Here is a 115,343-nt window from a genome sequence, read left to right as displayed (position 1 = left end):
AAAGTGATTGGGCTGCTTTTTTTCATTGATAGAAAAATCCGCTGCTTTATAGTAATGCGAGAGATTCTTTTATAAACGCTGGCAGATCATCAGGGGTACGGCTTGTCACTAATTGATTGCCGCAAACGACTACTTCTTTGTCGTGAAGCGTTGCACCCGCATTTTTTAAATCAACATGGATGGAAACATATCCGGTAGCATCCCTGCCGTTTAATGCTTCTGCAGTGATTAATAATTGAGGTCCGTGACATATTGCAAATACTGGTTTTTTGTCATCCACAAATTTTTTAGCAAACTTGACAAACTTATCATCTGCCCTTAATATATCTGGCGAAAAGCCGCCAGGAATAAATAATGCATCAAAATCCTCCGGTTTCACCTCATCAATTGCAGCATCTACACTTACAGAAGCTTCGCCTTGTTTGCCTTTCACTGAATTCCCTTTTTCCTTTTCAATCACAGTTACTTGATGTCCAGCTTCCTTATACGCCTTGGCCGGCTCCGTATATTCAGAATCTTCAAACTGGTCAGTCATCACGACAGCAATTTTTTTACTCATAATTAACAACCTCCTATTATGCTTCTATAATGCCTCTACCCTGATGAGCCTGAATTAAAACTTGATTTATGGCGAAAATTGCTGGAAGACTGTGTTTTTCATCTCTTTAAAATGCTGTTTCCCTAATATAGAGTTAATAATTTTAGTATTCCGGTAAACAGATAATCCGAGATTAGTTGCGCCTGCCCCGTGGGAATGCTCGATATTGGTTAACGTATAGAGATTGTGGACTTGATCATCTTTAAATACAAGCTTGTAGTCATTGTCTACTTTGAACCTTTTTTCATCTTCCCACACAAGCTTGTCTTTATATTGGGTAAGCCAGCTTGGGATATTTGGTTTATAACCTGTAGCCAGTATGACCTTCTCTGAATAGTGATCGAAATCCTTTTTAGCCTGCCATTGTTCACAAGAAAGCTTGTATTCGTCTTCCGCTTTTTCAATCCTTGATACTTCTGTTAACGGTTGTATGTAAACAGGCTGCTCTTCCACTGATACTGAGCGATGATAAAGCTGATCATAAATGGATTTTAGCGTATTCGGATCAATTCCTTTTCGAAGCTGCCCTAACTGAGGAAGGGCGTCCATCCTTTCCTTAAAAGGAAGCTTGTGAAAGTACTCCACATAGTCAGGAGAAAAAACTTCTTGACCAAGCTTAGCAGATTCTAACTGAAGAAATTCAGCAGACCTAGTAAACCATGTAATTTCGTAATGATAATCCTTCTGAACTTGAAGAAGATCCAGAAAGATTTCCGCTGCGCTTTGTCCTGACCCAATCACAGTAATAGACTTTGCCTCTTTAACCCCTTCTTTCTTGTACAAATATTCGCTGGAATGAAAAACATCATCACGATTCGTTTGCACTAATTCAATGGGAACGAGTGGAATATTTCCAGTCCCAATAACAACATGCTTGGCTTTATATTCTTTCTGATTCCCTTCATGATCGCTGACTGTCACAACATAATGTGAATTCTCAGCTTCTTTCACATCAATAACCTCATGTCCAAAATGACAGCTTTTAAGCATTGAAGCCACCCATGCAGCATAATCATTGTACTCCCTCCGGGGAATATCAAATCGATTAAAGAAGAAAAACTGATAAAGACGATTATGATGGTGCAAATAATTTAAAAACGTATATTTACTTTGCGGATTAGCAAACGTAACTAAATCTGCTATAAACGGCACCTGAAGGTCGGTTCCGCCAATCAGCATCCCGGGGTGCCATACAAACTCTGAGGTTTTATCAAAAAAGAGAGCCTCTATCTCCGGGATATCATCTAACAACGCAGCTAAGCTTAAATTAAACGGACCAATCCCTACTCCAATGACATCGTACATACCTTTCTCCCTCCAAAACACTATAATCTTTATTATTTTCCCTATATTCTTGACGTATAAACCGTTTGTTAAGTACAAAAGGTAAAAGTTAGTTTATTAACATGCTGAAAAAAAGTGAGTGATCCAAATAAATTCCTTTGTTAAAACACTCAGTTTAAATAAATAGTAAAAAAGAATCGAATTATGATTAAGTAGGGAATACATTTGTTAGTAATCAATCAATAACTAATAATCAATATTAAGTAAATCATTATTATCAGCTCATAGTTTTAGTTGGGATTTCACCTTCTTTAATGGAACTGCTTCTGATTTATTTTATATTTTCCATTAAGAAATTTAATGTTTCTTTTAGTCCGTCTTTATAAGGTGTAGCTACAATTTCACCTATTCTATTTTCATATTTTTCTCCGCTTAGAATAAATCCTTTCTCTGTAAGGTACATTATTTCTACTATTTCCTTCATAACTGGATCAAACAATCCACTTAAACGTATTGCATTTTTGTTTAATGGAATGACTAATTTTCTATTTCCAGTAATTTCACGGGCAATTTTTATTATTTCTTTTCCAGAAATCAATCCAACCCCAGGTATATTCCAATTTTCCCCATAAGAGTCGTCTTTGTTTGCTATTTCCACAATCATCTTAGCGGCATCTGGTAGATAGACATATTCTCGTGGTGTTTTTAGATTACCAATAAAAACAGAAATTTTATTTGCTGCCAGTCCAGTCAATGTAGGTTGTAAATAAGAGTTCTGCGAAGTTATACCATAATAGTCCGGTAACCTAACAATTAATGCTTTTGCATTCTTCCATTTCTTATCAAATATTAAATTTTCAAATTCTACCCGAATCTTCCCTTTTTTTGTATGAGGTTGTTTTGGATGACTTTCATCTCCCTTGGCTACTTGTTGACCGTAAACATATATTCCATCTACTATAACTATTTTCTTTCCTAAAATATCTGCTGCTTTCATTACACTTTCTCCAAGTAAAAGGAGTTTCTCTGCCATTTCATGATATTGGACATTCGCACATTGAAATATGACATCTGCATCTTTTACTGCCTCTACGATGGTCTTGTAATCGAAGATATCGCCCAGCTTATATGTTAATAGCGGTGTAGAATTATACTCTTTCATTAATTCTTTTAATTTATTTTCGGAACGTCCGAAAGCAATAACCTGTATATTCCTGGATAGCAATTCTGAAACAATTGCTTGACCTGTTCCGCCTGTTGCTCCTAAAACAATTGCTTTTTCCATTGTATAACTCTCCTTTGATTTAGTAATTAATCAATCAATAACAAACACTGAAATAAAAAACCTAAACTAATAGGTCATTTATGTTAGTCATTAATAAGCTCTGGTAAATTCAAATAATAGGAAATATTACAAAGTATCCCTCTAGCTAAGAAAGTTGTTACCTCCCTCTCTGCATTGGGAATATTCGCCGATTGCAACTTTTCCAAAGTGCAGCTTCTAATTCGAGACAAACCCATTTTTGTACAATCTCTTATTGCTTCTTCTGTAACTGAAAGTCCTATTACTTGCAAGGCAATTTCATTAGGATGTGATACAGACAACTCTTCATATGCCTCGATCATTTTGGTAACGATTTGATCGGAGCTCGATTCCACATTTTTAAATGTTTGGAGAATCCTTTCGAAAGCTCTATTTAATACGGCTACAAACAACTCTTCCTTCGTTTTAAAAAATCTAAATATATAGGGCTGAGAAATCCCAGCTTTTTCTGCAATTAATGCAGTAGTGGTATTATAATACCCTTTTTCTGCAAATACCCCTAAACCAGCTTCAAGGATTTCTTCCTTTCGGTTTTCCTTTCTCTGAGTCATTATATGTCACCTTCTTCAAATTTGTTATTGATTGATTACTAACTTAGATAGTAGCTCATTTTTATATAAGATTCAAGAAGATATTAAATAAATTTATTTGGAATGCTTAAACAAATCATTAGAGATAATAAATTGAAGTTGATAACCCCGCCACTCAGTTGTTTATTCAAATATTCAATTATTTAGATATTATTAATTTACTAAAATCTCTGAGATAAAAAACGCTTTGAATTTACACCAAAATCCAAAGCGCTTTTAAAACAGCATCACTTATAAGCGGACTTCAGGGCTTCAGAATGATTAACTCATTCCAATTCTTACTTCTTTTTGGTTTATGCCCATCATTATTCACAGCCCTTTCGTTTATTTTCATTTATAATTTGAAAAAAGAGTCCATTGTTTCACTAAAATTATGATAAGAAATACCCACCGGCATTGGCCTTGGCTGGCTGCAAGTACTCGTCAGCTGGTAATGCTGTCCCTTCTCTGAAGACTCATGGAAACCATGCATAATTTCTAAAACATGAAATGAAAGGTCACCGTTTGCTCTTGGTGTTTGATTATGAAGGATTGCATGAGCCATTTCCGCAACCCCAAGTCCTCTGCTATTTTCTGCAAACCCATGTGTAAGAGGGATTTCCGACCAGCTTTGTTGATCTTTTCTGCGGATATAAACTGGACCTCCAAATGTATTTGGATCAGGAGCTGCAATACTCCCTTCTGTCCCGTATATTTCGATATAGGGGAGCTGATGATGCCAAGTATCAAAACTTGTAATAATCGAAGCTACTGCTCCATTCTCGAAATCGAGAACTCCATTGATTTGGGTTGGTGTTTTGACCATTATTTTCTCTCCATATTTTGGCTCACTTGTAATCATTCGTTCTAAAAAGCTCATTGATGTGGATCCTGTGACCCTTTTAACCGGGCCAATTAAAGAGATTAACGCTGTAAGATAATATGGTCCCATATCAAACATAGGACCGCCGCCCTCTTGATAGTAAAACTCAGGATCAGGATGCCAGTTTTCATGTCCATGATTCATCATGAAGGCGGTTGCGGAAACAGGCTTGCCAATCCATCCTTCATCAATTAACTTTCTCGATAATTGCATTCCAGCTCCTAAAAATGTATCTGGAGCATTTCCCACTAACAACCCTTTTTCTTTAGCCAAGCGGAGGATTTCCATCCCCTCTTCCGTTTTGACTGCAAGAGGCTTTTCTCCGTAAATATGCTTTCCAGCTTCAAGTGCTTGTCTTGCAACTTCCGCATGAACTGCTGGAATGGTCAGGTTAATAATTAAATCAATGTCTGGATCAGTGATCAACTCTTCTGTTGAACATGCTTTTGGGATACCATGCCTATTTGATTTCTCGATTGCTCTATTACTATTTAAATCAGAGCAAGCAACGATATCCAATACATCGAATTTCTTCGCATTTTCAAAATAAATCTCACTAATATTTCCGCAGCCAACAATACCTGCTCTTATTTTTTCCATCACTTGTTCCCACCCCAATTCTGTTTATAATCTACCTGGCAGCCCAACTCATTCCCTTTCGCATGAGGGTAATGACTTCTGGCATTCGAACGATTTGTGCTACGTGTCCCAAAGCACAGTAATACACTTTCCCCTCTCCCCACCTTTTTGACCAAACAACTGGCATATCTACTTTCCCATTGACACTATACGGACCATCTGCAATTGGAAATCGGGTTGTCGCATGAACCTTAACAGCGGGGTCAACATGCATATAATATTGTTCTGACTCTACTGTAAAATCCTTCATTCCCTCCGTCAGAGGATGACCTGGATCAATGATCCGGACCTCATATTTGATGCCATCATTTCCTGGGTGAGCTACCCATTGGCCGCCTACCATAAATTGATAATCTGTGGCCATTCGAAAAGAATCCCCCATCCCTCCATGGAGTCCAGCTAGTCCACTCCCATTCGCAACAGCATTAAGCAGGGGCTGAAGCTGTTCAGGAGTTATCGTATCCTGAGTCCAGTTTGGGACTATCAAATCATATTGCTCTAAATCGTCTTCTTCTAATACAGTTAGCGTATCAACAACTTTTACATCGAAGTATTCTTCTCTTAATATGCCTGCGAGTATTTCTGCAACCTGAGCAGGCTCATGTCCTTCCCAGCCTCCTTGAAAAATAAGCGCCTTTTTCACTTTTATCTCCTCCCATTATTTTCATTTGAATATTTATCCCTTAACTGATCCTGCTGCGATCCCTTTCACAATTTTTTCTTGAGCCACAAAATACACTAATAATAACGGCAAACTCGATAACGTTAATGCAGCCATTATGCCTGGTACGTTTACAGAGAACTCTCCGTAAAACTCTCTTAACCCTAGTGGAAGCGTGTAGTTTTCGAAGGAGTTTGTAAGAACTAGGGCAAATACAAATTCATTCCAAATATGAATAAAATTATAGATCGCGACCGTAGAAACGGCAGGTGTAAGCAATGGAAATAGAATTTTCCAAAACAATTTAAAATGCCCGCAGCCATCGATTTTTGCAGATTCCTCCAATTCTTTCGGGATGTCTTGTAAAAACATTGTAAAAATGACCACTGATATCGGTAAAGCAAACGCGACGTAAGGACCTATTAATCCCCAAATCGTATCGTATAATCCTATTTTGATTGTTAGAAGATAAATAGGGATTAAGGTTGTATGAATGGGAATCATCATTCCCACAAGGAATAACATAAATAATGGCCGATTCAGTTTAAACTTCATTCTCGCTAATGGATAACTGGCCATTGCTGAAAGGACAATGACAAGGACTACAGATATTGCGGATACAATTAAGCTGTTGAAGAAATAATTGAAAAAATCGGATGACATGACTGATGAATAGTTTGATAATGTAAATGCATCGGGCAGTGACCAAGGCGATGTCATAAACTCTAACTGGCTTTTAAATGATGAATTTATCATGATTAAAAAGGGGAGACCGGTAAAAATTAAAATAATAATTGCCAGCACATACAAAGGAATTTGTTTTATTCGATTTATTAACATGGTTTATGACGCCCCTTTCCTTTTGTTATCTAACGAAATAATCACCAAGGTAACGAGTAATGCGAGAATAAACATCGAAAAGGAAACACTGCTTCCATAACCCATATTAAAGTTCGTAAACGTTTGTTCGTACATATAGGTAGCCATTAATTCAGTAGAGTTATTTGGCCCTCCGCTAGTCATTACATAAATCAAATCAAAATACTTTAACGATCCGATAATAGATAATATCGAGGAAGTTACAATCGTTGGCATTAATAACGGCAACGTGATTTTGGCAAAACGATGCCATTTATTCGCCCCATCGATCTCTGCTGCTTCATATAAATCTTCTGGGATTCCCACTATAGCAGCCCTAAAAAGAATCATGTAAAACGGTGCAAACTGCCAGCATATTGTGGCAATGACTGCCCAGATTGCTGTTGATGCATCACCGAGCCATGCTTTTTGAAAATTGTCCATTCCAATCGCCCCAAATAACTGGTTCACGATTCCATAACTTCCGTCGTAAATAAATGTAAATAGTATACCAATCGCTACGGTAGACATTAAAAACGGCATAAAATAAACAGATCTAAAAAATCTCATTCCTTTTATCGGACTGAACAAAAGCAGAGCCATAACCAACCCTAGTGGCAATTGGGTCAGTAAAGAAGTCAACACCAGGAATGAATTGTTTTTTAAGGTAGTCCAAAATACACCGTCCTGCAGAAGCTGCAAATAATTGTTTAACCCGATAAAAACAAAATTATTATCAATTCCCGACCAATTGAAAAGGCTATAATAAAAAGTCATGATGATGGAATAAATAACGTAAACCCCATATATTAGTAAAGCTGGTGCCATAAAACCCGCAATAATAAGAAAGTCTTTCCTTTTTTTTCTACGGGTTTTTAACTTCGTATTAAGGTTTGCAGGACTGAAAACAGAGTTTTCAATACGTTTTTCCAATAACCTCACCCCTCTATGTGTTTCCGCAAATTTTGTAGCTATTGAGACAAAGTCAATAACCTCTTATCTCTTGAGATGTTTGATGTGGGAATTGAAGCAACCGCCGGTCCCCGATTGCCTCGATTCAAACATCACTTATCTATGAATGTACAAAAACTTGCATAGACTATAGTTAATTCTTAATGTAGTTTTCTCGTCTTACTCTAGTAATTCTTTTGCCTTTTTCTCTACTTGGGCAGCTGCTTCCTCTGGTGTTATAGACAGACCGAATAATCCTTGAGTCGTATCTAAATGAACTTCTGCTAGTTCTGGAGGGAGTGTTTGATCATAATAAGTCTGCATATTTTCTGCCCCTTCCAATACTTCATTTATTTCTTGGATGAATTCATCTTCATATTCCACTCCATTCACAGCTGAAATGGCGCCGTCTGTATTAGCAAGCTGCTGTGCTGTTTCGACACTAGTTAATTCTTTGACAAGTTCTGCAGCCAAATCAGCATTCGGACTCTTTTCTGCTACTGAAAATACAGGGCTGACACCGCCGACGATATGATTTTCAGCTCCTTGTTCACCGGAAATGGCAGGGAATAGAAAGAATCCTAGATTCTCTTCAAATTCCGGGAATTCACTTCTTGTCAATCCAAGCATCCAGCTCCCCATTAATTCCATACCAGCTTTTCCTGTATATAACAGCTGTCTAGATTGGCCTGTATCAAAATTTAATCCATTCATTCCCTCTGGAAATGCACCAGCTTTTACTAGTTCTTGAATTTTCCTTCCAGCCTTGATATATGCTTCATCATCAAAGGCTCTTCCTGCCCGCCCATAAGCTTCATTAAAAAGCTCCGTACCTCCATATCTTTCAGCAAAATACATCAAATAAAATGCCCCTGGCCATTTTGATTGGTTAGCAAGAGAAAAAGGGATAATATTATTTGATTTTAATGTTTCAACCACTTCTAGTAATTCCTCGTAGGTTTTCGGCTCCTTAAGATTGTATTCTTCGAAGATTTTTTTGTTGTACCAAACAGGAACAACATCCATAGCTAACGGCGCACCATAAATCTTCCCATCATAGGTAGCTGCTGATATAGCCGCTTCCAAATAATTCTCTTTATCTATGTCATTTGTAATCTCTTTTACTTGCCCTGAATTCACAAAATTCTCCAGCCATCCCCCGCCCCAAGAATGAAAGACATCTGGCGGATTTCCACCCCCCATGGCGACTGCCAATTTCGATTTATACGGATCATTTTCCTGTTTTACCACATTCACAGTTACTCCTGGATTTTTTTCTTCAAACCTTTTTGCAGCATTCTCGAGGGTTTTTTCTGCAGCGGCTCCTGATTCTATATGCCATACTGTCAACTCTTTTGAAGATCCTTGACTTTCTGGATTCATTGCAGTTTCTGGAGCTGAACATCCAATTAAAAAAATTAGCACAAAAAACGAAATGTAAAGAAATTTGACCTTTATCATTTAAAACCCCCCTTGTTATTGTTAAAACTATCAATATCAAGCTCTCTCATCTATGTTTATTTAATAAACAAACTATCTAAATCAAACAAAATTTATTATGATTTAATCTTTGTTGTTCCATTCCCAAGAACCTCCTTTTTACCTTTTTTCATGGTATTAATTTTGAATATAGTTTCAAAAATAAGGATTGTTACTGCTTACCTTTCATATTAAAATGGTTCTATTATCACTCTAAATCTTTCTATTTGTGAAAGCGCTATCTTATTTGTTTACATTATATAAATAAACCACAAACGAATACGATTGTTTCATCAATGCTATATTTACCATAATCAAAGGGGGTCTGTTTATGGAGAACAAGTTTACTTTTGCTAATGCAAAGCGCCTTCCAGCTATTGATTGGAATATACGCTTTTTCGGCGCCCATACTCAAACTGTTTCTAACAATTGGTCCGTACCTAAAGAGTTTCATTATGCATTTGAAATATTACTCGTTATGAACGGTGAACAAGAGACTTTAATTGAAAATGAACGTTATCTATTAAAGAACGGGGACATTATTCTTATTCCTCCAGGGTTTCACCATGCAAACAAGTGTATTAGTGAAAGCTCAATGACCTATTTTTGTGCACATTTTGATGTAGACGAGCCTACTTTACGAATGGAAATGATGAAACATTGTGATTTAATCTACAATTCTGACTCTCCTTTTTATCAAAGATTATATACAACTCTTCAAAAATGGATTGATATTATAAACGAATCAAATATAAATGAAATGAAATACAAACTTAAAACTCAAATTCCCCTTTTTGAATTATTAGAAATATTTGCAGATATTGTTTCACAAAAAAAGGATCCTATTATATATGAATCAATGACTACAGCAAAATACGCTAAGGAAATTGCGGATGCAATAAAACGGAACTTTAAAGAAAATAGTTTAAATGGCAATGATTATAATGAACTGAGAATTCAGCCTATCATTGCCTCACTTGGAATAAGTCCTAATTATGGTCTGCAAATATTTCAAAAAATATATCGGATGTCTCCAAGAAAATACTTATCCGAGTTAAAATTACAAGAGGCAAAAATATTAATTCAACAACCTGATATATCACTAAGTGAGATTGCAACCCGCTTAGGATATAAAAATCTTTCCCACTTCAGCAGACAATTTAAAAAGTGGACCGGCCTGAACCCTTCAGAGTATCGTAAAAATTATTTTTATCATTCATAATTAAAGGTTCAGTATGAAAAGGGCAAATTCATTAAAGATTGAAAATCAAGAATGCTAAATATATCAGCATTCTGAAACATGTAAAGGGGCCTCCAATGGCCGAAAAATCGACTTATTGGACAGCCCCTTTAAATTCTGCTATATCATAGAAAAATCCTCTTCTAGAAATGTTCTAAACTCATTCCAGGAAACGACCCGAGATTGATTTAACAAAGTAAATCAATCTCGTTCATTTAAAATTTAAAATCTAAAATCTAAAATGCTTCAACAAGGGGAATGTGGACTAATTTTACCTAATGATCGCTTTATTTCCAATAAAGCGGCCTTTCTCACCCTATCTTCCCTTCTACTTTCTCTAACCCGATTTCTTTGAAAAACTCGGCTACTTTTTGTTCATACGTTTGTGGGTCTGTCAGAAATGCCCTTGCATGTCCAGCTTTTGGAACAATATAAAGCTTTTTAAAGGCTTTTATTTTTCGAAAGAGATCCTTGCTCATTTTTAAAGGGATAAAATGATCCTCACTTCCATGGATCAGCATGACAGGTGTTTTTACTTTTTCGATATCCTTTATAGGAGAGGTTTCATGAAAGCCCCATCCAAACCGCCATTTTGTAACTAGGCTTGTTAATGAAACAAGCGGATAAAATTTCACCTTAAAGTCCTTTTCTAATCTGATTTTTAAAAGCTCAGTCAAGTCGCTGAAAGGGCAATCGGCAATACAAAACGAGGCTCGCGATTCCTTCTGAACATATTGCAGTGCCGAAGCTGCTCCCAAGGATTCTCCTAATAGACCGATACTTGCGTCTTCCCCAATATTTTCATAGAGATAATCAACCCATGCATGCAGGTCATCCTTTTCATAAAATCCAAAGGAAGTATGATTGCCTCCGCTGAGACCATGAAACCTATGATCACACAAAAGGACATGAAATCCTCTTTTCTGAAACATTTCCACATATTTAAAGCTTCCGATTAAAGACCACTTAATCCCATGAGCAACAATAATCGCTTTTCGGCTTCCTTCTTTAGGGAAAAAAAGCCCGTGCAGCTTGTAGCCGTGATAAGAATCAATATAGAGGTCTTCCTTTGCCGTACTGTCAAACACTTTAGGATCAATTTCCCCGCTTAAAATGCTTTTTTTATAAGTCTCTTCATAGGCAACTTTCCGAGGAAATAGGATGAGCTGGCTAAAGAAAAAAGCAACTGCGAGTAACAAAAGACAGGGAAGAAGTATACTGCTCAATAAAATTAACCACATACCCTCTCACCTTCCGCTCTTCACACTTTTTATCATCATATTAACTATAAAAAAAAATGTGAAAAATGAAAAGCAGGAACTCCCTGCTTGAGGAAAGTACCGTTCCTTTCTTGATCACCTAAAATTGAATTTTTACTTCCTTAATGAATTTCGGACTCTATGCACGAGTTCCTGCCCCCTATGCACGAATTTTCTCTTTCTATGAACGGGGTTTGGGGTTATGAGCAAATTCCCTTCCTTCTTTGCGCGATTGGCTCGGGTCTTTGAGCGAAATCGGAGGCTCTATGAGCGAGCTGCGAGCTCGGGCTTTCTTTTCACGAGTTTCCAACTTTTATGGACGAGTACCTCTTCCTATATGGGATTCAGGACTATATGCAAGATTTCCTATACACGTTTTCAAATCGCGTGTAATCTAAATCAAATTCCCTATATATTTCCCAAAATTATCTTTGATTTCCAATGATTTATTCAGTAGAATGAAAGGAGCCTAATGAGCTAATTATCTAAATTCGAGGTGCCGCGAGAATGAAGCGCATGAAACTTTCCTTATTTATCCTCTTATCCCTTTTTACTGTATCTGCGTGCAGTAATGAGAACACTGCTGAAAAAGAAGAAGAAATTCCGGCAAAGGAAACTGCTGCTAATGAAAAAAACAATGAGGCAGAGGAAGCATCAGAAGAAATTTCTCCGGAAGAGAGTCAGTTAGCTTTTATTGAAAGTTTAGCTGAAGTAGAATCGGGCACAGGATCATCAGATATTCCTCAAGAAGAGGAGCAGGCTGTAATAGCCGCATTAAACCAACATATAGAGGCATTTAATAATAAGGATCTTGATGCTTATATGAATACTCTTTCTAAACATGCAATCGGGTTTGATTATGAACAGGAAAGAGAGTATATGAAAAAGGAATTTGAAACATTAGAGGTTGAAACAACAATTAAGGAAGCAATCATTGATGAATATCAACATGATGAGTCAGGACACTTCGCGGCTGTATATACACTTACTAGTATGAAACTTCCTCATCCGGAAACGGGTACAATGGTTGAAAAAGAAGTAAGCAACTATAACATTTTTCAAAAAGATCCAGAGGGCTGGAAAATGAGTTCCAGCGCTCCCCTTAGACCTGAAGGAATGACCGAGTAATCAATAATATACCAACATATAGAAGGATGCGTTCTTTCATTTCAGTAATGTACACGATACAGTACCTTACTACAAAATAAAAGCCTCATCTGGATAAAAAGGAATAACTCCTTTATAGTCAGATGAGGTTTATTTACAGAGGTCGACCTTATGAGAACAGTATTGAAATTTATCCACTTATTTTTCGAATTGTATCCGTTTCATTTCTAAAGTACTGCTCGACTTCTTCTAAACTCAATCCTTTTGTTTCCGGCAAATAATTAAAGATGAACACAAGACCCAGTATACCAAACCCTGCAAAAATGAAAAATGTCATAGAAATGCCTACACCATTCATTAAAACCGGAAAGAAGAGACCGACAAAAAAGTTCATAATCCAGAGACAAAAAACTGCTGCTCCCATACCCAATCCCCTTAACCGCATTGGAAAAATTTCAGCTAATGTCAGCCACGTCAGCGGGCCAATCGATCCTTGGTAAAACGCTAAAAACATGACAGTCATGGAAAGGACAAGATATGGAAGCCAAGCGGAACCCTCAAATACCATGGAAAATATGCCGATTAGCACCAATGCAGTTGTTGTTCCTGCTAAACCGGTAATAAACATTTGCCGTCTTCCGACTTTTCCCAATAGATAAAGGCCAGCTATACATGCACATACAGATATAACTCCATTTGCAATATTGGCGATTAAAGCTACTTCTGTCGCGAAACCTGAATTTTGTAAAATTTGTGTTCCATAATACATAATAGAATTCACGCCTGTTAATTGAGAAATCGCTCCAATTCCAATTCCGAGCAATACAATATTTCGAATCCACTTTATATTTAAATCTTTTAATGTTGCTTGTGTTTGTTTTGATTCTAGTAAGATCGTATTTTTTACTTCTTCTAATTCCGCAGAGGCTTGTTTAGGCTCCCTTACCTTTTTAAACACATCCAATGCGTCACGATCTCTTCCTTTTGCCGCAAGCCATCTCGGACTTTCAGGCATAAACAACATGCCAATTCCCAAAACCACTGCCGGAATAGCTGCTATAAATAACATATAACGCCAAATATGGCTTGTGTCTCCAAATATATTTCCAAGAAATGCGTTAAACAAGAAAGCTAAAAATTGCCCTGTGACAATCATTAATTCATTCTGGGTTACGAGTCTCCCTCTTTTCTCTGCAGGAGCCATTTCTGCTAAAAATGTTGGAACAGTAACGGAAGCTCCTCCGACTGCTATCCCTAAAATAAATCTGCTTATAATCATTGTCAAAAAATTCGGAGCTAAGCTGCAACCAATTGTTGCAATGATAAAAATTACTGCTAGTTGTAAGATTGTTTTACGCCTTCCTTGAAAGTCTGATAATCTGCCAATAAATAATGCCCCAAAAGCTGCCCCTAACAATAAAGAGCTCGCAACAAACCCTTCACCTAGCGGGCTTAAGTCAAGTTGCCCAGGCTGAGACATATAGGGCAATGCCCCATTTATCACGCCTGTATCATACCCAAATAATAATCCCCCAAAAGTAGCGATGGTTACCACTAACATCAAGTATTTTCTTGAGGAATGATTTTCTCTTTTACTTGAATACGCTTTCAAATTATACATCTCCCTTACTAGATCATTTAATTAAACAACTTCCTATTTTCTTTGTTACTGCGTACTTTGGGCCTATAGCAAATTTATGCGGTGTATACATCTCAGCCTTCAAAGACTGTAAAATACACCGCATAAATTTCATTCGTTACTTGTTCTACTAAACGGCAGTTCAAAAAAGGAATGGCAATGGCCTTTTGGTGGTCTTTGTTAATTAAATGTCCAACCACTTTCTTTTTATAGCAGTTTTTCGTATTTATTTGTACATATGCACCCTCTGATTTAGCAACCCATCTAAATACTCTTTTGTCCGCTTTGCGATCGGAAATGGTTTTTCAAAAGGAGCTGGGTACATGTCCTGCTCAACAACCAACCAACCTTCAAACCGAATGTCATCCAATACATTAAAGAACGCTTTCATATCAACAACACCTAATTCCGGTTCACACATGACATCTCTCTTAACCGCTTCTGCAAATGACCAGCTATTTGCTTGCATCATCTTTTTCACTTCCATATCACAGCTTTTAATATGCAAGTAAGGGATGCGCTCATGGTGCTTTTTCATAAAAGCAACTGGATCTCCGTCACAATATGCATGATGGCCAGTATCCAGGCATAAATTGATATCTGTATCTTTTAGCAAACGTTCTATTTGTTCTTCTGTCTCTATATGGCTTTGTGCATGAGGGTGAAAAACAACTTCAAGATTATAATCTTCCTTTGCAACATTACGTATACGATTTATATTTTCAATAAATTGCTTCCATTGCTGTTCGTTCAACTCAACAGGGCGCACGATTTCACCAGTAAATAAATCTGTATAGCAATCATCAATTAAAACAACATATGGTGCAGAAGCAAAGTGCACTTGCAACCCTGCCATTTTATGAAGCTGATCAATCATACTTTCTGTTATTTCAACTGACATCAAATCCCCTACTAAAGTCGTGGCTACTAATTGTAGATTGCGCGAATCTAATTCATGTTTTAACGTCTTAAAATCATTAGGCAAATATCCCCATGGCCCTAATTCGATTCCTTCATAGCCAGCTTGTGCCATTTCATCAAGACATATCTTCCAATTGATTTGCTTTTCATCTTGTGGAAACCAAACACCCCAAGAATCAGGGGCAGTACCGATCTTAATAGCCAACTTTAACTCCTCCTTCAGTCATCACATTTACCCACAAATTATTCTTAGCTGACTCCAACAACGCTTTGACTGTTGCATCTACTTTTGCAGCAAAGGCAAAATCACATGTGTACGATCCACTTTGAGTAACAGCTTTCAACAATTTATGCGCTTCCATCACCTTCATATCGTTATAACCAATTGCAATTCCAGCAGCAGGTTGGAAAGCACTGTAACCTTCATGCCCTTCGTTTAAAAACACCCTTCTGAATCCTCTATCAATAGGATTATCTGAAGTAAAATACACGTGAACCTCATTCATGTCTTCAAGTGAATAGTACACACTTCCTTTTGTTCCTTGGATCTCATAAGTTAAATAGTTCTTTCTTCCAGCAGAAACCCGACTGCAAGATATTGTTCCAATTGCCCCGCTATCATACTGAGCGATTGAAATTAAAACATCTTCATTTTCAACCGTTCCATGTTCAAGAGATCCTATTGTTTTTGGCCTCGATTTAATGAATGTTTTTGATGTTGCTTGAACAGCTTTTATATCTCCCATTAAATACTGTGACAAACTTAATAAATGGGAACCAAGATCCCCTAACGCACCTGATCCTGAATATTTGTTGATATGGCGCCATGACATTGGGATATCAGGGTTAAGCAAACTATCTTGATCATAAGTACCGTTAAATCGAATGATTTCTCCCAGTTTCCCGGAATCGATTAACCCTTTAATGTAAGCTGATGCAGGATTAACAACATTGTTATAGCCTACATAATTGACTACACCTTTCTTTTTGGCTAACTCCGCCAACTCATAGGATTGTTCAAACGTAAGAGTTAAGGGTTTTTCGCAATACACATGTTTCCCATTTTCTAACGCAGCCTTTGCGACTTCATAATGAAAGGCATTTGGCGTTGCAATATCAACGACATCCACCTGGACATCTGTCACAACATCGAGCCAATTTGTCGTTGATCGTTTGAAACCAAGAGTATTTTTTGCCTCTTCAACAACTTCTTTATTGACATCTGCAATGATTTCATAGACCGGCTTTCCGTAATGACTTCCAAAAACCATTGTAGCTTGATGAAATGAGGAGACATGGGCTTTTCCCATCCAACCTGCTCCTACCAAACCAATTCGTACATCCATCATTTTAACTCCTCCTATTAAAAGTTTAATTTAATACTATAAATTAAAGAAAGCGTTGTCATCAGTGATTATTGCTGTTATATTTAAAATAATTGCTCTTTTGATTAGAAAATTCCAAACATTGGTTATACGTATATATAAGAGGTGATTACATGAAAATGAACGAAAAAGGTATTTTACCTCATTCAGAAATGCGTTTTCATCAACCTAGCGACTTTGCCTACAAGGCCTTATATCATTTAATTTACAGCGGAACTTTTTACACAAATAGCGATTACAATATTAATCGCAATAACTGGAACAGTTTTTTGTTCCTATATGTAGAAGACGGAAGAATTGTTGTAAAGTTTGAAAACAAGGAGTATTGTGCCACGAAGGGCGAATTCATTTTTCTTAACTGCTATAAGCCTCATATCTATTACTCAGAAGGATATAGCACGTTTAAATGGGTTCACTTTGCGGGAAATGCCAGCCTGACCTACTTCGATCAAGTTTTTTCAAAACATGGATGTGTATTCTCCACAATTCAAAACAACCTAAGAATGCATATGAGTCAACTTCTCGAAAACGCGGAAAAAAGACAGATTGACGAAGAACTTCAGTCTATTATAATTAGCAAGATTCTTTACGAGTTAAACAAAATTGCCTTCCAACAGCAAGAACAAATGAATGCAGTTGTTACAAAAGCCATTTCTTTTATTGAAGCCAATTTTAGTAATGACCTTACTTTGGAGGACATTTCATCACATGTCAATTTAAGCCCATATTACTTCCTAAGACTTTTTAAAAAATCTACTAATATAACACCTATTCAATACTTGATTCGGCAACGATTAAATCACGCCAAACATTTATTGCATAATACCGATTATTCGATCAAAAATATTGCATTTAACTGTGGATTTCATAGCGAAACACATTTTATAAATTCCTTTAAAAAAGCAAATGGTCTTCCTCCAAATAGGTTCCGTAATATTACATTTTAGTATGGAACCGTATGATTGGAATTCAAAACCAGACTAGCATGGAACATATAAAATTTCTTGGTGAGTATAAGCTTGGCACCAGTAGTATGACTAGTTTACGGTCGAACCATCATTGAACATAAAAGCCGTTTTTCCTTTAAAGTAGGGGGAAATGGCTTTTGGCTTCGTTTATTCAACAAAGTTTTAAACAATTTTCTTGAACCGATTGCTGAAGCCTTACTTTTTCAAAGGGATTCAAAGGAAATTAGTTTTCTAATGAAGTCAAACATTTTAAACGGAAGTGTTAAATATCGGGCAGCAACTCCTTACTTTAACCATTTCTAGAAAAACTATAAAAAGGGCGATCCAAAACCTGCGGATCGCCCTTTTTCTAATGCCCTCTTCTTGCAAAGTCTACAAACCGGAACTTATCTAATCGATGGCGTGACTCTGTGTATTGAAATAAACTTGTATCATCTAAATAGACGTAATTTTTCACGACGACTATATGCTGAAAGTCGTCAATATCCAAATAGCCGCGGTCCTCGTCTGTACATTCCTCTACTACAATTTCCTTTTTGGCAAAGCTGATCTTCAATCCTAAATCTTGTTCAATATATTCGTAAATCGAGTTCTCACATACTTCTTTTGTTAACAGCGGAATGTACTTTTTCATGAGAAAATCCTTGTCTAAGATGATCTTTTCACCGTCAATTTCTCTTGATCGCACTACCTTCCATATTTCATCCTTCGAAGAAGCGTTTAATTGCTGCTTTAAAAAAGCATCTGCCTTGATCAGTCCAAATTCATGGACACGTGTTTTGGAGGCTTTACCCAGGTTTTTTGCCAGTTCTTTAAAGCTGACCAAACCAGATACAGGAAAGCTCATTTTTCTCATATCAAGGACTACTGAACCTTTGCCTTTTATTTTTTGAATAAAGCCATTTTGCGCTAAAAGTGTAAGTGCTTTTCGAATTGTTTCCCGGGAAGTGCCGTATTGCTCGGCCAGCTCATGCTCTGAAGGCAACGTTTTGTTTGGCTCCAAATCCCCGCTTTTAATTTGATTTGCTATTTCTTGAAAAATTACTTTAAATTTGTTAACCTTCATCAACTATCACCATTAAGTTTTTTCTTAGTTTATCACTTTTTTTCAAGGAGATAAACGAGGGACTCATATGGACGAAGCTTTACATTTTCAAATTCTGCCGATGAATCCTGATAATTTGATAGGAGAAGCTTTCTGTCATATCCGTCAATATTAACAGACTCAGGCAGTTCAAAAAGCGTTTCGGTCCCATAAAAATTATTTATAACCAAGAGCTTTTCTTTTTCTGTGTTTCTAACATAAGCAAAGATTTCTTGATGATCATCTAAAATTAACTGATAATCACCAGAAGTAATGACATCATATTTTTTACGCAAGTGGATTAATTTTTGATAATGGTAAAATACTGAGTCATTATTTTTAAGTGCATTTTCTGCATTGATTTCTTTATAGTTGCCCGCCACATTGATCCATGGAGTTCCACTCGTAAAGCCTGCGTGTTTTTCATCATTCCATTGGACAGGCGTACGGGAATTATCGCGTGATTTACACTTTAAGATATCCAAAATCTCTTCTTCCTTTATCCCCGTTTCTTTCATTATATTGAACATATTAAGCGATTCAACATCACGGTATTCATTAATTGATGAGAACTTTGGATTTGTCATGCCGAATTCTTCTCCTTGATAAATGTAAGGAGTTCCTTGCATCATGTGAATAGCAGTTGCAAGCATTTTTGCAGATTCATTATGGTATTCCCGGTCATTGCCATAACGAGAAACGATGCGAGGCTGATCATGGTTGCACCAGAATAATGCGTTCCATCCCCCGCCCTTATGCATTTCTATCTGCCATTTCGAAAGAATTTGCTTTAATGCTTGAAAATCAAAGTCAGCTAATGCCCATTTGTTTCCATTAGGATAATCCACCTTTAAATGGTGGAAATTAAAGGTCATGCTCAATTCATGTCTTTCAGGTTTTGTATACTTGATACAATGATCAATTGTCGTGGAGGACATCTCCCCAACCGTCATAACATCATACTTCGAAAAAACCTCTCTGTTCAACTCTTGCATAAACTCATGTACCCTTGGGCCATCAGTATAAAATTTACGTCCGTCACCTGGCGCACTACTACCGTCATCATCAGGAAATCGCTGGTCTTTTGAAATCAAATTAATGACGTCGAGACGGAAGCCGTCAACACCTTTATCAAACCAGTAGCGCATCATATCGTAGACATTCTTTCGTAATTCTTCATTTTCCCAATTCAAGTCAGCTTGTGTCACATCAAATAAATGAAGATAATATTGACCTGTTTTTTCATCTAGCTGCCACGCAGAGCCGCCAAATTTAGAGATCCAGTTTGTTGGTTCAGATCCATCACTTTTAGGTTCTTTCCAAATATAAAAATCACGATACTGACTTTCCTTTGACTCACTTGCTTTTTTAAACCATTCATGTTCAGTTGAAGTATGGTTGACAACGATATCCATTATGATTTTCAGATCTCTTTTATGAGCTTCTTTTAATAACAAGTCAAAGTCTTCCATTGTTCCATACTCTTCATGAATAGAGAAATAATCACTAATATCATAGCCATTATCACGCTGAGGTGATTGATAAATTGGTGTTAGCCATAAAACATCTACACCTAATTCTTTTAAATAATCAAGCTTTTCAATAATACCATGCAAATCTCCTACACCATTACCAGATGTATCATTAAAGCTTTTCGGGTAAATTTGATACACAACAGACTTCTTCCACCAAGGTTGACTCATTCCATACACCACCAAAATATATTATTAAAATGCAAAAATGCTAATTGGGACAATAAACTTGTCCCAGTCAGCACCTTATTTTTCTTTTTTAAAATTAGAGAATACGAACGTAAGAATAATAGGCAGAACAAATGCAATGACCATACCGATAATAAATGCCCAGAAGCCGCGGTCAATGACTAGGAAGCCTGGTAATCCGCCGACTCCGATCGTACTTGCTCTAACCCCCTGCATAGAGATAAAGAGTCCGCCAATACCAGAACTGATCATCGCTGCAATGAATGGGTAGCGATAGCGCAGATTAACCCCAAACATTGCAGGTTCTGTTACACCTAGGTAAGCACTGACTGCTGATGTATATGAAAGGCCTTTTTGTTTTTCATTTTTTGTTAATAGACCCATTGTTAAGGCAGCAGAGCCTTGGGCAATATTGGATAGAGCCAGCATCGGCCATAAAAATGTTCCGCCAATGCTTCCGATTAATTGCAAGTCAACCGCAAGAAATGTATGATGCATACCTGTAATAACTAAGGCGCCGTATAATCCCCCGTATAATAAGCCGCCAAGTGCTGCAAAGTTTTCAAAAATCGAAACAACCCCGTCTGTAATTAAATTACCTGCCGCAAACATAATAGGACCAATTGCGATAAAAGAAGCAAATCCGGTAATCAATAAAGCTACCGGTGCCACAACAAGCAGCTGAATTCCTTCAGGCACTCTCTTTGTTAAAAATACTTCGATTTTAGCAAGCAAGTAAGAAGCAAACAGGACTGGCAAAACTTGTCCTTGATAGCCGATTTTCTCAACAGTTAAACCTAAGATATTCCAAGTCTCTACTTCTCCTGCTGCTTTAGCTTCACCATAAGCCCAAGCATTTAATAAATCTGGATGAACAAGGATAAGTCCTAAAACAATACCAAGTAAAGGACTACCCCCGAAGCGTTTAACAGCTGACCAGCCGATTAGCGCGGGCAAGAATGTGAAAGCAGTGTTTGCAATTAAGTTGATAATATTTGCAATATCGGCCCACGCGGGATACACCTCAATTAAGGATTGATCTTCAAAAAATATGCCTGAGCCAGTCAAGATATTATTTATTCCAAGTAAAAGACCTGCTGTTACAATGGCCGGCAAAATCGGAATGAAAATATCGGCAAGTGTTTTAATGGCTCTTTGCAATGGATTCATGTTGCTTTCAGACGCTTTTTTCACATCATCTTTGGAAGCTTCCCCAACTCCTGTTTGAGCAACCAATTCGTTATAAACCTTATTAACAGTCCCTTGTCCGATTACTACTTGAAATTGACCATTTGTAGAAAAGGAACCTTTAACAAGATCAATCTCATCTAATTTTTCTTTATCTACTTTTCCTTCATCTTTTAAAGCAAAGCGAAGCCTTGTCACACAGTGCGTCACAGCATTAATATTTTCTTCCCCGCCTATTGCATCAATGATTTGACCAACAGACTCTTTATATGAACTCATAAGTAACCCCCCGTAATCGTTTTCAACTTTTATAATCTACTATCCCTTCAAAAACATAAACGCATAGCTTATATCGCTTACATTCTTAGGTCAAGGACATGTATATACAAATCTTATATTTATTATAATCATGTATATACAACCACGTCAATAAAAAGTTGTGCGCTTTCATAATTTCCCTATTGGAAGAGATCTACTGAATCGAAATGAGAATATTTTTATCAAAAAAAAGAAGCACCTAATCAAGATGCTTCTTTCTCTTTTTTGATATCTTTTAAATAGTATTTCTCCGAGTTGAAGAATTCTTCTTTTAATTGTTTTACTTCTTTACTTAGCAGTAAGACCGCAATTACATTTGGAATTAATACGGCCGCAAGTGTCAAATCAAGGAATTGCCATATTATGCGGGCACCGCCTATCGAACCTAATATAATTGCCGCTAAATAAACAATCTTCATAATATTTCCTGCTGAATTGCCAAAGAGAAATTCTGCTTGCTTAGCTCCGTAGAAGATGACTACCATAATCGTTGAGACCACGAAAAAAATTAATGATATTGTGACGATTACACTCCCAGTTTGCCCGAAATAAGAGGCGAATGCTGCCGCAGTTAGTGCCGAAGGATCTTCTATAGCTCCTTCTCTCGTCCACACCCCTGAGGATAATACGACAAATGCTGTAGCACTGCAAATAATTAGTGTATCAATTACAATTCCCATTACAGCCCAAAACCCTTGGCGAACAGGGTGATCTGTAGTAGCTGCCGCATGGGCAATCGGTGCTGTCCCGAGTCCTGATTCGTTTGAGTATAATCCTCTTGCAAATCCCCAGCGTATTGTTTCAGCTATTGCTGCTCCCCCAAAGCCTCCAATTGCTGCCATTGGCTGAAAAGCATAAGAGAAAATCAGACTAAATACTTCAGGAATTTCGCTAAAATTGATTACTACAATGATTAAGCCTGCTCCTACATAAAAAAGGGCCATAAACGGTACAACTAATTCTGTAACCTTTCCAATTCTAGTTATGCCGCCAAATACAACTAAACCAACTAAAACAGCTGTTATAATGCCAGTAACCAGCCCGCTTACATTAAATGTTTCCGTTACAGCAGCTGAGACAGCATTGCCTTGCACCATAATACTTGGGATCAATTCGATCATGAGAGCAAAGGCAAACCAAGTCCCAAGCCATTTCATATTTAACCCTTTTGTCATATAGTACATCGGCCCGCCAACGTATTCTCCATTTTCATTTTTTTCACGGTACTTAACGGCTAATACACTCTCGGAGAATTTTATGGCCATCCCGATAATCGCGATAATCCACATCCAAAAAACGGCACCTGGTCCTCCAAACATAATCGCAGCCGGTACTCCGACTATGTTTGCAGCACCAACAGTTGAAGATAATGCAGACGTTAAAGCCTGCAATGGGGTAATATTCCCTTTTCCTTTAGGCTTCTTAAATACGCTTCCAAATGTTTGTTTTAACATATAAATCGGATAACGAAATTGGAAAAATTTCAATTGAATCGTTAAATATAAACCCGTAATCACTAATAAAATAATAAGCGGCGGTCCCCATAACCATGCGGAAACCTGACCGACAACATCCAGTAAACGTTCCATTCTATCATCTCCAATCAATTAAACTATGCTATTTAATACCCAGCTCCTTTCTAATTCAAACAGTTTTTGGGAGTGCCAACTTTTTAGTTTCTAGTAAAAAGGGGAGTCATAGGGATATCAGGGGATTAATTAGATGGGGAAGCTATTCAATGTGAGGCCTCGTTCTTAACCGAATTTTTCAGTCTAAGTGTACGTCATAAAAAATGCCTTCTTTTGATCAATTTCAATTCATAGATCAAAAGAAAGCTGCTCTGATTCTTCTGTTTCCTGATTTTGATTGTTCTTTTTCCGACTAGACTGCTTATAATCCTGTGTTTCACCATTCCCCTTCATACTTCTCAATAATTCATTTGCTTTTTGGTTTGCGCGGTCAATGTCGATTATTGGCGCAGGATACCCTAATTGGAAGAAACCAGGATACAACCAAGGTTCATGAATATATTGTTCGGGTACAGCTTTGAGCTCCTTGACATATCGTTTAATAAACTCTCCAGTTGGATCAAGATTTTTTCCAAGTCTTACGGGATTATAAATCCTCATCTTTTTTATGTCTGATATTCCAGCTTGCAATTTTATCTGATTGTAATGAATGCCAGGTTCATAATCTAGAAAAAGTGAAGCTAATACGTGAGATGGTTTTTTCCAATCCATAAGCAATGTATTACAAATAAAGGACACAGCGATAGCCCTTGACGTAAAATTTACCCACCCGGTTTTATGCAAACATCTCATAACGGCATCGACCATCGGGACTCCTGTTCTCCCTTCAAGCCATGCTTGAAAAAGCTTTTCATCCCAGTCTGTTCTCACATTATCAAAGGCAGGGATTATTGTTTCTTGCTCATCTTCTATTCTTTGAATCAAGCTGCAATTCGTCTTTAACCTTGAGGAAAATGCTTTTAATTGTTTCTTGTGAATCAAATTTTCACAATTTCCGAGGAAATACTCCGTTTTTTTCACAATTGTTCTAAGAGAGATGTTTCCCCACGCCAAATAAGGTGAGAGCCTGCTTGAAGAGGCTGTTGATTGGATTGGTTTTGACAAATGGAGCTGATAGGATTTAGACCGTTCCTCTAAAAAAGATTCCAGCGTTTCAATTGCTTTCGATTCACCGCCTACCTGACCAAAGCGAATTCTTTCTCCTTTTACATGGAAGCTATTCAATCGATTAACTTCAATAAAAAAGCCATTTGGAAGAATAGATGGGGAAGCCACTCTGCTTGGTGCTTCTAAGATGGCATTGTTCATATACTCAGACCACTTTTTTTGAAATAAATATCGGTTTTCACACTTACTTACTACACCGATTTGTTGATATTCATAATATGGCAGCCCCTTTTCTTTCATCCATTGGCGTACTTTTGTATCCCTGAAATTTGTTTCCATTGTTTCATTTTCCTCATGAGTAAATAACTGAAACATCCCAAATGTTTCATAAATCTCATTTAAGGCTTCTTCCATTTCTCCAATAAAAAGAAACAACTTACCTCCCCGCTCCTCAATCGAAGCCTTTAATTCTAGTAAACTCTCAACAACAAATTGAAAATGGCGGATGGACAAATCAGGAAGAGCCCAAATGGATGGTTCAACAATATACAGCGGAAAGACTTCTTCATATTTACATGCTTCATATAAAGGCTGATGATCGGCAATTCGAAGGTCCCTTTTAAACCAAACAACATTCATAACCATCCCTCACTTCGTGCAATTTGGTACTTCCTATTTTAAAGGAAAACGTTAATAATTTCTAAGGTTTAGCTGGTTTGTAAGTGAGACTGGGGTTAGGTGAGGTTGTATTATGTTTTTCCATCCAGTAAATCAAAATGGAAAAAACGAGCACATCGGCTCGTTCTACATATAATAACTAGTTCTGTTTCTTTTTAACTGCTTCTTGCAGAGGATCTCCCTCAAGTGCTTTTTCTGCTTCATTCAAGGCATTGTTCATTGCAGATGCGTCTTTTACTCCTGGAGCTTTTCTTTCTTTTTTGCGGTCTTTTCCAAAGCCAAACATTTTATCTCACCTCACAATTTTATCTTCTTTTTTAATATTTTGGTTTTTTGTTTTTTTATACATATCTTAAGAAAAAAAGCATGAGCATTCGCTCACGCTTATTTCAGTTTGTTATATATTTTTTCTTTATAAAAAGCGGAGGCGGGAGTATTGAGGGCTTTCCGCTTTTTAAATAACCTGTCAAGTTTCAAACTTTTCTCGGTGAGTTCTTGCTTAAGCCTTGACGATTCCGCTTCATCATTACAGGCATCCATTAGCTTTTCGATAGTATTGATTTCTTTCTTTAGGTTATCTGCCTCATTTATCATCCCTGCGTTTTTCATCATTTTGTAACCTACTCGGAGTTCTTCTGGAATGTGCGACAAATCCTCTAACTCAAAGTATTTTCCAAGACCTGGCAAATTCTTAAATTCCCCGTCCTTAATCGCAGTTTTAATCTTATCTTCTGATAAAATCGTAAACAAATCCATAGGACATTCCTTCCTCTTACTTCTTTGCTTTCATTATATACTAAAAAGGGACTGAACTTTTTTAAAATTGGATGTTTATAGAAAATGATATTGTTTGATTGGGATATATAGGTCTACATGTGATTCTTCGTGACCCGGGCCTTTAAATCGTTCGTCATAAAGTTCAAGGTCAAAGCCGTTTTGTACGGGGTTTGAAAAAATCCTTTTTCAATAAAGATGAGTAAATTTTTCAGAACAGTAATTTGTTCAGTGCAATAAAACCGGCAACCGTTTTCAGCTCCGATATGTTCCAGACATAACAATCCGATGTTTTCATAATGCCAGAGTTTTTGATGCTATTTCAAAGATCCGTGCCATCTTTCCAATTGTGAGCATGATCAACCTCCTCTTCCTTTTCATTTTAATAGGTTGCCCTTAGGGAACAGTCAATGGAGAAATTCAATTTTTTTGATTAATCATAACTTGTTGTTTTCACCCATAGAATGCAAAGAAGTGAATCTATTAAATGGAGGACATGCAATGTTTAATGAAATCACAGAAGAACTCCTAACTTATTATCACAAATTGAGTATGAGGGCTAAAGAGATGGAGGAAGAAATGAACTTGTTGAAAAAACAGTTCAATGATTACTTTGATCGTACAGTTGGGACGCATGAAAAAGCGGAATTACTTGTTGGAGACTATAAGCTTCAACGCCAAATTCGGAAAACAGAGAGTTTCAATGATGCAAAAACGATTGAAAAGCTTGAAGAACTTCATCTAAATGATTGCATTGCAGTTGTTAAAAAGCCAGATAAGGAAAAAATTGAAGCTGCTGTTACACTTGGTATTATTTCAGGTGAAGACTTAAAAGACTGTGTGATTAAAAAGCTGTCTCAAGCTATTATTTTAAAAGAGATTAAACACTAATGCTCACTAAAAAATCATCAATACTGAAATTAAAGAAAGCCTAAATAGTAAAGGAGAACCCAAATTAGTCATTTATTAGGGATTCTCCTTTTTCACTTATTAAACCACTTTAATCTTTTACAACCCCAAGCACAAACCCGTCATATCCTTTTATACCAACAGTTTGTATTGCTGTCGATTCAATGCGTGACTCCTCTGATAACAAATCAATAAACTGACGGGCACCCTGCACACTCAAGTCTTCGCTATCATGATCAATTACGTGTCCGTCCCTTACCATATTATCTCCAATAATAATAGTTCCTGGGCTGGATAGTTCTAGTGCCCATTTCAGGTAGTGAGGGTTATTAGGTTTATCAGCATCAATAAAGATTAAATCAAAATTAGAGAACCCTTTTTCTTTGAGGGTTGGCAATGATTCAAGTGCAGGACCTATCATTACTTCAATTTTACTATCTAATCCAGCATTTCTTATGTTCTCTTCAGCTGTCTTTGCATGCTTTGCATCATATTCAAGTGTTATAAGATGTCCGTTATCGGGGAGTGCACGCGCGAGCCAAATACTGCTATAGCCGCCAAGGGTCCCTATTTCTAATATGTTTTTTACTCCTTTGATTTTTGCAAGTAAATAAAGGAGCTTCCCTTGGTTTGGAGAAACATCAATAGCCGGTAAACCCGCTTCTGCATTTGCTTTCAGGATTGAATTCATAACTGGATCAGACGATTGAAGCTTAGTGCTGAAATAAAGATCTACATCTTTCCATGTTTCTGACATATTAAGGTAACCTCCTTGGTTAAGTTACAGAATAATATTATCATGTATTTTTTACCTTTATCACCACTTTTTTCAAAAAGATTAAAGTAATAGAGCATTTCAATGAGGAATGCTTTTTATTTTTCTCTAAAATTAAAAGAATATTTATTTAACAATAATAATATAATAAAATGCAATAATATTTTATTGTAAAACGATAAATTTGTGTTAAAATTGGTTTAACAATCATTAAGTGAGGTGTTTTTTATGAAACTTATGAAACGTGGAACAACATTGTTTTTAAAAATAGCTGTTATTCTTATTGGAATCCCGGTTCTTGCTTTGTGCATCTTTTTGGTGCCTGAGATAGCGGAGTTTGCAGCAGAATTGTATCCAGATTTTGCTTATATAAAGTATCTTGTTTTCATCGATTTGTATGCAGCGGCGATACCTTTTTACTTTGCTCTGTATCAAGCTTTTAAACTTTTATGCTATATTGACAAGAACAAAGCGTTCTCAGAATTATCTGTAAAGGCTTTAAGCAATATTAAAAAATGTGCAATTACAATCAGCAGCCTGTTTGTTCTAGGATTGCCACTTTTCTATCTCGTGGCGGAGGCAGACGATGCCCCAGGTATCATAATAATCGGAATGGTCATAATTTTTGCTTCAATGGTTATTGCAGTCTTTGCTGCTGTTCTTCAGAGGCTTTTACAAGAAGCCATCGATATAAAATCAGAAAATGACTTAATTGTCTGAGGTGAATAAGATGGCGATAATAATCAATATTGATGTGATGTTGGCTAAAAGGAAAATGAGTGTGACAGAACTTTCGGAGAGGGTTGGAATAACGATGGCTAATCTTTCTATATTGAAAAATGGAAAGGCAAAAGCGATTCGATTATCCACTTTAGAGGCAATTTGTAAGGCTTTAGAATGTCAGCCCGGAGATATTTTAGAATACAAAAGTGACGAAGACAGTCAGGGATAATAAAATTTGGTTAATTAACATAGTGAAGGAAAGAAGAACCAAATATACAATTAAGATATACAGATTCCTGTTTTTTTTTTAAAGATGCTTAAACAGGTTCACTTGTGAGGTGGAAAATAGGCTTTCACATGATATTTCACAGCCAAATTTACCAATATTTCTGCAACAAAAAAAACGCGGCGTTTTGCGGCGTTTTGCTGCGTTTTTAGTTTAAAATAAGTTGAAATTTACTTTATCTTCTGCTCTTCCTTAAATTTAGTGAAACAATTAATACATACACAATGTTTTCTTCTACTTTCCTCAGGAACTAATTTAAAGATTTCATTAGGAAATACTTCTTTGTCACACCAGCAGTTACCGTGTTCTCCAGCACCTGTCATACAATCGTTTTTTTCTCCGCACATAGGACAATATATATTAGCCAATTAGCCCCTCCTCCATTCTCCACAATATTTGTTTCTACGTATTTTTGTGTATCCTGTTTAATTTTAGCCTTCTTTAGAAGATAAGGTTAAAAAATCACACATCTCTTTTTTTTACATAAATTATATACGAAGGGATAGTCTTTAATTATCCTATTTTGGAGAAAACGACTCATTACAATTTTATTTTAACTTATAAAATCGCTGCCTAAGTATAGTGAAAAAGGTTCAAATCTAATACGATTTGAACCTTTTTCTACCGAATGCATTTACGGTCGATTTGGATATTTTGTTTATTCGACTTTTTCGATTATTCGGTAAAAAATAACATAACCCTAAAATACCATGAGGATTTATTAAATTTGAGCTGGCTTCAGGATGATCCCTTTATCTTTCCTTTTACATATGAAAGAAGCACCCAAGCTCCTAAACGGCTTGTCATATCTCTGATATCGAGCGTCGGATCAATTTCCACAATATCTATCCCTTTTACTTTTTTATTTGTGCCGGCATATTCGATTGCTTCTAACAAGCTTTGACTATCCATCCCGCCCGGACCAATGGCAGGGCAGCCTGGTGCAAATGCTTGATCTAGAACATCCATATCGACAGATAAATAAATATGATCTGCCTCCTTCTCTAATTTAGCCAAGCTATCCACTAGCAGATCCTTGGTGCCGCGGCTTCTGACATCCTTCATTGTATAAACCGTTATTCCTTGAGATTTCGCATAGTCTGTATACTCTTTACCGTTTGCAAAATTGCGAATACCGATTTGAATTAAATTTTTCCCCTCAATAATCCCAGATTCTAATAGACTTCTAAATGGAGTCCCATTTGTAGGACCTCCGTCTTCCAAATTTCGCAAATCATGGTGAGCATCGAATTGAATAATACCAACTTTTCCATTTTGCTCTTGAAAAGCTTTTACACTAGGAGCTGTAACAGAATGGTCTCCCCCTAATAAAATAAGATTTTCAGAATGTCTCTTCCTTAATACTTCTTTTACTGATAGATAAATTCGATTCTGTGATTCCACAGCATCTATAGGATGCATATTCACATCGCCGTAATCCTGGATACGGACCTTACTTAAATCTATATCATCCTCAATCGAATAGGTTGTATAAGAAGCCAGCATTCTTCTAATCGCTGCAGGGGCAAACGAAGCCCCTGAATGGCTAATAGAGGATTTCGATAGGGGAGCTCCTATTAAGTGAAAATCACCTTCATGATTACCCAAGAGCTCATTTGTTTTTTTTACATACCTATCTTTAAAAATAGCTTTTCCTGAGGGTTTAAGGTGCTGGAGTCCGCTCATCTCATCCCTTCCCTCCCCTTTCAACCACTGGGTTCCCGTTTTTCACCACTGTGTGAACATGATTGACACCATAATGATAGGGAATATACAAATAGTTCGGAGCGTTCCAGATGACAATGTCTGCTTTGCGGCCTTCAGCAATCTGACCTGCAGTCTCTCCCCTGTTTATGGCATAAGCAGCATTGACTGTCACTGCATGCCAAATTTCCTCTGGTGTCATCTTCAGCTTAAGAGCAGCAAGAGACATGATTAGCTGAAGGTTTTCAGTTGGCGAGCTGCCAGGATTAAAATCTGTCGCTAAAGCTACAGCTGCCCCTTCGTCAATCATTTTGCGAGCTCTTGCATAAGAATCTTTCCCTAGATAAAAGGTTGTACCTGGCAGGAGCACCGCCACTGTATTGGAACCAGCCAGATCAGAAATTCCTTCTTTAGATGCACCAACTAAGTGATCTCCACTTGCAGCACCAAGATCAACTGCAAGCTCAGTACCGCCTAATGGGTCGATTTCATCTGCATGGATTTTGACATCAAAGCCTTTTTCCTTTGCCTTTTGCAGATACTGTTTTGATTCTTCAACAGAAAAAACCCCTGTTTCACAGAAAATATCAACAAACTCTGCTAGTTCTTCTTCTTTTATTTCATCCAAAATAACAGTCATTTCTTCTAAGAAAGCTGCTTTGTTGTCTTTATACTCAGGCGGTATTGCGTGTGCCCCTAAGAATGTGGATACAATGTCTATTTGATTTTTCTCATTTAAGCTTTTCATCACTCTAAGCTGCTTTAATTCGGTTTCTCGATTTAATCCGTAGCCGCTTTTCCCCTCAACTGTCGTTACTCCATAAGACATCATTCTGTTTAGGTGGAACAAAGCTTTCTCATAGAGTTCTTTTTCTGTTGCTTTATGGGTTTCTCTAACAGTTGAAAGAATTCCCCCGCCCTGCTTTAAAATTTCTAAATAAGGAACTCCCTGCTGCTTCAGTGCCAGCTCGTTCTCGCGGGAACCGCCAAAGACAAAGTGAGTATGAGGATCTACTAAGCCTGGGGTGACAAGCCTTCCTTGTGCATCGATCACATGATGTGCCTCTGCTTGCTCTAGATCTTTGGAGTCAGCAATAATACTTGTTTTTCCATCCTTTATTCCAATCGCTTTCCCCTCATGGACAGTTAGTTCCTTCATTTGTTTCCCTTTTACAGGACCTGTTGCATTCTCCATTGTGAGTAACTGCCCGATGTTTTTAATGACAAGATCATATTGCATTTACAAATCTCCTCTCAGTTGTTATTAAAGAAAGCCAGCATTGTGTCTCAGATTGCTTAAGTCTCACATCCCACTTCTTACCTCTAGGAGAAACTAAGCTATCGAAGTAAGTAACAAGGTTTTAGCCACACGAAAATTTAAGATAACTGCCATTATAAATCAATTGGAATCTTAATCTCTTTTTCTCTTGCGACTTTTTTAGCACGATCATATCCTGCATCAGCATGTCTGAGAACACCCATCCCGGGATCTGTAGTTAAAACCCGCTCCAATCTTTCCTTTGCCAGTTCTGTTCCGTCTGCTACTACCACCATTCCCGCATGAAGGGAGTATCCCATTCCAACTCCTCCGCCATGATGGAAAGAAATCCAAGAACCGCCGGCTGCTGTATTAATTAAAGCATTTAAGACAGCCCAGTCTCCTACTGCATCGCTGCCATCCTTCATCGCCTCTGTTTCACGGTTAGGGGAAGCAACGGAACCACAGTCTAAATGATCTCTGCCAATAACAATCGGTGCTTTTAATTCCCCTTTTTTCACAAGGTCATTGATGGCAAGCCCCATTTTCACCCGTTCCCCGTAACCTAACCAGCATATCCGGGATGGAAGGCCTTGAAAAGCAACCTTTTTCTGAGCCATGTCGATCCAGCGCATTAATGCCTCATTCTCTGGAAACAGCTCCTTTAATAATGTATCTGTCCGATAAATATCTTTTGGGTCTCCTGATAAAGCCGCCCATCTAAAAGGTCCTTTTCCTTCACAGAACAGCGGACGGATATAAGCAGGAACAAACCCTGGAAACGCAAACGCTTCCTCTATTCCTTCATCCTTGGCTACCTGTCTGATGTTATTACCATAATCAAATACAACCCCACCTCTGCTTTTGTATTCGAGCATTGCTTTCACTTGCTTTGCCATACTTTTTTTAGCCAAAATCATATATTCAGACGGGTTGTTTTTTCGAAGCTTTTCTGCTTCTTCAAGAGAGTACCCTTCCGGTACATACCCATTGAGAGGATCATGAGCAGACGTTTGATCAGTCACAATGTCAACAGCAACTCCTCTTCTTAATAATTCGAAGTGAACCACTGCCGCGTTTCCAATTAAGCCAATAGACAACGGCTTTTTCTGTTCTTTTGCGTCAAGTGCCCACATTAAAGCCTCGTCAATTGAGTTGGTGATTCGATCACAATATTTCGTGTCGATCCGTTTTTGAATACGCGCTTCATCCACTTCGACGGCGATTACGACACCGTCATTCATTGTAACAGCAAGCGGCTGCGCTCCCCCCATTCCGCCAAGACCTGCCGTTAAAGTAATCGTTCCAGCTAACGTCCCATTGAAATGCTGTCTTGCTACTTCGGCAAAGGTTTCATAGGTTCCCTGTAATATTCCTTGTGTCCCAATGTAAATCCAGCTTCCCGCTGTCATTTGCCCATACATCATCAGACCTTTTTGATCCAGCTCATGGAAGTGCTCCCAGTTTGCCCATTTAGGAACTAAAACGGAATTCGAAAGCAAAACCCGCGGGGCATGCTTGTGAGTTCGGAAAACTCCAACCGGCTTCCCTGATTGGATTAACATTGTTTCATCTGCTTCAAGTTGCTTAAGAGTGTTTACAATCGCATCAAAGGCTTCCCAATTACGTGCTGCCTTTCCGATCCCTCCATAAACGACCAATTCTTCTGGTTTTTCTGCCACATGAGGATCGAGATTATTATAAAGCATCCTTAAAACGGCTTCCTGCTCCCATCCTTTGCATTCAAGCTCAGTACCTGTTTTAATTGTAACGATTCGTTTTCCCTTTACTTGACCCATTTCTGATTCCCCCTTAATTGTTTCTTCCACTCGGTTTCTTTTAGCCAGGAAGCAAGAGCTTCAATATCCCTTGAAAAAATCCGATCCTCTGTAATGGAGGGCACGACTTTTCTTGCCTGTTCAAAAAAGCTTCTTGTGGTGACGGCCATTTTTGCGATTCCTCTGTATTCAACAGCCTGCATTGCGCAAATTAATTCAACTGCCAGAACTCTTCTAACATTTTGAATGATCATGGCTGCGTGTCTTGCAGCGATCGTTCCCATACTTACATGATCCTCTTGGTTTGCCGAGGATGGGATTGAATCAACGCTTGCTGGATGAGATAGTGTCTTGTTCTCTGAAACAAGGGAAGCAGCACAATATTGCATGATCATCGCTCCAGATTGCAGACCTGGCTGCGGACTTAAAAAAGCAGGCAAATCATTTAATTGGGGATTTACAAGTCTTTCCACTCTTCTTTCAGAAATATTTGCAAGCTCAGAGACTGCTATTTTCATAAAATCCATGGCTAGAGCGATGGGCTGCCCATGAAAATTTCCGCCCGAAAGGACCTTTTGGCCATTTTGAAAAATTAACGGGTTGTCAGTTGACGCATTCATTTCAATTAACAGTTTTTCCTTCACATAATCCAGCGCCTGCCAAGTAGCACCTGCAACCTGAGGAATACAGCGGAGAGAATAGGCATCTTGAACACGCAGTTCCCCTTGCTTCGTTACTAGCTGACTTCCTTTTAAGTAATGCCGAATTCTTCCAGCAACTTCAATTTGCTGTGAATATCCTCTTGCCGCATGGATGTCTTCATCAAATGCATCAATCACTCCCTGCAGACCTTCCATAGTCATACTTGCAATAAGCTCACTCTGATATGCCAAGTCTTCTGCCTCTAGATAATTGATGACACCTACAGCAGTCATCGCCTGAGTTCCGTTAATTAAAGCGAGTCCTTCCTTTGCTTTCAAGGTAAGAGGTGTAATCAGTTCTGCAGCTAATGCCAATTTTGCTTCTACTCTTTTCCCTTTATAAAACACTTCACCCTTTCCCATTAAAACAAGTGCTAAATGGGAGAGCGGGGCTAGATCACCACTCGCACCAAGTGATCCTTGTGAAGGTATGACTGGATGAATCCGGCTGTTTAAAAGTTGAATAAGACGTTCTATTAAAATAGGCCGGACCCCTGAAAATCCTTTAAGTAAGGCATTTGCCCGCAGTAAAACCATAGCGCGGGACACTTCTTCAGAAAAAGGCTCACCAACACCGCAAGCGTGTGATAAAATCAAATTTGTCTGCAATGCTTCTACATCATCTGAATCAATCCTCACATCGCTAAACTTTCCAAAGCCAGTATTTATGCCGTAAACGACTCTTTTGTCTTTTACAATGTCTTCTACACTTTTCCGGCTCCTTTCTGCATCCTTCATACTTTCATCAGAGGCTTTAACCTTTGCGTTTTCAAATAGAACCTGCCTGACTTCGTTCAATGTTAAAGTATGACCTGTTAAAGTAATCACTCATTATCCCTTCTTTTCTTTAAAAATATAAAGGTATCCTTTAAACAAAAAGGAGGCTGCCTCAAAACAGATGAAAGAAACATCTGAATGAGTGCAGCCTCCTAATGGTCTAAAAAATCTATAGGCTAACAAATATTAATAAATTAAGACAATTTATGAATTCCCACTTGCTTATAGTCTCACCTTAGATGAAAAATTACCTTTCAAAAGGGTAGACTTTGTTGCTCCAGCAGCAACGGTTTTGAAAACGACCTTTATTTTAGATGTGATTAATACCCAATCCAATTGTTTCATGCTCAAGTCCTCTGACAGGGGCGCCGATCGTACCGTAGAGTGCTACAGCAATCCACTCTCCTTCTTGTGGATTTTCATATGGATTTCCTCTTACAACCGCAAATTTCAAGCCAACTGTACGAAGAAGATCACCAAGCTCAACTTGCCCTCTTGTCACACCTTGAACCGCTTCGATTGTAGCATGGTATAATGCATGCATTTCTCTGTATAAGCCACTCTCAACGACACCATTCCGCTTTGCAGCTGTTTCGATCGCAGCTACAATTTTCTGAAGCTCCATCGATCCAACTTTTCCCTGGCAATGCTTCCAGCTTAGCTGATCAAGCTCATTTAATACTCCAGCTGCTTCAGAATCCTGAGCCAAAACGAGCATCATTGCGTTTCTCCCAAGCTTCCTTTTTTCTACTTTTAGCATTTGACCAGCATCCTTAACACTAAATTTTCTACTAACTAATGACTATCTTCATTGTAGCGATCAAAAACTTTTCCTGTCAACAAAAGTTTCCCACATTTTAACAAGTTAGCATACTATCATATTAGCAAATGAAAGGATCACCTGGACCTTTACCTTACTTTCTATACAAGTATTGGGGGTTGTTCCAGAAATTTGAAAGTTATGATGCATTAAACCCAAATGTTTCCTAAAAAAATCCTTAATAATTTTTTTGGTTTATCCCTTTTCAAAAACTCTTTATAGATGTTACAATGACGCCTGAAAAGCTTCTACTTCTGTAGAGGCTTTTTTTATTAAAATACAAAACTAGTAAAGGAGTGTTTTCTATGCATACAGGAAGCAAAGGATGGTATGTTAAAGAACTGAAAGAACGCGGAGTTACAAAATATGAAGGTAAGAAACTAGAAAAGTTTAAAAAACACTTCCTAGCTAACTTACTGGATAGCAAAAAATAAAGTTGTTCCCGCTAAAGGGTAAAAAAAGAAAGGGCCGCAGCCCTTTCTTTTTTCATAGTTATCTGTTATCAGTTATTAATAAATTTTTCAAATACAAACCCAAAATCTTTTACATGATATTTCTCTCTATTATCCTGCAGCCATTTAAATGCCCGCTCATTTATTTCTTGAAAGTTTTCGACGATATTTTCTTCTTTCGAATGTACTCGGTTCAATGTTGCAGATGCAAGGTTAAGGCTTTGTTCACTAAATTGGAGAGAAAACTCATTTTCATGACAAATCTCGGAAATTTTGATTAGTGCTTTATAAAGGTCCTTTAATTCTTCGATTTGTTTTTTATTTACATCAATTGAAAAGTTCACTGAACCAATGACAAATTTAATTTCCACATCTAAATCTACTGTACCGGCAGTCTCAAGGAAAACATGAGTAATCGTGTTTTGACTATAGCTATACCGGCGCAGCAGACGTTTTTTACTCATCGCGCTTGTACCGTCTAAATGGATTAGCGCTTTATTTGTAAAGCAATATTCATCAGCTTTGGATTTGATGAGAAAATAAATCTTCTCATTATCCTCATGCATTACATAATCATCAGCGTCCACCTTGTCGTAATCGCTCGGGTGGATAATCTTTCCTACATCACTTAACCCAAGAACATCAGAAGTTACCTTTTTAAACAATTTTCAACATCCCTTTCCATAGATTCATAGTAATAAAAATCTCACTATTCAATTCTAGCATAAAATGGAATTACTCTGCCCACTAAACTTGATAGTGTCTTTCATTCGCAAAATAGGCAGAGATTCATTATAGTGAAGGTAGTATATACAGTTTCAAAGGAGGAGCTCAAATGAGCAATCTGAATGATTGGTTTGCAAAGGGAATGACGAAAGAAGAATATATATTAAAAATGGAAGTTCATCAAGAACATCTATTAAAAGTTTATAATGAATTCCAGCTTAAAAATGACGATCCGCCAGCCCTGCAAGCAATACAATTAAAAGGGTATAAAGCGGTCGTTTTGACTGCAGATTGGTGCGGTGATGCAATGGTTAATCTACCGATCTTTATGCGGATTGCAGACGAAGCATTGATTGAAACTCGTTATTTAATTCGGGATGATAATCTTGAACTAATGGATCAGTACTTAACAAATGGAAAAGCGCGCTCCATTCCGATTATTGTTCTCTTTGATAAAAATGGACAAGAAGTTGGAAAATGGGGTCCTCGTGCCCAAGAAGCTCAAGTATTAGTGGACGAGCTTAAGATAAGACTTCCTGAAAAGGAATCTCCTCAATACGAGGAAGCATTCAAGCATTTTGCAGAAGAGATCTCCGAGAAATTTACTAAAGATGAGGCATTATGGAATGATATTAAAAATGATCTGATCAAGACGATCTCAAACCTAAAATAAGAATGGGAGTGAGAATGTTGAAGCACTATCACCTTATTGTAAGCGGGAAGGTCCAAGGTGTCGGTTTCCGCTTTTTCTCTCAAACCTTAGCAGCCGAACATCATGTTTATGGATGGGCAAAAAATCTTGAAGACGGCTCTGTAGAAATCAAGGCAGAAGGTGATGAAACTAACCTTGATGAATTTGTTGCAGCCCTGCGCAAAGGAAACCGATTTGCAAAAGTAGCCCACATCGAACTGTCTGCTAAAGATGAAATTGAGGGGTTTACATCCTTTAAAACCTATTAATAGGAGAATCCATCCTAATGCTCTCCTCCTATATAGGCATATGCACAGTCATTTTAGGTATTTGAACATAATATACCTCTGAGTAGTTTATGGAGGTGTTAACATGAGTGATGCTGGAGGATACGGCGGCGGATTCGTTTTGATTGTAATCCTGTTTATCCTTTTAATCATTGTTGGAGCTGGGTTTGCAGGTGGGTACGGCGGTTACGGTGGTTACTAATTTTAAATAAACTTGGGTGGTGCCTTTCAAAGCGTACCACCCATTTGACTTGGATTAATTTCCTCATGAAATAAATTGTTTTAAGTGACTTTGTTAAATGAAGATGGGTATTTAACCGTTCCTTTTATCCCGGAAAGTGAATCATTCCTTAGTTCACATGCCATAAAAGCTTCATCTGGCACAGAGAACGGTGATTTGATGCCAAATGCTTTCGCCGGTATAAAACCAAAGTTTGGATAAAATTTAGGATGACCGAGAACAAACACATGCTCATGCCCCAAATTCTTGCACACATCTAATCCTTTAGCAACTAATTCAGAACCGATACCCCTATTTTGATATTCTGGTTTTACTGCCATAGGAGCGAGTGCTAACGTAGGAATGTTTCTTGCAGCCGTTTCAATTGAAATATAGCTAAATAATATATGACCGATGATATCACGTGCTCCTTTGACGGCTACCATTGAAAGTTCGGGAATGAAAAATTCCGACTCCCTAATGTGCTCAATCAGCTTAGCCTCATCTTCTTTATGATTGAAAGCAAGTATATTTAATTCTTTTATACCCTCATAGTCATCTAGTTTTTCTGAACGAATGTCATACGTCAATCTCATTCATTCTCCTCCGTTTCCAAAGTCAGTCCTTCATGATATTTCCTGCCTAGCTGATGCTTTGCTTTGCGGTATTCTTTGGATTTGAAAATAATATCGAAATCATAGTTTTCAGGGTACAAATCCTTTGCTTTTAAATACAATTGCAATCTTTTATGATTGATCGTCCGTTTTTCTCCACTTACTTGGATAATATAATTGCCTTGAGCATCTGGGCCTTTATAGACAATTCCCTTTTCGTTTGAAGAGGTAACAGTCACATTATCCCCTTGCTCATATTGTGCTATTTTTTCCTTTACAGCCTTTCTCTCTTTATTTGGTCTTCCTCTTCTTGCAAATTTATTAACAGCTATTTGTTTTTCATAGTGAAGTTCTTTTAGCTCATTCTCCTCATGCTTACGAATATAAGAATGGGTATTTTTATATGTGATTTCAAACGCCTTTTCAATCAATTTCGGATGTAATCCGAGCTTTAAGGCAATATCAAAGGCCTGACTTTTCCCGCTTTGCCCAAGCAAAAGACGATAGGTTGGCTGAAGCGTTTCTAAATCAAACTCCATCGAAGCATTCATAAATCCTTCGTACCGTTCAGCAAACTCCTTCATCTCACTATAGTGTGTTGTGGCAAAGAGGGTTGCCCCCTTTTTAAAAAGCTGTTCAAGAATCACAATTGCCAGTCCCCTGCCTTCACTCGGATCCGTTCCAGAACCGAGCTCATCAAGCAAAACTAAGGTTTGATCATTTGTTTCCTTCAAAATTTCGATGATATTCACAAGTCTTGAACTAAAGGTGCTCAAATTCTCTTCAATGCTTTGGCCATCGCCTATATCGACGAAAATATGCTGAAAAATGTGAAGAGAGCTTCCGTTCTTCGCCGGGATAGGGAGACCCGATTGAGCCATCATAGTCAACAATCCAATTGTTTTGAGTGTCACAGTTTTACCGCCAGTGTTCGGTCCAGTAATAACCAATGCACGGTGTTCCTCACCAAAGCAAAGTGAAAGGGGGACAGCCTTTTCTTTTAGCATAGGGTGTCTTGCTTCTTTTAAATCAATCATATAATCTTCATTTAGCAATGGTGTTGTTCCGTTAATTAAAAGACTGTATTTTGCTTTTGCAAATAGAACATCATAATGATGCATTGTATCCATAGCGATATTAATTGTCTTCTCTTGATCAAGAACCTTCTCAGTAAGGGTATATAAAATTTGTTCAGCCTCTTGTTCCTCTGAAAATCGGAGCAGCTCAATATCCGCCTGTGTTTCAGCCAGCTCATTCGGTTCCATAAACACAGTAGAGCCAGAAGCAGAAGTATCAAGCACAGTTCCATTAATTTTACTGCGATATTCTTTTTTTATCGGCAAAACCAATCGGCCATTCCTTTCTGAAATTGTCTTTTCTTGCAAATAAGGAATGAATTTCTTCGATTTAACCATCATATTGGCTTTATCTTTCAATTTACTTAGCTGCAATGATAATTGTCTGCGGATAATTGCCAACTGCTTTGAAGCATGGTCATCCAGCTGACCGTTCCTAAAACACCGGGAAATTTCTTTTTCCAGCTCACTTACATCATCAATTGATTCAGCATACAGGCTAACAGTTGGTGCAACAAAAGTTTTGCTTTTCATAAATTGCCTCAGCTTATTACAATGAGAGATAAAAGACAGAACTCGCGGAAATTGTTCGACTCGAATATACAGCCCCTTTTTAGCCTGCTTCATATATTGCTCCATTTCATCCAATGTATGGATAGGGACACTCTCACTGATCTTTAAAATCTTCACAGCCTCTTCTACTTCATTTAAGGACCTTTCAATTTTTTGCTTATTTATCATTGGCCTCAAGGCCTCTATTGTTTCCTTTGCACGATTCGTTCTAGCAAAGCCAGCTACTTCTTGTAAAACTTCCTGATATCCTAAAACATCTATCGTTTGCTGATTCATGGGTATTCCCCCTCCTATTTTCACAATAAAAAAACCGCCATGAACAAACGCTCATGACGGCTAGAAGAAATGACAATTAATGGAGCCCTATTTGATGTGCATCAAAGAGAATGTAATCTTTTCTAACAGACTACAAACCCTCATAATTTCTACACAAAAAAGCTATGACAAAACATGCCATAGCTGGATATATCCATTCTTCTATGCTATGATGCTTGTTCTTAACCACTCTTGAAAAGCGCATACCAAAATAAACCAGTAATTGGCTTCGTTTTTTTCGCTTTATTCAAGACCGTATGAAACTAACGGATTAGTTAAGAACACTCACACTCATAAAACAAACTCCTCTTTTAAGGGCTCTCATTTTTAATATATCTTAAGCTTACAATTTTGGAATGAATATGTCAATTTCATTTTAACGGTACCAGTTACCTTTGATACCTGGTACCGTTAACTGTAAAAAAAGGTCTTTATTTATACAATGATTCTTGATAAAAATAATTTGGAGACACTATTTCATTATGATAGGATTTGTGAAAAATATGAGTAGCAGCCGGAGAAACTGGCGGTATTAACCAAGTCCAGTCGCCTGTAATTGTTCTTCCTTCAAGCTTCTCTTTTTCTTCAAAATGCTGGAATTGAGCAGCGGCAGTATGATGATCGACAATGCTGACCCCTGCTTTTTTAAAGGAATAAAGGACAGCAGCATTCAACTCAATAAGTGCTTTGTCTTTCCAAAGAGTTGAATTGTAATCCGTCTTTAATCCCATAAGAGCAGCTACTTTTGGGAGCATGTTATAACGGTTCTGATCTGCTAAATTCCTAGCACCCACTTCTGTACCCATATACCACCCATTAAATGGAGCAGCCCTGTAGTCTACCCCTCCGATCTCAAGTCTCATGTCGGAAATAATCGGGACTCCATACCACTTTAACCCTAGATCTTTAAATTCCTTAAGCTCGGGATGAATGATGGGTACTTCTGGAATCAAATCTTTTGGAATTTCGAACCATTTCGGTTGAAGCTTACCAAATTGAACAACTAAAGGCAGCACATCAAAGTGAGTCCCAGGTCCCTTCCAGCCTAGCTTTTGACAATAACTTGTAAACTCAATCGAGTGGGGGTCTCCCATTATCCCATCATCTGTTTTATATCCTGCATATCGGATAAGCTGGTGATTCAGGACTCTTATATCGTTATGACCTTCTTTTGAAGATTTGAAAATCGTAATGGCAGGCCTTATCTTCCCATTGTTTGCGGCAAATTCAATATGGTTGCATAAAGCCGAAAATGTCTCTTCTTCGGTTTCAATTTTGCGTTGGTTAAAAACATGCAATGAATTCCAAAATAACCTGCCAATACAACGGTTGCTGTTACGCCAAGCCATTTTTGCACCATGTTCAAGCTCTTCGAATGTATGCTCATATGTACCTTGAAGCCCAATTTCTAACTCAATTTCCTTTAGGCGACGCCAGGCATCCTGTTCTGTTTTTCCCAGCTCAAGATAACTAGCTGTTATAAACTTTTGTGCTTCCTGAAAGATTTCCTCATTCGTTTTCAAATCTTTCCTCCTCAGGTTCGGTTCTCTCCTCACTATATATGGATTTTGCCGAAAAAAAAAGAGTGGAAATATTTCTCTGGTTAACCTAGCAGGTTAACCACTTAAAAGGACCGAATATATGTTATTATTTTATCTAGATCATTCCTTCAAAAGACCCCTATTGATTGCTTAATCATAGGCTAAAGGAGATAATATTTAATAGTGCCTTTTCAATTTGAAAAAAGGAGAGACCGATTAAAATGACGAGTGCAACGAAATTACATAGAGAAGCAACAGAGATGCTGCTTGAAACAAGCAGAACTTTTATTATTCCGATCAGTCACCTGTCTCCAGGCTTACAAGAAGCGGTTACATCTGCCTACCTTTGTATGAGAGCCATTGATGAGATAGAAGATCACCGTATTCTCGAAAAAGAAGCCAAAAACCATTTATTACGCTCCATTAGTACTCTATTGAAAAAAGAACCGTTTAATCATACAGCTCTTTCAAACCTTTTAACGCCCTATCAAAAGCAATTACCAGAGGTTTCCTTGCGTCTTAGCGATTGGATTACCCTTTGTCCTCCCGGTGCTTCAAGGGAGGTCCTAAATGCTACCGCCATTATGGCAGAAGGAATGGCTGATTGGGTCTTAAAGGATTGGAAAATTGAAAGTGAACAGGATTTAAATGATTATACCTACTATGTTGCCGGCCTTGTCGGGGTTATGCTTTCTCACATTTGGAAATGGTATGACGGAACAGAAACAGATGAAAAGCTTGCAATTGGTTTTGGCCGCGGACTGCAGTCCGTTAATATTTTACGAAATAGAAAAGAAGATTTAGAACGCGGTGAAGTCGACTTTTTCCCTAATGACTGGGATTTTGATGATATGTTTGAATATGCCAGAAAAAACCTTGCTTTAGCTGACGCCTATATAGAGGATATTGAAACTACTTCAATCTTGAATTTCTGTAAAATTCCACTAGCACTCGCTCATGGAACACTCAATGCATTAAATAATGGGAAAGAAAAAATCAGCAGAGCGGACGTTACTGAGATAGTCAAGCAGGCAGTAGAGGAGTCTTAAGAAAAACATTTTGCATTTTGAAAAATAAGCAATCAGTTTATCCACCTCAAAAATTTTACTATTTTTTTAAAGGTGACATTTTTCTTAATTGATAAATTAGAAAAGCGCAATCGCTTGGTCAGCCTAAGGCAAGCATAAGACGCAAATGAAATGAAGGTGTTCTTTGCCTTCATTTCATTTGTGGCTTATGACCTCAGGCGGGCTAGGCGCTGGAGCTAGACACGAAAACTTGGTACAAAAGCTTATCTTTAAACAAAAGGTTGAGGAACAGTCTGCGAACTGTTCCTCAACCTCTTTTTAATAATTACATGAATTTTAGTTTAATTAAAGGACGTTTGCCATTGTCCAACTCCGGGCGCCTAGCTCGTCTTATGCTTGTCATCAAAGGACTGACGCTTCTTTGCCGCCTTTCTACCCTAGTCTTTTCACTTCCTCGCCTTCATGAGAGGGCAGCAATACTTCAACTGTTGTTCCTCGACCGACATTGCTTTCAAAAGTGATTTTTCCTTTATGCGATTCTACAATTCGGTAACTGACTGTTAACCCAAGTCCCGTTCCTTTCTCTTTCATTGAATAAAAGGGCTCTCCTAAATGGGAAAGCCGTTCTTTTTCAATCCCTGTTCCATTATCTTTTATACGCACAGCCAGATGATCTTCCAATTTATTGATGGCAATTTCGACTTTAGTTGAAGAGGCCTCGATTGAATTTTTTATTATATTAATAAACAATTGTTTTAATTGATTCGGCTCACATTTGATAAAGGAAAAATTCGTTTGTGACTTTAAATCAATTTCAACTCCATATAAATTGGCTTGTGATTCCAAAAGAGAAACTACACTTGAGAGCACTGCTTTTAGATCATATATTTGAAATCTAATATCCTGAGGCTTTGCTAACACGAGAAGCTCACTAACTATTTCATTTATTCGATCAAGCTCATCATTCATTATCTTATAGTAAGCATCGTTTGTTCCGTCATTTCCCTTTAACAATTGGACAAATCCTTTTAAAGAAGTGAGGGGATTTCTAATTTCATGAGCAACACTTGCTGCTAATTCTCCAACAACAGAAAGCTTTTCTACTTTTCTTAATCTCTCTTCCGTCGCTTTTAACTTTGTAATATCTTTAGCATAACCAATAACCCCAACTACTTCATTATCTATAACCATTGGGACGAAAGAACAGTTCAGAACAACACGCTGAGATTGATCATTAAAAATTTGGATTTCTTGATCAGACCATGATTCTCTCGTTTCAATCACATTATAAAAAGAATCTTTCACTCTTGTTTGATCCTCTTTCGCCACAATTTGCAAGATTGGCTCACCAATATATTCTTCTCTATTATAGCCAGTGATCTTTTCAAACATAGGATTTAAATTAGTAATCTTGCCATTTAGATCCACCATATAGACAAGCTCCGGATTGTACTCAAACAACGATTTATAGCTTTGCTGGCTTTGACATAGTCGTTTTTCTGTATTCTTTCGTTCTGTGATATCTCTGCCTATTGCTACTAAACCTTTTCGAGTACCATCATTATTAAAAAGCGGAACTTTAATCGTATCAAAGGTTTTCTCACAACCATCCAGCTGAGGAATTACCTCTTCTGATCTTGTAACGACTCCTGCTTGCCATGTTTGTTCATCAGATTGCTCACAATATTTGTAAGCTTCATGGAATAATCCTGTACAATCTGCTAGCTCGGAGTCTTTTTTTCCTTTGTAATCAATTTTTTCAAGATAAAAAAGCTTTTTTCCAAAATCATTCGTTTGCAGCCATCTGCCTTCCCCATCTTTAAAACAAACAAAATCAACCATGGAATTAATGAGCGTCCTTAGCTTTTCTTTTTCCTTTTTAACAGAATCCAATTCCTCTTTTCCAATGATTAAATAATAGATAAAGCAACTTGAAAGGATAATATAAATAATAGCCTTCAATTTTTGCAGGAGAATAAACTCCATAAGGTCTTGATTTAACAACCATAAAACCCCATCTGTAGCAAATATCCATAACAGGCTATACCCAAAATATAACAGTACAACTTTCTTTTTTCTCGACATTTCCTCACCCGATCATCTAGACTTCTGCCCTAATTCTACTATGTTTGAGAGGAAAAAGCTTACATATCTTTAAATTTCTTTTGCCAATTTTTTCAGAAGGTTTTGTTCATTCTTTATCAAGAGAATATATAGAACCTTTTTAGAGTAAACTTTTTTGGTCAACATGGCGTGAAAGCCCAATCAACTATTCTCTCATTTGGAAGAGATTTTTAAAAGTAAGAAAAACGCAGAATATATCCTGCGTTTCACTATTTTTATAAGATATCATTTTATTGATAATTAAAAAATACCTTTAACTATGCTTTTTCCATTAGCATATCCCCAGTTGAGTTCATATGAACCCCATCTATAATCTATAGTAATCTTTTTTAATGGTTGTTTTACTTATCCTATAAAAAATTGTTGACATGGAACTTTAAGAGCAAAGCAAATTTTTGCGAGTCAATAATACGATGTTATAAAGAAAAATCCTTTACTAAAAGCCCCTCTTTTGAAAAGCTCTTCTCTCTGCATAAGAAACACATGCCGAGCAGACGACAATAGGCTTCCGCTGATCATCATAATATTTTCTTGGCTGAGCAGCTTTCTTTTTACAGATCGCACACTTTTTTCGAAAAATAGAAAACATGTCGATCCCTCCAATGACTATTTCACTAATGAATGCTTAAAGGCGTAGATAACAGCTTGGGTTCGGTCCTGCACATCGAGCTTGCTCAATATATTGCTTACATGTGTCTTAGCGGTTTTCAAAGCAATGAATAGTTCATCAGCGATTTCCTGATTTGTTTTTCCCTGCGCCATCAAAAGCAGAATTTCCATTTCTCGATTTGTTAACTCCTCGTGCGGATGCTGAACCTCTTTTTGCCTCATTTTCTGCATCATTTTCCCTGTAACTTCAGGTTCCAGCACAGGTTGGCCGTGAAAGGTAGTCCGTACCGCATTAGCAATGTCGCTTGCTTTAGAAGTTTTTAGCATATAGCTCGTTGCCCCGGCTTCTAATGCAGGATACACCTTATCATCATCCAAAAAGCTTGTGACGATAATAATCTTTGCTTCCGGCCACTGTTCAACAATCTCCTTAGTCGCTTCAATTCCGTCCATTTCTTTCATCACAAGGTCCATTAAAATAATATCCGGTTTAAGAGACAATGCAAGCTCCACACCCTGCCTGCCATTCTCAGCTTCACCTACCACTTCTATATCTGCTTGAGCGGATAAGTAAGAGGAGACACCGATACGGACCATTTCATGATCATCTACAAATAACACTTTAATCATTATCTTCACCCTTTGTTTGACGGAAAGGCTGCGTGCGAAAACTCTGCTCTTTCCCTAATTGGAGTTCTAAGAATTATCGTCTGAAACGCCTTTTTCAACGTGTTTTATCATTGGAACACGAACTTCCAGTCTTGTCCCTTTCTTGGGCAAGCTAACCACTTTCAATGCTCCCCCTAGCTCCACTGCCCGCTCATACATATTTTGAAGGCCATAAGAACCTGTTTTCTCTTCTTCTATATTAAAACCTATCCCATCATCCACTACTCGTAAAATGATAAAATTGTCCCTTTGAATCAGTAAAACATCCAAGCTTTCTGCTTTTGCATGACGAAGTGTGTTTGAAACAGATTCTTGCAGGATGCGAAATAAATGGTCTTCAATCCCTTTATCAAGCTCAATTTCTTCAAATTTCCATTTTACTTCCATAGGTACTTTTTGAGAAAGTTCAGCCAGAAGCTCTTCCATTCCTTCTTGCAGCGTTTTCCCTTTTAAGGCAACAGGTCTTAAATGCAGGAGCAGTGCTCTCATTTCAAGTTGTGATTGATGAATCATCTCTTCTACCATTTTTAGTTGCTTGGTTTCTCGTTCATCCTCAGGATTTCTTGATTCATTAATCGCTGACATTAGCATAGAGGCTGCAAATAATTGCTGACTGACTGAATCATGAAGTTCTCTTGCAAGTCTTTGCCTCTCCTGATAGACAATTTCCTGTACCCTTCGTTCCTGATCCTCCGCTTTCTCATTCGCAAGCTTTTGGGACAGCTTCGTTTGTTCTGCCATTTGATTCTGAACTTTTTTTATCCTAAACCAAATGGACTCAAGCTCTGTTGTACCGCTGGATTCAAATTCTTCAACCTGTCTGCCCTGTTCGAGCTGCTGAAGGGCTCCGTCTACATCCCGAAGCTGCTTTTGCCATAAAAACCCGGAAACGAGTCCAAATACACTTCCTAAAAGGATGCTTACTACAGGTAAAACAACGATGAACGGTAAGTCTATAATTTTTTGCTCCCATAAATACGTCCAATCTGTTAACGGAAACACAGTAAAATAGGCAATAGATAATACCGTAAATAAAAACAGTGAAAGAAAGACGCTTAAAATGACCTGCTTGAACACTGTATTCATATTTGAGCCACCTCTAAATCGCCAATGATCAACGAGGTAACAATTTTCACTCTTTGAGGGGCATCATCAAAACCAGGTGTTTTATAAAGAATAGATTGATTAAACACCTTTGCATCTTCTTCCCCAAAAATTTTCGATGATCCAAATAGAACAGAGTGGTGAACACTTAGCTCTACTTCATATGGAATCTTAACCTGGACATTCCCAATTAAATTCCGCACGACAATGACTACTTCTCCTTTTGGCAGCACCGTGTTGCTTAAATCGATAATTGTATCTCCAATTCCACATTGAATGTTAATATCCTGCCATTCATAAACAGAATTTGATGTTGATTGACGTCCGAATAATTGATTTTGAAATAATGGCTCCTTGCGAATATAAGGCTCAGTTCGTCTGCCTTGGGCTGGGTCAATGATTTCAGGTTCGATTTTCTTAGGGTGTTGCTTTAATTTAGAAAAGCGAACTAATACATAGATAAGAATGGCAAAAAGAAAGAATTTAAATGCCATCGTACTCAGCAGCGAGAAAGTCAACATAATAACCCCAAACCAAAATAACAATTTACCAATGGTTCGGTGTAATCTTTTTTTCCCAAAGTAAATACAGCCAACTAAGATTGCTAGAAATAAGAAGAGGCCTTCATCTTGAAATGAAATTTCAAGAAGCAATATTATGACACCTAATAAAATAATCCATCCAACTGAATCTGTTTTCATATTTTTCAACATGCAGACCACCTCCGCTTCTAGAAGTCAGATGTGAGAGGTGGAAATAGGTGAAATCGGCGAAAGAGCAGATTTCTTAATTAAATTAACCACCTCAAACACTTTTTGTTCTTTATTAAATATAATCTTTTATTTAATAAAATTCATCATAAATACTTACATTCAACTAACCCAGCAAGCTAGAAAATAAGGGGAAAAAGGCGCAGAAACCCACGCCTTTATAGAATACCATGTTTTATTAAGAATGTGATTCTGCTTTGTTCATTTCTTGTTCAAGATTAGCAATTTTTGCATCAATTGTGCTGCGATGGTAATTTGTGTTTACTTGGTGCTCTAGACGGTCAAGATAGGTTTCCATTTCCTCAAAACGAGAGTATGCGCTATTTGTTTCATCATTTGTTTGCAGAATTTTATCCATACGGTGATTAGCCCTTGATACATTTTCCTTGCCCATTAATTCCATTCTTCTAATGTGCATATCCTTTAACTTATGCTTCATTTCTTCATATTTCCGTTCTAACTCATCAAGCTGCTTTACTGCTTCATTTCGTAACTCCTCAAGACGCTCTGCACGCGCTTCATAGTGCGAATGCTCTTGCTGGGCAAAGTTATAAAGCTCTGTTTCACCAGCCTGAGAAGCAATTTCTGCTTGACGCTTCCGCTTATCTGCTAAGCTCTTCGCTTGATTGAACTCTTTTGTGAATTCACCATTCAATAAATATTGGCGTTCAAGCAACTTACGGACCTTTTCCGTTTCGTGTTCACACTCACGCAAATATTGATTCAATAATACAATTGGATTCTTTTGCTCTTTCTTGTCTAAAATATCATGAAAATCTGCTTCGATTGAGTTTTTAATTCGGGAAAATAAGTTTGCCATGCTATCAACACTCCTCTAAATATTTTCTTTAACCTTTTTTGATCTCAGCCCATTGTTTTTCAAAATTTGTGAATGGATCATCAGACTCAACTGCAACTTCTTTCTTTCCATTCCAGTTTTTATATATAAGGTACAGCACATAAGCTGCTGCTACGGCAATAATCGCTGGGAAGTTAGAAGCTGTAATCGTAACTGCGATAAGACCAATAATCACCCAAACAACTTTTGCAAATTTGGAATCCGTTTTTACAAACTCTTTAAATGCAAAATAACCAACAGCCAGGCTGATTATCATGCCAATTAATGGTCCAATACTTCCAAGAAGAATTAACGCCGCGATAACACCTGCAATAAGTAAACCGATTTTTTTCATCGTCTATTTCCTCCTTTCTATATGTCTATCCTACCTAGTTTTCAAAATTCCCATAACGAGCGCTAGCTTTAATTTTGTATAGGGCTTGGGATGTAGTGAATGGTGAGTCTGGGAAAAGAACGTAGTAGAGCATAATAAGAAGAATGTATTAAGTGTTAAAGGGTCAAAAAATTTGTATTTTTGGAGTGTGAGCATTCTGTGGAAGTCATTATTTTGAGAAGAGGTGCAACCATTGGGAGAAGCGTGAAATTTTTTCGATAACGGTACAATTATTCGGATGAGAGGCAACTTTTCCATGAAGCAGGCAGGATTTGCAGGGTTTACCTAGATCCGAACAGGTGTATTAAGAATTGTCCCGCTTATGAGCGTAAGACAGGACAAATAGACTTATTTTTTGAATCGATCCCTATATCTGCATTTTAAAAACCGCCCGCATTTCCTGCAGACGGTTCACTTTATATAGATACATCCCTTTTTGAAAATGTCCAAAAGCTTGCGAGTAAAAAAATAAGGAGATGAACAACGATGACGATGATTGAAAATGGGAGCGTCATTTCCTCATATAAAGGTCGTTTTCCGTCAAAGTATTGCCCAAGGTCAGTGTTGGCGAATAAAAGGAACATTCCCCATTTGATATCATAGTGTGCCAGAAGTTCAACAACGGTTTTTCCAGTTAGAATGATAAAAATGGAAGCTGCTGTCGCAAGTGTGCTGTTTCGAAAGATTGTTGATAAGGCAAATGCAAATGTCGTGATCATGATCACTTCGATCATAACAACTCCATAGCTGCTAAGCACGCTGTTTATATAAGGACTGCTTTGTCCTAAGCCTTGAAACCCGAAGAGAATAGAACCCAAAATAAAGGATAATACGAAAAACAACAGGATAAAGTAACCGCCGATTAATAGAGATGTGATGTATTTTGATAATAATAGTTTATATCTAGTGTGTGGTCGTATAAGCAGAAGCTTCACTGTCCCCCAGTCAAACTCCTTTGCCACAATCGAACCAGCAAAAATGGCCGAGAAAAATTGAATCATGATTAAAAATCCAGAGCTAAAGGATAAATACCCAACGACATTTTCTGCTATTCCTGCACTTTGCAGAAGACTGTTGATAATCAATGCAAGTAAAATATGGATAAAAATAAAAGTGATCACCAGCACTTGGCTGCTTCTTTTGCGGGCGATCTTCATGTGTTCATTTGCAATTAATTTAAGCATGCAGGGTGCCTCCAGTTACCTCGAGAAACATATCTTCCAGTGATTGGGATGAAGAATTAATTTTATAAACATTAATCCCTTCCTGCACTAGCAGCCTGTTGACTTCCGGAATCTCATCTTTTGTAAGCTGCATGAAAAAACCATCTTTTTCAGCAGAAATTTCAAGCTTCATTTTATCTTTAACCACCTTTAAGCCTTCCTTTGGCCTGTCCAGTTCAAAATAAACACTTAGCAGGGCAGTCTCTTCAAATTCCCGCACAGGTTTCACAGCCAGAATTTTTCCATCTTGAATAATCGCAACACGATCACAAAGCTCTTCTACTTCTTTTAGTAAATGGCTCGCAATAATAATAGAGACATTTCCTTCCTTTGACAGCTTCTTCAAATAGGTTCTAAGTTCCTTCATGCCTGCTGGATCAAGGCCATTTGTTGGTTCGTCTAAAATCAATAGGCTTGGTTCATGTAAGATTGCTTGGGCAATTCCCAAACGCTGCCTCATTCCAAGAGAGTATGTTTGGACTTTATCATCAATTGAGTCAGATAGGTTAACTAGTTCAATAACGCGGCTAATACGTTCTTTCGTAATATTCCCGTGCATATTTGCAAAATGAACTAGGTTTTGATAGCCGGTTAAATACGGGTAAAACTCTGGATTTTCAACAATCGCACCGACATGGGAGATGGCTTCTTCATAATGGCTTTTTAAATTAATACCACTAATTTCCACCTCTCCTTTCGTTAATTGAACAAGCCCAACCACCGCGCGGATAAGCGTTGTTTTACCAGACCCGTTAGGTCCAAGCAGTCCAAAGATTTCTCCTTTTTTTACCTGAAAATTCACTTGATCTAAAATTACATTTGATCCTATCCTCTTGGTTGCATTCTTAATATATAAAATATCATTTTCCATTGTACGCCCTCTTTATTTAAAAATTTATTCAAACTTGTTTCATTTATGTAGGAGGTATATTCATTATCAATAGTTTACCATTCTTCTAGAGATGGAAAAAAGTTTTCTTCTATCTGCTTCATTTCTTCGATATAATTATATTTGAATATGGAAATTTATAATAGATGAAAAGGTGTTTTGCATGAGTGTATTAACAGTTAAAAATTTAAGCCATGGCTTTGGTGATAGAGCTATTTTTCACGATGTGTCCTTCCGTTTATTAAAAGGAGAGCATATCGGTCTTGTTGGAGCAAACGGTGAAGGTAAATCAACCTTTATGAATATTATTACGGGGAAGCTTGAGCCTGATGAAGGAAAAGTAGAATGGTCAAAGAAGGTTCGTGTCGGCTATCTCGATCAGCATACAGTTCTTGAAAAAGGCCTTAGCATGCGAGATGCACTTAGAGGAGCCTTTCAATATTTATTTGATTTAGAAACGGAAATGAATGAAATTTGTGATCAGATGGCATCTGCTTCTCCTGAAGAATTAGAAAAATTATTAGAAGATATGGGCACGATCCAAGATACACTAACAAACAATGATTTTTATACTTTAGATTCTAAAGTAGAGGAGGTCGCCCGCGGCCTTGGATTAACTGATATTGGCCTGGAACGTGATGTTCAGGATTTAAGCGGCGGTCAAAGAACAAAGGTGCTGCTTGCTAAGCTGCTTTTGGAAAAGCCGGACATTCTCTTACTTGATGAGCCTACCAACTATTTGGATGAACAACATATCGAATGGTTAAAACGGTACCTTCAGGAATATGAAAATGCGTTTATCTTAATTTCACATGATATTCCATTTTTAAATAGTGCTGTAAATTTGATCTATCATATGGAAAATCAAGAATTGAATCGTTATGTAGGCGATTATCATAATTTCCTTCAAGTTTATGAAGTGAAAAAACAACAGCTGGAAGCAGCATACAAAAAGCAGCAGCAGGAAATATCTGATCTCAAGGATTTTGTCGCTCGTAACAAAGCACGTGTTTCCACCCGAAATATGGCGATGTCCCGCCAAAAGAAACTCGATAAGATGGATGTTATTGAGCTGGCAAAAGAAAAGCCGAAGCCAGAGTTCAACTTTAAAGAAGCAAGAACTCCAAGTAAATTGATTTTTGAAACAAAAGACTTGGTCATCGGGTATGACGAGCCTCTTTCCCGCCCACTGGATCTCCGTATGGAACGTGGACAAAAAATTGCACTTGTCGGCGCTAACGGGATTGGGAAGACAACATTGCTTAAAAGTATTTTAGGTGAAATCAAGCCACTCTCAGGTAAGGTTGAACGCGGGGATTTTCAAGAAATCGGTTATTTCGAGCAGGAAGTTAAAACAGCCAATCATCATACTTGTATTGAAGAGGTTTGGAACGAATTTCCTTCTTTTACTCAATATGAGGTTCGAGCAGCACTTGCAAAATGCGGGCTTACAACCAAACATATTGAAAGCAAGGTGGAGGTATTAAGCGGAGGAGAAAAAGCTAAGGTCCGATTATGTAAATTGATCAACAATGAAACAAATATCCTTGTGCTGGATGAGCCGACAAACCACTTAGATGTCGAAGCAAAATCCGAGCTTAAACGGGCCTTAAAAGCTTATAAAGGTACAATCCTGATCATTAGCCATGAGCCAGAATTTTATCAAGGTCTTGTGACAGATGTATGGAATTGTGAATCATGGACGACAAAAGTATTCTAATTTTAATACAGAGAAATTAACTTAGGGAGGCTTACATTAATGGCCTCCCTCTTTTTTGAGCACACCATTTTTCTATAATGGAAAAGGTTCCATCCTCTTATGATTTCTTTTAAAAAATTCCTTATTCAGCAAAGCTTCGTTATCAATGTGGATCTTAAACATTCTTTTTGTCCTTCATATCTTCAGGAAAATTTGCTGATACTAAACGATTCTTAATGATATCCTAAAGCGCCTATCACAAGTACATATAGAGTTTTTTTGTCCCTATTGATCTTCTTAATCAGAGCAATAAAAAAGAGAGCACCGCCCCTGCCCTTGACGATACTCTCCATTAGAATCGTTATGCTGCGTTTTCTTTCTTCAGATCTTTTTTCTTTTTCATAAACCTGCTTAACAGCTCATAAACAATTGGTACAATTAGCAAGGTTAATAATGTCGAACTAGTTAGTCCTCCAATAACAGTAACCCCAAGTCCTTTTGAGATCAGACCGCTTCCTTCAAGTCCTAATGCCAAAGGAATCAGAGCTCCTATAGTAGCGATGGCTGTCATTAGAATTGGACGCAATCTTGTTACACCAGCTTCGAGGATCGCATCCCGAGTGGAAAGTCCTTCATTCTCTTTATGGATAACCCGGTCAATTAATACGATGGCATTGGTGACAACAATACCAATCAGCATTAATGCACCGATCAATGCAGAAATACTTAAGGTTTCTCCTGAAATTAACAGGGCCAGCACTGCGCCTATAATCGTAAATGGTAAAGAGAACAAAATCGCAAATGGAGCAAGTCCTCCTCCAAAGGTGATAACAAGAATCAGATAGACTATGGCAATTGCTGCAAGCATAGCCAATCCTAATTGTGTAAAGGATTCTTGAATATCTTCTGTCACCCCGCCCATAGATACGTCAATATTTGATGGGATTTCCATTTTATCTATTTCTGCCTGTACGTCTGCAGAAGCTTTGGCTACATCATCTGATGTGATTTCGCCGCTTACTTCTACATAGAATCGCCCATCACGCTTGGACACTGTATCAGATGTTTCTCCTTCTTTTACTTCCATTACATCTCTTACAGCTATTTCTTTGCCAAGAGGGGTTTGAATTGTTTGGTCAAGCATATCATCGATATTGTCATATCCAGCTTCATCCTCTTGAATATAGACCGTTAATTCTTCGCTTTCATCTTCAATCGTTGTGAGAACCGGACGCTCACGGGTTTGGCTCAGTTCCATTCCAACCTGTCCTGCTGAAAGCCCTTCTTTGCTAAGCTTTTCTTGATCAGCAACCAATGTGTATTCTTCATATGTTTCAGAGATGCTTGTGTCTACATTTTTAAGTGTAGATTGATCATCCATCATTTTTTGAATATCATTTACAACAGGCTCAATATCATCCATATTGTTTCCATATACATAAAGAGTTAAGCTGTTTGATGCTCCGCTTGAGGAGAAATCTTGGGAAGCCCATTCTCCCACGCCCGTCTGCTCCTGAAGATCGCTAATAACAGTTTCCTTTTCTTTTTCAAAGTTCTTCGTGTCATCACGATATTTCACAAAGAACATGGCTTGGTTTGAGCTTCCAGGACTCATTGGGTTTTCAGATCCTAATGAGAATTGGATTGTATCCGCTCCGTCTCGACCTTGAAAGTATTTTTCAGCATTTGTTGCGATTTCCTCAACATTTTCAAGAGTTTGACCTGGTTCAGGATTATAAGTTGCGATGACCATCTTTTCTTCCTCTGAAGGTAAGAAACTTACCCCAACAACCGGGATTAACGCCATGCTTCCAACTAACATTAAAATGGCAATCGAAAATGTGATGATTTTATGGTTTAGCGACCAATTCAATACACTTTTATAGAAAGCTGATAATTTCCCTGGTTTTTCATGGTCAACTTGTTTTCCTTTGACTCCATTTTTAAAGAGAGAATGAGCCATCATTGGAACAATCGTAATCGCAACAAGAAGAGAGGCGAGTAAAGAAAATACAATCGTCAATGCGAAAGGTAAAAACATTTCGCCTACCATTCCTTTAACTAAACCTAACGGAAGGAAGACCGCAATTGTTACGATGGTCGATGATAAAATCGGCATGAACATTTCTTTTGTTGCTTCGCGGATCAAATCTTTTCCTTTTAGCTTTTCTCCTTTTATTGACATACGCCGGTAAATATTTTCGATCACCACGATAGAGTCATCAATAACCCGTCCAATAGCTACGGTCATCGCACCAAGCGTCATAATATTTAATGTAATATCCATTTGGTTAAGAACTAATACTGCTATTAATAGAGAAAGTGGAATGGAAATGACCGAAATCACAGTTGTTCGGAAGTTCCGTAAGAACAACAAGATAATGATCATCGCAAAAACAGCTCCAAAAATAGCTTTACTTAACATTGTGTTAACAGATTCTTCAATTGGTTCTCCCTGGTCGAAGGTGGTAACGATTTCTAAATCACCGTTTGTTTTTTCGAATTGATTAAGTTCATCTTTAACAGCATTTACAACATCAACTGTGTTTGCGTCTGCTGCTTTTACGATTTGCAGACCAATTGCCTCTTTACCATTCGTTCTTGATATAGATTCTGCCTCGCCAACTAATTTGATATCTGCGATTTCTTCTAAAGTAACAGTAGGGAGCTCAATATTTTGTTGGGCCTCAGCATTTTGTTCTGCTGGTCCTTGTTCAGCTTGCGCAGCCTGTTGACCATTTGCCCCAGGTATAGTTTGCTCCGCTGCTCCTTGTTGACCTTGCATAGCCTGTTGACCATTTGCTTCAGGTATACTTTGCTCTTCTTGCTGCGATTGTCCAGATTGCTGTCCCCCCGCCCCAGAAGGCATCACAGGGATCTCAAGTGATTTTAAATCATCCAGTGATGTAATATTACCGTCTACTAAAACAGACTTTTGTTTTTCGTCTAATGTATAGAGGCCCAATGGGAGAGAAATATCTGCCCCTTTAATAAGATTTTGAACAGTCTCTTCATCCAGTCCCATTTCATTCATCTTGTCTTGTTTGAAGGTAAGCTGAACTTCTTCTACTTGTTGACCTGAAGGAGTAAGGGAGGCAACTCCTTCAATCCCTTCCAATTTCGGAAGGATCGTATCCTCGACTTCTTTTGTTAATTCTGCAAGTGTTTGTTCACTATTTGAAATGCTAACCGCCATTACAGGGAAAGCATTGAGGCTAAGTCTTGAAACCTCTGACTCTTGTACACCCTCCGGAAACTTGATAGAAGTAAGGGCTTCTTCTACCTCCTGTTCCGCTTCATCCATGTCTTTTTCAAAACTGTATTCTATTTGAATAGAAGAAGCATTTTGGAAAGAAGTGGAGTTTACAACATTGACGTCATTCAGATTTTGAAGGGTCCTCTCAATTGGGGTTGATACTTTCTCATCCACTTCTTCTGGGGTAGCGCCAGGGTAAGTAGTCATTACTGTGACAATAGGTGTATTAATATTCGGGATGGTTTCCAGCTTCATTTGCAAGCCTGAATAAATCCCAGCGACTGTGACAATAATTGTTAGCAGCCACACGGCAAATTTATTTTTCAAAGAAAAATTGATAATCCTATTCATTGTGCTCCTCCTTGACTGACTAGTCATAACATATCATAATATAAATGACTAGTCGGTCAATAGTCAATGCTTTTGTAGGATTTTTTATTTAAAATTCACAAATGGTTTCAATTCTGTGACCAATCAGTCATAATAGAAGAAGTGGAATGTATAGGAGAGACGTTTTATGAAGGAAAAAGAAAAGTTAATAATAGAATCTGCAATGAAGCTTTTCGCTAAAAAAGGGATAAGCTCAACTCCCATTCAAGAAATTGCGTCAGAGGCAGGCATCTCGAAGGGTGCTTTTTATTTATATTTCAAGTCTAAAGAGGCGTTAATTTTTTCAATCTTCAAATATTACTTTGGTCGAATTCACAAAAAGATGAATGACATAGAAAAAGAAGGTTTATCTGCTAGGGAAACGTTTGTTAAGCAGCTAGCCTGTTATTTTTCAGAAATTGAAAGCCACCGAGAGTTTATTATTATGCAGCACCGTGAACATGCAATCCCCATTAATAAAGAGATTGGTGAGTTATTGCAAAACATGCGGCTGGAATCGATAAAAACTTATCGGAATAACTTTGAGAAAATTTACGGTGATAAGGTAAAACCATTTATTCTCGACTTAACCATCATCCTCCAAGGTATTGTTCACTCTTATCTAGAGCTCATCATGTTTAAAGTCACCGGCTTTAACCATGTAAATTTATCAAAGTTTATTCTGAATCGGTGTGATGACCTTGTCGAAGGCTTATTATCCTCTGAAGAAAAGCCAGTATTACCTCCTACCTTAATAGAAAAAATAATGCTTGCTGAGGAAAAAATGAAATCAACGCAAAAAGACAAGATAGTAGAGGAGATTGAGATGTTAAAAAGCAACTATTCCTCTAATCCCGATTATGAAAATATAACCGTTACACTTGATGTGCTTAAGGAAGAGATACAATTAGAAAAGCCGAGAGTTCCTGTTATTCAAGGAATGCTTTCTAACTTCGAGGACTTTCCAGAGTTAAAAGATTTTAAACAAAAAATTATAAGCCTTTTTGAGATTTAAAATGTTTTACTCATTAGATCTGAAAAAACGGCTTTTGCCATTGCTAATATAAAAAACGCTGGGGATAACAGGACATTCCCAGCGTCTTTTAGTTATTATTGAAAAAATAAACATATATGAACAGCTTTGACTTTTATTCGGGCGAGAGCAAACACTATTTAAGGTCTATGAACCATCGGATTTGCAAGCTTATCTTCGATTTTTCAAATATATCTTCGATATTCCATTTTTATCTTCGAAAACGACTCAATTATCTTCGAAAATTGCAATATATCGATTATTCGACAAATTCCGACGCTGAGCGCAGCAATTTTTTATTAATAGAATTTGATTTATCCCCAAATCTCCTCCGCCCACTCAGGATGATCAATAAAAGGATTTCGATTAAATTGATATTCTTCAAAGATTATCTCATTTCGTCTTTGTTCACGCGCATCAACAGGATCTTGTTCGTGCCAATCTAGTAAGATCGATAGTTTTCCATGAAAAGGATTTGATCCGTTATTCACACTGTTGTTTAATTCAAGATCAGGTTCTCCGCTGTCTCCCTCGTAACGGACAGCCATATAAAAGAGCATTCTGGCCACATCACCCTTTACTTCGTCACGCGGCTCCCAGGAATCACTATCATAATAATTACCTGGAGCCTCCCTATTCTCTGCTCCGCCATTATCAAAATCTAAGTTACCTCTTGAACTATTAACGGTTACATCTGTTGGTCTGAGATGGTGAATATCTGTGCCCGGCCCCATTGATGTCCCAAAATCTCCGTGAGATTTCGCCCATACATGCTCTCTGTTCCAGTCATCTACTCCGCCGCCGTTCGTATTTTTGGATTGTGAACGTCCTGAATAGAGTAATAGGACATTGCCTGCATTTGCCGGATCTTCATCCGTGTTTTTCAAGGCATCCCAAACTTCTGAATACGAAAGCTCAGTGTGATCGTCAATAATTTCATGCAAACTAACTTTTAAAGCCTCTCCGCTTTTTCCGGCAGCATTTTCATAATAGGTATCAATGTCAGGATTAGACTGATCGGGAGGATCAATCGGATCTGGATCTGCCGGATTATCGGCTTCTTCGTCCAGCTCCATCCGGGTAACACTTTTGACACCTGCATGGGAAAAATAATCTGTTAGAGATCCGGTTACTTTTATTTGTTCCCCTTTTAAATCTGGATTACTTTTCAAACCAAAAGAAGCTCGAAAATTTGCAGGAATTTGCACATAAATCATCTCAGAAGTATTGGTTTCAGAAGGATTGTCTGCTAATGCAAGAGCATAATCATCAGGGTAATTGCCAGTAATGATCGATGCCCTGGATACAGGCTTACCAACGACATATCCTTTAACAGATTTGTTTGTTTCGGATTGCTGTTCAATAGCCTGATTTACTCCATAAGGGGATTCCCATGTTCCGCTCCCAACGCTTGCTTGCGAAGAAGGCGAAACTGGAATTAGAAACGAAAAAGCTAAAAGAAACGAGAGAATAAAGCTCAATTTTGAGAAAGGTTTTCTTTTCAAATCGGCGGCCTCCTATTGATAGTTTATTCTCTTACAACCTATCACTCTACTATTAAAATTTCTTTAAAGAATTGTAAATATATTCTTTTCAATCAAAAAACAGGTAATTTAGAATAGAAAATATCTGGTGGGAGGGACTATATGCTTGATAGGATGTTGAGTCAGAAGACATAAAAACCGGCTGACCGTATTAGATAACAGCCAGCTGGTCTTTAACCCACTCTGAACATGCAGAAAAACCATCTTTAGAGAAAAAAGAAACTAAGTGGGGATAAAGTCCACAGGTTCCGATTGGTTCTTGTGCACTTACCATTCATAATTGATGAGTCAACCTCTGCAGGTGGCGATTTCATTTTATGATTCTATTAAATTCCCTTCAGCAGGTATCGGATGTTGATTCAGGAGTTTTGCAAAGTGAATTAAATTGTAGCTCATCGTTTTCGTGTTTCCTATCGTAAAGTCGTTATCTTGTCCTCCTTCAATATAGGACGGGCCGGGACCAGCGTCTCCCACCCAATATACATCAGCATTTGGAGGGACTGTGAAGCCAATATGCTGCAAGCTGTATAGGATCGGACGAGAGGCTGCTTTTCCCCCATCTTCATTTCCAGTCACAATTGCGCCGCCTACTTTGTTGTAGTAGATTGATTGTCCCTTTTCATTTGTTTCGGAGCTTGCTGCATAGAGACGCTCAAGAACAAGTTTCGCGATACTGCTTTTTTCCCCTAACCAAATCGGCGTACCAATCACTACAATATCGGCTATTTTTACTTTTTCAAATATAGATGGCCACTCATCCCCTCCTCCCATATCAGGTTTCATGCCAGGAGTTACTTGAAAATCAGCAATCCTTATTTCTTCTGCAGCCACTCCATTTTCTTTTAAATGGTTCATTGATTTTTCCATTAATGCACTAGTATTAGAGATTTCACTGCTTTTTTTTAAGGAACAGTTTAAATACAAAGCTTTCATTATCAAAGCTCCTCTCTTAATTTTTATGTCTTCCTCTTTGTTTTCCCATCGTTTTTTATCTATAAACGTTATGATTCAAGGCTGTGGTTTAGTCAAATATGTGCAGCAGAGCATTTTATATAGTAATACCATCAGAGAGAAGGTAATCACTATTAATGGGGATCAAATACTCATGACAGGATTGGAATTTATGGGAACTCCATATGTTTTTAATGCTTCTTCAGACCGAACTGATCAATTTGATTGCAGTTCTTTTATGCAATACATCTATGGGGTAAACGGAATAAACCTTCCCAGAAACTCAAGACAGCAGTTTGCAGCAGGGAAACGGATTACCAACGGATCTATTAAACGCGGAGACCTGTTATTTTTCACTACTCCTAAACGATCAAAATATAAAGGAATTTCTAAAGTTGGACATGTAGGAATGTATATAGGGAATCAGTTAATGCTTCATACTTCCCGTAAAAGAGGAGAGGTTGTTGTAGAAAAGCTGACTGAACACTGGCGGAAAAGATTCATAGGCAGCCGAAGAGTTTTAGATTAGCAGGATAAAAAGCGGAGAACTAAATGTTTCTGAACTAAAAAAACCTCCAAACAGGAGGTTTCATTTATTTACTTTTTTCACTAATGAGTTTGTCAGCTTCAATCTTCCTAAATTGAATATCTTTCGGTTCCAGGCCATTTCCTAAAGAGCCGTAGACATGTCCCTCTCTTGGGTCAATTAGTTCATTTTGATGATAATATACTCTCGGAGTTTTCCATAGAGCGACTACAGCCCTTGAAATTGACATTTCGTGATAGCGTTCCGGCCACATTCTCTTAATGTGAAATTTAACTAAAGGGTAGTATTTTGAGCTCATACCAGGAAAAAGATGGTGCTCTGTGTGATAAGAAAAATTAAAGTGAAGCACATCTACCCATTTCGGCACGGTCACCGTTAAGCTGTTCGCCAATGGATCATTGACTGGCACTAACGGATTTAAGCGATGATTCGTTGAAATATAAAGCATCACGATAAAGTTGGCAATCAGGAGCGGCAATAAAAAGGCGAAAAACCATTTTAATGGCCCAATCCAAATCAAAAGGCCGATCCACGATACCCAAGGCAAGATAAATTGCAGCCATACCTCAGGCTGCTTTCTTGGCTTAAATTCTTTAATATATGTCACAAACATTTTTGCTGAGTGTAATGTAAATGTTACAGTAAGGGAAGCAAAGCTTGAAAATGCCCGTACTGATATGGGCAAGCGGTACACCCATCGTAAAAATTTACTTTTTGATAACTTTTCAAGTGTAGGCCATGAATCTGGATCTTTTTCATGATCTTGTGTATGCACATGGTGGGTCAGGTTATGCCATTTCCGCCATAATTTTGGACCGGTCGTTAATGGCCAAAAGGCGATTGCACCTAACAGATCTCGTAACCATGCTTTTCTAACGACTGTACCATGTAAAATTTCATGTCCTAAAAATCCCATTGCAGCAAAGCTTGTCCCGAGCACAATTGCAATCAATAAATAAAACAGCGGGTGTAAATGAAATAAACCAATCGTTAATAAACCAGCGATACAAATCAATAGATATGCCAGACCACCGAATAATCTTCCTGGTACAGGCTTAAACGCTTTTTTGGGCATATGCGGAGCAATCCGGGCCGCATACCACCCAAATGAATGAAGATCCTTCATATATCTTGTCTCCCTTCTGAGACTCTATTGCTTAATCGTTTTTAGCCTGCAGTATATGCAAAAAAATTTTGAACTTTCATACAGACTTAATCCTAACAGCTAATGAGCAAAAGGGTCAATGGTTTTTTATTACCAGGTATTAAAACTTGGTATAATTTAGCTTTCTATTTACAAATACTAACAAATATCATACAAACTCGTGCCCATATTTATTGCCCGCCATCAAAAAAGTGCATAAATTCAATTCCATGCACTCTCTTTAGTCCCGTTTATATTATTTTCTATTTCCTTCCATTAATTCACCTTTATATAAAACTTTTTTCTTTAAATTAATGTTTAATTCCCTGCATAACTGTTTTAATTTTCTCTCTTCCCTGGGTGTGACAATAGATAAGACAGTTCCTTCTGTTGAACCTAGTCTGCCCGTTCGGCCTGAGCGATGGATATATTGTTTCGGATCTTCGGAAAAGTCAATATGAACGACATGTGTAATCCCTTGTATATCAAGACCTCGTGCTGCCACATCTGTTGCAAGGAGAAGAGGAAGCTCACCGGTTCGAAATTTTTTCATATCATTTTTCCGTTTATCCTTGTTCAAATCACTATGGAGCTCAGCAACTTTAGCTCCGTTATATTCAAGTTTTTGAGCTAATAGTTTTAACTGGCTTATATCATTTATAAAAGCCATTGCTTTTATTTGAGGTAATCGGCTGATTTTTGCTAATGCGTCTGCTTTATCCCTTATATCACTAATTACATAAACATGCTCTACTTTTGCACCGGTTTCTCTTTCAGTGACTGTAACGAGTTCGGGTTGCTTCATAAAAGATTTAACCGTAGCCTCGGCTTGTTTTGGCAAAGTAGCAGAGAAGAATAATAACTGTCTATCATTCAATGTTGATTTAATGATCGCTTCGATTGTTTTAATATGCTCAGGTACTAAAAGCTGGTCTCCTTCATCTAAGACGATCGTTTTCACTTGATGCATTTTCATTTTTTTCTGTTTGATTAATTCAAGTATTCTCCCAGGAGTTCCAATTACAATTTGGGGGTGTTTTTTGAGTTTATCAATTTGTCTTTTTACATTTGCTCCTCCGATAAATGCTGCCGAAGTTATATCGCTTTCTAGAGACCATTCCTGAATAAGCCGATGAATTTGCATGACAAGCTCATGAGAGGATGCCAAAATAACAGCTTGTATTCCTTTTAAATCAAAATTAATCTGATTTAAAACCGGAATCACATAGGCAAGTGTTTTTCCCGTACCGGTTGGTGCTTCAGCAATGACATCCTTTCCTTCTAATATGAAAGGGAGGACTTTCTGCTGAACCTCTGTTTGTGCTTCGAAGCCTGCTTTTTTCCATGCAGCTGCTAAGAAGGGTTTCATTTCATTTATCATATCAGTCATAGCTTTCTCCTTTTTCTCAAAAAACTACTTCAAATTTAGCATTTATAGTTTAATCTTTTTTTAAATAGGTTATGAAATAGTATAAGCAATATTTTTCTTGGAAGATTTCCGTTCCTATTTTTAAAATGGTTGACCGTCATGGTTCATTTGCTCCATTCTTTTTACCATTGACGATAAAAAATTCGGAACTAAATCTTCCACTACACTAAAACCACTAATTACTGGGGGGCTCGCCACATTTATTTCTCTCAAAAGGGGACGATAAAGTTAAAATTAATCCGTAAAATTTAAATAAACCCTATGTTGGGAACACTATGTAAGCTTTCATTTACAAATAAACATTATCACTTAGTATATCCTATTCATGCTATTGTGGCTATTCGTTTAATAATGCAAAAAATAATTTTAAACATTTTTATTAAAGGAGAGGTTATCGATGGAAAAAGCTCTATATACTGCAAAAGCAACAGCAGAAGGCGGTCGTGACGGAAAAGTATCCTCAAGTGATGGAACTTTAGATCTTACATTGTCTACACCAAAATCGCTTGGAGGAAAGGAAGAAGATGGTGCAACAAATCCTGAACAGCTTTTTGCTGCGGGATATGCCGCTTGTTTTGACGGAGCATTAAATTTAGTAGCAAGCAAGGACAAGAAAAAAATAGAGTCACGCGTAACAGCAGAAGTGTCAATTGGCAAAGATACAGACGGAGGCTTCGGTTTAGCGGTTGGGTTGAATGTAGGAGTAAACGGAGTATCAAAGCAAGAAGCCGAGGAGCTGGTTGAAAAAGCTCATGGATTCTGCCCTTATTCCAAAGCAACTAGAGGAAATATAGATGTTCAATTAAAAACTGAATTAATATAATTTCTGATCCTGCGGCATGGTCGCAGGATTTTTTGTTTAGTTTCAAAAAGGTTTTTTCAACTTTTAGTCTAATTCCTATCCTTACATAATATTTTTGGATTGGAAGTGATAGGATTGGAAACAAAAATTGAGCAAAAGGGTAGCAAACTTCGCAGGAAAAAAAGGCTTTGGTTGACTGTTGGAAGCATGCTCCTATTAATTGTTTGTTTATCAGCGTTTGTAAACGCCTACATAAACAAAGGCCTTCCTCAGCTTTCAGGAGAAGCAAATCTTCCAGAACTTGAAAATCCCGTTAAAGTATTACGGGATCAGAATGGTGTTCCTCACATCACTGCAAAATCGGACCGAGATTTGTATATAGCCCAGGGCTTTATTCAAGCCCAAGATCGTCTGTTTCAAATGGATTTAAGCAGGAGGCAAGCCTCAGGTACACTAAGTGAAGTGGTCGGCAGGGCAACAATTGACAATGATAAATTTTTCCGAACTTTAGGTTTAAGAAGGACGGCTGCGGCCTCATATACAGAATATAATGAGGAATCAAAGCAAGTTTTAGAATGGTTCTCGGATGGAGTGAATGCTTTTATATCAGAAGCGAAAGAAAAAGGCAAACTTCCTCTTGAATTTTCTCTTCTAGGCTATGAACCTGAAGTATGGACACCTATTGATTCCTTAACAATTGGAAAATATATGGCATTTGATTTAGGCGGTCATTGGCAGGGACAAGCATTCAGGTATTGGGCTCTAGAACAATTTCCAAAAGATAAAGCACTCGACTTATTTCCTTCCTACCCAAAAGATGCATCCACCATCCTTCCTGCATATGAAAATACAGCACTGGATATTGAAAAAGACTTTGCAACAGCGATTATCCCCCCTGAATTTAATGGCAGTAACAATTGGGCAGTCAGCGGTAATAAAAGCGAAACAGGAAAGCCGTTACTTGCAGATGATCCTCATCTTTCGCTTGGAACGCCGGCAATTTGGTATCAAATGCACCTGCAGACATCTGAACAGAATGTTAGCGGTGTAATCTTTGCAGGAGTTCCGGGAATTATCCTCGGACACAATGAACACATTGCATGGGGTGTTACAAATACTGGACCCGATGTTCAAGACCTCTATATTGAAAAAAGAAACCCTGATAATCCACATGAATTTTTGTATAACGGAAAATGGGAGCCTGCTCTCGTCCATGATGAACCAATAAAAGTGAAAGATGAAGACTATTTAGATTATAAGGTGTTAGAAACAAGACATGGTCCCATTATCTCTGAGTTTGCCCATGATCAAAAGGAGGAGACCGCTTTATCCATGCAATGGACAGCTCTCCTTCCGTCATTAGAGTTTCAAGCTATTTTAGAAATGAATAAAGCAACTAATTGGAATGAATTTGAGGAAGCTTTAAAAGACTTCCATGTTCCAACGCAAAATTTTGTTTTTGCCTCAGAAGATGGAACAATTGCCTTTAAAGCAAACGGTAAAATCCCAATAAGAAAAAAAGGAGACGGCCTGATCCCTGTACCAGGCTGGTCAGATGAATACGGATGGGAGGGATTTATTCCATACAGTGAACTTCCGAGCCAGATCAATCCGCAAGCAGGGTTTATTGCTACAGCAAACAATAAGGTCGTAGACGGTCAATACCCTTATCATATCAGCCATCAGTGGGCCCAGCCATACCGATATATGAGAATTAAAGAAGTACTGGAAGGCGAAGGGAGGCTTTCGTTAAATGATATGAAAAATTTGCAAATGGATCAAAAAAATCTTTATGCACGTGAATTTCTCCCTGCTTTTCTAAAGCGATTCAATAATTTAGAGCTGACAAAAACCGAACAAAAAGCTGTCAGCTTATTAATAAAATGGAATTATGAAGATGACAAGGATTTGGCAGCACCGTTAATTTTCCATTTGCTTATGAAGGAAATTCCCAACACCCTTTTTTCTGATCAAATACCCAAAAAAATAAATAGTTTATTTGAAGGAAAACAAAGTATTGTCGATGACTTATTGAGGAAAGCTTTAGCAGGCGAAGAATCCAAATGGATCTCGGAAAAAGGCAGCTTGGATCACGTTCTACAAAAGTCTTTACAAAAAGTGGTCAATCGCTTAACAGACGAGTATGGCCAAAATCCAGAAAGTTGGAAATGGGGAGACTATCACAGGCTCATATTTGCTCATCCATTATCTTCTTCCTCTCCATTTTTAAATTGGATTTTTAATTCGAAAGAACCTGCTCCAATAGGCGGAAGCCAAATAACCGTCCAGGCTGCAGGCTATTCTCAAGATGGTACAGTTGACCACGGGGCATCGTGGCGCTTCGTTATTGATACAAGAGAAATGACAAAAGGCCACCACATCGTTGGTCCAGGACAAGCCGGCCACTTTAAGAGCCGCTGGTATGATGACCAGTTGAATGATTGGATTGAAGGAAATTATCATGTGACAGATCTAAAGAAAACTAAAGGTGAAGAAGTATTGATTCTTTCCCCTGAATGAATGTGGATTTCGCTAGCCCATCTTAATAGTAAGACTGTATCCTTTTCTCAAGTGGCAGTGTATAAACGCTAAAGCTTTATTCATCCAAATTTATTATTTGAAATCATTTAAAAAACTTGCAGTAATAGCCTCTGCAAGTTTTTTAGGTTCATCTATACTTTATATTGATTGTTTTCATTCTGCTCTGGGACTTCGACCGATTCTGAGAGCTCTGAACCAGCCTCTTTTATTTTTGAACTAATCTCTTCCTGGTTATCTTCCACTTATTTTGCAACGTACAATTGGATTAACTTCACTTTACTAATCATGCCTCAACATCCTCAAAATGATTCTTTTTATCTTTTAATCCTGCAAAAATGCTAAGAGCAATTGCTAGAATTGAAAAGATCATCAGGGCTCCAGATATAGGACGTGTGAATATTTCTAAAAAATTGCCTTTATACAATTCCAATGTTTGAAGCAATGATTCTTCCATCATTTTTCCTAATATAAAAACAAGCGCAATTGGGGCAACGGGAATCTCTGCCTTTTTTAAAAAATAGCCTAATAAACCAAAGATGAGCAGGCCGCCAACATCCCAAAGACTATTACTGATCGAATAAGTTCCAACAATCGAAACTGCGATGATGATAGGGAAAAGCATTTTAAATGGGACCCCTGCTATTTTTGCCCAGAATTTAGCCATTGGCAAATTCATGAATAATAGAAGCAGATTCCCAATAAACATACTAGCTATAACAGCCCAAACAAAATCAGAATGGTTAACAAATAACGTTGGGCCTGGTTGTAAGCCATGTAAAACAAAAGCTCCTAGTAATACTGCCATTGTAGCTGAACTAGGAATTCCTAATAAAAATAAAGGGATTAACGCACCAGCTGTAAATGAGTTATTTGCTGTTTCAGGACCTGCAACGCCCTCAATAGCTCCTTTACCAAAACGAGATGGATTCTTCGCTAACCTTTTCTCCATTGAATAGGATAACAAAGCCGGAACAACCGAGCTTATACCAGGAATCAGCCCTAAGAAAAATCCCAGAACAGTTCCTCTCCCTATTGCCATGATAGAAGGACGGACTTCTTCTCTGCTTGGCAGTAACCCTTTAACTAAAGGAGGCTTTTCAGGCTTTTTCATCTGTTGTTCAAGACCTAATAAGATTTCGGATAGACCAAAAAGACCCATTGCGATTGTTACGAAATCAAATCCATCAATCAGAAATGGCGTTCCAAAGGTAAATCTCATATCACCAGTGCTTGGCGCAATGCCAAACATCGCTAAAACTAAACCAATCAAAACGGCTATGATGCCGCGAATAATCGATTTACCCGCAAGTCCCACTACCATGGTCATACCAAATAGGATTAACGCAAAATATTCTGGCGGTCCAAAAGAAAGGGCAAATTTCACAAGATGCGGTGCTATAAATGCTACACCTATAATAGCAACAACCCCGCCAACGAACGATCCAATTGCTGAAATCCCGAGTGCTACACCAGCTCGTCCTTTTTTAGCCATCGGATAACCGTCGAGACTTGTTATAACAGAAGCTGCTTCCCCGGGAACGTTAACAAGAACAGTTGTAATGGTTCCACCATACATTGAACCATAAAAAATTCCTGACAACATGATAATTGCTGAAATCGGATCCATTGCAAAAGTCATTGGGATCAGTAAAGCTGTACCTGCACTAGGTCCCAATCCAGGTAATATACCTACAAGCATGCCAACTGAAACACCTATTAAACAAAACAATATATTTTGCCAAGATAAAGCGGTCTCAAAACCCGATATTAACAACTGAATTGTATCCATAATATCCTCCTTTACCATCCCCAAATATTAGCTGGTAATGGAATATCCAATATAATATTGAAAACAACAAACAATACAATAGTTACTGAAACTGCTGTAGAAATTGAGGTAATCCACTTGAAATCAGGTATCAGAAGGATAAGCATAATTAAAATACTGGAAATTATATATCCTAAAAAAGGAGAAATGAGGATAAATAATAAAATAGAAAAGACAACTTTTAATACACTTAACAAAATTTTTCCTTTTGGAAAAACGTCTGAAAATGTAATTCTATTATTCTTTCTTAAAGAATCGAGAATAAACAAGATAGAAAAGACACCAAGTAATCCGCTTAACCACAATGGGAAAAATCCTGGACCTGGTCCGTACTGGCCATAGTATTCATACTTTAGAGAAGAGTTAACCATAAAGATGGAAAATAGTAAGATAAAGATTCCTACCCATACACCATAATTTCTCATTAGTATAACTCCTTTCTTCAAGATTACTTATTCATGAAACTGAATGATTTTATAAAAATACCCGACTCATTCGGTAAAAGAACCGGGTATTCAATCTTTTACCAACCAAGTAATTCTTTTAATCCCTCAATATCTTTTTTATCTTGTTCTAATAACTTCCTATACTCTTCTCCATTAACATAATGTGCTTGAGTTCCAAGCTCTTTCATTTTCTCCTCATGTTCAGCAGTTTGTGCGGCATTTTTTAAGGCTTTTTGGAGAATATCTATTTTTTCTTGGTCCACTCCAACCGGTGCAACTAACCCTCTTGTTGATTGAGAGATAACTGGGTCAAATCCTGCTTCTGCAACTGTAGGAACATCAGGCAAGAAAGGTGATTTTTCCTCTGCTGTCACTGCTACTGCTTTCAATTGCTTTTCTTGATGCATTGGGTAAGCTTCACCGACACTAGAAATTAATACATCAACATGTCCGCCTAAGAATGCTGCTCTGGACTTAGCCGTACCATCAAATTGGATATCTCTAAATTTTGTTCCAAGTGCTTCGTTTAATTTTAATGTAACTAAATGGTCATCCCCAGCTACCCCTGTTGCTGTTGTCGTTACTTCGTTTTTCTTTGCATATTCTACTAATTCTTTAAAATTTGAAAATCGTTCATCGTCTACTCGAATCGCAACAACACCTGGATCTGTTACGTGATTTCCTATATATTCAAATTTGTCTAGATCAATTTGTTTTTCCATTGTTGGATTTACTAAACCACTTGCAAGATTAGGAGAGTTAAGAAATCCGATGGTGTATCCATCAGGCTTTGAATTGGCAATTTCAGTCCACCCAACCCAGCCGCTTCCACCTGGTTTATTCATAATATTTACTGGAACACCTAACTCATCTTCTAGGAAGGGTTGAAGTGTTCTCGCTGTTGTATCAGTTCCTCCGCCTGCATCATAAGCAACAATAATACTTATTGGTTTAGTTGGGAAATTAGCTTTTTTGTCTGATGAAGAATTCGAATTAGCTTCTTGTGTGCTTGAACATCCATCCATAACACCAAAAACTAATACTGCCATGAATATGATCGAAATCAGTTTTTTCATTTACAATCCCCCTTGTATTTTTGAAAACAAGTAAACTTTCCAACACCTTCTATCATCTTTTAATCATCCAGTTCATTTTTATCCTGAAAATTCATGTAAAGCTGTAAGCATTGCTTTTATATACCCCACTGAGTAAGCAAATCCAATACTTGACGAGCTCCATCCAATATTAGAGTTAGACCAATTTACATCTGTATCAGGTAAATCTCCTTCCATAATCGGCACATGATCAGGGTTAATACAGCCATCATATCCGACCTTCTTAAGCTCTAAAAGTATCTTGAACATATTCAAATCACCATCATCCAATAAAGCTTCTTCAAAAGCTTTTGTTGTTGCAAGGCTTCCTCTAACATTTCTAAAATGAATTAGAAATAATCTGCCTTTCCGCCCGTAATGATTAATCTCATCTAAAACTAGTGAACTTCCACCTTCCTCCGCTCTTGTTCCAACGCAATAAATATAACCTACATTTTTATTTGGAAATTCATCAATAATTCGATGATAACCAAGTCCCCCAAAAGGAGTATCTGGATTTGGAGTATCTGAAGGATGCATACCGATTTTAACTTCGTAATCTTCTGCTGTTTGCACTAACTGCCTGTATACTTCCTTAAATTTCTCTCTCCACTTCAAACTCTCATCTAGAGTAGGAGTAATGGCCTTTTCTTTCGTAAACCCTAAACTTTCACCTCTTGAAATAACTCCCCCGCGTTGATACGCTTGATATGTTGTTGTTAATCCCGGAAACACGTCCCCTGCGAATCTTTGTCTAACAATCTTAATCCCAGCTTCCCCAAAGACCTTGATTGCGTTGACAGCGTTTTCAATTTCTACCTCACTACCAATACCATCATTCATAAAGTTAGTAGTAATATTCGGTAACGTTACACGATTAATATCCAGGCCCCATGAGCGAATCCTTCTTTTCTGCTTCAGCAAAGCGTCAAGGTCTGGATACCCTTGTTCCTTTACTCCAGGAAAGGAGGATCCATTACCAAAATCTACGCAATCAACTCCTAATTGGCTCATTTGCTTTAAGTCTTTATCGGATAAATCGAAGTAATTTGCGGTCACTGAAACCTTCATCAATAGGATCACCTTCTCAATCTATTATTTTTAACGTATTTATTTTACGAACACTGTTTTAATAGCGGTGAAAAATTCCTTAGCTGCTTCACCCTGTTCACGTGAATGTGAGCTCGATTGTTTCATCCCTCCAAATGGTGCTTGAAGCTCTACCCCTGCACTTTCTGCATTAACGCGTATTAACCCAGCCTCCATATTTTCAATAAAGGAAAGCATACTTTGAATATCTTTCGTGTAAATTGATGCACTTAAGCCAAACTTTACGTCGTTTGCAATCGTAATTGCCTCTTCAAACGTATTCACTTGAATCAAAGCAAGGACAGGTCCAAAGATTTCTTCTTGAGCAATTTTCATGTCTGTTGTAACATTTTCAAAGACTGTTGGCTCAATAAAATAACCCTTATCATAAGCAGCTCCAGTTAACCTATTTCCGCCTATGAGTAAAGTGGCACCTTCTTGTTTTCCCGCTTCTATGTATGACAATGCTGTATTTAGTTGGCTTTCATTAGCCGAAGGTCCCATCCATATTCCATCTTCCATCCCATTGCCAACTGTGATTTCCTTTACTTTCTCTAATAATTTTTCTTTAAATTTTTCATAGATTTCACCTGCAATAATGACACGGCTTGTTGCAGTACATTTCTGACCAGTTGACCTGAATGCTCCACTGATTGTTCCTTCTACGGCAATATCCAAATCTGCATCTGCTGCAACTATGACAGGGTTTTTCCCACCCATTTCGAGCTGATATTTCGCCCCGCGAGCTAACGCTCCTTGACCAACCATTTTTCCAACTTCATTAGACCCTGTAAAGGTAATCCCATTTACGTCTGGATGTTCAACAAGACCTTGGCCAATTACTGAACCCGAACCTGTTACCATATTTAAGACACCATCAGGTATTCCGGCTTTTTCAAAGCATTCAATTACTTTTGCACATGTAACCGCAGTTTCTTGGGCTGGTTTAATGACAACAGAATTTCCATAAATTAAGGCAGGCGCCATTTTCCAAATTGGGATCGCAACAGGAAAATTCCAAGGTGAAATCACACCTACAACTCCTAAAGGAACTCGACTTGTAAACATAAGAGCCTTGTTGTCAGTCGATGGAATGACATCACCAACTTTTCTCATTCCCTCCCCTGCATAATAACGAAGAATCGCAACTCCTCTAGCAGTTTCTCCTTTTGCTTCAGGAAGTGTTTTACCCATTTCCCGTGTCATTGTTTCAGCTATTTCATCCATTCTATTTTCTAAAATATCAGCTGTTTTATATAAATAAGCCCCGCGTTCGCTGCCTGTTAGTGCTTTCCATGCCTTTTGGGAATGTTTAGCTGCGAATACAGCTTGATCTAGTTCTTCCTTTGTTGAAACTTGAATTATCCCAACAACATCATCACGATTAGAAGGATTATTGCTAGCAACCGTTTTACCACTAGAAGAGGCTTCCCATTTTCCATTAATAAAATTCAAGTAAGTTTTTGTCGTTGTTTCTACAGTCATTATGATCCTCCTTTAATAATCTATTAAACTAGCCTTTATATTAAGCGCTTTCATTCAACTCAAATACTGAACTTTGTTTAATGACTTATCTCTTTATTATCAACCGGATATTTCTCTAAGGCTTTCATAATGATTGCCTCTAATGCTTTATAGTGCTCGGCCTCTACCGGGATCACAGGAGGACGAACTGTATTTCCTACAGGAAGACCTACAATTTCCATTCCTGCTTTAATGAGTGATACCGCATAACCTTTTCTAGCTTTGCGGATTCGATTAATTGGCAATAGTACCTCAACATAGATATCGCGTACAAGCTGTTCATTACCTTCCAATAACGCTTTGTAGTATTGTCTTGAAATATGCGGGATATAATTAGAAATTGCCGAAGAATATGAATTAAATCCTATCGATGTATATGCAGGCATTGTCATTTCAGCAAATGGCATCCCATTTAGCCATTCAAGCCGGTCACCAATTGTTTGTGTTAGTTCAAGGTTTAATTCCATATCCCCAACCCCATCTTTAAGCCCAACAATCTGCGGATATTTTAATAATTTTTGCAGAGTTTCTAATTGTAAAATTGCATTATCACGTTGATAGACAATTGCATTTAAATCACTATTTTCAATGATTGTTTTATAATACTTGAATAAACCTTCTTGTTCTCCCTCAATTAAGTATGGTGGAAGAATTAAATAACCATCCGCGCCTAAATCTTGTGATAGTTTTACTAACTCAACGGCTTGTGTGATGTTTCCTCCTACCCCTGTGTAAACCGGAACCTTTTTCCCGGCAACAGATACTGCTGCTTCTACCATAGCTTGATATTCACTATGACTTAATGCATGAAACTCTCCTGAACCACATGCAATAAAAATTGAGGTTAATCCTTCATCTATTAGAAACTTAATATTTTCAGCTAAAGCTTTTTCATCTAATTGACCATTTTTATGCAGAGGTGCTGTCGGAAAGCCTAAAATACCAGTGGGGGTTTTTCTTAAAATTGTCATGAATGTGACCTGCCTTCCCAAATGAACTTAAATTCTGTCATTGCTCTAAATTTTGTTTTGGTTGTAGACTTTTAATAGCTTTCTGTCTAACATAATTCAGGTGGTAATACATGCTGGAATATGCGGCTATTGGATCACGCTTTTCAAGTGCATGATAAATTTCAATATGCTGGCGCATCGTTTCTTTCAAATCCCTTTCTTCCAACGGAATTTTTTCTAAGATCTTGTGATGGAACTGCTGCAATGGATTAATGACACCTTCAAACAAAGCATTTTTGGCACTAAGTGCAATAATTTTATGAAATTCTTTATCTTCTTCTGAAGAATCTTCTGTTGGTAAACTCTCCATTCGTTCAATCGTTTTTCTTAATTTAACGAGATCTTCATCTGTAATTTTTTCAGCAGCTAACGTCACTAAACCAAGCTCTAGTGCGACTCGGATTTCGCAAATTGAAAGGAGATCGCCTGCTGAAAGCGCCAACATCATTAAGAAAGGTTCGCTGCCAACTTTATCTGAAAAAAACGTTCCATTTCTAGTTTTGCGGTTGACTATACCCAACACTTCCAAGGATGTTAATGCCTCTCTGATTACCGGTCTGCTTACATTACAGATTTCCATTAGTTCAAACTCTGAAGGTAATCGTTCCCCTGGCTTTAACTGGCCAGTGATAAGCAAATCAATTATTTCATCAATTACCTGTTTAGAAAGTGTTTTTCGATTAACCGATTTAATGTTTACTTCAATTTCTTTTTTTTCCCCCAAAACACTCCCTCCTTTTGAAGCGGTATTTATGACTTAAATTGTCTTTTTGTTTATTTGTCTGACAATTTATTTCTTAATTCAAATTGTAAGACAAATAAAATTAAGTGTCAATTGCAAAAATAAAAAAATTAAATAAATTTTCTCATCAAAAGCTATAAGGGTTTAAATTCCTTTTAGGCAAAGGGCAATTTGATGAAGCCTTTCGCTGTAATACATTAATTAAAAAAACTTGCAGGATCCGCCTCTGCAAGTTTTTTAGCTTCTTCTATACTTTATTTTGATTGTTTTCATTCTGCTCGGGGACTTCGACTGATTCTGAGAGCTCTGAACCAGCGTCTTTCACTTTTGAGCCGATCCCTTTAAGTTCTCCTTTTGCTTCTTTTGCAGTAGCAGGAATCTGTTTGATATCGCTCACTTTGCTAATAATGTTATTGTTTACACGTTCGTATAAGCTTTGGGCATCAGTTATTGCCTCTTCCAGCTTCTTTGTTGCCGTTTTTACCTGCCCAACCACTTGGTCTTTTACTTCACTTGGATTTTCGCGGACATACTGATAGAGCTCTACAGAAGAATCCTTCATACCAACAGCTTTATTTTTCACTTTATTTCTAGTGGTGGCATCCAATAACGTAATAGCGCCACCAACAATTCCTCCAATGACGATCCCTTTCACAAGCTTACTTTTCCTTTTCTTTTGTACGTTTACCTTTGCCATATAAAAATCAACTCCTACTGTTTTCATTTTGTGATATTAACAATTAATTTCCCTTTCCAATAAAAGATTAAACAAACGATTATTGGAAAAACTGCTTGTTTTCTATCTAAACTGTTCATTTATCAGCCAAAGGATACCGCTTGTTGGCTATATCTATAAACTTACTTTCCGTATCAAACTTTTTATTGTCCCTATCTTCATTTTTTCTTTCCATACCTAAACTGTTTTTTACCACTTTGCTAATTTATTTTCTATCGTTTTTCTCCTTTTATTGTCCAGTCTCATACCTCTTGACGATGCTAACACAGTCTTCTCCAAAGACCCGCTCCACTCTTTGAAAAATTGTTTTACATTTATCTCAGTTAAAAGATGAGTAATTTTCAGGGGAAAAGGACAATCAAAGTCGTAGGGAGGTTTACCTAAATTTGCTAACAATGTTGACAGATTAGATGAAGAATCTTAGTATTTAAATTGTTAACTTTATTTTATTTTTGGTTAACAAATGTAGAGCTACGCTGGGAGGATTAAAAGGATGCAAGGGGAAAAGTATTACAGCGTGAGAATGAGATCTGCCAAGGAGGGGTCTCATGAACAAGGGGAAAAGCATATATCCGGCGGAGAACTGCTTTCAACTTATAACGATATAAAGCATGCTGTGAATGCTTTATTGGAAAAGGGCTTAACTCATTCAAGAGGAAGGCCGGATTTTATGCAGATTCAGTTTGAATGTATTAACGACCCTATAAAACTAGTGAATCCTTTACAAGTTATGACAAATGAAGTGGAATCAGCAGGAAAAGGGCAAGCATTGGCTAGGAAACTTTTAGAGCAAGCAGGCATCCCGAGAAAAAGTATTGAAAAAGCGTATGATCAAATCACTGAATATTCAGGAATTAGAGGAGCCATCATGCTTGATATTCATTCAGGTGAACGAATTGATGATAGGAAAGAAAAAGGCGTACGTGTTTCCAGAATGGACTGGTTGGACACTAATTTTGAAAAATGGGCTGACCACTGCCAAATACCTCAAAATCCTCGAGTTAAGGAGGCACTTGTCCTTGCGACAAAGGTAAGCGAGCATCCGGCTACTATCGCAGAATTATGCTGGTCAGATGACCCTGATTATATAACAGGATATGTAGCAAGTAAAAAGTTAGGTTATAGACGTATCACTAAGTTGAAAGAGTTCGGAGATGAACAAGGCTGTCGAATCTTTTTTGTAAATGGTTTAGAAGATCTAAATTCATACATACACTATTTAGAAAAACAGCCAGTTTTCGTTCAATGGGAGGAGAAATGATGATCCAAGATTTAATTGAAAAAAGTAAAAAGCATCTTTGGCTGCCTTTCACTCAAATGAAAGATTATGATACAAATCCTTTGATTATTGAGAGTGGAAATGGAATTAAAGTAAAAGACATCAATGGTAAGGAATATTATGATGGATTTTCTTCTGTTTGGCTTAATGTACATGGCCATCGTAAAAAGGAGTTAGATGATGCGATTAAGAGGCAGCTTGAAAAAATCGCTCATTCAACTTTGTTAGGCATGACAAATGTTCCAGCTACAGAGCTTGCTGAAAAACTAATTGAAATAAGTCCGGAAAAGCTGACGCGTGTCTTTTATTCAGATAGCGGGGCAGAAGCAATGGAAATTGCTCTTAAAATGGCGTTTCAATATTGGAAAAACATAGGTAAACCAGAGAAACAAAAATTTATCTCGATGAGAAATGGTTATCATGGCGATACGATTGGTGCTGTTAGTGTTGGTTCAATTGAGCTTTTCCATCATGTATACGGCGCCTTAATGTTTGAGAGTTTTAAGGCACCAGTTCCTTATGTTTATCGCTCTCTAAGCGGTGATAAGGCGCAGTGCCGCGATGAATGCTTAAAAGCACTTGAACAGCTGCTTATTGAAAATCATCAAGAAATCGCAGCACTTTCCATAGAATCTATGGTCCAAGGAGCTTCAGGTATGATTGTTATGCCAGAAGGTTTTTTTGCAGGTGTTCGTGAGCTTTGTACAAAATATGATGTCTTGATGATTGTTGATGAAGTTGCGACAGGCTTTGGTCGTACTGGGAAAATGTTTGCATGTGAACATGAGAGTGTGCAGCCAGACTTAATGGCAGCTGGGAAGGGAATTACAGGAGGCTATTTGCCAATAGCTGTAACATTTACAACAGAGGAAATTTACTCGGCATTCTATGATGACTACGAAAAGTTAAAAACTTTTTTCCATGGCCATTCTTATACAGGAAATCAGCTGGGGTGCGCGGTTGCAATTGAAAATTTAAGTTTGTTTGAATCTGAAAAAATCGTTGAAATGGTAGCCGAAAAAGCAGAAGATCTTTATTTACTCCTGAATAGCCTGCAATCACTTCCTCACGTAGGGGATATTAGGCAGCTCGGTTTTATGTGTGGAGTAGAGCTTGTTCGCTCAAAGGAAACAAAGGAGCCCTTCCCTGCTGAAAAGCGTGTGGGATATCATGTTTCTTTAAAAATGCGAGAACTTGGAATGCTAACGAGGCCGCTCGGCGATGTCATCGCATTTATGCCTCCGCTAGCAAGTAATAGAGAAGAACTTGAAGCAATGGTAGCGATCATGAAAGAAGCAATTTGTGAGGTAACAAATGTTGAACTTTGATGAATGGCTGGACATGCGATTAGACAGAACGAAAAAGGCAGGTCTGTATCGGAAGTTGCGAACAATGAATACGGCTCCTAAACCTGAAATGTCTATTAATGGACAGAAGCAAATCGTCTTTTCATCCAATAATTATTTAGGGCTGGCAAATAATAAACAATTGATCTACGCAGCAGAAACGATCCTGCATGAGTTTGGAGCAGGGAGCAGCGGCTCAAGGCTAACTACAGGTAATACAAAATGGCATGAAAAACTTGAAGAGCGAATTGCAAGCTTTAAGCAAACGGAAGCAGCCCTTCTCTTTTCGTGCGGCTATTTAGCTAATGTCGGCGTCCTTTCATCTTTACCTGAAAAAGGGGATGTTCTATTAAGTGATCAATTAAACCATGCGAGTATTATCGATGGGTGCCGGCTATCAAAGGCTGACACTGTCATTTATAAGCATATCGATATGATAGATCTAGAAGAAAAGCTAATAGAAACAGAATCTTATCATCGACGTTTTATTGTAACAGATGGTGTTTTTAGTATGGATGGTACGATTGCACCTCTTGATAAGATCATGTCACTTGCTAAACGCTATCATGCCTACGTTATTGTTGATGATGCACATGCAACAGGTGTTTTAGGAGAAAACGGCAGGGGCACAAGTGAATTTTTCGGAGTACTTCCTGATGTGGTGATTGGTACCTTAAGCAAAGCTATTGGCACAGAAGGGGGATATGTCTCTGGTTCACATGTATTAATTGACTTTCTGCTAAACAATGCCAGGACGTTTATCTTTCAAACAGCTATCCCTCCATCAAGCTGTGCTGCTTCGTATGCTGCCTTGGAGTTGATTGAACATAGTAAAGAAAAGCGTAAGCAGCTGCTTTTAAATGTAAAAAAAATAAAAGCTGGGTTAGTAAAAATGGGTTATACGGTGAAGGGGCATGATACACCGATTATTCCTGTGATCATGGGGGATGCCCAAAAGTCTGTAATCTTTGCGAAAAAATTGCAGGAAAAAAGAATATATGCGCCAGCTATTCGCCCGCCAACCGTAGCAATAGGTGAAAGCCGCATCCGGTTAACAGTCACAACTAGCCATCGTCCAAAAGAAATAGATTACATGTTAGAGTCATTTAATTTAATTGGAAAAGAGTTGAACATGATTAAATGAAAGGTTTTTTTGTAACTGGAACAGATACAGAAGTTGGAAAAACAATTATATCTTGCGGACTTGCAGCGGCATTAAAAGAGAACAAGATGGATGTTGGTGTATTTAAGCCATTATTAAGTGGTATTTCTCGCGATAATCCAGAGAGCGATACAAGCTTACTAAAGCAAATGTCACAAACGTCTCTTTCACATAGGGACATTACCCCTTTTGAATTCAAGAAACCACTTGCTCCGTACGTTGCAGGGAAGCTGGACGGGACGGTAGTTAACCTTAAAGATGTGCTCAACCGCTGGGAAATGATTAGAGAAAGGCACGAATATTTCATAGTAGAAGGTGCTGGCGGTATTTCAGTGCCGCTGGGTGAAAATTTCTTAGTCAGTCATTTAATAAAAGCATTAGAACTTCCAATTGTTATTGTAGCTCGTCCTAATCTTGGTACGATCAATCATACTTTTCTAACTGTTCATTACGCTAAAAGTATAGGTGTTAGGATTCTCGGAATCGTAATCAACGGTATAAGTGATAATCCCGACATAGCGGAAAAATCAAATCCGAAATTAATTGAAGAGTTATGCGGAGTGCCTATTTTAGGGATTACCCCTAAGCTTAAAGAGGTAACAAATGAAAGTGTTCAAAAAATGGTAAAGGAGCACATTGACGTGACATTACTTTTAAATCAGATGGAGGCAGGAAGATGAATCAATGGATGGAACTAGCAGATCGAGTGTTAAATGGTGTCGAAGTAACAAATAAAGAAGCCCTTTCAATCTTAGAATGTCCAGATGAAGATGTACTTTTACTTATGCATGCTGCTTTTCAAATTAGAAAGCATTTTTATGGAAAAAAAGTAAAGCTTAATATGATCATGAATGCGAAATCCGGTCTGTGTCCAGAAAATTGCGGCTATTGTTCGCAATCTTCCATTTCAACAGCACCAATTAATTCTTATAGAATGGTAAACAAGGAAACTCTTCTTGAAGGAGCAAAGCGTGCACATGATTTAAATATAGGGACATACTGTATTGTTGCGAGCGGCAGAGGACCATCTAATAGAGAAGTTGATCAAGTGGTTGAAGCAGTAAAAGAAATCAAGGATACATATGGATTGAAGATTTGTGCATGTCTTGGACTGTTAAAGCCTGAGCAAGCGAAGCGGCTAAAAGAATCCGGGGTAGATCGTTACAACCATAATATCAATACATCAAAGAGCAACCATCCAAACATTACTACTTCACATACGTACGATGATCGAGTTGGTACGGTGGAAATAGCAAAAGAATCTGGAATGTCTCCATGTTCGGGTGTCATTGTCGGGATGAAAGAAGCAAAGCAGGATGTTGTCGATATGGCTAACAGTTTAAAAGCCCTTGATGCAGATTCCATTCCAATTAATTTTTTACATGCGATTGATGGTACCCCACTTGAGGGAGTAAAAGAATTAAATCCTCTTTATTGTTTAAAGATTTTAGCATTATTTCGTTTTATCAATCCAACAAAGGAAATTCGAATTTCAGGCGGACGAGAAGTCAACCTTCGTTCCTTGCAGCCATTAGGGCTATATGCAGCCAATTCAATCTTTGTCGGGGATTACTTAACAACAGCTGGGCAAGAAGAAACGGAAGATCATAAAATGCTGCTCGATTTAGGATTCGAGATAGAATCGGTAGAAGAAATGAAAGCCAGCCTGGCAATGGAAAATAAATAATCGTTTTACAGAGATGTGTTTATCAAATAGGATGCATTTCTGCAAAAAAAAGGCTATTTTTATGTAGATTTTGTTTCTATTAAACAGAGTTAATCATTGCTTATTGTACCTCGTGAGGTGAGAGATCAGATGTGAGACTAGAAGCAATCGGCAATCCACCGATTGCCTTTATTTAAACGTCTCTTATATATGAAAGCAACAATCACTTAGATAATAGCCAAAAATAAGCGATCGTATTTGGGGGCAAAACATGATAAGCAAATTAAATCAAACAATTCCATTCTCACTTACTTCTCCTGAGTTTTTAAGAAACCCTTATCCCTATTACGACAAGCTGCGTTCCATTCATCCTGTATATTGGGTAAATTCGTTAAAATATCCAGGATGGTATGTAACCGGATATGAGGAGGCGATAGCGATTCTTAAAGATACAAGATTTAAAAATCGCATCCCTCTGCCTCAAACATCAAATAAATATGAGAATCTTAAAAATTTACAGAACGATATGATGCTTTTTAAGAATCAACTTGACCATAAGCGTTTACGTATGCTCGTTAGTAAAGTTTTTACTCCAAGAATTGTAGAAGGTTATCGCCCATACATTAACGAAACTGTTAATGACTTACTTAATCAGGTGAAGGATAAGAAAAAAATGGATGTTGTTTCAGATTATGCGTTTCCTTTAGCAAGCCTTATTATAGCTGAAATTTTAGGAGTGCCGGCAGAAGAGCGATTTCAATTTAGAGAATGGACGGCAAGCTTAATCCAAACAATTGATTTTACTCGAACGAGAAAGGCGTTAGCAAATGGTAACGAAACTACTATAAAATTATTAGATTATTTTAGGGAGTTGATTAAAAAGCGGAAACATAACCCTCAAGATGATCTTATCAGCATGTTAATTAAGGAGGAACAGCATGGGGGAAAATTGACAGACGAAGAATTACTGGCAACATGTATTTTGCTTGTCATTGCTGGGCATGAGACCACGGTAAATCTCATTAGTAATTCGATGTTTGCCTTATTAAACCAACCTCAGCAGCTAATGAAGCTAAAGAAAAATCCAGCGCTTATTGAAATGGCAGTCGAAGAGTTTTTACGCTATGAGAGCCCAACACAGATGACAGCTCGCATTGCATCGGAAGATATTAACATGAATAGCGCCACCATTAAAAAAGATGAACAAGTATATATACTTTTGGGTGCTGCTAATCGAGATCCAAAGAAATTCTTTAATGCTAACGAACTGGATATAACTAGAAATCCTAATCCTCATCTTGCATTTGGATATGGCGTTCATTTTTGTTTAGGTTCCCTATTAGCACGTATAGAAGCACAAATTGCGATTCACACACTTCTTGAGCGAATGCCAAACCTTCAAATTGCTTCTTCTGAGCTTCAATGGCGAAAACTTATTGGTTTTAGATCGTTACTAGAACTTCCACTTACTTTTAACTAAGAGTAGGATTTCAAAACATTGGAGTCAATAACAAGCCCCCCAGTAAATGCAGAATATTTAATGGGGGCAATGCTATTTAATTAGAAGTGGCAGAAACTGTTCAGCTTCAAGCAGCCGATCTGCAATATGAAGGACACAATTTACCTGTCAAAGGATTTAGGGATGCACTCTTAATGAAATGAAATAGTTAAAATCCCGGCTTCAGGCTAACATCCTACCGCATGAACTATAATTAGTAAGAGAACATGTACTACATCACCTAAGAAAACAACAAATGTACCCCCGATCTTGAACATATAAAGCGAAGTATAAAGTCAGCCATAATAGGCTTCATCAGTATTGTCTAGTAAGTTACTATCAGGGGTAACCACACCTAAGCCGTTTCAGGCTCAATATTTTCTTTATATGGCTTTAATGAATGATAAATAATCGTTTGAAGAATTCCTGTATTCACTTCATCCAACAGCCCCTCTGTATAACGCCAGGCATTTTCTTCAATTTGAAGAGCAGTCTTCTTTCTTTCGATCTCATTCCTAGTTGATGATAGTATTTCAGAAAGCCCGGGAAGATCGTTGTCTTCCGCATGACCAATTTCATGGGCAAGAACTATGGTAAAAAAGTCATAAAAATGGTCAAGTGAGGAAAAGAGATTCATGCATTGATGCTTGATATCTTCTAAATAGATTGTCACAGTTTGTGAAGCTATATTGTATTTTCCGCCAACACATCTTCTGCCTGGAAAGGCATCTTCAATTTGAATATATATACTGCTGCCTGACTTTGCTGCCAATCGACTTACAACTTGCTCAATTTTCTTTTTTTCCAATTGATCCATCCTCTTTATATAATCTTAGAGTCTCATTATATATGATGAGAGCTTGAAAGCAAATATGCCTCAATGAATGTAACTTCCTCGTATATTGCATGACATAGAGCTTCACTATAATTCAGAGTGAAAAAAATTTTTAAAAATTATGCTTCCGTATTTTCTTCAGCTACTCCAAATAGCAGCCCTTGATTATCTAAACAATAAGCAAAGTAACCCATATCTGGTACAGCAGTTTTCGGTACGACTACTTGTCCTTTGTTTGCAACGACTTTTTCAATATAGTCGTCAACAGAAGGGACAGCAATCGAGTTAGTAGTTCTTGAAACCCCATCAGGAGATTTCATCAAACCGCCATCAATACCAGATTTGTCACTCTCACCTGTAAGACTCATTTTGCACCTATCTAGGTTCTTACAATAAGTATAACAAAAAACAAACGTACGTTTCTATCTTTCCACTAAAATGTTTACAATCTCTTTTCAAAAGGAAAAGAACTAATAAAACGAAAAGAAAGAGGTGCAGATATATGCCTGAAAATAGTAAAAAGCCTCTAGACCGGAACAAACACCCAGAACAAGTAAAAAGTGACCGAAAAAGCCTTCACGACCGTTACAAAAGTGAACAAAACGTCGACCCGATTCCTTTAGAGGAAGTAAAAGAAAACATCCGAGATGAAAAAGACAAACATGGATCTAAAGGGCAAAAATATTAAAAAAATATAAAAACACGTCGTTTGAACAGGACGTGTTTTTTTCAGCTTGATTTTCATATTAATGTTTGCTTGACATTTTCATGGATAAAGACAATCTCCTGTCTTACGAGGCCGGCTTTATCTCATTTGTTTTTTTCTAGGAGTATATCATTGTGTTCTCACTATAATAAAGCTTGATCCTTCTTTTATATGATAGACTGACCAGTCAGTCAATAACCCATAAAGATTGGAAATCGGTTTCGAAATTCATTTTTCACTATTTCTACTGAACCAATCTCCATTCTTCCAGCTTTCTAAAACCGCGTTTTTCTCTTAATTGCCCTTTTGCTAGATCAATCCCATCCTCAATAGAATTCGTAAGATTGAATAGATAATATCGAATCCCCGTATTAAAGACTACCTGATTATAGTAGTAAGCATATTCTTCCAATTTCTCACCATTTAATAACGAGAGTACGATGTTCGCTTGCTCCTCTTCCGGTATTCTTTTTTTCTCGCCTTCTCCATGAAAGAGACCGAATTCTTCAGGCTTTACTATGAAGGAATCTGTTTCTCCGTTTTGATAACTAAATATAAAACTATTCCGATGGACTGGCAGGTCTTCAGAGCCTTCCACCCCTTGAACAATATATACTCTTTCAAAAGACAGTTTCTCAAACACAGGCAAGATATGCTTGATTGCCGTCCGATGAAAAGCACCGGCCATAATCGATTTTGCCCCTGAGATATTTAGAAGCTTTTCAGCCGTGTTAAATAAGGTTCTGACACCGATCTCTTCTCTTATCTTTCTCAAATCTCGAAGTGGCAGGCAATAAGCATCTGTTTTAGCAAAACCAATCTTTACATTTTCAATCGAGCTCGCTAAAGTCTCTTTTGATAAAGAAACATTTACCCCCAGCTTTTCTAACACTTCATTAATGGTTACAGCATACTTAGGCGGCAAAGAGTCAGTACTATGCAAAAAAACAGGGATCCCTTGATCTGCAAGTAATAATGACACTGGTATGGTGGCTAGGAATGAATTTCTTCCAGTATAAGGACTGGCAAAATCAATAAGGTTTTCCTTTGTTTTTTCAGAAACCTCCAGCTTAGTGGTATAGTTCTCTAAAGCATGCTGAAACGCTAATAATTCGTCGGACGTCTCTGTTATTAGCCTCATCGCAATTAGATAAGCTGTTGTTTGGGCATCAGTTGCTTCTCCGCTTAAAATTGAATGTGCCACATTCATTGTTTCTTCATAGCTCAGATTTTTAGATCCTCTTTTTCCTCTTGCTACCTCTTTAATCCATTGCTGCATATTCTTCCCTCCGCTTGAAGCTTTTCTAATGAATAGGTGGGAGCTTGTTTGGGGTACCATGCACAAGCCTATGCCATGATTTTAGCCCTCATACAATTCTCCCCCACTTGTTGTTAGTCTTAAACATGATGCTTCTGGATTTATTTGACCATTAGAAGTCTGCCAAAAATAAAATATTCAATCTCTTTTGAATACTAATAGTCTACCATTCTAAAGTGTTACAAACCAGTTTTAAATACCTATCGGTAACTAGCGGCTAGTTTTGGCTCTGGAAGGGAAATAGAGTTTAATTTTTCATGCAGGCTTACAACCTCGCCAATGATAATCATAGAAGGGTTTTCAATTTTCTCACGCCGCACCTTCTCCACAATGGTACCCAATGTACCAGTGATTGCTTTTTGATTGGATGTAGTACCTTGATGAATAACAGCAGCAGGTATGCTTGGAGATTTACCATTTTCGATTAATTTCTCGCATATATATGGAAGATTTTTCATCCCCATGTAGATAGCTAACGTATCAACTCCGCTGACTAGGCTTTTCCAATCTATATTTATTTTTTCACCATTCTTATGATGACCTGCAATGAAGGCTACAGACCTGCCAAGCTCGCGGTGGGTAACAGGTATTCCTGCATAGGCCGGAGCGGCAATGCCCGAAGTGATACCCGGCACGACTTCAAACTCAATGCCCTGGGCGACTAATGCCTCTGCTTCTTCACCGCCTCTTCCAAAGACAAAAGGGTCCCCTCCTTTTAACCTGGTGACTATCTTTCCTTCCTTTGCATATTTGATGAGCAGGCGATTGATCGTTTCTTGTTTCATTGATTGGTATTCAGGAGTTTTCCCACAATAGATAAACTCAGCATGGGGACTTGCCTCCTGTAATAATTCTTTATTCACAAGGCGATCGTATAATATAATATCAGCCTGTTTGATACACTTTAATCCTTTGACAGTTATTAATTCCGGATCTCCCGGTCCTGCACCTACAAGATATACCCTACCCATACTTTCGCCTCCCTTTCGATTCATCCAACTCTTAACGGGGGAATAAATCCCCACTGCCTGAAAGCTTCATTATAATGCTTTCGATTTTGACATTTGCACGACCGATTTTGGCCCTTTCTTTTTTAGCGTCACATATAAAGCAAGTCCCGTGAAAAGAAATCCGCTTACTAGGTTTCCGATTATTACAGGAATTTGGTTCCATATCCACCATTCTGCTACTGTAATATCTGCCCCAAGCATCATTCCTGCTGGAATGACAAACATATTCACGACTGCATGCTCAAATCCTTGGGCAAAGAATATAATAATTGGCAGCCACATGGCCGCAATTTTGCCTAGAGTTGATTGAGATGTCATCGCCATGATCGCCCCTAGGGTCACCATCCAATTACAAAGCATAGCTTTTACAAATACAAGCACCATTCCATCAAATCCAAGCACTTGATAGCCTATCGTTTTTGCTTCGGAAAGGGTAATAAGTTTAGCAGTTACCTCATTTCCAGCAGAATGACCAAGCTTGGTCGCCGTAATGACATACAAAAATGCATACAGAATGCTGCCAAGCAAATGACCTATAATCACCCAAAACCAACTGGAAAACATATTCACAGCATTGGTTTTTTTCTCCATCACAGCTAAAGGTATTAAAGCAAAATTACCAGTTACTAGCTCCAACCCCAGCAATATAATGATCACAAATCCTGCCGGGAACAGAAGCGCCCCCATAAACCCCATTTTAGATTGGAGTTCAGCTGTAAAGGCTAGAGTGGTAGAAAAACCAAGCAGCGCTCCCGAAAGAGCGCCCCTTATTAATAGATCCTTTACCGCTAAGTTAGCTTTAGTCCTGCCTGCTTGAATCATATTTTCTAAAACCATTTCTGGTTTTACATAACCCATAAAAACCTCCTATTTTTAAAACCCTTAAAGAATTAGATAAACTTCGTCATCCTCAACTTCAACCTTATAGGTTTTTACGCATCCGACATCAGGAGCCTGTACTACTCCGTCATTCAGATCAATTTGCCAATCGTGCAGAGGACAAAACACTTTCTCATCGCAAACTATTCCCTCTGCTAATACCCCGCCTTTATGAGGGCAGCGATTTTCAATTGCCTTTACTTTTCCATTGGAAAGGCGGAATAAAGCAATTTGCTGACCATGAATCGTCATCGATTTTCCTACCTTTTCCGGTAATTCACTTAAGTTGATTGCTTTTACTCTGTTTGCTGTTTTCATCGCTCTTCCCCCTTTACTTTACTTCAACTGGAACTTTTACATGCTCATATAGATCTTCTTGGATTTTCTTATTTTCAATCGCTTCTTTCCATGGATCTTTAAGAACGGATAAAGCTTCTTCCATCCGGGCATATAGTTCTGCTCTTGTTTTTTCGTCATCCAGCACAGACCGGACATGATCAAGTCCGACTCTTTCAACCCAGGCTGATGTTCTTTCAAGGTAATCTGCCGTTTCTCGGTAATATTGTAAAAAGGCTCCTGTGATTTCAATTACCTCTTGTTTAGTTTTTACTTTGTATAACAAATCACCCGCTCTTAAATGTGTCCCGCCGTTTCCGCCGACATAGATTTCCCATGCACCTTCAATTCCGACGACACCTACATCCTTAATTCCTGATTCCGCACAGTTTCTTGGACATGCTGATACAGCCATTTTTACTTTATGCGGGGTATTTAATCGCTCAAATTTCTTTTCTAGCTCAATTCCCATTCCTATAGAATCTTGGGTACCGAAGCGGCAGAAATTTTCACCGACACATGTCTTGACTGTCCTAAGTGTTTTACCGTAAGCATACCCTGAAGGCATCCCGAGGTCCTCCCAAACTTTAGGGAGATTTTCTTTTTCAACTCCAAGGAGATCAATTCGTTGACCACCTGTAATTTTAATGAGCGGGACTTCATATTTGTCGGCAACATTTGCTATTCTTCGAAGTTCTTCGGCATTCGTGACACCGCCATAAATTCTTGGTACTACAGAGAAGGTTCCATCTTTCTGAATATTTGCATGCAGCCGTTCATTTACAAAACGAGATTCACGTTCATCTTGATACTCAAGCGGATTAACCATACCTAAATAGTAGTTGAGTGCTGGTCTGCACTTAGAGCATCCTTCGGTATTCTTCCACCCAAGAACATTCATCACTTCTTTTATATGTGTTAACCCTTTTGTACGAATTTCTTCAACTACTTCCTCTCTTGACAAGTCTGTACAGCCGCAGATTGATTCCTTCTGCCCGCCGACAAAGCCGTCTCCCAGCGTCTGTTCCAATAAATCAACAACAAGAGATTTACAGCCTCCGCAAGATCTTGAAGCAGTTGTACAATTTTTCACTTCTTCAAACGTTGACAATCCGTTTGTCTGAATAGCCTCAACAATCGCTCCTTTTGTTACGCCGTTACAACCGCAGACTAGCTCATTATCTTCCATTATTGAGACGATGCTGGTTTCAGCTGATTTGTCCTGATTAGCTGACATATAATCGGAAAATTGCTCACGATTTTGAATGGCACGGAACAATTTAGAGCCTTCGGTTGTATCTCCAAATAATACTGCTCCACAAATGGCACCGTCATTTATCAGAACCTTTTTATAAACTCCATTCCATTCGTCATACATATTAAATGACTTCGTTTGCTCGTCCTCTATAAATTGACCTGCTGAAAAGACGTCAACACCAGACACCTTCAATTGAGTGGAAAGAACTGAGCCTTGATACGTTTCATCCTCAAAACCGCAAATTTTTCTGGCGATTACCTTTCCTTGATCATACAATGGTGCTACCAAACCATAAGCGATACCATTATGCTCTGCGCATTCCCCAACTGCATAAACATCTTTCACGTCTGTTTCCATGAAATCATTTACAACGATCCCGCGGTTAACCTTAATCCCGCTTTCATTGGCAAGGGCACTATTCGGACGAATACCAACAGCCATTACAACAAGATCTGCCTCAATTTCTTCCCCATCACTAAATCGGAGACCTGTAACCCGGTCATCTCCTAAGATGCTCTCAGTTTGTTTTTCAAGAAGAAACTCCATGCCCTGCTTTTCTAATTCCTTTTGAAGCATGTTAGCTGCTGTTTTATCCAGCTGTCTTTCCATCAGGATATCTGCGATATGGATGACCTTTACTTCCATCCCTAGATTTAAAAGTCCTCGAGCCGCTTCCAAACCTAACAATCCGCCTCCGATTACAGCCGCTTTTTTATGGGTTTTTGCTGTAGTCATCATCGTTTCACAATCTTTAATATCTCTGAATGCGGTAACTCCCTCTTTGTCCGCTCCTGGAAGTGGCAAAATGAATGGATTTGAACCGGTCGCAATAATTAAATGATCGTAAGAGATCATACGATCTTTATCTGATATCACCGTTTTGTGCTCGGTATCGATTTTTATTACCGTTTCATCCACAAATAATTGAATATTATTCTCTTTATACCAATCCCAATCATTAATTGTTATATCCTCAACAGATGTATCACCTTGTAATACTTTTGATAACATAATTCTGTTATAATTCGGGTAAGGCTCGCTGCCGAAAATGGTGATTTCAAAATCGGCAGAATTTAGCTTTAATAATTCCTCGATACACCTAACTCCTGCCATACCGTTTCCTATCAACACAACTTTTTGTTTATTCATGCCTTCCTCCTTATGATCAACTGTATTTTATATATTTTTCACTAATCATACAGGAGGAATTATGTTTCTTCATCAAGTAAGTAAGAAAATCTGACAAGGTTTTTTCTTATTTTCCGGAATAGTCAAGCGATATGTTATAATTGCTGCCATTCATGGACAGTAATTCTTACATAATAAAATAGGTAACTGTTTATCAAAATTTACGGAACTTTAATGGTGATTTTCTTAAAGTAATTAAATTTGGTAATAAGTATAAGATTCCTTCTCTCTCTTATCTTGAAAAAAATAATGACTAATCCTTCACGAATTAGTCATTTACTGCCTCCCCTTTATTTTGTTGATCTAACCATTGAATGACCTTGTGAATATCATGAGTCTCAAATAGCTTTGATTCCCACGGAAATTTTGTACTGCTATTTTTTCTTTTATATGATTCTTCTGAAAGAAATAGATAGTAAGGTTCCAAGTCTTTACGATAGTTTGTATGCTTCAGCACTTCCTGCCAATCTTCTTCATGCACATCTTGGTTTCGATCTATCCTGGAAATTATTCTCCCTGGAACTAGCTTTGGATATTTATCAACTAAATCCCAGAGCCTGTCATCAGCTTCCTCAAATACAGTCTCATCTTCCTTTTCCATCAAGACATAGCTGTAAATGTCAGTAGTTGGCAGCAATGAGATTTCCTTTTCAGGTAAATTGTTCAAGCCCTTGCTTTCTCTCATTATTAAGAACACCACTACTAACAAAATGATGGCAATGATCATAAAAAGCACTTCGGTACAGCCCCTTTGTAAAAAATATCCTTTCTATTAATAATAAAGAGATTCCAACAGTAAATAAATAGGGCTTTGGTTTGCAAAATAGGGAGGTTAAACTGGTTTATAGACTCGTTTGTTACATAGGGTACCAGGTACCGCACTACAAAAATGAACCCTGCAGCGTTACAGCCGCAGGGTTCATCCGATTGGTTCACTACATGTTAATTGTCTTCTTTTTGTCTTTTTTTGGCGGGAGGACATTGTCCTCAGGATTATAGTCATTAATCCAATAGTCGGCGTTTTTAATACCTAGCTTTGTCGGATTAAACACTGGATCCAATCCTTGTTTTTTCTGCGCTTCATAATCTTTTAGGACAGCTAAAGCTGGTTTAAATAAAATAACAATGGCGATTAAGTTTAACCAAACCATCAGACCCAATCCTACATCTCCAAGCGCCCAAGCAAGTCCTGCAGCTTTTACGGAACCATAGAAAGTAGCTCCGAGTAAGACAACCTTTAGTAGAAACATAGGTACTTTATTACTGCGGCCGCGAACTAGATAGGCAATATTTGTTTCTGCTATATAGTAGTAGGCCATAATTGTTGTAAAAGCAAAGAAGAACAATGCGATTGCGACAAAGCCTGCACCAAAGCCTGGTATAGCTGTTTCAATAGCGGCTTGTGTAAATGCTGGACCTGCTTCAACCCCTTCAATATTGGTTACAATCGCTGTTCCATCAGGAGCCTCAACATTGTACATGCCTGTAAATAAAATCATAAATGCTGTAGCTGAACATACGAACAATGTATCAATATATATTGAAAATGCTTGAACTAATCCTTGTTTGGCAGGATGAGAAACTTCAGCTGCTGCTGCTGCATGAGGGCCGGTTCCTTGACCTGCTTCGTTAGAGTATATTCCGCGCTTTACTCCCCATGAAATAGCAGCTCCTATAATCCCACCAAAAGCTGAATCAAAAGCAAAAGCACTTCGAAAGATAAGACCAATTACTTCAGGCAGCTCTCCAATATTCATAATCACAATAAATAATGCTACTAAAATGTAACCTAATGCCATAAACGGAACAACATACTGAGCAACTGATGCGATCCTTTTAACACCACCAAAAATAATCGCACCTATTATAATAACTAATATAATACCTGTAATCGTTGTATTAAGACCAAATGCATTCTCCAATCCTACTGCAATCGAGTTTGATTGAATCCCTGGCATAAGAAGCGCCATGGCAAGTAAAGCAGCAATAGCAAAAACTGTCCCGTACCATCTCCAGCCTATCCCTTTTTCAATGTAGTAAGCTGGTCCGCCGCGATATTCACCTTCCTGCTTCGTTTTGTAAACTTGTGCGAGAGTAGATTCAACAAAGGCACTTGCTGCACCTATAAAAGCAATTAACCACATCCAGAAAACAGCGCCTGGTCCCCCGAACGCAATGGCAGTAGCTGTCCCAGCTATATTCCCTGTTCCTACACGACCGGAAAGAGATATCGCCAAAGCCTGGAAAGAAGATACTCCTGCCTCAGAACTCTTCCCTTGTAGCATTAAAGTAATCATTTCTTTGATATACCTTACTTGTAAGAACCTAGTGGATAAAGTGAAAAGTAAACCGACAGCAATACAAAAGATTATCATGGGTGTACTCCAAAGAATTCCAACTAACCAGTTTACAAAAGCCTCCAAGCATACTCCCCCTTTGTTCTTAAATTCTTAATTTTCTTTCTTTTAAGATTATATGTTAATTTGTCCAGTAAAACAATAAAAAAATTATCTGAAATTCCTATCAAGAATAAATACAAGGTTATAAAAGGCTACAACAAAAGAATCAAATCGTTTTCAATGATTTGATTCCTGAAAAAAATTATTTTAATGAAACTTTTTTAAAATGATTGTCAAATTTTATCAATATGACAGCAGTATCTCTTCCATTGGGTTAAACAGCTGCTAGTAAACCGCAAGACGATAACTGATGCATTAAATATCTTTTATGCCCTGCTTCAATCTGGGAATTTGCACCTCTAAAGCTTCGAATTTGCTAACACATTTTTCTTAAACAGCACTTAGGTTCGAGTTTAAAGACTATATTTTCGAATCTTCTTTTTATTTTCAATTGATTTTTTCAATTTATCGATTTTTCGGACAAAAAACGGACTGAGCTGCAAATTATAAATATGGTTTTATCCTTGGAAATACATTTAATGCCGTTTTATAGAAAACATCTTCATGGTATTCTTCAGGGATGATTTCTTTTACAAATTCGATATATGGCTGGACAGGAACAAGCGGCCAATCTGTGCCGAATAGGAACTTTTGATAATTATCGGTAAAGGTTAAGGCATGCTTTAAATGATTGAAGAAGCGTGGTGAATCCTTATATCGTTTAATATCATCTGCAGTTCCGACAACTAAACCTGATAAATCAGCAAACATGTTCCGGTTTTTGTAAACAACTTCTGCTCCATCTAATGTCCAGGGATCACCGAAATGGGCCATTACAAAATTAATATCTCGATTCTTTACAGCTACTTCGTCAAGTGTCAATGGGTGAGAATATTTTAATAGCCCTCTCTCTGAATATGTGTCACCAGTGTGAAAAACAACCGGAAGCTGGTATGTGGCTGCAAGCTTATAAACTGGTTCATACACTTCCTCATATGCATAGAAAGGATAATAACCTAAGTAAATTTTGATTCCTACAACCCTTGGATCGTGTAATGACTTTTCAAGTTCTTCTAATTCGTGTGAACCAAGCTTATTAGGGTTGATCCCAACACAATAGACAATCGGCAATGGAATCCGTTCATCTAGATCGAGACCCATTGGTGTAGGAGAAGAAGGGTCGGGAAACCCCTGTTTTTCTTTTTCCACTAATCCCATTCCAACCCCTAATACCACATTGGATTCTTCGTACTCTTTTACGATTCCATCATAGGAATAATCTAGTCTGGACTGTTCTCTTGCCGTTTCTTTAAAGCTTTCAATATTTGAAAAATGCATATGCGCGTCGATAATTTTCATACTTACCTTCTTTCTAAAACTGGATTGAATTTAAGCTGGATAAAGCAACATTAGGTTTCGTACTTTTACTCTACATTTCAATGGAGGTTTTCTTTAACCCCCTACTGATGATTAGACCACTATTAAACGTGAACCTTCTCTCTTACAACGCTATTAGGGTGAATGTCAATTGAATCTGTGTATTCTACTGTGTCGATTTCACATTTTTCTGATATGATGATATCCTTTCCTCGGACTAATTTTGCTTTTGTAGCTTCTAAGTGAATCACGTCCCCTTCAATAACATCTGCTTCCAGGTGGTAATTTCTCTGGACAATGACATCCCAGAGGCGTTTAAAGAGGTTTAGTGAGCTGTATTTTTTTATATTTATTTTTTCCCCGCCAATTTCTTTCACATTTGAATGAAAACCGAGCTTTAAATCAATAAAATCAGCATTCAGCAGTCCTCCAACTTGTATGGAACCTTTTACAATAACTTCTTCTCCTTCGCACCCTTCAGCGACCTTCATTGAGCCATTGACGCGAATCTTTCCTCCTGAGAGCTCACCGCCTATTTTGCTTGTTCCATTTACTTCAATCTTTTCACAAGTGATATCCTGGCGAAAAGCACTAGATCCATTGATGGAAACAGCCCCGCACTTCACATCGCCTGTTATTTCTGAACTTCCATTTGATTCAATATATTCAGCTTCAACATCTCCCTCTAATAAAGAAGATCCACTAGTTTTAATGTTTTCAGCTTTAATATTTCCTTTTACTTTCCCAGAACCACTTATCTTCATGTCTTGACATTCAATATCTCCGTTTATCTTTCCGCTTCCATTTAACTTTACATTTTTATACATGCCTCCTGTTGCAATGCCCGAACCGTTAATCTTTAATTCTTCCAATTCCTCTAAATGAAGATTGCCCAATTCGATTCCTCCTATTTGTTAATTGCTGATAACGAAATGTTTAAATCGTTTACACATTCTTTTAAATCAATGCTCAAGATCTTTTTTGCTCCAGCATCAAACTGCCATTCTGACTGTATAGGGATAAACAACCATATGATTGTATTCCCTTTTTCCAAAGCAGCCAGTTCAAAATTGGTCTCAAAGAAATTCTGGTTTGCACGAATTGCTTGAAATAAATGTGTCATTTCGTCAAGTTCGATATTCCATTTGTAGTTGATCTTCTCAAGGATTTTTAAAAATAAAATAGACTTAAAGTCTAATGAATCATCCTGATTTATAAACTGTTTACCCTTCTCCCATGTTTCTTTCTTTATAATGTTTAGATTTATTATTTCTTCAATAGATAATGTGACATCCTTAGGGTTTGTGGAAAAAAATTCAGCCAGCTCATCTAGAGAATGACTATCTTTAAGCTCTTTGATTTTTTCGATCCTCTCGATCACTTTCTTTTTAGGAAAAAATGTTTCTTGTCCAGTGAAACTGGATTTCTTTATAAACCAGTTTTCCGGAATGATCTCCTTGCGTTTCCACCGATACAGCTGACCATAAGAAATGTCCATCACCTCTAAGAGATCCTTTTTTGAAATATATTCTATTTCCATTACATACTCCTTCCGTTAAAACAAAACATTGTTACAACTAAATTACTTATAGTGTAACAATGTTTTGTTTTAAAGTAAAGAATTCTTTTGAAAAAAGGCACTTTTCTAAGTAATCTTGGGTTTTTAACTTTCTGATCAGATGAATATCCGGTCCGGGCATCATACTCCTCTTTTGGATTCTAGCCACTCCTTTCCAAGCGGCTGATACTGTCATAAAAGCAATATAGTTTGCGAAAACAGCCAAACGAAAAGCAGAAGGCGCCCGTCTATCGGCGACAAGCATTCGGCGAGCCGGCATGAAGGTTGTTCTTTAACCTTCTTGACGGATTGGCTCATGACCTAAGGGCCGATGGCGCCTGGAGCTGGACAAAAATATCTCAATTTAACACGTAATACTTTAATCAACTTAAACATTCTGAACCAACAAAAAAAGATGGCTGGCAGCCACCTTACTGAGTTTCTATTTTCACTTTTTGATCTTGTTTAGGGAAGTTAGGTTTAATAAGCAATGGAACTACAAGGAGAATTCCGATGACAAATAATACGGCCGCCGCCTGATATGCCATTGTCAAGCTCATAAATTCCTTTATTACGCCGGCAAAACTCATCATAACCACCATTCCTCCCATAAAAAGAGGCGTCATTATACCATTTACCCTGCCTACAAATTTTTCATCTGAATTTTCTAAGATCATTGTATTAATGCTTATTTGAATGGCTGGCATCATAAGTCCGTTAAAAAACTGGGCAATCAACGTAATCCATACGACATTTGAAAATCCCATAACGGATATCATAATGGCATCAACTGCCATTCCGATTGCGAGCAGGCGAATCGGAGCAATCTTTTTAGAAAATGCCAGCGCCATTCCGCCTCCTAAAATCATTGCAACACCGTTTACTGCCAAAAACCATTGAAGAAATTCCTTGTCCATTCCCAGTTGTTCAGTCACAATGAAAATTCCCAAAGGCTGAATAAGACCAATCGCCAAACCCGCAACAAGGAAGTTTCCGCCAAGAATAGAGAGAAAACGATTGTTTTTCACATATTTAAATCCTTGTCCAAGCTCTTGTAAGACCGTTGTCTTCTCCTTTTCTTCTTCCATCGCCCGATCTGCCGGCAGAAAAAGAAGCGCTCCCGCTGACAAAAGGAACATGATTCCCGTTAGTGCAATGGATAGATAAATCCCGTATTGCTGAAAAATAAATGTACCTATAATAGGACCGATAATCATGAATACAGCAAACAACGTTTGGTACAAAGACATCCCCATTTGCAGTTGTTCTTTGGGTACATGAATTTTAAACAATTTCATCCCTGATGGCTGCGAGAATTGAGATAATATCGCAGAAATTAGCATAGCGAAAAAAACAGCATGCCAAGAGGCAAACATGAGTGTTGCAAGTACTGTAAAAACAGAGACCGCACTTAATAAATCACACCAAATCATTGTCTTCTTCGGCTTCCAGCGATCTGCAAATGTACCGCCTATAATCGAGAAAATAAAGATTGGGGCAAATTCTGCAACCGATATCATAGACACAGCAAAAGGATCTCCATTTGTTTGCTCCATTACAAACAACAATACAGAAAAATTTCGAATCCAAATTCCTAATTGCAGAAACAATCCAGATAATAATATAGCTCGAATAAAACGATTTTTTAAAAAAGCTGACATATTTGTTGATTTCTCCATCGTTTTACATCCTCCATTAATTTAAAATGCTACCCTTTATAATAGTTCTACTTTTGTAAAATCATTCCTTTTTATTATTCAATTAAAATAACTTGTGTCTTATTTTTTTGGAAGAAAATTTCTTTACCAAAAGATAAAACGATTTCCGTTTTCAACTACACAACTGACCATAAAAATGTCCATCACCTCTATTAGATCCTTTTTTGAAATACATTCTTATTTTATTATATACTTCTTTTGTTAAAACAAAACATTGTTACATTAAATTTGGTTATAGTGTAACAATGTTTTGTTTTAAAGTAAATAGTTTTTTTGAAAAATTTTGCCCGTCTTTCTGGTGATGAGAGGTCGGAGATCGGACTTGTACAATCAGCGAATAGATTGATACCTTAATGAGCTTTAACATCTGATCTTATAAAAAAGGAAAAATCTATGTTTTCTAAAGAAATAGAGCGGGAATTTTTAACTATTAAAATAAATTAGGAGGATCAAAATGTTCGGGCTGTTTGACTTTATCAGCTTAATTCTCTCTGTGTTTATCATTTTGCCTATTGTGTCGATCATTCACGAAACAGGACACCTTTTCTTTGCTTATTTATTCAAAGCTAAAAATCATAAGCTTGAAATAGGCTGCGGCAAACCCCTTTTTGAAGTCGGCAGAATTCGGATTAGAAGGTTTTACTTTTGGTACAGCTGGTGTCAGTTTGAACAACTAAAGCGAAACTCGCGCATTCATTATATTCTCGTTTATGCTGGACCAATGATATTTAATATAGTTGCGGCCTTTCTTGTGAATGGACTTGTCTATTTAAAAGTTTTGGAGGAGTCAAAATTTTGGAATCAATTTATCTATTATTCCATCTTTTTTGTCATTTTCGATATTCTGCCTATGAGATATCCAGATGGACAGCCAAGTAATGGGTTAGTCATTTATGAAATGATTCGGTATGGAAAAAAAGCAACCTTTCAAAAGGAAAAGTGGGGACGAACGAATTATTATTGCTAGTTAAAACAAACCTTTTTCTTTCTAAACTTTTGAAATGGAGAGCCAGGCCAGGTTTGAGAATAGATGAAAATGCTTCTTTTGGCAGCAAGCCATTGTTTAATTATACTCTGAAATACCGGTTCCCCCCTAAATGAAAATGGTGAAGTCCGCAAATGAGCTAAGATTCCAAAACCTCAAATTAAAACTTGACTGACCATAATTGTCGGTCAAGTTATTTTAAAATGAGAGATGGTCAGTGACAAAGTGTTCAATTAGTGGTGATAGTGTCAGCTCTAAAATAATATTTTTCAGGAGGTAGTTGATGTGAAGTTATTACAAATAAGACTTTTGGTTAAAGACTTTAAGAAAAGTGCCATGTTTTACAGAGATTTATTGGAATTTCCAGTGAGCTGGTATGAGGAAGACATGGAATATGCCCTTTTTAATAATGGAGAAACGAAGATTGAGCTTGTATCACGAAAATTGATGGCAGATTTAATCGGAGAGGGAAATAAGCCATTAGAAGCTGACTCTCAATCAAGATTCTTGCTTCAATTTGAAGTAGAAGATGTCGATAAGGCTTATCACCGTTTCAGACAAAAAGATATTGAATTTGTTAATGAACCGCATGATCGTCAGGAATGGCAAGCACGTGTTGCCCATTTCCGCGACCCTGATAACAACTTAATCGAAATATATAAAATGCTATAATTTCCTTGATCAAAGATTATGTTGTAGTAAGGGACTTCACTAGTTTTTAGCTATTACAATTACTTCTTTACACCTCTGCTAAAATCTGGTATAATTAATAATTGACTTCATAGACGAAGTAACTTGAATAGAAATGCAAGGGTAACATGACTGGCATTCTACTTATGGTTTTTGGTAAAAAACTTATTCACACTGGATCGGCTTCGGAGCCGTAAGGATGTAAGAGAGGTAGGGCTTACATCGTTTAGGTAAAAAATGATCAGTGGAATTTGGACCGCGGCAATTTATAATACGTAAATAAATGGATATTTACACTTGTGAAGATGCAAGTTACTTTGAATGAATGTACAAAAGCGAACTAGGGCAAGCTCTAGTTCGCTTTTTCCATGTTATTTAATTGATTTTGATAAAGGCCATAATAAAAACCTTTTTTGTTTAATAAATTATCATGAGTACCTTGTTCCATTATTTCTCCGTGATTCAGAACGATGATAAGGTCAGCTTTTTGTATTGTATTAAAGCCCTTTATAGATAAACATGGCTTTGCACAGCTTTTCTTTCAGACTTATTCTTCTCTCGACAGGTTAATTATCATCATATCCAATAGTAATCTTTAACATAAAGTGAACCTTATTATTTTTTATTTTTATGAGATTACCAAACCTTTTTTCATATCGTGTATTAAATCATGAACTAATTCTTCCTGATATCCAGGCTGCTTTTTTGCCAGCATGTCTTGCTTGACAACCTGTAATTCTTCAAGATCGATCGAGGATAAAATCGAGAGACGATCTTCTTTTATCTCTTTTTTTGACAAACTTTTATAATAGCTATCCAAATCATATCTCCACAATACAACCGAATTTGGAGCACGTTTTTTTAACCTTTGAGCCATTTGTAATCCTTCAGGATCAAAGTCTCCAGAGTAAAAAATAGTTACCATGTTCTTTACAAGCATGTCTATTAAGAGAAGAGCAGCTAATTTAAACTGTCCGTGAGTACATATCAATGGAGGTGGATAAGGAAAAGGCCATCGATCCAAGATTGCAGAAGCTACACCAGAATTTTCAACGATAAATACTGCTTGACCTGAAAAGGGACGGCATTGTTCCAATTTAATAATCTCCCTTAACGGAAAATTAATCATTGATTTCGAATCGTTTGCCGACTCCCAAACAGGATGAACACCTTTTTGATCATATCCAATTAGACCAGTACATGTTACAAAATTTAATAGATCATCTCTTAATAAATGAAATGACTGCAGGATGTCATTTGCCTCTTCTGAACTTGGGAGACTATTTATAAAGGAAAGCTCCCCTTTTTGCAAAAGTAAGAACTGCAATATATTTAAAAATGCCTTACCTTGTTCCGTATCAAGGTCAAAAGCATGCGGATCCTTTGTGACTTTTTGAGAAAAGAAAGGCAATCTTTCAAATTGACTGCCCTCCTTTGGAAGCTTTGATAAAGCATTGTCTACATTTCGGAAAATCTCCTCCAACTGCAGTCTATTTTCATCATATAAAGCATGCAGCCGCCTCGTTCCTCTTCCCTTTTCTTTAACATAATGCAGCCACATTGAAAGGGCAGGATGTTTATTGATTTGCTCATAAAAAAATTGTTCTTTAATACGATGATTACTTTCTAATTCTGCTTTTTTCGTTATCACTTTACTGCCAGCATATGCTTCCAAAATTTCAATGATCGTCACTCCTGCAAACTTTGTTTTTAACAAAGCTTCCTCAAAACTTTTAAAGGAAATGGTAGCAGAAGATTGATGGGTATAATCCTTTCTAAAAAATGTTGTAAAGGCTTCTTTTTCATTTGGTTTCAAGCCCGACAGCTTAATACTCCCCCCGATTCTCCCTAAACTTCGGTATCGGTCAATAAGTTTTGGGAGAAGTCTGTCAAATCCAGACTCTCCTTTCAAATACGCTAATAGCTCATCTACATCATTCATATTCCTCACACCTTAAGTATTGCCTCAGATTCTACTTCGTCTAATAGAAGCCGCTTATTTGTTCCGTTCCATAAATATCGGATAACTGTTACAAAAGGAGCGTTTTTCGGGCGCACTAGTTCACAAATTGACAAATTCGAAACTGTGTCATAGTCCCCCCATAGTGCCTGTGAATTCATAATATAGTTAAATTCCAGCTCCTCAACAAGTTCAAACATATCCCTGATATTGTTTTCATCCACTCCCGCAAAGGCTTCATCCAATGAAATAATATATGGGGCATTTTCATCGGCCTCTTGGTACCTTGAGTAGGCAGCCGAAAATAATGGTATATACATGGCCATTGCCTTTTCACCACCACTAAATGTAAAGAACACATGATTTGTCAGTTCTTTCTTTGCTTCCCCTTCTCTCTTAAAATAAAGCGTAAAAGTGAACCACCTTCTGTAATCAAGGATTTCTTTGATTACTTGATGTAATGTTGTCCCATAGCCTTCTGACAACGAAAGGTCTCTAGCTCTTGTAATCTTAGAGCGGAAATGAGTGGTTACCCGCTGCATATCTTCTAATTTTAATAGTCGAGGGTCGGACCTCAACAAATCAACTAGATCCTTTGTATCCATTTCTTCTTCAGCTTCAGCAGTTTTAGGCCTCCATTTAATCGAAAATGTTAAACCAGAAGAAGTATCTCTTTTCTCCATTAAATCATTTATTTTCTTAACCCATCTTTCAGCTCTCTGGATTCTTGCTCGAATGATTCTGCCCACATTATTTAAAATAATCTCTTCATATAATTCACGATCTGTATCATTTAAAACCTCTTTTTGTACTAAAATATCATCCTTAAGCTCTTTCAACACAAGGTATGGACTTACCCGCTGTCCTTTGAACTCCATGATTAACGAGGTTCGATCAGATTTTTCAAAAAGGGAATGGTATTTCATCTGTATTTCGTCTGATCGTTTAACATCTTCCGTAAAATTAAGCTCTGTTTGTATTTTTTCTTCTGTTAATCTGTACTCAACAAGTGTTTGCTGTTCACGGTAAAAGGTTTTTATTAATTTGTCAGTAACAGAGGCGCGTGTCTCTTTTTTGACCAGCTCAGCATATTGCTTTTGAAGCTGCTTTGCCTGAAGGATTGTTTCTTCGGCCTTTATTTCTTCATCACTTTGAACTAAACCGAGTTTTAGTTCTTCAATAAACACACCTTCCCATAGAAGGTAAATTTCTCTTAGAGCTTCCAAATCTATTGAAACAGAATCAACATTTTTATACATCTGCTTCATTTCTGATTCATTGGTCGCAAACAACCTCACGAGTTCAGGGAGTCTCTGATTAATCTTTGCTAATGACGATGTTACTTCTTTAATTTGCCTGCGAATATCTTCTGCTCCCAGTTGAACCAACTGCTTCTCTAGCTGCTCTACCTTCAGCTGATGCTTCTTTAATTGATCAATTATAATATTTTGCTCACCTTTCATGTGCAAAATGTCTTCAGAAATACCTTCCAGATTGTCCTTAAGATTCAAAAGATTCTTATGCTTTTCAACCATTTTAGTATACTGAATCTCTAATTGATTTAACTCAGATTGATAGAAATCCATTGATTCAAAAGCAGCCTGATAAGAAAGTTCCGAGAACTCAAGATTTATCCCTTTAGACAAGGTATTTAATTCAATCCTTATTTTTTCCCATTGTGAGAAAATTTGTTTCATTTTTTGATTTTTAACTTCAACCTCTTTTTCCATATAGCTAATACTTTGGCGACTTTGATGAAGGGAATTAAAGGCTTCTTTTACATCACTATCTTTAGGAAACTGGTTCATAGCTTCAACTAATTTGACTAACTTTGCCTGAATTTCTTCTATTTTTGAAAGAAGTTTCTGCTTTTCATTGTGCAAATGGGATATCTCACTTTGTAATTTTTCGATTTGCTGCTGACGATATCTTTGGCGGGCTTGTCTACCTATATATTGAGCGCGGTCATGGACTGGAGCATGCCCATTCAACAATCCGATTGTATAGTGACCATCGATTCCAACTCCATTGCTGAAAGCTTCCATTTTCCCCTCAACTTGAATACTTAGAAGAACCTCTTCAATTTCTTGTTTTGATAACAAACAATCTTCAGGAAGATCTGGTTCAAGCATGCTCAATAACGTTTTATCCCTGTCTTGCTGAGGTAAGGAATGTATGATCTTATCATGCTTGATTGCCTGAACTTTGCCGCTTTTCCTGACGATAAGGGCATCCAATAGGCCTGAGACAGAAAGAGCCGACTCAATTCTTTCCCTATCCTCCTCGGAGACACCGGCACGAAACTCTACAGCTTGATAAAAGGGTACAAACTGTACATTTTCTTCTTTTAATCTCAGTCTATTCGCCTTCGTCTGTGGGTGCTGATCCGGTTCTGGCTCTCTTTGATTATTCCAGCTGTCTAATTCTAGCTCCTTACTGTGAATTTCCTCTTCTAATAATTTCACTTCATGTAAAAAGTCTAGTTTTTCTTCTCCAAAAACACGTTGGTATTCCTGAAAACGGTTTGAATAGGCCGCTTTTATATCGTCAAAGCTATATGGCTCATATAATTCATAGATTTGATGAGACAACTGCTGCCTTTGGTCATCTTTCGTTACGAAAAGAGGGTTTTGATCCAGCCAGCGAATCATATGGCTGTACAATTTCTCTTTTTCTTCTTCAAATAACCTTTGCCACTTAGCTGCCTCATCTCTTAATCCATCAAGGCGCTTTTGAGATTCACCATGTTCCCTGCTAGCATCTTCATATCTGCCCTTTTCTTTGTTGTAAACCAGCCATGTATTTTTAATCTGATTTATCGTTGCAGCATATGCTCTCGTCTCTTTTCTCCATACTGTAAAATCAAAACCTTTTTCGATATGACGAAGGAAATCTTCTGCATTGACTTTGTGCTCTTCATAGGAAGCTTCAAGTGCAAATACTTTAAGTTCTTCTAATAAGGATTTAATATCTTCTTCCAGCTGTGCTTTTTCATCAGCTTGTTTCTGATAGGTTTCTTTAAGCTCTCGTTCTTTTTTCTCTTTTCCATCAATAAGAGATTCTTTCGTTGATTCTTCCTTCTTTAGAAGGGCAATTTTCTCTTCAACATGTAGTTTTTCTTTTTCAGCATCAAACACTTCATGATTCTCAAGCTGTTTCATCGTTTCTCCAAAAACATCTTTTTCCTGCTTAAGAACTTCTTCTTCCTTGATTAAGGTTTCTTTTTTAGTCTCCATCTCTGTCAGCAGTTGTCGAATCGTCTTTTCTTCTTCTGTCTTTTTCTTCACAACCTGGCTTGCTTTAACAAACTCTGTGGCCTTTTCTGCTAGTAAAAATTCATTATAGGAGTGGTATTGATTACATAGCCTCTCCAAAGATTCTTGATCACGCTCAAGCTGTTCAAGCTGTTGTTTCGTTTGATCCATGTTTTCAATCGTATCTGAAAGTGGTCGTAATTCTTCATCCACAAGCTCTGGCAGGGAATCTTCTAAGATTCCGTATATGACTGTAGGTTTAAAGTCCTTCGATAGTTTTGGACTTCTCAACTGGATAAGCAGTTTTATCAGTTCATCATATGCTTCTACAGATTCAAATCCGAATACATGCTTATTAACAAGGGCCATGTATTCCTTTTGGGTTTGAACAACCTTTCCACCTTCCCCAATACCTGCTTCAAGTTCTTTTCTTGTTAAGGGAATTTTTTGAGTATTTGAACCTTGACCTTCTTCTTTATATAAGGAAAAATCACGGCCTACCCGGCGATTGTCTGTTATGACAAATCCCCAGAAGTCCATCTGTTTGTGCCGTTTTGCCCGAAGGCCAATTCCAGTAGTGATATATTGATTTGTCGTTTTTCGTTTGTATTCAATGAACAAATAGCCAGTCCGTTCGTCTCTGCCCGTTACATCTTTTTCCCCTAATAAATAGTCATCCATTTTCCTTGCCTTTGATCCAAAAGGATCTAGACGGTCAGGGCTTTTTCTTCCGTCAAGTAAGACAGGAAGAAAGCTTTGCATCGTTACAGATTTTCCTGATCCATTGCTTCCTCTGAGCAGCAATTTTCCATCGGAAAAGTGAAAGGTTTCTTCATCGTAATACCAGAAATTAACCACTCCGGCACGGTTCATTTGCCATTGGTTTTCATTTGTCAAGTCTCTTCCCCCCAATCATAATCTGATGGATATTTCCCAACAATTCTCCCTACTAAAGGATAGATCAAAATCATATCTGTTTCTTCATCAACATCTGCCATTTTCCATTCCCCCATCACTTCAAGCAGTTCTTTTGCAAGCTGACGTAATGGTGCCTCGCGATAAGATTTACTCCAACCGCTTTTAAATTGCGTGACACATTTTTTAAGGATCATTTCAAAGTCTGTACTAGTCAATCTGAGGATTCCAAACTCATTAGGAGGAAATTGGCCAAGATTTTCTCTGATAATTCCCGATAAGTGCATGACAATATCCATTACTGCTTTTTGATCTGGAAAAAGCGTAAATCTGCTCTTCTTTTCATTCATTGTCAATAGTGCGGCATTTTTATACAGTTCAAATTGATAGTCAGTATGCTCTTCAATGTCCTCTCTGATCCGATTACGAAAATTACGAAGATAATAAAAATCAGAATCATCCAGCACCTCTCTGTAAGTAACAGGAGATAGAAACAGCTTTCGATAGACGCGCTGCCTTCTCATTTCTGTTGAAGAATTCTGCCATTCTTGGTCTAAAATTTCGTCAATCGATTGAAATTTAAATAAATCCTTTGGATATGATCTCATAAAGTATCGGGATACAACCGGAACTTCATAAAGTACTTCCTGCTGCTTGTCATGACCAAAATCTTCAATCTCTCCATCAATTAGCTTTAAAAGCTTACAATCCTTTGCAACGGATAATACCCGAATTAGTGATTTACGGTGCTCATAGTTTGTCCAATCAATGTTAATCGTTCCTGGATAAATGGCTTGCAAATCTTCACATAGCTCTGAAAGTAGAAATTGTTCATCAATAGACTTACTCTCTAAAAATGCTAGTAAACAACAGAAAAGCGAATAGTCCATTGGTTTACTGAACTTTTGAATCCCCATCCAGCTTTCAGGTTTTACTGGGATTTTTTCCAATTTAATGAAATACTGATGGACAATTAAGCGAAACCCAAATTTTTCAGAAATATATCTTCTCAAAGCATGTTCACGTTCACGTACTAGCTGGTAAATTTCAGGAGCTTCCGAGCGGATAATCCAAAAATTCTCGAATAAAATCTCCATTGCTTCTTGGGTCTTTTCATCAAATCCTTTTGCTTGTTCCATTCGTTCCTACTCCTTATCAAGAAACTCAATTTCAAAATTGGGCATTTGTAATTCACCATCTTTTGATCTCAAAGTAATTGTCGAAGAGTCGACTCTGACAACTTTTATCTTTTTTCCTGTTTCAATTTTTGCGATTTGATTTTTATTCCCCAATGCTTTTCCCAGCCACGCTAAAAGAGTTTTTCGAGTAGAGCCTTCAATTTCAGGTAATTCATTAAAAATAATTTTATTTCCAGTCATTAATTGCTGAAGAATTTTTTGTTCCTGCTCTTTTTTTGTTAAATATTCATTTAACATCATTTCTTTTTCAAGCTTATGGTCTGCTAATGCACTCGGTTTTGTCTTTTCACGATATTGCCGAATTCTTGGCTTAACAGAAAGTGTGGTTGGAACTTCATCCCATATATCAACATATATATCTTCAGATTTCTTAACGCCCGCAAATATATGTTTCGTATGAAAAACACCAAACACTACGGAAGAAAGCTTGTGAGCTTCGTCTAACTCATCAAACGTTGAAAACCAACCTGCCAAATGAAGATAATCTGTTTTTCGGCTTCTTAGGTTATGGTGTTTTTCGCCTAATCGTTGGGCAAATCTTGTCATCCGGCGAATCGTTTCATTCGTTTTATCCTGAAGCATTTCCAATTCACTAAGATGTCCATCTTTTCCTAAAAACCAAGTCTTCAGACTATCCCAGCTTTGCAGGTGTTCCTCCATCAACCGTTTTGGGTCTAATGCGACGTCTTCAAGTCTAGGAATTTTCAGCTGATGCTTGATAACCTTACCGATCATTTTTTTCAAAAGGTCTTGATCCATATTCTGAAGAAGGAATTCAATATTTAGAGATGTTTGCTGTAAGGAAATAATAAAATCACGTAAATATTCTGTAAACGCATCTTTGTAAGCAAGAAAAGCCTCAGTCATCATTCTTTCTTCAATATTCTCGCTGTTTATATAAGCAATATAATCTGCTGAATTTTGAATAAGCTTTCTAAAGTAGTCAAAAACATCCTCCCACACCCTGAATACTTCTTCATCACTCGGCTCTTGGGTTTGGGTAATTAAGGTATTGCATTTTCTCAAAGTTTCATAGAGCCGCTCAAACAACGTTCTTTCTAATGAGCCGCCAAAGGAATCCCCAAGCTTTTCTAGTGACTTCACCATCCGTTCAATCTCAACTGTATAAGGGCTGCATTGGTAGCGAAATCGTTTCTTTTTAAACTCTTCTATTGTTTTTACTTTTCCCGTTTCTTGTCTAGCAATCAAGTTTTTCCACTTTACAAGCTGCTCTAAATCATGCTGAAGCATTTCTTCGGTGTAGCTTTGAAATGCCTCAAATGTGTTTAAATACTCTATCACTTCTTCTGGAAAAAGATACTGTCTCATTCTTTCGTGCTGCTCATAAAAATATCTTAGTATTGTCCTGTACCGCCAAGCATTTTCAGTTGTTAGATATGTTGCTTCAGTAATCGGTTTAAAGAGCTTTTCGTCCATAAGACACCACTTGTTCCTTTACTATTTTTCTTGTTTTAATGGAAGGTTTGCTTTATTTACGTTAAATGTAACATAATTGGAAATAGATTAATTGAAAGGTGAGGTAAAAAAATTTACCAAAAAGGAGCTTGTGTTAAAGAGGAATATTGATATTCTAATAGTATCACTTAAACGTAAATTAAGTAAAACTAAAAATGCAAACACACGTACTTCTTTTCCTAAAACGATAAATTCAACCAACGTAGATGTTATTTTTAGGCTTTTGGTATTTTCTCAAGACGTTGTTGTAATTGATGAGAGGAAAGGCAGAGGCTGGATAAGACAATTGGCGACCGATCAATTGCCCATATTAAACAGCCCCTTACAATCAAAATACAATCGTTTGCAAATATTCCTAGTTTTTAAAACGAAGCTGCCATCTCCTATACACCTGGTTGATCACTTCTGAGAAAACAAGCCCAACGGCAATCGAACCTGATATCATAAATGCTTTAGCTGCTAAGCTGATGGCAATATTGTAATCATTCTCTACGAAATTTCTCATCGCATCATAGGCCATTCCCCCAGGTACAAGCGGGATAATGCCAGCTACACTAAAAATAATAATTGGTGTTTTATACATCTTGGCAAAAATTTGGCTCGTAACAGCAACAAAAAAAGCGGCAACCACCGTGGCCATGACTGTGTCTATTTCTTTTTGAACCATAAGGATATAAATCATCCAGCCCGCCATGCCAACGAAACCGCATTTTAGAAGAGAATTCTTTGGTGCGTGAAAGATTAACCCGAAGGCTGCAGAGGAAATAAAACTAGTGATAAGCTGTTCTAAAATATACATAGCTTTTCTCCTCCCTTCCTATAAAAACGTAAAAACAACAGCAATCCCTGAGCCAATTGCAAAAGCGGTTAAAAAGGCTTCTGCTCCTTTGGACAATCCTGATAGTAAATGACCCATCATTAAATCCCTAACTGCATTTGTAATTAAAAGTCCTGGCACTAGAGGCATAACTGACCCGATTATGATTTTATCCAGCTGATATCCGGCACCTATTTTTATGAAAAGGAAGGAAAGCAACCCAATAATAAACGCAGACAAAAATTCCGCAAAAAATTTAATTGGGATAACCCGATGAAAATAAACCACCGAAAGAAAACCGATTCCACCAGTTACGGCAGCAGGGAAGAAATCCCCCCACCCTCCTTTAAACATAATCAGAAAACACCCGCTTGCAATTGTTGCAGACAGAAGCCGAACCATAAAGGAGTATGTTGGTTTAGCCATCTCAATGTCTTCCAAAAGCTCGTATGCCTCCTGGACGGATAAATCCCCGCCGCTTATTTTCCGGGAGATCGCATTGACCATTGTCACTTTTTCAAGATCAGTTGTCCGTTCCATTATTCTGATCAATTTTGTCTTAGTCGGTTCAGAACCCTCTATTGAAAAAATAATCCCTGTTGGTGTGACATAACTATGAGATTGTTTGATTCCAAAAGAAGCCGCAATACGCATCATCGTATCTTCTACCCTATAGGTTTCTGCGCCGCTAACAAGCATAATTTTACCCGCTAGCAGGCACACCTCCATAATTTTGTATGTAAAGTTAGCTTGATTTTCCATAATATCTCTCCGAACTGTACAAGCTAGGGATAGCTCTATTTATTTTTCAGTTTAATGGATACAAAGTAAATTATCAATTTGAGTAGGTTAAATGGAAAAAAAACCGAAAAGTTCAGAATAAACTAATCGGCATCCAAGAAAATCTTTTTTGTTAATAATATCCTTGCTTATTTCCAAAACTGTTATATGTTACTATATAATATGCCATTATTTCATTTCCTTTCTTTTTAATGAAAACCATTCTTCGTTATACTAAAAATAAGATTATTTACTGAGTGAGGATTTATTATGGACACAAACGTCACATCTTTCCTGCTGGGATTTATAATATTTTTAAATATCGTATTTGCAATTGTTGTGATTTTCCGTGAGCGGCGGGATGCCCCTTCCTCTTGGGCTTGGTTATTGGTCTTATTCTTTATTCCTGTACTTGGCTTTTTGTTGTACCTTCTATTTGGGCAAAACTTGAGCCGGCATCCTCTTTTTAAGTGGGACGATCGAAAAAAAATCGGGATTGAAAAGCTTTTAAGATCTCAATTAGAAATGCTTGGTTCAGACCAATTCCATTTTAGAAATCAAGCAACAAAAGATAGCCGCGAGTTAATATATATGCACTTAACGAACAATCATGCTGTTTTGACCGAGGATAACACCGTGGAGATATTCAATGACGGGAAACTGAAATTTGATCGTCTTTTTCAGGATATTGAGAATGCAAAGCATCAAATTCATCTGCAATATTACATTATTAGAAGGGATGAGCTCAGTAAAAAACTCATTGCAGCGCTTACGAAAAAGGCAAAAGAAGGCGTTGATGTAAAGGTTTTATATGATGAGCTTGGCTCAAGAAGCTTAACGAAAGGTTTTTTTAAAGAACTGCGTAGTGCTGGAGGCTTAGTTGAAGTCTTTTTCCCATCTAAGCTTCCTCTAATTAATCTTCGGCTGAATTATCGAAATCACCGCAAGCTTGTTATTATTGATGGGAAGATTGGCTACGTGGGCGGATTTAACGTTGGGGATGAGTACCTCGGATTGAATCCAAAGTTTGGTTATTGGAGAGATACTCATTTAAGAATAAAAGGAACGGCTGTTCATGCTATTCAAACACGATTTATCTTAGACTGGAATCAGGCATCACATCGCCATGATATTCCTTATCGTCCAGACTACTTTCCAGAATACAAGTCAAATGGCGAGGTCGGAATGCAAATCGTTACAAGCGGGCCAGATGAAGAGTGGGAGCAAATAAAAAATGGCTATATTAAAATGATTTCTTCCGCCAAAAGGAAGGTGTTCATTCAAACACCATACTTTATTCCTGATACTAGTTTGCTCGATGTCCTAAGAATCGCTTGTTTAACAGGTGTAGAAGTCAGAATTATGATTCCCAATAAACCTGATCACCCCTTTGTTTATTGGGCAACACTTTCCTATATTGGGGAGATGCTAAAAGCTGGTGCAAGTGTTCACATTTATGAAAATGGATTTATCCATGCAAAAACAATCATTGTAGATGAACAAGTTTCTTCAGTCGGGACAGCAAACATTGATCTTAGAAGCTTTAAACTGAATTTTGAGGTGAACGCTTTTCTTTATGATGAAGGGATTGCAAAACAATTGGCATCTCAATTCAATGAAGACTTAAAGCTTTCAAGAGAAATAACCTATGAAGATTATGTTCAGCGTTCAAAATGGATTAAATTAAAGGAGTCAGTCTCTAGATTACTTTCCCCGATTTTGTAAATAATTTCTTCCATAATGCCCATGTCGAGGATTAGTGTTTTTTGTCGAATGATCGATATATAGGCCATTTTCGAAGATATAATTGAAATTTCGAAGATAAATATGGGGAAATCGAAGATAAATTTATTCCATTAATTGTTTCACATAGATGAAGTAGTGTTCTTAGCATCATTTTCATATAGAAAACGTATTGATTGTCAGTTTATCCATACATTTTTTTCTAAAAATGAAGGCTTCGCATATCTGCGAAGCCCTTTTGTTTGCGCTTTTATAGTTAATTGCACGCTCACTTTTTAAGGTGGACCGTTATTGTAAATAATTATGCACTCTCACCGGTTTATTTGCACCGCTACTGAAATTTTTGCACCCTCATTGGTTAATTGCTGGGAAAAACTAAGTGCTTTCCTAACTGATAAAAAGGGAAACAATTATGTTCCTACGCTTTTTTAATAAAAACAACCTTTAAATAATTCCCTTCCTTATAATCATCGCTTGTCTTAAAATCATTAGGCAGTGAAAATTCCTCCAATAGCTTGTACTTTCCTCCAGTTTCCTTGAAGGCTTTCTCAATAAATCCTTTGAACTTTCCCATTCCAAAAGTACTGCAATTGGTTGATGCTACAATAATTCCACTTTTCTCCGTGATCGCAATTGCTTCTTTTAGAAGATTTTTGTAATCTTTTGCGGCACTGAATGTATGCTTTTTCGATCTTGCAAAGCTTGGAGGATCGAGGATGACCATGTCGAACTTTAATTTTTTTCGCACCGCATATTTAAAATAGTTGAAAACATCTTCAACAATGATATCCTGCGCTTCGAAATCAATTCCGTTCACACTAAATTGTTCGATCGTTTTGCTCTTGCTGCGGTTCGCTAAGTCTACGCTCGTTGTTTTAGCTGCTCCCCCTAAAGCCGCAAATACAGAGAAAGCACCTGTGTAAGAAAATGTGTTTAAAACCGTTTTTTCTTTTGAATATTTATCTCGTATCGTTTTTCGGACTTCTCTTTGATCCAAAAAGACTCCAACCATCGCCCCATCGTTTAAATAAACGGCAAGGCTGACACCATTTTCCTTTACAATAATCGGGAATTCGCCGCGTTCACCTGTGACAAAATCATCATCTTCCATATAAGTACCCTTTGTATCAAATCGTTTCTTCTCATAAATACCTTTGAAATTTACAAGACTCCTTAAAGCTTCGATCACGAAATCCTTAAATTGATAAATCCCTTCACTATACCAGTTAATCAGATAATACCCATCAAAATAATCAATCGTTAATCCGCCAATTCCATCTCCTTCTCCATTAAAGATCCGAAATGCCGTTGTTTCTTTGTCATGAAAGAACTGCTGTCTTTTTTTCAAAGCTCCTTTTACCTTAATGGTAAAAAATCTTTGGTCAATTTGCTCATTCTCTTTGCGGGTTAACAACCATCCGCAGCCTTTATTTTGAATGCCATAGTAACCTTTTCCAATAAACCGATTTTTTTCATCAACCAATCGGACAATCGTTCCTTCTCTAATTTCTTCATCCTTATTTAAAATAGCTTCTTTATATATTAAAGGAAAACCATCTCTAAAACGTTTCTCAAACGTCGATTTTACTTTTAACTTCGTCTCATTCCTCATCGTTTCACCCTATCAATTATCCAGAAAGTATTTTGTTTTTCTATTGTACATGTTTTTTCATATCAATGTGAAATCGGCTCAAGAGAAAAAAGTCAAATCAGCTTCTCTAAGTATACTTTTATAGAAAAAATAAACCTGAATCCATTAAATCGGATTCAGGTTTGTTATTAAAGAGCAATAAATTATGTATATATTCTATTATTACTTTTGAACTAAATCGATCAGCTTCTCAAGCTCCATTTCAGCCATTGATTCGAGCCTGTGATTCACTTCACAGAACTCAAGGTCTTGTGTCACTTGGTTAGGGAAGATTACACAAGACATACCTGCGTTTTTTGCAGCTAATGCTCCGTTGGCTGAATCCTCAAATACCAAACATTCTTCTGGTTCTACCCCAAGACATTTTGCCGCTTTCAAATACAGTGCGGGATCAGGTTTCACTTTTTCGACATCATCTGATGTTCGAATACATTCGAACTTTTCAAATAATCCCAGGTTTTTAAGATGTGTTGAAACCCATTCAAAATTTGAGCTTGAAGCTAATGCAATTTTTAAACCTAGTGAATGTGCAGCAGCTAAATAGTCTTCAACACCAGGTCTTGCTTTCTCAGATACCAAACGGCTGTGAAAACGTTCCTTTAGTAAATCTTCTAATTGCTGTTGATTATGTTTCTTTTTTGTCTGCTCCTCCAAATACTTAAATGGTTTAAAGTCAGAGCTTGTTCCAATGACTTTTTGCCAAATTGGCAATGGCAGCACACTCCCATTTTCCTTAAAGATCTCTACTAAAGCCTCATATTGGTGCGTTTCCGTATCAAGAATTAACCCATCAAAATCAAAAATAACCGCTTTAATCATAGAAACTCTCCTTTTAATTACAATCTTAAAATAGCTTTCCTTACACAAGCAAGCTTGATTGAAAAGTCAAAGTCACATTGTCCAGCTTAATGGATGTTCAAAGTAAGCATCCCGGTAAGGCTCCTGTTTTTTGAAAAATTCGCCTTAAAACTTTATACAGCAGGCCGGGTAATGGAACTGAACTTTACTTTTCTGGGTTTCACATAAACATTCTGATACTACATAAGAAACATCTGCCAAAACTCTTATTAAATTTGTAAACCATTATAGCAAGAACTTAACTATTATGAAAACTTAAAATTTTGAGTGAAAGGAAACTGTACCAAATAAACGCTCTATAATCCCGCGGAATGAATAATAACTCTATATGATCTGAATCTTAAAGTTGACGCTTTCATAAATGCCGTGTATACTTTGTAAATAATAATTGAACATTTGATATTATCATGCACATATGTGCAAGAAGGAAGGTGAATTGATGGAAAAGTATGAAGAGCAAAGGTTACTTGTAAAAATCGCCAGGATGTACTATGAGGACGATATGACACAAAGTGCCATTGCCAAAGACTTAGGCATTTATCGTACAACCATTAGCAGGTTATTGAAGAAGGCTCGTGAAGATGGGATTGTCACCATTAAAATTAGGGATAATATTAGCCAAAATTTCGATTTAGAACGTAAGTTAGAAAAGCTGTTTCATCTCAAAGAAGTCATACTTGTACCTACAACAGACGAACAAACGGAAGGCGAAAAGAAGAAGGCACTCGGAAAAGCAGGGGCTGAGCTTCTGAAACGGATTGTTAAGGATGAAGATGTAATCGGTTTCGCTTGGGGAAGTACGCTTGCAAGTATGGTAGGACAAGTATCCGATCCGAAAAAACGCAATCTGGATTTTGTCCCACTTGTTGGAGGTCCAGGAACAATGGACGCCAAATACCATGTAAATACCATTACTTATAATATGGCAAATGACATCGGCGGTACTCCGCATTTTATTGATGCAATGGCTGTAGTTGAAAGGAAGGAAACAAAAGAGGATATTGTTTCCTCCAATTATTTTAAAAAAATAAAAAAGCTTTGGGATGATTTAACCATTGCCGTAGTAGGGATAGGAGCACCGCTAAAATCCTCAAATATGATTTGGACTGGATTTTACGGTGACCGTGATGTGAAAGCATTGGAAAAAGCTAATGGGATTGGTGATATATGTTCAAGGTTCTTTGATGAAAACGGACGAATTATTGATACAGAGCTTCATGATCGAACAATTGCCATTGAATTGGAGCGATTAAAATCCTTAAACTATTCAATCGGAATTGCTGAATCAATCGAAAAGGTCCCCTCTATCATTGGAGCTTTAAAAGGGGAATTTATTAACATTTTAGTTACCACAGATGAAACTGCATCAAATATCCTGGAGCGGATGGAATAATTGCGGAATTTTACAAGGAGGAGTGGAAATGATTTGGCCTTTCATTCTTTTAATAGGTGCCGCATGGCTGCTGCAAAGTATCCTCGGTTATTTGCAAATTAAACATTTTAATAAAAAATACGCTGAACTGAGAAAAATTGGCCGTGTAGCAATTGGTAAGAAAACAGGAATGTTCCGTGCAGGAACGGTTGTGATGTTTGCGATTGACCGAAATGCGAATATTTTAAAGTCTGCAAAAATGCAAGGTGTTACCGTTTTTTCAAAGGT

General features: G+C 37.6%; 101 protein-coding genes and 1 pseudogene (2 of these 102 cut by a window edge). 29 read left to right on the top strand and 73 right to left on the bottom strand.

The window, feature by feature from the left end:
* Positions 1 to 2: a 2-nt sliver of a hypothetical protein gene (locus IC621_RS05175; RefSeq protein WP_191156433.1), read on the top strand. Its footprint begins 154 nt before the window's first position; just 2 of its 156 coding nucleotides fall inside the window; the start codon falls outside the window, past its left edge; its stop codon straddles the left edge of the window (only 2 of its three bases are visible, at positions 1 to 2).
* A gap of 44 nt (positions 3 to 46) precedes the next feature.
* Here IC621_RS05175 and IC621_RS05170 read toward each other — a convergent pair whose 3' ends face one another.
* The 9 genes from IC621_RS05170 to IC621_RS05130 all read right to left on the bottom strand — a co-directional run bounded on the left by IC621_RS05170 (position 47) and on the right by IC621_RS05130 (position 9,228).
* Entirely contained in the window at positions 47 to 559 is a 513-nt protein-coding gene (locus IC621_RS05170) for a type 1 glutamine amidotransferase domain-containing protein (protein ID WP_191156431.1), read from the bottom strand.
* 66 nt (positions 560 to 625) lie between these two features.
* Complete coding sequence (locus IC621_RS05165; protein ID WP_191156429.1) at positions 626 to 1,903, bottom strand: lysine N(6)-hydroxylase/L-ornithine N(5)-oxygenase family protein; 1,278 nt, start codon at positions 1,901 to 1,903, stop codon at positions 626 to 628.
* A gap of 310 nt (positions 1,904 to 2,213) precedes the next feature.
* Positions 2,214 to 3,167, bottom strand: coding sequence for an SDR family oxidoreductase (locus tag IC621_RS05160; protein WP_191156426.1), 954 nt, complete (start codon positions 3,165 to 3,167; stop codon positions 2,214 to 2,216).
* Positions 3,168 to 3,250: 83 nt separating this feature from the next.
* Entirely contained in the window at positions 3,251 to 3,757 is a 507-nt protein-coding gene (locus IC621_RS05155) for a TetR/AcrR family transcriptional regulator (RefSeq protein ID WP_191156424.1), read from the bottom strand.
* Between the two features lie 373 nt (positions 3,758 to 4,130).
* Positions 4,131 to 5,258 carry a Gfo/Idh/MocA family protein gene (locus IC621_RS05150; RefSeq protein ID WP_191156422.1) on the bottom strand — a complete coding sequence of 376 codons (1,128 nt, stop codon included), beginning with the start codon at positions 5,256 to 5,258 and terminating at the stop codon, positions 4,131 to 4,133.
* A gap of 31 nt (positions 5,259 to 5,289) precedes the next feature.
* Positions 5,290 to 5,940 carry a ThuA domain-containing protein gene (locus IC621_RS05145; RefSeq protein WP_191156420.1) on the bottom strand — a complete coding sequence of 217 codons (651 nt, stop codon included), beginning with the start codon at positions 5,938 to 5,940 and terminating at the stop codon, positions 5,290 to 5,292.
* 33 nt (positions 5,941 to 5,973) lie between these two features.
* Entirely contained in the window at positions 5,974 to 6,798 is an 825-nt protein-coding gene (locus IC621_RS05140) for a carbohydrate ABC transporter permease (RefSeq protein WP_191156418.1), read from the bottom strand.
* Between the two features lie 3 nt (positions 6,799 to 6,801).
* A complete protein-coding gene (locus tag IC621_RS05135; RefSeq protein ID WP_224752325.1) occupies positions 6,802 to 7,749 on the bottom strand; it encodes a carbohydrate ABC transporter permease in 948 nt (315 codons plus the stop codon).
* A 198-nt stretch (positions 7,750 to 7,947) separates the two neighbouring features.
* Positions 7,948 to 9,228, bottom strand: a complete 1,281-nt coding sequence (locus tag IC621_RS05130) for an extracellular solute-binding protein (protein WP_191156416.1) — start codon at positions 9,226 to 9,228, stop codon at positions 7,948 to 7,950.
* A gap of 349 nt (positions 9,229 to 9,577) precedes the next feature.
* Between IC621_RS05130 and IC621_RS05125 the strand changes: the two genes are divergently transcribed.
* The gene (locus IC621_RS05125) at positions 9,578 to 10,468 is read left to right on the top strand and encodes a helix-turn-helix domain-containing protein (protein ID WP_191156414.1); all 891 of its coding nucleotides are present in this window, start codon (positions 9,578 to 9,580) and stop codon (positions 10,466 to 10,468) included.
* Between the two features lie 329 nt (positions 10,469 to 10,797).
* Here the strand turns inward: IC621_RS05125 and IC621_RS05120 are convergent, their stop codons facing one another.
* On the bottom strand, positions 10,798 to 11,727 hold the full coding sequence (locus IC621_RS05120) for an alpha/beta hydrolase (protein ID WP_191156412.1): 930 nt from the start codon (positions 11,725 to 11,727) through the stop codon (positions 10,798 to 10,800).
* 525 nt (positions 11,728 to 12,252) lie between these two features.
* Between IC621_RS05120 and IC621_RS05115 the strand changes: the two genes are divergently transcribed.
* Entirely contained in the window at positions 12,253 to 12,873 is a 621-nt protein-coding gene (locus IC621_RS05115; protein ID WP_191156410.1) for a YybH family protein, read from the top strand.
* Between the two features lie 169 nt (positions 12,874 to 13,042).
* Here IC621_RS05115 and IC621_RS05110 read toward each other — a convergent pair whose 3' ends face one another.
* The 3 genes from IC621_RS05110 to IC621_RS05100 form a co-directional block, all read right to left on the bottom strand.
* Entirely contained in the window at positions 13,043 to 14,464 is a 1,422-nt protein-coding gene (locus IC621_RS05110; RefSeq protein ID WP_224752324.1) for a sugar porter family MFS transporter, read from the bottom strand.
* 253 nt (positions 14,465 to 14,717) lie between these two features.
* The gene (locus IC621_RS05105) at positions 14,718 to 15,617 is read right to left on the bottom strand and encodes a sugar phosphate isomerase/epimerase family protein (RefSeq protein WP_191156406.1); all 900 of its coding nucleotides are present in this window, start codon (positions 15,615 to 15,617) and stop codon (positions 14,718 to 14,720) included.
* Positions 15,607 to 16,761: a Gfo/Idh/MocA family protein gene (locus tag IC621_RS05100; protein WP_191156404.1), complete on the bottom strand. Its 1,155-nt coding sequence runs from the start codon at positions 16,759 to 16,761 to the stop codon at positions 15,607 to 15,609. Before IC621_RS05100 ends, IC621_RS05105 begins: the two co-directional genes overlap by 11 nt.
* A 149-nt stretch (positions 16,762 to 16,910) precedes the next feature.
* Between IC621_RS05100 and IC621_RS05095 the strand changes: the two genes are divergently transcribed.
* Complete coding sequence (locus tag IC621_RS05095; protein WP_191156402.1) at positions 16,911 to 17,744, top strand: helix-turn-helix domain-containing protein; 834 nt, start codon at positions 16,911 to 16,913, stop codon at positions 17,742 to 17,744.
* Between the two features lie 370 nt (positions 17,745 to 18,114).
* On the opposite strand, the gene treR is transcribed toward IC621_RS05095, so the two are convergent.
* The 7 genes from treR to IC621_RS05060 all read right to left on the bottom strand — a co-directional run bounded on the left by treR (position 18,115) and on the right by IC621_RS05060 (position 26,146).
* On the bottom strand, positions 18,115 to 18,831 hold the full coding sequence (gene treR, locus IC621_RS05090) for a trehalose operon repressor (protein ID WP_191156400.1): 717 nt from the start codon (positions 18,829 to 18,831) through the stop codon (positions 18,115 to 18,117).
* 32 nt (positions 18,832 to 18,863) lie between these two features.
* A complete protein-coding gene (gene treC / locus IC621_RS05085; protein ID WP_191156398.1) occupies positions 18,864 to 20,552 on the bottom strand; it encodes an alpha,alpha-phosphotrehalase in 1,689 nt (562 codons plus the stop codon).
* Positions 20,553 to 20,627: 75 nt separating this feature from the next.
* Positions 20,628 to 22,037, bottom strand: a complete 1,410-nt coding sequence (gene treP, locus IC621_RS05080) for a PTS system trehalose-specific EIIBC component (protein WP_191156396.1) — start codon at positions 22,035 to 22,037, stop codon at positions 20,628 to 20,630.
* 242 nt (positions 22,038 to 22,279) lie between these two features.
* Positions 22,280 to 23,665 carry an alanine/glycine:cation symporter family protein gene (locus IC621_RS05075; protein WP_191156388.1) on the bottom strand — a complete coding sequence of 462 codons (1,386 nt, stop codon included), beginning with the start codon at positions 23,663 to 23,665 and terminating at the stop codon, positions 22,280 to 22,282.
* 228 nt (positions 23,666 to 23,893) lie between these two features.
* Positions 23,894 to 25,351, bottom strand: a complete 1,458-nt coding sequence (locus IC621_RS05070; RefSeq protein ID WP_224752323.1) for an FAD-binding domain-containing protein — start codon at positions 25,349 to 25,351, stop codon at positions 23,894 to 23,896.
* A 178-nt stretch (positions 25,352 to 25,529) separates the two neighbouring features.
* Positions 25,530 to 25,676 carry a small acid-soluble spore protein SspJ gene (sspJ, locus tag IC621_RS05065; protein ID WP_191156384.1) on the bottom strand — a complete coding sequence of 49 codons (147 nt, stop codon included), beginning with the start codon at positions 25,674 to 25,676 and terminating at the stop codon, positions 25,530 to 25,532.
* A 98-nt stretch (positions 25,677 to 25,774) separates the two neighbouring features.
* Complete coding sequence (locus IC621_RS05060; RefSeq protein ID WP_191156382.1) at positions 25,775 to 26,146, bottom strand: DnaJ family domain-containing protein; 372 nt, start codon at positions 26,144 to 26,146, stop codon at positions 25,775 to 25,777.
* A 519-nt stretch (positions 26,147 to 26,665) separates the two neighbouring features.
* On the opposite strand from IC621_RS05060, the gene IC621_RS05055 reads away from it, so the two are divergent.
* Positions 26,666 to 27,055: a hypothetical protein gene (locus IC621_RS05055; RefSeq protein ID WP_191156380.1), complete on the top strand. Its 390-nt coding sequence runs from the start codon at positions 26,666 to 26,668 to the stop codon at positions 27,053 to 27,055.
* Between the two features lie 109 nt (positions 27,056 to 27,164).
* Here IC621_RS05055 and IC621_RS05050 read toward each other — a convergent pair whose 3' ends face one another.
* On the bottom strand, positions 27,165 to 27,830 hold the full coding sequence (locus IC621_RS05050; protein ID WP_191156378.1) for an O-methyltransferase: 666 nt from the start codon (positions 27,828 to 27,830) through the stop codon (positions 27,165 to 27,167).
* A 255-nt stretch (positions 27,831 to 28,085) separates the two neighbouring features.
* Between IC621_RS05050 and IC621_RS05045 the strand changes: the two genes are divergently transcribed.
* The gene (locus tag IC621_RS05045) at positions 28,086 to 28,568 is read left to right on the top strand and encodes a DUF2975 domain-containing protein (RefSeq protein WP_191156551.1); all 483 of its coding nucleotides are present in this window, start codon (positions 28,086 to 28,088) and stop codon (positions 28,566 to 28,568) included.
* 10 nt (positions 28,569 to 28,578) lie between these two features.
* On the top strand, positions 28,579 to 28,800 hold the full coding sequence (locus tag IC621_RS05040; protein ID WP_013840464.1) for a helix-turn-helix domain-containing protein: 222 nt from the start codon (positions 28,579 to 28,581) through the stop codon (positions 28,798 to 28,800).
* 227 nt (positions 28,801 to 29,027) lie between these two features.
* Here IC621_RS05040 and IC621_RS05035 read toward each other — a convergent pair whose 3' ends face one another.
* The 6 genes from IC621_RS05035 to hutP all read right to left on the bottom strand — a co-directional run bounded on the left by IC621_RS05035 (position 29,028) and on the right by hutP (position 35,835).
* On the bottom strand, positions 29,028 to 29,225 hold the full coding sequence (locus IC621_RS05035) for a cysteine-rich CWC family protein (RefSeq protein ID WP_191156376.1): 198 nt from the start codon (positions 29,223 to 29,225) through the stop codon (positions 29,028 to 29,030).
* Positions 29,226 to 29,595: 370 nt separating this feature from the next.
* Positions 29,596 to 30,543, bottom strand: coding sequence for a formimidoylglutamase (gene hutG, locus IC621_RS05030; protein ID WP_191156374.1), 948 nt, complete (start codon positions 30,541 to 30,543; stop codon positions 29,596 to 29,598).
* A 1-nt stretch (position 30,544) separates the two neighbouring features.
* Positions 30,545 to 31,801, bottom strand: coding sequence for an imidazolonepropionase (gene hutI / locus IC621_RS05025; protein WP_191156372.1), 1,257 nt, complete (start codon positions 31,799 to 31,801; stop codon positions 30,545 to 30,547).
* A 152-nt stretch (positions 31,802 to 31,953) separates the two neighbouring features.
* The gene (gene hutU / locus IC621_RS05020) at positions 31,954 to 33,618 is read right to left on the bottom strand and encodes a urocanate hydratase (protein WP_191156370.1); all 1,665 of its coding nucleotides are present in this window, start codon (positions 33,616 to 33,618) and stop codon (positions 31,954 to 31,956) included.
* Positions 33,606 to 35,126 carry a histidine ammonia-lyase gene (gene hutH, locus IC621_RS05015; protein ID WP_191156368.1) on the bottom strand — a complete coding sequence of 507 codons (1,521 nt, stop codon included), beginning with the start codon at positions 35,124 to 35,126 and terminating at the stop codon, positions 33,606 to 33,608. Before hutH ends, hutU begins: the two co-directional genes overlap by 13 nt.
* A gap of 259 nt (positions 35,127 to 35,385) precedes the next feature.
* Positions 35,386 to 35,835, bottom strand: coding sequence for a hut operon transcriptional regulator HutP (hutP, locus tag IC621_RS05010; protein ID WP_191156366.1), 450 nt, complete (start codon positions 35,833 to 35,835; stop codon positions 35,386 to 35,388).
* Between the two features lie 365 nt (positions 35,836 to 36,200).
* Between hutP and IC621_RS05005 the strand changes: the two genes are divergently transcribed.
* Positions 36,201 to 36,329, top strand: coding sequence for a DUF2639 domain-containing protein (locus IC621_RS05005; RefSeq protein WP_191156364.1), 129 nt, complete (start codon positions 36,201 to 36,203; stop codon positions 36,327 to 36,329).
* Between the two features lie 68 nt (positions 36,330 to 36,397).
* Here IC621_RS05005 and IC621_RS05000 read toward each other — a convergent pair whose 3' ends face one another.
* On the bottom strand, positions 36,398 to 37,012 hold the full coding sequence (locus tag IC621_RS05000) for a PH domain-containing protein (protein ID WP_191156362.1): 615 nt from the start codon (positions 37,010 to 37,012) through the stop codon (positions 36,398 to 36,400).
* 170 nt (positions 37,013 to 37,182) lie between these two features.
* Between IC621_RS05000 and IC621_RS04995 the strand changes: the two genes are divergently transcribed.
* The 3 genes from IC621_RS04995 (at position 37,183) to IC621_RS04985 (ending at position 38,253) form a co-directional block, all read left to right on the top strand.
* Complete coding sequence (locus tag IC621_RS04995) at positions 37,183 to 37,746, top strand: thioredoxin family protein (RefSeq protein WP_191156360.1); 564 nt, start codon at positions 37,183 to 37,185, stop codon at positions 37,744 to 37,746.
* A 14-nt stretch (positions 37,747 to 37,760) separates the two neighbouring features.
* Positions 37,761 to 38,033 carry an acylphosphatase gene (locus IC621_RS04990; protein ID WP_191156357.1) on the top strand — a complete coding sequence of 91 codons (273 nt, stop codon included), beginning with the start codon at positions 37,761 to 37,763 and terminating at the stop codon, positions 38,031 to 38,033.
* A gap of 103 nt (positions 38,034 to 38,136) precedes the next feature.
* Entirely contained in the window at positions 38,137 to 38,253 is a 117-nt protein-coding gene (locus IC621_RS04985; protein WP_191156355.1) for a YjcZ family sporulation protein, read from the top strand.
* 80 nt (positions 38,254 to 38,333) lie between these two features.
* On the opposite strand, the gene IC621_RS04980 is transcribed toward IC621_RS04985, so the two are convergent.
* From IC621_RS04980 to IC621_RS04970, 3 genes are all read right to left on the bottom strand, one after another.
* Positions 38,334 to 38,867 carry a GNAT family N-acetyltransferase gene (locus IC621_RS04980; RefSeq protein WP_191156353.1) on the bottom strand — a complete coding sequence of 178 codons (534 nt, stop codon included), beginning with the start codon at positions 38,865 to 38,867 and terminating at the stop codon, positions 38,334 to 38,336.
* On the bottom strand, positions 38,864 to 40,810 hold the full coding sequence (locus IC621_RS04975) for an endonuclease MutS2 (protein WP_191156351.1): 1,947 nt from the start codon (positions 40,808 to 40,810) through the stop codon (positions 38,864 to 38,866). The genes IC621_RS04980 and IC621_RS04975 overlap by 4 nt, the downstream gene beginning before the upstream one ends.
* A 470-nt stretch (positions 40,811 to 41,280) precedes the next feature.
* Positions 41,281 to 42,372, bottom strand: a complete 1,092-nt coding sequence (locus IC621_RS04970) for a nitric oxide synthase oxygenase (RefSeq protein ID WP_191156350.1) — start codon at positions 42,370 to 42,372, stop codon at positions 41,281 to 41,283.
* A gap of 239 nt (positions 42,373 to 42,611) precedes the next feature.
* Here IC621_RS04970 and IC621_RS04965 point away from each other — a divergent pair, with 239 nt between their 5' ends.
* Complete coding sequence (locus IC621_RS04965) at positions 42,612 to 43,439, top strand: squalene/phytoene synthase family protein (RefSeq protein WP_191156348.1); 828 nt, start codon at positions 42,612 to 42,614, stop codon at positions 43,437 to 43,439.
* 411 nt (positions 43,440 to 43,850) lie between these two features.
* On the opposite strand, the gene IC621_RS04960 is transcribed toward IC621_RS04965, so the two are convergent.
* The 8 genes from IC621_RS04960 to IC621_RS04925 all read right to left on the bottom strand — a co-directional run bounded on the left by IC621_RS04960 (position 43,851) and on the right by IC621_RS04925 (position 52,020).
* On the bottom strand, positions 43,851 to 45,503 hold the full coding sequence (locus IC621_RS04960) for a PAS domain-containing sensor histidine kinase (protein ID WP_191156346.1): 1,653 nt from the start codon (positions 45,501 to 45,503) through the stop codon (positions 43,851 to 43,853).
* Positions 45,504 to 46,148: 645 nt separating this feature from the next.
* On the bottom strand, positions 46,149 to 46,781 hold the full coding sequence (locus IC621_RS04955) for a response regulator transcription factor (RefSeq protein ID WP_191156344.1): 633 nt from the start codon (positions 46,779 to 46,781) through the stop codon (positions 46,149 to 46,151).
* Positions 46,782 to 46,847: 66 nt separating this feature from the next.
* Positions 46,848 to 47,906, bottom strand: a complete 1,059-nt coding sequence (locus IC621_RS04950) for a sensor histidine kinase (protein WP_191156342.1) — start codon at positions 47,904 to 47,906, stop codon at positions 46,848 to 46,850.
* A complete protein-coding gene (liaF, locus tag IC621_RS04945; RefSeq protein WP_191156341.1) occupies positions 47,903 to 48,637 on the bottom strand; it encodes a cell wall-active antibiotics response protein LiaF in 735 nt (244 codons plus the stop codon). The genes IC621_RS04950 and liaF overlap by 4 nt, the downstream gene beginning before the upstream one ends.
* Before the next feature lie 235 nt (positions 48,638 to 48,872).
* The gene (locus IC621_RS04940; protein WP_191156340.1) at positions 48,873 to 49,514 is read right to left on the bottom strand and encodes a PspA/IM30 family protein; all 642 of its coding nucleotides are present in this window, start codon (positions 49,512 to 49,514) and stop codon (positions 48,873 to 48,875) included.
* Between the two features lie 28 nt (positions 49,515 to 49,542).
* Positions 49,543 to 49,887: a lmo0954 family membrane protein gene (locus tag IC621_RS04935; RefSeq protein ID WP_191156339.1), complete on the bottom strand. Its 345-nt coding sequence runs from the start codon at positions 49,885 to 49,887 to the stop codon at positions 49,543 to 49,545.
* Between the two features lie 455 nt (positions 49,888 to 50,342).
* Entirely contained in the window at positions 50,343 to 51,110 is a 768-nt protein-coding gene (locus tag IC621_RS04930; protein WP_191156338.1) for an ABC transporter permease, read from the bottom strand.
* Positions 51,103 to 52,020 carry an ABC transporter ATP-binding protein gene (locus tag IC621_RS04925; protein ID WP_191156337.1) on the bottom strand — a complete coding sequence of 306 codons (918 nt, stop codon included), beginning with the start codon at positions 52,018 to 52,020 and terminating at the stop codon, positions 51,103 to 51,105. Before IC621_RS04925 ends, IC621_RS04930 begins: the two co-directional genes overlap by 8 nt.
* A gap of 181 nt (positions 52,021 to 52,201) precedes the next feature.
* Here IC621_RS04925 and IC621_RS04920 point away from each other — a divergent pair, with 181 nt between their 5' ends.
* Positions 52,202 to 53,758, top strand: a complete 1,557-nt coding sequence (locus IC621_RS04920) for an ABC-F family ATP-binding cassette domain-containing protein (RefSeq protein ID WP_191156336.1) — start codon at positions 52,202 to 52,204, stop codon at positions 53,756 to 53,758.
* Positions 53,759 to 54,098: 340 nt separating this feature from the next.
* On the opposite strand, the gene IC621_RS04915 is transcribed toward IC621_RS04920, so the two are convergent.
* A complete protein-coding gene (locus tag IC621_RS04915) occupies positions 54,099 to 57,344 on the bottom strand; it encodes an efflux RND transporter permease subunit (RefSeq protein WP_191156335.1) in 3,246 nt (1,081 codons plus the stop codon).
* 166 nt (positions 57,345 to 57,510) lie between these two features.
* On the opposite strand from IC621_RS04915, the gene IC621_RS04910 reads away from it, so the two are divergent.
* The gene (locus IC621_RS04910; RefSeq protein WP_191156334.1) at positions 57,511 to 58,377 is read left to right on the top strand and encodes a TetR/AcrR family transcriptional regulator; all 867 of its coding nucleotides are present in this window, start codon (positions 57,511 to 57,513) and stop codon (positions 58,375 to 58,377) included.
* Between the two features lie 332 nt (positions 58,378 to 58,709).
* On the opposite strand, the gene IC621_RS26965 is transcribed toward IC621_RS04910, so the two are convergent.
* Positions 58,710 to 59,900, bottom strand: coding sequence for an endonuclease (locus tag IC621_RS26965; protein ID WP_318153004.1), 1,191 nt, complete (start codon positions 59,898 to 59,900; stop codon positions 58,710 to 58,712).
* Positions 59,901 to 60,254: 354 nt separating this feature from the next.
* Positions 60,255 to 60,872, bottom strand: coding sequence for a flavodoxin family protein (locus IC621_RS04900; protein WP_191156332.1), 618 nt, complete (start codon positions 60,870 to 60,872; stop codon positions 60,255 to 60,257).
* Positions 60,873 to 61,044: 172 nt separating this feature from the next.
* On the opposite strand from IC621_RS04900, the gene IC621_RS04895 reads away from it, so the two are divergent.
* Positions 61,045 to 61,419, top strand: a complete 375-nt coding sequence (locus IC621_RS04895) for a C40 family peptidase (RefSeq protein ID WP_191156330.1) — start codon at positions 61,045 to 61,047, stop codon at positions 61,417 to 61,419.
* A gap of 64 nt (positions 61,420 to 61,483) precedes the next feature.
* Here IC621_RS04895 and IC621_RS04890 read toward each other — a convergent pair whose 3' ends face one another.
* Together IC621_RS04890 and IC621_RS04885 are read right to left on the bottom strand one after the other, a co-directional pair.
* Positions 61,484 to 62,563 carry a fatty acid desaturase family protein gene (locus IC621_RS04890; RefSeq protein ID WP_191156328.1) on the bottom strand — a complete coding sequence of 360 codons (1,080 nt, stop codon included), beginning with the start codon at positions 62,561 to 62,563 and terminating at the stop codon, positions 61,484 to 61,486.
* Between the two features lie 274 nt (positions 62,564 to 62,837).
* Positions 62,838 to 63,971 carry a DEAD/DEAH box helicase gene (locus IC621_RS04885; protein WP_191156325.1) on the bottom strand — a complete coding sequence of 378 codons (1,134 nt, stop codon included), beginning with the start codon at positions 63,969 to 63,971 and terminating at the stop codon, positions 62,838 to 62,840.
* Positions 63,972 to 64,407: 436 nt separating this feature from the next.
* On the opposite strand from IC621_RS04885, the gene IC621_RS04880 reads away from it, so the two are divergent.
* Together IC621_RS04880 and IC621_RS04875 are read left to right on the top strand one after the other, a co-directional pair.
* Positions 64,408 to 64,833 carry an organic hydroperoxide resistance protein gene (locus tag IC621_RS04880; protein ID WP_191156323.1) on the top strand — a complete coding sequence of 142 codons (426 nt, stop codon included), beginning with the start codon at positions 64,408 to 64,410 and terminating at the stop codon, positions 64,831 to 64,833.
* A 114-nt stretch (positions 64,834 to 64,947) separates the two neighbouring features.
* Positions 64,948 to 67,332 (top strand): penicillin acylase family protein, encoded by a 2,385-nt coding sequence (locus tag IC621_RS04875; protein ID WP_191156321.1) that lies wholly within the window; start codon positions 64,948 to 64,950, stop codon positions 67,330 to 67,332.
* Positions 67,333 to 67,636: 304 nt separating this feature from the next.
* Here IC621_RS04875 and IC621_RS04870 read toward each other — a convergent pair whose 3' ends face one another.
* From IC621_RS04870 to IC621_RS04835, 8 genes are all read right to left on the bottom strand, one after another.
* On the bottom strand, positions 67,637 to 69,142 hold the full coding sequence (locus IC621_RS04870; protein WP_191156319.1) for a tripartite tricarboxylate transporter permease: 1,506 nt from the start codon (positions 69,140 to 69,142) through the stop codon (positions 67,637 to 67,639).
* Positions 69,143 to 69,153: 11 nt separating this feature from the next.
* Positions 69,154 to 69,606: a tripartite tricarboxylate transporter TctB family protein gene (locus IC621_RS04865; RefSeq protein ID WP_191156317.1), complete on the bottom strand. Its 453-nt coding sequence runs from the start codon at positions 69,604 to 69,606 to the stop codon at positions 69,154 to 69,156.
* A gap of 98 nt (positions 69,607 to 69,704) precedes the next feature.
* The gene (locus IC621_RS04860; RefSeq protein ID WP_191156315.1) at positions 69,705 to 70,703 is read right to left on the bottom strand and encodes a tripartite tricarboxylate transporter substrate binding protein; all 999 of its coding nucleotides are present in this window, start codon (positions 70,701 to 70,703) and stop codon (positions 69,705 to 69,707) included.
* 78 nt (positions 70,704 to 70,781) lie between these two features.
* Positions 70,782 to 71,792 (bottom strand): mannonate dehydratase, encoded by a 1,011-nt coding sequence (locus IC621_RS04855; protein ID WP_224752321.1) that lies wholly within the window; start codon positions 71,790 to 71,792, stop codon positions 70,782 to 70,784.
* 39 nt (positions 71,793 to 71,831) lie between these two features.
* Positions 71,832 to 73,295 carry an alpha-ketoglutaric semialdehyde dehydrogenase GucD gene (gene gucD, locus IC621_RS04850; protein ID WP_191156311.1) on the bottom strand — a complete coding sequence of 488 codons (1,464 nt, stop codon included), beginning with the start codon at positions 73,293 to 73,295 and terminating at the stop codon, positions 71,832 to 71,834.
* Positions 73,296 to 73,372: 77 nt separating this feature from the next.
* On the bottom strand, positions 73,373 to 74,305 hold the full coding sequence (gene kdgD, locus IC621_RS04845; protein WP_191156309.1) for a 5-dehydro-4-deoxyglucarate dehydratase: 933 nt from the start codon (positions 74,303 to 74,305) through the stop codon (positions 73,373 to 73,375).
* A 37-nt stretch (positions 74,306 to 74,342) separates the two neighbouring features.
* The gene (locus IC621_RS04840; RefSeq protein WP_191156307.1) at positions 74,343 to 75,068 is read right to left on the bottom strand and encodes a FadR/GntR family transcriptional regulator; all 726 of its coding nucleotides are present in this window, start codon (positions 75,066 to 75,068) and stop codon (positions 74,343 to 74,345) included.
* Positions 75,069 to 75,333: 265 nt separating this feature from the next.
* Positions 75,334 to 75,783: a YtxH domain-containing protein gene (locus tag IC621_RS04835; RefSeq protein WP_191156305.1), complete on the bottom strand. Its 450-nt coding sequence runs from the start codon at positions 75,781 to 75,783 to the stop codon at positions 75,334 to 75,336.
* A gap of 532 nt (positions 75,784 to 76,315) precedes the next feature.
* Here IC621_RS04835 and bioW point away from each other — a divergent pair.
* From bioW to IC621_RS04805, 6 genes are all read left to right on the top strand, one after another.
* Entirely contained in the window at positions 76,316 to 77,083 is a 768-nt protein-coding gene (gene bioW, locus IC621_RS04830) for a 6-carboxyhexanoate--CoA ligase (protein ID WP_191156303.1), read from the top strand.
* Positions 77,083 to 78,429, top strand: a complete 1,347-nt coding sequence (gene bioA, locus IC621_RS04825; RefSeq protein WP_191156301.1) for an adenosylmethionine--8-amino-7-oxononanoate transaminase — start codon at positions 77,083 to 77,085, stop codon at positions 78,427 to 78,429. Before bioW ends, bioA begins: the two co-directional genes overlap by 1 nt.
* Complete coding sequence (gene bioF / locus IC621_RS04820) at positions 78,419 to 79,591, top strand: 8-amino-7-oxononanoate synthase (protein WP_191156549.1); 1,173 nt, start codon at positions 78,419 to 78,421, stop codon at positions 79,589 to 79,591. Before bioA ends, bioF begins: the two co-directional genes overlap by 11 nt.
* The gene (gene bioD / locus IC621_RS04815; protein WP_191156299.1) at positions 79,588 to 80,289 is read left to right on the top strand and encodes a dethiobiotin synthase; all 702 of its coding nucleotides are present in this window, start codon (positions 79,588 to 79,590) and stop codon (positions 80,287 to 80,289) included. The genes bioF and bioD overlap by 4 nt, the downstream gene beginning before the upstream one ends.
* Entirely contained in the window at positions 80,286 to 81,296 is a 1,011-nt protein-coding gene (gene bioB / locus IC621_RS04810) for a biotin synthase BioB (protein WP_191156297.1), read from the top strand. The genes bioD and bioB overlap by 4 nt, the downstream gene beginning before the upstream one ends.
* Before the next feature lie 250 nt (positions 81,297 to 81,546).
* Positions 81,547 to 82,755, top strand: coding sequence for a cytochrome P450 (locus IC621_RS04805; protein ID WP_191156295.1), 1,209 nt, complete (start codon positions 81,547 to 81,549; stop codon positions 82,753 to 82,755).
* A 373-nt stretch (positions 82,756 to 83,128) separates the two neighbouring features.
* Here IC621_RS04805 and IC621_RS04800 read toward each other — a convergent pair whose 3' ends face one another.
* Both IC621_RS04800 and IC621_RS04795 read right to left on the bottom strand, forming a co-directional pair.
* Complete coding sequence (locus tag IC621_RS04800; RefSeq protein WP_224752320.1) at positions 83,129 to 83,590, bottom strand: hypothetical protein; 462 nt, start codon at positions 83,588 to 83,590, stop codon at positions 83,129 to 83,131.
* A 137-nt stretch (positions 83,591 to 83,727) separates the two neighbouring features.
* Positions 83,728 to 83,970 (bottom strand): annotated as a pseudogene (locus IC621_RS04795) (VOC family protein); the annotation flags it as partial.
* A 140-nt stretch (positions 83,971 to 84,110) separates the two neighbouring features.
* Between IC621_RS04795 and IC621_RS04790 the strand changes: the two are divergent.
* Positions 84,111 to 84,296: a hypothetical protein gene (locus tag IC621_RS04790; protein WP_191156291.1), complete on the top strand. Its 186-nt coding sequence runs from the start codon at positions 84,111 to 84,113 to the stop codon at positions 84,294 to 84,296.
* Between the two features lie 262 nt (positions 84,297 to 84,558).
* Here the strand turns inward: IC621_RS04790 and IC621_RS04785 are convergent, their stop codons facing one another.
* The 11 genes from IC621_RS04785 to IC621_RS04735 form a co-directional block, all read right to left on the bottom strand.
* Positions 84,559 to 85,593: an anthranilate phosphoribosyltransferase gene (locus IC621_RS04785; RefSeq protein WP_191156289.1), complete on the bottom strand. Its 1,035-nt coding sequence runs from the start codon at positions 85,591 to 85,593 to the stop codon at positions 84,559 to 84,561.
* A gap of 239 nt (positions 85,594 to 85,832) precedes the next feature.
* Positions 85,833 to 86,603 carry a uroporphyrinogen-III C-methyltransferase gene (gene cobA, locus IC621_RS04780; RefSeq protein WP_191156287.1) on the bottom strand — a complete coding sequence of 257 codons (771 nt, stop codon included), beginning with the start codon at positions 86,601 to 86,603 and terminating at the stop codon, positions 85,833 to 85,835.
* Positions 86,604 to 86,672: 69 nt separating this feature from the next.
* Positions 86,673 to 87,500, bottom strand: a complete 828-nt coding sequence (locus IC621_RS04775; protein ID WP_191156285.1) for a formate/nitrite transporter family protein — start codon at positions 87,498 to 87,500, stop codon at positions 86,673 to 86,675.
* A gap of 24 nt (positions 87,501 to 87,524) precedes the next feature.
* Positions 87,525 to 87,839 carry a nitrite reductase small subunit NirD gene (gene nirD, locus IC621_RS04770; RefSeq protein ID WP_191156283.1) on the bottom strand — a complete coding sequence of 105 codons (315 nt, stop codon included), beginning with the start codon at positions 87,837 to 87,839 and terminating at the stop codon, positions 87,525 to 87,527.
* A gap of 13 nt (positions 87,840 to 87,852) precedes the next feature.
* Positions 87,853 to 90,264, bottom strand: a complete 2,412-nt coding sequence (gene nirB / locus IC621_RS04765) for a nitrite reductase large subunit NirB (protein WP_191156281.1) — start codon at positions 90,262 to 90,264, stop codon at positions 87,853 to 87,855.
* A gap of 307 nt (positions 90,265 to 90,571) precedes the next feature.
* The gene (locus tag IC621_RS04760; protein ID WP_191156279.1) at positions 90,572 to 91,039 is read right to left on the bottom strand and encodes a hypothetical protein; all 468 of its coding nucleotides are present in this window, start codon (positions 91,037 to 91,039) and stop codon (positions 90,572 to 90,574) included.
* 199 nt (positions 91,040 to 91,238) lie between these two features.
* A complete protein-coding gene (locus tag IC621_RS04755) occupies positions 91,239 to 92,678 on the bottom strand; it encodes an alanine/glycine:cation symporter family protein (RefSeq protein WP_191156548.1) in 1,440 nt (479 codons plus the stop codon).
* A 528-nt stretch (positions 92,679 to 93,206) separates the two neighbouring features.
* Positions 93,207 to 94,061 carry an amidohydrolase family protein gene (locus IC621_RS04750; RefSeq protein WP_191156277.1) on the bottom strand — a complete coding sequence of 285 codons (855 nt, stop codon included), beginning with the start codon at positions 94,059 to 94,061 and terminating at the stop codon, positions 93,207 to 93,209.
* A 122-nt stretch (positions 94,062 to 94,183) separates the two neighbouring features.
* Complete coding sequence (locus tag IC621_RS04745; protein ID WP_191156275.1) at positions 94,184 to 94,975, bottom strand: polymer-forming cytoskeletal protein; 792 nt, start codon at positions 94,973 to 94,975, stop codon at positions 94,184 to 94,186.
* A gap of 11 nt (positions 94,976 to 94,986) precedes the next feature.
* Positions 94,987 to 95,619 carry a DUF4004 family protein gene (locus IC621_RS04740; RefSeq protein ID WP_191156273.1) on the bottom strand — a complete coding sequence of 211 codons (633 nt, stop codon included), beginning with the start codon at positions 95,617 to 95,619 and terminating at the stop codon, positions 94,987 to 94,989.
* 449 nt (positions 95,620 to 96,068) lie between these two features.
* A complete protein-coding gene (locus IC621_RS04735; RefSeq protein ID WP_191156271.1) occupies positions 96,069 to 97,316 on the bottom strand; it encodes an MFS transporter in 1,248 nt (415 codons plus the stop codon).
* Positions 97,317 to 97,809: 493 nt separating this feature from the next.
* Between IC621_RS04735 and IC621_RS04730 the strand changes: the two genes are divergently transcribed.
* Together IC621_RS04730 and IC621_RS04725 are read left to right on the top strand one after the other, a co-directional pair.
* Positions 97,810 to 98,322: a zinc metalloprotease gene (locus IC621_RS04730; RefSeq protein WP_191156269.1), complete on the top strand. Its 513-nt coding sequence runs from the start codon at positions 97,810 to 97,812 to the stop codon at positions 98,320 to 98,322.
* Between the two features lie 303 nt (positions 98,323 to 98,625).
* A complete protein-coding gene (locus IC621_RS04725) occupies positions 98,626 to 99,012 on the top strand; it encodes a VOC family protein (RefSeq protein WP_191156267.1) in 387 nt (128 codons plus the stop codon).
* Between the two features lie 646 nt (positions 99,013 to 99,658).
* On the opposite strand, the gene IC621_RS04720 is transcribed toward IC621_RS04725, so the two are convergent.
* The 6 genes from IC621_RS04720 to IC621_RS04695 form a co-directional block, all read right to left on the bottom strand.
* Positions 99,659 to 100,972, bottom strand: coding sequence for a TIGR02679 family protein (locus IC621_RS04720; RefSeq protein WP_191156266.1), 1,314 nt, complete (start codon positions 100,970 to 100,972; stop codon positions 99,659 to 99,661).
* 5 nt (positions 100,973 to 100,977) lie between these two features.
* Positions 100,978 to 105,141 carry a TIGR02680 family protein gene (locus IC621_RS04715; RefSeq protein ID WP_191156264.1) on the bottom strand — a complete coding sequence of 1,388 codons (4,164 nt, stop codon included), beginning with the start codon at positions 105,139 to 105,141 and terminating at the stop codon, positions 100,978 to 100,980.
* The gene (locus IC621_RS04710; RefSeq protein ID WP_191156262.1) at positions 105,138 to 106,298 is read right to left on the bottom strand and encodes a TIGR02678 family protein; all 1,161 of its coding nucleotides are present in this window, start codon (positions 106,296 to 106,298) and stop codon (positions 105,138 to 105,140) included. The genes IC621_RS04715 and IC621_RS04710 overlap by 4 nt, the downstream gene beginning before the upstream one ends.
* 6 nt (positions 106,299 to 106,304) lie before the next feature.
* A complete protein-coding gene (locus IC621_RS04705) occupies positions 106,305 to 107,795 on the bottom strand; it encodes a TIGR02677 family protein (protein ID WP_191156260.1) in 1,491 nt (496 codons plus the stop codon).
* Between the two features lie 394 nt (positions 107,796 to 108,189).
* Positions 108,190 to 108,633, bottom strand: a complete 444-nt coding sequence (locus IC621_RS04700; protein ID WP_191156258.1) for a threonine/serine exporter family protein — start codon at positions 108,631 to 108,633, stop codon at positions 108,190 to 108,192.
* An 18-nt stretch (positions 108,634 to 108,651) separates the two neighbouring features.
* Positions 108,652 to 109,413 carry a threonine/serine exporter family protein gene (locus IC621_RS04695; RefSeq protein WP_191156256.1) on the bottom strand — a complete coding sequence of 254 codons (762 nt, stop codon included), beginning with the start codon at positions 109,411 to 109,413 and terminating at the stop codon, positions 108,652 to 108,654.
* A 288-nt stretch (positions 109,414 to 109,701) separates the two neighbouring features.
* On the opposite strand from IC621_RS04695, the gene cls reads away from it, so the two are divergent.
* Positions 109,702 to 111,156, top strand: coding sequence for a cardiolipin synthase (cls, locus tag IC621_RS04690; protein WP_191156254.1), 1,455 nt, complete (start codon positions 109,702 to 109,704; stop codon positions 111,154 to 111,156).
* A gap of 436 nt (positions 111,157 to 111,592) precedes the next feature.
* Here the strand turns inward: cls and IC621_RS04685 are convergent, their stop codons facing one another.
* On the bottom strand, positions 111,593 to 112,786 hold the full coding sequence (locus IC621_RS04685) for a class I SAM-dependent rRNA methyltransferase (protein ID WP_191156252.1): 1,194 nt from the start codon (positions 112,784 to 112,786) through the stop codon (positions 111,593 to 111,595).
* A gap of 201 nt (positions 112,787 to 112,987) precedes the next feature.
* The gene (locus tag IC621_RS04680) at positions 112,988 to 113,644 is read right to left on the bottom strand and encodes an HAD family hydrolase (RefSeq protein ID WP_191156250.1); all 657 of its coding nucleotides are present in this window, start codon (positions 113,642 to 113,644) and stop codon (positions 112,988 to 112,990) included.
* 478 nt (positions 113,645 to 114,122) lie between these two features.
* On the opposite strand from IC621_RS04680, the gene IC621_RS04675 reads away from it, so the two are divergent.
* Positions 114,123 to 115,076, top strand: a complete 954-nt coding sequence (locus IC621_RS04675) for a sugar-binding transcriptional regulator (protein ID WP_191156248.1) — start codon at positions 114,123 to 114,125, stop codon at positions 115,074 to 115,076.
* A 28-nt stretch (positions 115,077 to 115,104) separates the two neighbouring features.
* On the top strand, positions 115,105 to 115,343 hold the 5' portion of the coding sequence (locus tag IC621_RS04670) for a transcriptional regulator GutM (RefSeq protein WP_191156246.1). Its footprint extends 187 nt past the window's final position; 239 of the gene's 426 nt are visible here — the first part of the coding sequence; the start codon lies at positions 115,105 to 115,107; the stop codon falls past the right edge of the window.

The sequence above is a fragment of the Metabacillus arenae genome, from assembly GCF_014773385.1.
GTDB classification, from domain to species: domain Bacteria; phylum Bacillota; class Bacilli; order Bacillales; family Bacillaceae; genus Metabacillus_D; species Metabacillus_D arenae.
Note: the sequence above shows the minus strand (reverse complement) of the source record. Positions and strands in the feature narration are given on the sequence as shown.

Bases quoted from the DNA above. Each gene is read 5' to 3' on its own strand.
- IC621_RS05045 (WP_191156551.1), top strand. From the start codon at position 28,086: ATGAAACGTGGAACAACATTGTTTTTAAAAATAGCTGTTATTCTTATT.
- IC621_RS04915 (WP_191156335.1), bottom strand. From the start codon at position 57,344: ATGAATAGGATTATCAATTTTTCTTTGAAAAATAAATTTGCCGTGTGG.
- hutU (WP_191156370.1), bottom strand. From the start codon at position 33,618: ATGGGTCAAGTAAAGGGAAAACGAATCGTTACAATTAAAACAGGTACT.
- IC621_RS04930 (WP_191156338.1), bottom strand. From the start codon at position 51,110: ATGCTTAAATTAATTGCAAATGAACACATGAAGATCGCCCGCAAAAGA.
- bioB (WP_191156297.1), top strand. From the start codon at position 80,286: ATGAATCAATGGATGGAACTAGCAGATCGAGTGTTAAATGGTGTCGAA.
- IC621_RS05040 (WP_013840464.1), top strand. From the start codon at position 28,579: ATGGCGATAATAATCAATATTGATGTGATGTTGGCTAAAAGGAAAATG.
- IC621_RS05075 (WP_191156388.1), bottom strand. From the start codon at position 23,665: ATGGAACGTTTACTGGATGTTGTCGGTCAGGTTTCCGCATGGTTATGG.
- nirB (WP_191156281.1), bottom strand. From the start codon at position 90,264: ATGAATAAACAAAAAGTTGTGTTGATAGGAAACGGTATGGCAGGAGTT.
- IC621_RS04910 (WP_191156334.1), top strand. From the start codon at position 57,511: ATGAAGGAAAAAGAAAAGTTAATAATAGAATCTGCAATGAAGCTTTTC.
- IC621_RS05100 (WP_191156404.1), bottom strand. From the start codon at position 16,761: ATGATGGATGTACGAATTGGTTTGGTAGGAGCAGGTTGGATGGGAAAA.
- treP (WP_191156396.1), bottom strand. From the start codon at position 22,037: ATGAGTTCATATAAAGAGTCTGTTGGTCAAATCATTGATGCAATAGGC.
- IC621_RS04885 (WP_191156325.1), bottom strand. From the start codon at position 63,971: ATGACTGATATGATAAATGAAATGAAACCCTTCTTAGCAGCTGCATGG.
- IC621_RS04800 (WP_224752320.1), bottom strand. From the start codon at position 83,590: ATGGATCAATTGGAAAAAAAGAAAATTGAGCAAGTTGTAAGTCGATTG.
- IC621_RS04955 (WP_191156344.1), bottom strand. From the start codon at position 46,781: ATGATTAAAGTGTTATTTGTAGATGATCATGAAATGGTCCGTATCGGT.
- bioD (WP_191156299.1), top strand. From the start codon at position 79,588: ATGAAAGGTTTTTTTGTAACTGGAACAGATACAGAAGTTGGAAAAACA.
- IC621_RS05050 (WP_191156378.1), bottom strand. From the start codon at position 27,830: ATGTCAGAAACATGGAAAGATGTAGATCTTTATTTCAGCACTAAGCTT.
- IC621_RS05165 (WP_191156429.1), bottom strand. From the start codon at position 1,903: ATGTACGATGTCATTGGAGTAGGGATTGGTCCGTTTAATTTAAGCTTA.
- IC621_RS04855 (WP_224752321.1), bottom strand. From the start codon at position 71,792: ATGAAGGTTTCAGTGACCGCAAATTACTTCGATTTATCCGATAAAGAC.
- nirD (WP_191156283.1), bottom strand. From the start codon at position 87,839: ATGAAAACAGCAAACAGAGTAAAAGCAATCAACTTAAGTGAATTACCG.
- IC621_RS04965 (WP_191156348.1), top strand. From the start codon at position 42,612: ATGACGAGTGCAACGAAATTACATAGAGAAGCAACAGAGATGCTGCTT.
- IC621_RS04775 (WP_191156285.1), bottom strand. From the start codon at position 87,500: ATGGGTTATGTAAAACCAGAAATGGTTTTAGAAAATATGATTCAAGCA.
- IC621_RS05130 (WP_191156416.1), bottom strand. From the start codon at position 9,228: ATGATAAAGGTCAAATTTCTTTACATTTCGTTTTTTGTGCTAATTTTT.
- IC621_RS04685 (WP_191156252.1), bottom strand. From the start codon at position 112,786: ATGAGGAATGAGACGAAGTTAAAAGTAAAATCGACGTTTGAGAAACGT.
- cobA (WP_191156287.1), bottom strand. From the start codon at position 86,603: ATGGGTAGGGTATATCTTGTAGGTGCAGGACCGGGAGATCCGGAATTA.
- IC621_RS04920 (WP_191156336.1), top strand. From the start codon at position 52,202: ATGAGTGTATTAACAGTTAAAAATTTAAGCCATGGCTTTGGTGATAGA.
- IC621_RS05155 (WP_191156424.1), bottom strand. From the start codon at position 3,757: ATGACTCAGAGAAAGGAAAACCGAAAGGAAGAAATCCTTGAAGCTGGT.
- IC621_RS04975 (WP_191156351.1), bottom strand. From the start codon at position 40,810: ATGAATCAGCAAACGATAGATGTTTTAGGATATCAGGAAGTTTTACAA.
- IC621_RS04950 (WP_191156342.1), bottom strand. From the start codon at position 47,906: ATGAATACAGTGTTCAAGCAGGTCATTTTAAGCGTCTTTCTTTCACTG.
- IC621_RS04695 (WP_191156256.1), bottom strand. From the start codon at position 109,413: ATGGAAAATCAAGCTAACTTTACATACAAAATTATGGAGGTGTGCCTG.
- IC621_RS05170 (WP_191156431.1), bottom strand. From the start codon at position 559: ATGAGTAAAAAAATTGCTGTCGTGATGACTGACCAGTTTGAAGATTCT.
- IC621_RS05115 (WP_191156410.1), top strand. From the start codon at position 12,253: ATGAAGCGCATGAAACTTTCCTTATTTATCCTCTTATCCCTTTTTACT.
- sspJ (WP_191156384.1), bottom strand. From the start codon at position 25,676: ATGTTTGGCTTTGGAAAAGACCGCAAAAAAGAAAGAAAAGCTCCAGGA.
- IC621_RS04710 (WP_191156262.1), bottom strand. From the start codon at position 106,298: ATGGAACAAGCAAAAGGATTTGATGAAAAGACCCAAGAAGCAATGGAG.
- IC621_RS04960 (WP_191156346.1), bottom strand. From the start codon at position 45,503: ATGTCGAGAAAAAAGAAAGTTGTACTGTTATATTTTGGGTATAGCCTG.
- IC621_RS05150 (WP_191156422.1), bottom strand. From the start codon at position 5,258: ATGGAAAAAATAAGAGCAGGTATTGTTGGCTGCGGAAATATTAGTGAG.
- liaF (WP_191156341.1), bottom strand. From the start codon at position 48,637: ATGTTGAAAAATATGAAAACAGATTCAGTTGGATGGATTATTTTATTA.
- IC621_RS05125 (WP_191156414.1), top strand. From the start codon at position 9,578: ATGGAGAACAAGTTTACTTTTGCTAATGCAAAGCGCCTTCCAGCTATT.
- IC621_RS05070 (WP_224752323.1), bottom strand. From the start codon at position 25,351: ATGAATGTTGTTTGGTTTAAAAGGGACCTTCGAATTGCCGATCATCAG.
- IC621_RS05055 (WP_191156380.1), top strand. From the start codon at position 26,666: ATGTTTAATGAAATCACAGAAGAACTCCTAACTTATTATCACAAATTG.
- bioA (WP_191156301.1), top strand. From the start codon at position 77,083: ATGATCCAAGATTTAATTGAAAAAAGTAAAAAGCATCTTTGGCTGCCT.
- IC621_RS04990 (WP_191156357.1), top strand. From the start codon at position 37,761: ATGTTGAAGCACTATCACCTTATTGTAAGCGGGAAGGTCCAAGGTGTC.
- IC621_RS04870 (WP_191156319.1), bottom strand. From the start codon at position 69,142: ATGGATACAATTCAGTTGTTAATATCGGGTTTTGAGACCGCTTTATCT.
- IC621_RS04705 (WP_191156260.1), bottom strand. From the start codon at position 107,795: ATGGACGAAAAGCTCTTTAAACCGATTACTGAAGCAACATATCTAACA.
- IC621_RS05060 (WP_191156382.1), bottom strand. From the start codon at position 26,146: ATGGATTTGTTTACGATTTTATCAGAAGATAAGATTAAAACTGCGATT.
- IC621_RS04890 (WP_191156328.1), bottom strand. From the start codon at position 62,563: ATGAAGGATCTTCATTCATTTGGGTGGTATGCGGCCCGGATTGCTCCG.
- IC621_RS04750 (WP_191156277.1), bottom strand. From the start codon at position 94,061: ATGAAAATTATCGACGCGCATATGCATTTTTCAAATATTGAAAGCTTT.
- kdgD (WP_191156309.1), bottom strand. From the start codon at position 74,305: ATGACAATTTTAAGAAAAACCCCCACTGGTATTTTAGGCTTTCCGACA.
- IC621_RS04880 (WP_191156323.1), top strand. From the start codon at position 64,408: ATGGAAAAAGCTCTATATACTGCAAAAGCAACAGCAGAAGGCGGTCGT.
- IC621_RS04860 (WP_191156315.1), bottom strand. From the start codon at position 70,703: ATGAAAAAACTGATTTCGATCATATTCATGGCAGTATTAGTTTTTGGT.
- IC621_RS04925 (WP_191156337.1), bottom strand. From the start codon at position 52,020: ATGGAAAATGATATTTTATATATTAAGAATGCAACCAAGAGGATAGGA.
- IC621_RS04935 (WP_191156339.1), bottom strand. From the start codon at position 49,887: ATGAAAAAAATCGGTTTACTTATTGCAGGTGTTATCGCGGCGTTAATT.
- IC621_RS04835 (WP_191156305.1), bottom strand. From the start codon at position 75,783: ATGGCAAAGGTAAACGTACAAAAGAAAAGGAAAAGTAAGCTTGTGAAA.
- IC621_RS04735 (WP_191156271.1), bottom strand. From the start codon at position 97,316: ATGGAGAAATCAACAAATATGTCAGCTTTTTTAAAAAATCGTTTTATT.
- IC621_RS05005 (WP_191156364.1), top strand. From the start codon at position 36,201: ATGCATACAGGAAGCAAAGGATGGTATGTTAAAGAACTGAAAGAACGC.
- IC621_RS04980 (WP_191156353.1), bottom strand. From the start codon at position 38,867: ATGAGATTGACGTATGACATTCGTTCAGAAAAACTAGATGACTATGAG.
- hutP (WP_191156366.1), bottom strand. From the start codon at position 35,835: ATGCTAAAAGTAGAAAAAAGGAAGCTTGGGAGAAACGCAATGATGCTC.
- treR (WP_191156400.1), bottom strand. From the start codon at position 18,831: ATGAAGGTTAACAAATTTAAAGTAATTTTTCAAGAAATAGCAAATCAA.
- IC621_RS04720 (WP_191156266.1), bottom strand. From the start codon at position 100,972: ATGAATGATGTAGATGAGCTATTAGCGTATTTGAAAGGAGAGTCTGGA.
- IC621_RS04995 (WP_191156360.1), top strand. From the start codon at position 37,183: ATGAGCAATCTGAATGATTGGTTTGCAAAGGGAATGACGAAAGAAGAA.
- IC621_RS04740 (WP_191156273.1), bottom strand. From the start codon at position 95,619: ATGGAAATAGAATATATTTCAAAAAAGGATCTCTTAGAGGTGATGGAC.
- cls (WP_191156254.1), top strand. From the start codon at position 109,702: ATGGACACAAACGTCACATCTTTCCTGCTGGGATTTATAATATTTTTA.
- IC621_RS04805 (WP_191156295.1), top strand. From the start codon at position 81,547: ATGATAAGCAAATTAAATCAAACAATTCCATTCTCACTTACTTCTCCT.
- hutG (WP_191156374.1), bottom strand. From the start codon at position 30,543: ATGAGCGGACTCCAGCACCTTAAACCCTCAGGAAAAGCTATTTTTAAA.
- IC621_RS04755 (WP_191156548.1), bottom strand. From the start codon at position 92,678: ATGATAATCTTTTGTATTGCTGTCGGTTTACTTTTCACTTTATCCACT.
- IC621_RS04940 (WP_191156340.1), bottom strand. From the start codon at position 49,514: ATGGCAAACTTATTTTCCCGAATTAAAAACTCAATCGAAGCAGATTTT.
- IC621_RS04865 (WP_191156317.1), bottom strand. From the start codon at position 69,606: ATGAGAAATTATGGTGTATGGGTAGGAATCTTTATCTTACTATTTTCC.
- IC621_RS05160 (WP_191156426.1), bottom strand. From the start codon at position 3,167: ATGGAAAAAGCAATTGTTTTAGGAGCAACAGGCGGAACAGGTCAAGCA.
- IC621_RS04730 (WP_191156269.1), top strand. From the start codon at position 97,810: ATGTTCGGGCTGTTTGACTTTATCAGCTTAATTCTCTCTGTGTTTATC.
- gucD (WP_191156311.1), bottom strand. From the start codon at position 73,295: ATGACTGTAGAAACAACGACAAAAACTTACTTGAATTTTATTAATGGA.
- IC621_RS05095 (WP_191156402.1), top strand. From the start codon at position 16,911: ATGAAAATGAACGAAAAAGGTATTTTACCTCATTCAGAAATGCGTTTT.
- hutI (WP_191156372.1), bottom strand. From the start codon at position 31,801: ATGCAATATGATCTTGTCATTAAAAACATCGGGCAGTTACTCACAATG.
- IC621_RS04900 (WP_191156332.1), bottom strand. From the start codon at position 60,872: ATGAAAGCTTTGTATTTAAACTGTTCCTTAAAAAAAAGCAGTGAAATC.
- IC621_RS04790 (WP_191156291.1), top strand. From the start codon at position 84,111: ATGCCTGAAAATAGTAAAAAGCCTCTAGACCGGAACAAACACCCAGAA.
- IC621_RS04985 (WP_191156355.1), top strand. From the start codon at position 38,137: ATGAGTGATGCTGGAGGATACGGCGGCGGATTCGTTTTGATTGTAATC.
- IC621_RS04785 (WP_191156289.1), bottom strand. From the start codon at position 85,593: ATGCAGCAATGGATTAAAGAGGTAGCAAGAGGAAAAAGAGGATCTAAA.
- IC621_RS04675 (WP_191156248.1), top strand. From the start codon at position 114,123: ATGGAAAAGTATGAAGAGCAAAGGTTACTTGTAAAAATCGCCAGGATG.
- bioW (WP_191156303.1), top strand. From the start codon at position 76,316: ATGCAAGGGGAAAAGTATTACAGCGTGAGAATGAGATCTGCCAAGGAG.
- IC621_RS05120 (WP_191156412.1), bottom strand. From the start codon at position 11,727: ATGTGGTTAATTTTATTGAGCAGTATACTTCTTCCCTGTCTTTTGTTA.
- IC621_RS05140 (WP_191156418.1), bottom strand. From the start codon at position 6,798: ATGTTAATAAATCGAATAAAACAAATTCCTTTGTATGTGCTGGCAATT.
- treC (WP_191156398.1), bottom strand. From the start codon at position 20,552: ATGAGTCAACCTTGGTGGAAGAAGTCTGTTGTGTATCAAATTTACCCG.
- IC621_RS04680 (WP_191156250.1), bottom strand. From the start codon at position 113,644: ATGATTAAAGCGGTTATTTTTGATTTTGATGGGTTAATTCTTGATACG.
- IC621_RS04700 (WP_191156258.1), bottom strand. From the start codon at position 108,633: ATGTATATTTTAGAACAGCTTATCACTAGTTTTATTTCCTCTGCAGCC.
- IC621_RS04895 (WP_191156330.1), top strand. From the start codon at position 61,045: ATGACAGGATTGGAATTTATGGGAACTCCATATGTTTTTAATGCTTCT.